This is a genomic window from Actinoplanes sp. NPDC051494, from assembly GCF_044454705.1.
Classification (GTDB): domain Bacteria; phylum Actinomycetota; class Actinomycetes; order Mycobacteriales; family Micromonosporaceae; genus Actinoplanes.
The window spans coordinates 115344-211279 of record NZ_JBITDZ010000011.1; the positions used below are offsets into that span (position 1 = coordinate 115344).

Here is a 95936-nt window from a genome sequence, read left to right on the forward strand (position 1 = left end):
AAGGACCGCGACGGAATGCGTCATGGCCTGATTCTTGCGCATGATGGCCATCCGGCCACTCGTCCGCCCGGTCCGGATTTCGCAGAATGATCGGGTGACTACACGACGTCTCCATCCGGCCTGGCTCGTCGCCGCCGTCGCCTTCGTCGCGCTGATCGGCGCGGCCGGCTTCCGCGCGACGCCGTCGGTGATGCTGCAGCCGCTGCACGACGAGTTCGGCTGGTCGCTCGGCACGATCTCGGCCGCGGTCTCGGTCAACCTCCTGCTGTACGGCCTGACCGCCCCGTTCGCCGCCGCGCTCATGGAGAAGTTCGGCATGCGCCGGGTGGTCGCCGCGGCCCTGCTGCTCGTCTCGGTCGGTAGCGGCCTGACGGTGTTCATGCGGTCCAGCTGGCAGCTCATCCTGCTCTGGGGCGGGCTGGTCGGCCTCGGCACCGGCTCGATGGCCCTGGGCTTCGTGGCGATCGTGGCCAGCCGCTGGTTCGTGCACCGCCGGGGTCTGGTCACCGGCGTGCTCACCGCGGGCGGCGCCACCGGTCAGCTGATCTTCCTGCCGCTGCTGGCCCGGCTCACCGGCGCCGAGGGCTGGCGCACCGCCGCCCTGGTCGTCGCGTCGGCCGCCCTCGCGGTGGTCCCGCTGGTCTGGTGGCGCCTGCGCGACCGCCCGTCCGACCTGGGCGTGACCGCCTACGGCGCCGGCCCGGACGACGTCGCGTCCCTGCCCGCCACCGCCCTGTCCGCCACCGCCCTGGCCGGCTCACCGCCGCCCGCCACCGCCCTGGCCGGCTCACCGCCGCCCGCCACCGCCCTGGCCGGCTCACCGCCGTCCGCCGCGCCCGTGTCCGCCGCGCCGGGCGGTGCTGCTCGCAATGCGCTGAGTTCGCTCGCGCGGGCTGCCAGGACGAGGCCGTTCTGGCTGCTGGCGGGCGGTTTCGCGATCTGCGGAGCGACCACCAACGGGCTGGTCGGCACGCACTTCATCCCGGCCGCGCACGATCACGGCATGGCCCCGACGACGGCGGCGAGCCTGCTCGCCCTGATCGGCCTGTTCGACATCGCCGGCACCATCGCCTCGGGCTGGCTCACCGACCGGGTCGACAGCCGGCTGCTGCTCGGCGGCTATTACCTGCTGCGCGGCCTGTCGCTGCTGGTGCTGCCGTCGCTGTTCGCCGCGACCGCCCACCCGAGCATGGTCATCTTCATTCTTTTCTACGGCCTCGACTGGGTGGCCACGGTGCCGCCGACGGTCGCGCTCTGCCGAGAGTATTTCGGCACGAGCGGTGCGGTCGTCTTCGGCTGGGTCTTCGCCTCGCACCAGATCGGCGCGGCCGCCGCGGCGAGCGCGGCCGGCCTGGTCCGCGACCGGCTCGGCGACTACGACTGGGCCTGGTACGGCGCCGGCGCGCTCGCCCTGCTGGCCTCGCTGCTGTCGCTGATGCTGCTCGCCGGTCGCCGCCTGAACCGGGAGGGCCCGGGTGGCCCGGGTATCGGCCTGGCGTTCCCGGCCGCGGCGGCGCCCGCCGCACCGGCATCCTGAGCGGTATCACACAGTCGGTATGTATTGATTGGCATCTATTGATGGCACGGTGAGGACAACCCGTTCCCCACAAGGGAGGTCCACCGATGGTGCTCAAGAGATTGTCCGCCGTGCTGCTGGCCATGCTGACCATGGCCGGGCTCCAGGTCGCCGCCGCCGGTCCCGCGGCCGCGGCGCCCCGGATCCTGTACTACGACGCCAGTCAGGCCCAGGAGTTCGTCGCGGCGGTCAACCAGGGCGCGCAGATCTGGAACAGCCGGGTGACCAACGTCCGGCTCCAGCCGGTCCCGGCCGGGCGCACCCCCAACATCCGGGTGTACGCGGACAACGGCTGGCCGCGAACCTACTCCAGCTCGCTGGGCAACGGCTACTGGTACATGGGCCGCGAAGCGGTCAACGACGGCTACTACGTCCCCCGGATCGCCGCCCACGAATTCGGCCACATCCTCGGCCTCCCCGACCGCCGCACCGGCCTGTGCGCGGACCTGATGTCCGGCAGCAGCGCCCCGGTCTCCTGCAAGAACCCCAACCCCAACGCCACCGAGATCGCCTCGGTCAACCGCCTCTTCGCCACCTCCGCCGCGCTCCCCGCCCGGGAGTTCGCCTTCGCGGGGTGACCACGCACGCAGAATGAAGGGCTCGGCCGGCTGCTCTGGCGCGTCAGCGCCTCGGCCGGCCGGGCCCGGCCCCGGTGGGAACTGCGGTCCGCACCCACCACCCAGGTACGACCTATTCTTTGATCTCCACGACCTCGAGCAGGCCACTCAGGACGAGGATCTGGTGGACGCCCCGGCTGGGGTGGGCGAGCTGGAACGTGATGCCCTCGTCGCGGGCGCGCTGGAAGCCGAAGATGATGGCTCCGAGGCCGGTCGAGTCGATGAAGGACAGATCGGTCAGGTCGACCACGACCGTGCGGGGGTGGCTCTCCAGGGCTTCGACCAGGGCGATACGCACCTGGTCCACGTTGAGCACGTCGACCTCGCCCTTGAGGGCGACGGTGGTCACGTCGGCGTCGCGGTCGAGACTCGTCACGGGTTCGTCGGTCACGAAGCGCCTTCCGTTGGGACAAACTTCCGCAGTGGCGATAATTCCACGTACGGTAATCGGCAGCATGAGAGTAGCCGGGCTTGTCAGTGGCGGGTCAGTAGTGGGGAGGAGCGGCGTGCCGATCCGTGGTGGTCTGCCGTCGCGCAACGCGCGGTTCGTCGGGCGGGAAGATCTTCTTGCCCGGATGCGTGGTCTGCTCGGCAACGGTCCGGTGGTGCTGCTGCCCTCCGCCGACCATCAACTCGGTGGCACCGGACGTACCCAGCTGGCCGTGGAATATGCCTACCGCTACGCGGACACCTACGACCTGGTGTGGTGGATCCCGGCGGAGCAGACGGCCGGCATGCGGGCCGCGCTGGTGGGGCTCGCCCAGGAGCTGAGGCTCCCCGAGGCGCGTGACATCAACCGCACCCTCGGCGCGGTGCGGGACGCCCTGAGCCGGGGGGAGCCGTTCCGGAACTGGCTGGTCGTGTTCGAGAACGCCAACCGGCCCGAGGACATCAAGCCCTACCTGCCCAGCGGTGCCGGGCACGTGCTGGTCACCTCCCGCAATCCGCGGTGGACCTCGGAGGTCGCGCAGGCGATGCCGGTCCCGGTTTTCGACCGTACGGACGCCGTGGACTTCCTGCGCCGCCGGTCGCCGGAGCTCGCGGTGGCCGACGGGGAGCGGCTCGCCGAGCGCCTGGACGACGTGCCGATGGCGCTGGACCAGGCCGCCGCGGTGCGGTCCGCGGCCGGCTGGAGCGTCGGGGAGTATCTGCGGCGCTACGACGAACGGGAAGCCCAGCTGGCGTTCCCCACCCCGATCCGGGTCGCGTGGGGGCTGGCCGCCGACGCGCTCGCCGAGAAGTCGCCCGCCGCGTTCGAGTTGCTGCGGCTCAGCGCGTTCCTGGCCAGTGCGCCGGTGTCGTGGGAGCTGTTCTGGGCCGCGCGCGGGCTGGCCGCGCCGGAGCTGGCCCGGACGCTGCGCATCGAGCGCCGGCTCAAGGCCGCGATCCGGCTGATCGGCCGGTACGGTCTGGCCGACCTGGACCCGCCCGGCGCCGGCCTGGTCGTGCACCCGCTGGTCCGGGGCATGGTCGGTCAGCAGCTCAGCTCCGAGCAGCACGCCGTCATGCTGCGCACGGTGCGGTCCATGCTCGCCGCCGCGGATCCCGGCGACCCGGACAACCCGCTGCACTGGCCGCGCTATGCCGCCATCGTGCCGCACCTGGTTCACTCCGATGTGCTCGGCGGCGACGCCGAGGAGGTCCGGCAGCTGGTCATCAACTGCGTCCGGTTCCTGTACGCCCGGGGTGACTACGACTCCAGCCGTGATCTCGCCGGGCAGGCGGTGGCCCGGTGGAAGGACAGCCTCGGCGAGACCGACGAGCAGACCCTGCTGGTCTCGTTCCACCTGGCGAACGCGTTGCGTGCGGTGGGGCGCACGGCGGATGCCCGGGCACTGAACGCGCAGACCCTGCGCTCGCAGCGTGACGTGCTCGGCGGCGACGACGAGACGACCCTGGCCACGGCGAACAGCGTCGGGGCCGACCTGCGCATGCAGGGCCACTTCGGGCAGGCCCGGCAGCTCGACTCGGACAACCTGGTGCGTTACCGCCGGTTGTTCGGGGAGGCTTTCCCGACCGCGCTGCGCTGCGCCAACAACCTCGCTGCCGACCTGCGCCTGCTCGGTGACTTCCGGGGTGCCCGGGCGCTCGACGAGCAGGTCCTGCGGCAGCGGCAGCTGGCGTTCGTGGAGGGCCATCCGGAGACGTTGTCGTCGCGGGCCGGCCTGGCGTACGACCTGTTCGGCCTCGGTGACTATGCCGGTGCCTCGGCGTTGCTGGCCGGTACCGGCCACGTCGACGATCTCGGTGCGGATCATCCGATGGCGCTGTGGGCGGGGCGTTTCGCGGCCATGGCGGCCCGGCGCGCGGGCCGGCCCGAGGCGCGGGAGCAGGCCGCGGCCAACGTCGAGCTGTATCGCCAGAAGTTCGGTGAGCTGAGTGTCGACACGCTCGCCGCGATGATCAGCCTGGCCAACTGCGCCCGGGACGCCGGTGACCTGGACGAGGCCCACCGGCTGCTGGAGCGGGCGGTGGCGAGGTACCACGCGGTCCTCGGCGACGAGCACCCGTTCACCCTGGCCGCGGCGGCCGGCCTGGCCGGTGTCGTGCGGGCCACCGGACGGTTCCCGGAGGCCCGGACAATCGACGCCGAGGCGCTGGGTGGCCTGCGGCGCAGCGTCGGCGCGGACCACCCGTTCACGCTGAGCTGCGCCAACGGTTTCGCGGCCGACCTGATCGCGACCGGTGAGGCCCAGCCGGCCCGGGAGATCGCGCTCGACACCCTGAACCGTTCCCGCAGCCTGCGCGGCGCCGACCACCCGGACACCCTGGCCTGCGCGTTCAACCTGGCGCTGGACACCGGCGACGACTCCTCGGCCGAGGCCGCGATCGAGGGTCTGCAGAAGGTGTACGGCGACGGCCATCCGACCCCGGCCCGGGCGCTGGCCGGTCAGCGCCTCGAGACCGAGATCGAGCTTCCGCCGCTGTAGGGTGTTTTTGTGGCGAATTACGGTGTGGTGCGAGATTCCCTGCGGGGTGGGGACGCGGTGGTGGTGCCCAACCCGCTGCCGTTGACGTACGTGGTCACGGCCCGGGAGCCGCACGTCGTGAACCTGGCCAAGGGGCGCCCGGCGGACCAGCCGGTGGCGCTGTGGGCGCACCACCCCGGCACTCTCGACGCGCTCGGTCAGGTGCTCGATCTGGATGGTGACGGCTTCGGGCTGGGCCGCCGCCTGCTGATGGAGGAGCTGGTGACACTGCTGGTGCCGGTCCGGGCGGGCGCGGTGCCGGACTGGCTGGCCCCCGCCCACCGCGACGGCTGGGCACTGCTGTTCGGAGCGCGCTGGGAGCCGGTGCGCCCGGTCCTCGACGAGCATCCGGTGCTGTATGTCAGCAGTGCCAACCGCACCGGTCAGCCGCCCGCGTCCACGCTCACCGAGGCGCTGACGATCGGGGCACCGGTGCTGACCCTGCCCGAGCCCCCGGCGCAGGGCCCGCGACAGGCGACGACCACGCTGCGGCTGCACTCCGACGGCCGGCTCGCATTGCACCGGCCCGGCGCCCAGGACATGACTAGCTGGACAGCGCTGACTGGCGGTGCAGCAGGTCGGTGAGGTCGCCGGCCGGCATCGGGCGGGCGAAGTGGTAGCCCTGCGCCTGGGCGCAGTCCAGCTCCCGCAGCCGGGAGGCCTGCTCCGCGTCCTCGACACCCTCGGCGACCGGGGCCAGGTTGAACGTACGCGCGATCTGCAGCACCGCCTCGGCGACCGAGGCGCCGGCGGATCCCTGCATGGCCGCGACGAACGACCGGTCGATCTTCACCACGTCGACCGGGAGCGCGCCGAGGTGGCTCAGCGAGGAGAAGCCGGTGCCGAAATCGTCGAGGGCGATGCGGACGCCGAGGCCCTTGAGCGCGCCGAGGATCCGGGCCGACTCGACCAGGTCGACGAGCGCGACCGACTCGGTCAGCTCCAGCACCAGCAGCTGCGGCGGCAGGCCGGTGCGTTCCAGCACCGAGCGGACCTCGTCGATCAGGTGCGGGTTGCCGAGCTGGCTGGCCGACAGGTTGACGTTGAGCTCGAAGCCCGGCTCCTGCAGCTGCCAGACCGCGGCCTGGCGGCAGGCTTCCTCCAGCACCCAGCCGCCCAGCCGGGGCAGCAGGCCCAGCTGCTCGGCCATGTCCAGGAACGCCGCCGGCGGCAGCAGGCCCCGCTCGGGGTGGTTCCAGCGGATCAGCGCCTCGACGCCGACCGTGCGTTCCCCGTCGAGGTCCACGATGGGCTGGTAGTGCACCTGGAACTCGCCGTCGTCCAGGGCGCGGCGCAGGTCCGCCTCCTCGCGCCGGCGGGACTCGGCCTCGGCGAACTGGGCGGGGTCGAAGCGCCGGGCGACGCCCCTGCCGTCGGCCTTGGCCTGGTACAGAGCGAGGTCCGCCTCGCGCATGATGTCGTCCAGCAGGGTGCCGCTGCCCCGGGTGATGGCCAGGCCGGCGCTGGCCTGGATGCTCAGCACCGCCTCGCCGACGACCAGCGGCTGGGCCAGGTCGCGCAGGATCCGGTTGGCCACGGTGTCGGCGATCTGGTCGTCGACCAGGCGCGGCAGCAGCACCACGAACTCGTCGCCGCCGAGGCGGGACACGGTGTCGTTGGAGCGTACGTTCGCGTTGAGGCGTTCGGCGGCGGTGCGCAGCAGCTGGTCGCCGGTGGCGTGGCCGTAGGTGTCGTTGACCTCCTTGAACCCGTCCAGATCGAAGACGATCACGGCGGTCATGGTGTCGTCGGCATCGGCCAGGGCGTCCGTGGCGTGCTCGATGAAAAGCTTGCGGTTGCCCAGCTCGGTGAGCGGGTCGCGGTAGGCCTGCCGGGCCAGCTGGGCGCGCTGGCGGGTCAGGTCCCGGACCAGATCCTCGTTGGTACGCGCGCCGAGCAGCTGGCGGACCAGGATGATGCCCGCGACGGCGATGGTCAGCCCGGTCAGCTCGGTGCCCAGGGAACCGTCCCGGCCGAACCAGTAACCGGTCATGATCACGGCGACCGCGGCCGGCAGGTAGCCGAAGACCGGCCGGTGGGCGGCGGCGAAGAGCACCCCGAGGCCGGTGACCAGTACGGCGGCGATCCCGAGGACCAGCCCGCCGGTCCCGGCCCCGTCGAGGACGCCGGGCCAGGCCAGCACCACGAGGGACGTGAAGATCATGGCGACGTCGACGCACCGGCGCACCCGGTCCATAGCTTTACCACTGCGGCTCATGCGGTGCCCTCCTTAGGCCTGCCCTCATGGCCCTCACGGGTGCGGCCGTCGGAGGTGGCGGCCGGCCTGTGTGGCTCGGTGTCACCTCCGACGGGGGCCACGATCGGCCCTCGCCCCGCGGATCTTAGGAAAGCCACTCCAAGATCTTGATCGGGTCGGCCTCGGCGGGCACCGCGGCGGCGACCTCGGGTGGGACGTCGAGACCGCTGGTCAGGACCAGGGCGGGCCAGTCCGGCTGCCCTTTCCGGTACGCGGTGAGCGCGGTGACGAGATCCCCTCGGACATACGCGAGGTCGGCCTCGGAGCCGGTGAGCGGCAGCCCGCGGACGAACCGGTGCGCGAGGTCGAGCCGGGCGCTCGCCTCCAGTGCCCGGCGGGGCGCCGCCCGCAGCTCGGACCGGACCGGCGGTGGTGCCTCGCCCAGCGCCCAGGCCCGGCCCAGCGCCGCGACCCCGGCCGGGCCGATCTGCCGGTTACGCAGCCGCCAGCGCAGGTGGTGATCCCGGTTGGCGCCCTCGGCCAGGCGCAGCACCCGGGGGTCGACCGGCTCGCCGAGCCAGGGCCGCACCTCGTCCAGCAGCGCCCCGACGAACCGGGAACCGGCCGGTGAGAGGTTGTCCAGCCCCTCGGCGGCCGCGGCGACGGCGGCCCGCCACCGGGCGAACTCGAACTGCGCGAGCAGGCCCCCGGCGCGGTGCGCCCGCCAGAACCGGGTCACCGTGAGGTACGCGTAGGCGCCGTGCAGGATCCCCGAGGCGGGGCGCGGGTCGTCACGCCAGGGGGAGTAGCCCAGCGTCGCGGGGGACCCGAGCAGGTCGAACAAATACTGGACCGCGTTGAGGATGCTGTGCTGCGCCTCGTGCAGCAGCCCGACGGCGAGCGCGGTGGCGTCGGCGGGCTCGGACATCGCCACCGCCCCGTACGCGTCGGCCGAACTGGCACTGATGCCCCGGGCCGCCGGGTCGCTCTCGACGGGCACGATGCACTCCAGCACCGCCGCGACCACCCGGGCATCCTCGGGGACCAGGGTGACCAGCAGCCGCCACGCTTCCCCGAACACCGCCCGCCACCGCCGCAGCGCGGCATCGTCCAGCCGCGGTGCGGGCACCAGCCCCAGCCGGGCCCGCAGCGGATCACTGTCCTCGAGCCGCACGGCGATGCCCAGCCCGTCATGGCTCGCGCGAAGCACCCGGTCGTCGTCCTCGGGGTCCGCCGGCTTCTCGGGCGGGCCGGCCTGCCGGGGGCGGGGGATGCGAGCGGCCGCGGCGAGGTCGCCGAGGTGGGCGAGGCCGGCCTCGGTGGGGGCGGTTCCGGCCCGGAGGGCGGTCAGGCAGCCCACCGCCCAGACCCCGAACAGCGGCCGGGAGATCACCTTCCGCACCCGGGTGGGGTCGGCGGCCTCGGCCGCGGCGAGGGCGGCGAGGTGCGGGTCGTCCGGCGCGGCGTGGGCGATCTCGCGGAGCAGCAGGAGATGGCGGCTGAGCTGGGAGCGGCGCAGCTCGGCGATGGTCTCCGGCGTGGGCCGGCCCGCGCCCAGCGAGGCCAGGGACGTGTCGGTCAGCAGATGGGGGCGGGCCCGGGCGAGGGCGGTCCGGCCCATTGTCAGAGCGCCGAGTTGAAGCCGGCGATAGGCTCGCCGGGATGGGCCAGATCATCGGCGAGGCGGCGCAGGCAGTGTGCCAGGACGGTGTCACCGTCCGGGTCCGGTGCCGCGGCGGTCAGCTCGGTGAGCGACAGCGCCGAGACGTCGATCATCGCCGACCGCCACTCCGGCGTGGCACCCGTGGCACCCGCTGCCCGATCCAAGCCAGCCCGATCCAAGCTAGCCCGATCCAAGCCAGCCCCGTCCAAGCCAGCCCCGTCCAAGCTCGCCCCGTCCAAGCCCGCAGCCCCGCTCACGCCCGCCCACCTTCGTCGGTGCTACTTGCTTGCTAGCAACGATCAATGTATTGCCGCCACATTACGGCGGTCGCCGGGTCGGGTGATGTCCGGGCGTGTCCCAGGGTGGGGTCGCCGTCCCCGCGTGGGCGTGATCTCATAGGACGCCAGGTACCGAAAAGTCGGCAACGGAGGACAAACTGTGCAGGGGCGAGACGGGCAAACGGGAGAGCAGGTGCACGACCACCCGGAAGAACCGGAGGAAGCGGCCGGCACCGAGGCGGCCCGGTCCGAGTCGGTCCGGTCCGAGTCGCCGGTCATGCCGGCACCGCCGTCTCCCGCGTTCCAGAGCGTGCCGACCCTGCCGCAGCAGGCACCCGGCGTCGGCTTCGAGAGCGGGCGCGACAGCCGTGCCCGCTGAGGACTCCCGGCCCCGGCTGCCCCGGCGCGGTCCCGCCCCGGCGGTCGACGCGATGGACAACGCCGAGCTGGCCCGGATGATCGAGTCGGAGCACCCGTACCGGGGCAAGGCGCTGTTCGAGCTGTCCGACCGGATCGCGCACGACGACGACGCGGCGACCAAGGTGGCGATGCTGAGCCGGCTCAGCTCGCTGCGCAAGGCGCGGCTCTTCGACCGGGTCTCACTGGCCTGGTCGGCGATCATCGCGCTGCTGGCGGCCGAGACGCCGCACTCCCGGGCCTGTGCCTACGAGGCGTTCGGGGCGCTGGAGCTCGAGGAACGCAAGGACATGCTGGATTACCTCGAGGTGGAAGTCATCGAGGACGCCCATCCGAGGATCGGCTGACCGGCACGGGCCGATGACCCGCGCCGGTACCTCGGCGACCGGGGATCAGGCTTCGATCTTCACGTCTTTCCAGAAGGCGACCCGGTCGCGAACTGCTTTCGCGTCGGGCTTCGGCTCGGGGTAGTACCAGACGGCGTCCGTGCTGGTGTGTCCGTTGGCTTCGAGCGTGTAGTAGGACGCCTTGCCCTTCCATACGCAGACGCTGTGCGTCTCCGAGGGGCGCAGCACATCCTCACGCACGGACGAGCGAGGGAAATACATGTTCCCCTCGATAACCACGGTGTCGTCGCTCTCAGCGATGATCTCGTCGTTCCAGATGGCCTTCGGCATACTCCCGAAAGTAGCGCGCCAAAAGCAGTCAGTCCGATATGCGGGGCTTTTTCGCCTCCCGTGGGTGAAACGTGGTGCGTCATCCACCCATTGCCTGTCCGGTGTACGAAGATCTAAGGTCGATCCGCCCACGACACCCCCACGGAAGCGGCCGCCGATGAGCACTCTCCGGACCCTGCCCGGCATTCGGGAACAGGCCCGCCACGCGCTGGTCCTGCTCGGTGCCCCCGCGACGCAACGAACGGTCGTGGAGGTGCACACCGCGCTGTTCGACGGCGACCTCTCCGTGCCGGCCCTCGCGGCGGTGCTCCGCGAGGAGGAACGCCAGTACGACCCGGACGCGCTCACCGCGTACCGGATCTGCCCGGCCCTGCACCACGACCTGTCGGCGGCCCGCGGCCTGGTGACCCTCGGTGGCTGGCCGGTGGCCCGCCGGCTGGCCTCGCCGCTGCAGGCGCGCCGCGACGCGCTGGCCGCGGTGGTCCGGATCGCCGAGTTCGTGGTCATCCGGGCGAGTGCCGGCGCGACCGCCCTCGATCTGCTGCGCCGGCTGGCCGACACCGTCCCCGGCGGGCCCGAGGCGTTCCTCGTGCACGACCCGCGCGCGCTGGCCGACGCGGCCCGGACCGCCCTCGCCGAGCTGGCCCCCGCACCCGCCCCGGAGGCGGCCGTCGCCCGCTGGGAACGCCTCGACGAGCGGCAGCGGCTGTTCGGCATCCTCAGCCTGCCCCACCAGCGGGGCCGCGCGTGACCGACCCCGTCCTGGACCGCCTGCGCGGTGACACGCCGGCCAAGCGGCACAACGCCCGGACCATCGCGGCGCTCACCGCCAACCCGGGATGCTCGCGCCGGGCCGTGCTCGACGCCGCCGGCGTGGACAAGCCGCGACTCGCCCAGCAGATCGGCTTCCCGATGGGCTTCGGGCAGTCCCGGTTCGCGCTGGCCCGCGGCAACGGCTTCGAGGCGATGCTCAAGGCCGACGGGTGCGACCTGCTGCTGTCGGTGCTGCGCGAGGTCCTCGACCTGGACACCACCGACGTCGGGTACGACGACCTCGGCGCGGACGACGACGCCACGCTCGGGGCCCGGCACAAGCGGACCCGCGGGCTGCTCGCGGCCGCTGCCGGGGCCGCCCTGGTCGACCACCCGCTGCTCACGCTCGACGTGGCCGGCCGGCCGGTGTTCCTGGAACCGGACCTGATCGCGTTCCAGGTCGAGGGCCGGCTGCACGTGGTCGAGATCAAATCCTTCGCGATCGTGGACGGCCAGGCCGACTCGGCCAAGGTCTCGGCCGCCGCGGTCCAGGCCGCGGTGTACGTGCTGGCGCTGCGCCGGCTGCTCACCGAGCTCGGCCACGACCCGGCACTGGTCAGCCACGACGTGGTGCTGGTCTGCCCGAAGGACTTCTCGCTCACCCCGGCCGCGGTGGTGATCGACGTGCGCAAGCAGCTCGCGACGCTGACCCGCCAGCTCACCCGGCTGGCCTCGGTGTCGGACCTCGCCGCCGCCCTGCCGCCGGGGATCAGCTTCGACACGTCGCTGCCGCCCGCCACCCTGGCCGCCTCGCTGCACGAGGTCGAGGCCCGCTACGCGCCCGAATGCCTGTCCGCCTGCGAGATGGCCGTCTTCTGCCGGCACGAGGCGGCCGGCAGCACCGCGGCGCTCGGCCGGCCGGTCCGGGACGCGCTCGGCGGGGTGGAGACCGTCGCCGAGGCGCTCGAACTGGCCGCCGGCACCCGCACCCCGACCCCGGAACAGGCCGAGGCGGCGGCATTGCTGCAGGCCGCTGCCCGGTTGCGCGCCGAGATCCGATGAGTACGCTCACCGCGCTCGCCCGGGCGCAGGCGTTCGCCGAGGGCCGGGCCCAGCCGCTCGCCACCGTGCGCCACGTGCACCTGCACGAGCGGCCGATGGTGCTGATCCCGTACGCGATGGCGGGTGAGGCCAACGCACCGCTGGCCGCGATGGCCGGCACCGACCGGGACAACCCGGTCCTGCTGGTCGTGGCGCAGCCGCGCAACCGGGACCACCGGTTCCGGTTCGCCGCGGACCTCGCCGAGCTGATCGTGGAGTACGTCGGCTCGTTCACCGGGACCACCGAGGCGGTCGCCGTCGACCGCGGCCGGGACGTGCGGTACCGCTTCACCGACGCACCCCAGCTGTGGGTGCCCAACCCGGGCGGCGTCGACTTCCTGCGCCTGTTCGGCCGGTCGACCCGGTTCCGCAGCACCGAAGGGGAGTACGCGGTGCCCGCGGCGGTGCCGTTGCTCGGGCGGTGGCTGACGTTCTTCGCCAACTCCGCCGAGGTTCCCGGGTCGGCACTGCTGCTCAACGGCGTACAAACGCTGTCGTCACATTGGGCGACCGGGCAGAGCAGTGCCGAGGACGCGCAGCTCGCGGCCCTGATGGGGTGGCTCGATCCGCCGCGCGGGTCGACGGTCTTCGAGGCCGCGGCGGCGGCCGAGGACCCGGCGCTGACACCCCCGGCGGGCCCGGCGACCGACCCGGCGTTCGACAACCACGTGCTCGCGCCGCTGCTCTCGGTCGCCGACCCGGACGTGCCCGAGCTGACCCGGGTGCTGCGCGGCCAGCTGCGGCCCACCTGGGATCTGATGTGGCGGGCCCTCGACCTGCTCCGGAACCTGCCCGTGGGCAGCCGTGTCGCGGGGCGCTGGGACGGCGACCGGGACGCCTACTCCGCGTTCGTGCAGAACCTGGAGGAGGGCGGCCCGCCGCAGCCCCGTCGCGACGGCGCGGTCGCCGCGGCCGCCCGGCTGAGCCGCCTCGAGAACGCCGCCACCCGGTACGCCGTCCAGCGCGCGTTCGACGACCCGCTGGTCATGGCCGAGCACCGGCTGGCCGGGACGGCGTTCGAAGCCGTGGTGACGCTGGCCAAGGCGGACCGGATCGACGACACCGGCAAACGACCGGTGCTCCGCCCCCGGATCATGGTGGTCACCGCCGAACCGGTCCGGGTCGAGGCCGGGGCGGCGCTGACCTCCCCGGCGCGGCCCAGCCAGAAGGCCAAGGTCATCTCGGTGACCGCGCTGGACGAGACCAAGACCGAGGTGCTGCTGGAACTCTCCGGTGGCATGGGCCGCAAAATGGTCGCCGAGCCGGGCAGCGTCCCCGAGGTGGGGGAGCGGCTGCTGCTGACCACGCTCAGCGAGGCCTACCGTCCCGGCGGTGCGTTCCCCGACCCCGACCAGACCCCGTGGACCCATGGCGGCCCGCCGGTGCCCCCGTCGATCAGCGAACCCTGATCAGTAGCAGTGCGGTGTCGTCGGCCCGCCGCACGGCCGTGCCGACGAGCAGGTTGCACAGCTCCTCACCGGGCAGGTCCGCGTTGTCCCGCAGGCACTGCTCGATGCGGGCGATCCCCTCGTCGAGGATGTGCACCGGATCCTCGACCAGCCCGTCGGTGTACAGCAGCAATGTCGACCCGGGCAGGATGCTGCGGCGGTGGGTGGCCCGGTCCAGTTTCGGCGAGAGCCCGAGCAGCTGCTCCGGCTTCTCCCACCACACCTCGACCGTCCCGTCCGGGCCGAGCAGCACCGGCGGTGGGTGCCCCGCATTCGAGTACGAGACCTCGTAACCGTGCTGCGAACGGCGCACCCGGGCCAGGACGGCCGTCGCGGCGGTGCGCACCCGCAGCCCGTGCACCGCGCGGTCCAGCTGCGACATGAGACGCCCGGGTTCGTCGTCCCGGCCGTACGCGTCCCCGCGCACCAGGTTGCGCAGCTGCCCCATGGCGGCGGCGGCCTCGATGTCGTGCCCGGAGACATCGCCGACGGCGAGCATCACACTGCCGTCCGGCTGCGCGAACGCGTCGTACCAGTCACCCCCGACCGCGGCGCCGTCCTGCGCGGGCAGATACCGGGCGTGCAACTCCAGCCCCGGGATGTCCGGCAACTCGGTGAGCAGGCTCTGCTGCAGCACCTCGGCGACATGGCGCTGCTGGCGATACAGCCGGTTGTTGTCGATCGACAACCCGGCCCGCCGCGCGATGTCCATCGCGGTCCGCTCGTCGGCCTCGGCGAACTCGGCCCGCTCCGGCCCGTTCACCAGCGTGATGGACCCGAGCATCTCCCGGCTCACCGGCGCGGTCACCGGAACGACGACGAACGACGCGTACCCGAGCCGGGCGGCGATCCCCGCCAGCTCCGGATCGGTGGTCCGGGCGAGCATCGCCTCGGGCGTCTCCCCGACCCGCCGCACCGGCTGCCCGGACCGCTGCACGCTCAGCACCTCGGACCCGGAACCCAGCGACGACACCATCAACTCGGCGAACCGCTCGACATCGGCCTTCGCGGCGACGTCGCGGTGGGCGGCGGCCACATGCCGCACCCCGCCCCGCGGATCGACCAGCGTGACCAGGCACCAATCGGCCAGCCGCGGCACGACACCGGCGGCGAGCAGCCGCATCCCCTCGTCCACGTCCATCGTCCGGGCGAACGCCTCGGTGAGCTCGGCGAGCATCGCCAGTTGGGCATGAGCGGTCTCGGCATGCCGCCGGGCCTCGTCGGCGACCTCCCGGGCGATTCGTAACCGCAGCTCGGACGCGCACGCCTCGGCGAGGTCGGTCAGGACCGCCAGCTCATCCTTGGTCCAGGCCCGGGGCTTGGTGTCGATCGCGCACAGCGACCCCAGGGTGCGTCCCTCGGCGTCGTTGAGCGGAATCCCCGCATACGCGACGACGCCGATGTCCGGGATGGCCAGGTTGTCGCGCACCTGCGCGTAGATCCGGGCATCCGGGAAGACCTTGGCGACCCCCTCGTTCACCACATGCTGGCAGAACGAGTGGCTCAGCGGCGTCTCCCGGGCGGCGGCCCACGGATCAGGCAGCCCGACCTGCCCCGGAAAGAACTGCCGAAGATCATCGACCAGTGAGACCAGGGCGACGGGTACGCCGAGCATCCGCTGCACCAACGAGGCGAAGCGGTCGAAAGCCGCGTCCGGAGCCGGCCCGGCGGAAACCTGCCGAAGCGACCGCAGTCGCGCAGGATCGGAGAGCACCGTCCGCGGCCGGCCGCCATCGCCTGCTGCTGCGGCTTCTGCACTGCTGACCTCGGCCATGCTCCCTCCCCGCGTAGCCCCGAACGGTCGATCAGCCACGCTACCCGCCACAACCCCCAGTCATGCCTCACCACACGACACGGATCCGTATCGCGCCTGCCCACACCCGCCCGCTGCCCCGCCCTGACGCGGGCTTCCCGGCCCAGGGCTTCCCGGGCCAGCGCTTCCCGGTCAGGGCTTCCTGGGTCAGGGCTTCCTGGGTCAGGGCTTCCCCGGTCAGGGCGCGGGGGTCTCCGCCGTGGTCACCCGGGCGTTGCGGGCCAGCGGCGCCCAGCGTTCGGCCCAGCGCTTGCGGACCACCTCGAAAGCCGTGTCGTCCAGGCCGTACGTGGAGATCGTGACCTCCAGCCGCCCCGCGCCGCGGCTGTCCAGCGTCTCCCGCCCGCCGGCGACGATGAGGTGCCCGTCGTCGTCGACCAGCCAGACCGTCCGGTCGCCGTCGCGGGTGATGTCGCCGCACATGGCGTTCAGCACCTGCGGCCAGGTGCCGGCCCCGGTCAGGTAGATGGTCCGGCGTGCCCCCCGCGGCCGCTCGACCAGGAGGAACCGCAGTTGGCGCAGGAAGGTCCGCCAGCCCTCCTCCACCGCGTCGTACCGCTCCGGATCCGCGTCGGACCCGTCCCGCACGGCCCGCACCCGTGTGCTGCTGTCATCCCCGGTCACCTCCAGATAGGACCCGTCGGCCCACCCCATCCGCTCAGGCGCGAGGAACGTCGCCTCGCTGACAAAAATGTGCTGGATCTCGGCGTCCAACCCGTCGTAGTCCCACCCGAACCATTGCCGCAGCACCGCGGGCTGCGTAACGGCATCCCACACCTCGTCGCGGCCGACGGGCAGGCTCATCTCGACGTGATAAGACTTCGGCGTCTCTCGATCGGTCACGCCCCTATCCTGACGGTAACTCAAGGACTACGCCACGCGATCTTGCCCTCTTTCTTCACGTGTCGTGCGTGCTTCTCGGGGTCTCCGCCTGAAGCCCCCGGATCGGGTGGAAGTGTTCGCACGTATAGCTTCCGGCGTTCAGGCCCGAGCGGATCGTGCGCGCTGTCTCCACCCGGCCGAGCCCCGCCCAGGCGGCGGCCGCGGTCAATTCCCGGGTCGCCGTCGCGTGGTCCAGCACGCCGGCGCCGACCAGCCGTCCCAGGGCGAACGCGGCCCTGTTCAACGTGTCGTTCCGGGTGCCGATCGGTGCGTGCGCGACCCGCTCGACCTCGGCTCCGAGGGCGACCGCGGCATAGCGTTCGGGGTGAGCGATGTGGCGGCCGGGCCGACGGTCGCCGTCCCGGTGGGGTGGCCCGGGCCCCGCGATCAGGCCTTCCAGCGTCGAGGTCACGGTCGGCAACCCCGCATCGGGCCGCACCACCCAGCGATAGCGGGCTCCGCTCGCATGCCGTGACGGGGGTGCGAGCACGTATCCGCCGGTGCCACGCCAGTCGACTCCGGGGAGCAGGGCGACGCGGTTGCCGTGCCCGAGGGGTGCGAACCAGAAATGCCAGCCGCCACCGCCGGTACGGACCTGAGGCCCCGAAGGCGGCACGCCGCCCAGGACATGACGCAGACCGTGCCATCCGCCGAGGGAGTCGACGTCGGCGACATCCATCACGACACCGGTGCGGAGCCCGACGTTCGCGTCGGGCCAGCGTGTCCACCACGCCGTGATCCGGTGCGGGTCGGTGCTCGCCTCGGTCAGCCCGTGCCGCAGCCGGGGGTGCTTGCCGGCCCGGTCGCAGCTGCGCCCGCACGAACATGACCCGCCGGGAGCGGGCGTGTGCACGGGCAGGACCGGGATCCCGTGCCGTGCGTACGCGAGTGCTGCCTGGACCTTCATTCGAACAAGTGTGCCATTTGAGGTGGCGGTGTGGGAGTGGCTTGGTGTGCGCGATGAGCGCGCGGTCGAACGTGGTGGATCCGGTCGTCTTGCGTGTCATTCGATCACCCACTTCTTCCCTGCTCGGCCGGCCTGCGATGTCGTCGACGGGGGCCAGCGTACGAGGCTCCGGGCGGACCGCCGGCCGGTTGTCCACAGGGCGCCGGAGCGGTCGGGCGGGGTTGTCCACAGGGGGCAGCGGGTGCTTGGTGATCCCGCTTATGCTGCCTTCGCATCCGGCCGGCGGGACCGTGCCGGCATCGATCGAGGAGTGGGTCGCAGTGACGAATGAGCCGCATGACGTCCCAGCGCCCTCCGCCGCGACACCGACCGGGAGCGCCGGGCCGGTGCGGCCGATGGATGAGTCGAATGCGTTGCCGGGCACCACTTCGGGCCGCGCTCACGGGGAGCCGGCGGGCGGCGGTGTGAACGTGGCGCCGGGCGACAACGTGGCGGGCCGGGGTGCGGATCCCGCTCGCGACGATGTCATGGACCCGGCCCTGGGCAACCCGGCGGATCTGGATCCGGGCCACCCGCCGTATGCGCCGCCGGGCCGTCAGGCGTTGACAACCTGGGCCCCGGCGAGCACCGCCGGCCTGGGCAATACGACGGGCCTGGGCAATACGACGGGCCTGGGCAATACGACGGGCCTGGGCAGTGCGACGGGCCTGGGCAGTGCGACGGGCCTGGGCAGTGCGACGGGCCTGGGCGGCGGGGTGGGTCTGGGCGGTGCCGCGGGCCCGGGGAGTCCGGCGGGTCCGGGTGGTGTGGCTGGTCTGGAGACCGTCGTGTCGGGGGACGGGCGGCGGGGCAGGCCGGTGCGGGTCGGCCGGGGGCTGTCGAAGGGGCTGGTCATCAGCTACTTCGCGGGCGGGCTGACGTTGCTGCTCCTGGGCACGGTCACGGTCTTCTACCTGGTGGTCCGGTCCCTCGGTCCGGACACCCCCGAGGACACGACGATCAGCGTCTCGCGGGGGAACGGGGCGTCGTCGTCGGTGGGGCCGTCGGTGAAGCCTTCGGTGAGACCTGAGGTGACCAGGGCTTCCGCTACGCCCGAGGAGGTCGAGCCGTCCGATCCGGGGCGGGCGCGGTTCGGTCCGCAGCGGCTCGCGAACGGCAAGCCGTTTCTGATGACCGGTGAGAACAACTCGAAATTCGAGGTCACCGTCATCGCCGGGAAGTTCCACAAGGGTGCTTGCGACATCTACTCGGTCAAGCCTGAGGAGGGTGGCTACCTGCCGGTCACGCTCAAGGTGAAGGTGCTGGAGGGCGAGCCGGAGATCAGTGAGTTCGCGTTCCGCTACGAGAAGGCGGACGGGTCGTGGCTGCCCTCGGTCGGTGGCAGTGGGTGCGAGACCAGCAGCAGCTACGGCGGCTTCCTGCGGCGGTTGTCGGCCGGGCGGACGTATTCGTCGTCGGTGGTCTTCGACGTGCCGGCCAGGAAGGGGGAGATCGTCTTCGTCTATCCGCTGCTGGACGTGGTCGCAGCGTGGAAGATCGGCTGACGCGGGCCCGGCCGCCGGCGAGGACTGCGCGGGTGGCCAGAGCGCGCGGGTGGCCAGGGCGCGCGGGTGGCCAGGGCGGGCGGGTGGCCAGGGCGGGCGGGTGGCCAGCGCTGCGCGGGTGGTCAGGCTGCGTGGGTGGTCAGGCTGCGTGGGTGGTCAGGGTGTGCAGGACGTGGGCGATGTGGTGCGACGTGCCCCAGGCGATCCAGCCGGCCGGGCTGCCGCCGCCCATGGCGCTCCTGGCCCGGCGGGCGATCTCCGCGTCGCCCCAGGAGAAGCGGGCTCCCTCGGACGGCCACTGGGGGGACGTGACGATGGCTCGGCACAGGTCGTGGCAGCGGTCGTCGCTGCGTGCCCCGCGGCGTGACCATCGGTAGATCCACCAGTCCGCGTCCGCCGTGTAGCGCAGGGTCGGCAGTTGACGGTGGTGGACACCGTCACGCCGTACCGGAGAGGTCACTCCGTAGTCGGCGTAGCCGACGCCCGGGGCACTCAGCCGCGACCACACCTGGGCGTCGAGCCGGCCGACCGGGACCGGTTCGTCGGTCGGCAGGTCGTCCAAGTTGGGTGGCATCGCCCCCGCCGCGATCGTGACCGACCGCCAGGGCTGGGTCCCGGCCCAGCGCAGCACGTGCCGGGCCCGTTCCTCGAAGCGGTCCGCGTGCGCCGCGCACGCGGTCTCGGCCAGGTCGATCAGCAGGTCGACGCGCTCGGGTTCGAGGCCGGAACCCGCGAGCAGCCGCCCGGTCGTCCCGGTCGCCTCGGCCGCGTTGCGGACGTCGAGGTGCGGCTGGAGCCGCAGCATGGCCCGCTTCAGGTGCATGCGTGCGGCCAGCCCGTGCTCGGCCAGGCGACGGCCGCTGTCTCCCGCTCGCAGTACCGGCAGCATGGGTACGCCGATGGCGGCCAGTTCCTCGGCGAGGTCGAGTGGCGGGGAAGCGAGCGGGTCGGCGGGGTCCGCGATGGCGGCGAGGTCGACGCCGAGGGCGCCGGTGCGGGGTGGGATCTGCTTGATGAGCTGCGGTAACCGGTCGTGTGGTCCCAGTTCGACGATGGGCATGACCCGGCGTGCGGCAACCGCGTCCAGGTGGTGCAGGGCGGTGAGCTCGCCCCGCCGTGGACGCAGAATCGGCCGGTACGTGCCGTCGTCCACGGCCTCGGCCGCCATGAATACGGGCATTCACTCAAGGTAGCTGCAGATCGCCGAGAGTGGACAATACGTGCGCGTTTACTCACTCTTGGTGAAGACGTTTTTGTCGGAGGTACGGGTTACGGTGATCGGCGTGACGGTGACAACCCCCCTGGAAACGCCGGGTACCGAGGCGAAGCGGATCGTCGACGCCGTGCTCGAGGATCTCGCGACGTCGGCGCATCGCGGCATCGTGGTCGACTCGCCGCCCGGTGCCGGCAAGAGCACGCTCGTCGTGCGGGCCGCCGGGGTGCTCGCCGCCTCGGGGGGTCCGCTGATGATCGTGGCGCAGACCAACGAGCAGGTCGACGACCTGATCGAGCGGCTCGCGACAGCCTCGCCCGAGCTGGGGATCGGCCGGCTCTCCGCCGTGGACTACGCGGCCTCCGAGCGGGTGCGGGCGCACCCCGCCTGCCGGGTCGGCGCCAAGGTGGCCGACCTCGGGGGTGCGAAGGTCACCATCGGCACGGCCGCGAAATGGGCCACGGTCACCGAGGGCACCTGGTCCTGGGCGATCATCGACGAGGCCTACCAGATGCGCTCCGACGCCCTGCTGCGCGTGGCGCCGCGGTTCGAGCGGGCGCTGTTCGTGGGCGACCCGGGGCAGCTCGATCCGTTCTCGACGGTCGAGGTCGACCGGTGGACCGGCCTGTCCTGGGATCCGATGCAGAGCGCCGTCGCCGTCCTGCTCCGGCACAATCCGGAGCTACCCGTCCATCGGCTGCCGGTCTCCTGGCGCCTGCCGGCGTCTGCGGCCCCGGTGGTCGCGAAGGCTTTCTACCCGTTCACCGGCTTCCGGTCCGGCACCGGTCCGGCCGACCGTCAGCTCTCTTTCGGGGTGCCGTCCGCGTCGCCGATCGACGACGTGCTGGACGTCGCGGCCGCGACCGGCTGGGGCCTGCGCGAGTTGCCGGCCCGCTTCACCGTGCGCACCGACGCCGAGGCCGCCGCGGCGTGCGCGCTGCTCGCCACCCGGGCGCTGGCCCGGGACGGCACCAGTCACTCCGAGGCGGGCACCCGGCCGTTGACCGCCGACCGGATCGCGATCGGGGCCGCCCACCGCGACCAGGTGGCGGCCATCCGTTCGTTCCTGCCGCCGGAGGCCCGGGACATCACCGTCGACACCGCCAACCGGCTGCAGGGCCGGGAGTACGACCTGACCGTGGTCCTGCACCCGCTCTCGGGCCGGCGCGACGCCACCGCGTTCCACCTGGAGTCGGGGCGGCTGTGCGTGCTGACCTCCCGCCACCGGCACGCCTGCGTGGTGGTGGCCCGGGCGGGGATCGCCGAGCTGCTCGACGCGCACCCGTCCACCGAGCCGATCCACCTGGGGGTGCCGGTGAAGTTCCCGGACGGCTGGGAGGCCAATCAGGCGATGCTTGCCCACCTCGCGACCCGCTGAGCTAGCTGATGAGCGCCTCGGTGGCCTGCCACAGATTCCTGGCGACGGCCGGGTCCTGGCCGGCCCGGCTGGGCCTGCGGACCAGCGGGTATCCCGTGAAGCTGAACAGGCCGTCCGGGCCGACGTACGCGTTGCCGGGGACGTCCTGGGTGGCCGCGTACAGCAGTGGCAGCGCCCCGCGTTCGGCGTCCTGGACCAGGAACGGGAGCCGGTTGACGAAGCCCAGCGGCGAGTGCGAGACCAGGCCGGTCCGCGCGACGCCGGGGTGCGCGACGACCGAGCGGACGTGGCTGCCCGCGGCGGTCAGGCGGCGCTGCAGTTCCAGCGAGAACAGGACGACGGCGAGCTTGGAGGACTCGTAGACGGCCAGCCCGTTGTACGTACGGGTCCGCCAGTCGAGGTCGTCGAGGGCCAGTTTGCCGAAGCGGTGCAGCTGACTGGACACCGTCACCACGCGGTCGGTGATCCGGGGCAGCAGCAGGTTGGTCAGCAGGAACGGTCCGAAGTAGTTCGTGGCGGTCTGCAGGTCCAGGCCCTGTGCGGTGCGGGCCGCCGGGATGTCCATGACCCCGGCGTTGTTGATGAGGATGTCGAGGTCGCCGGGGAACGTGCGGGCGAATTCCCGTACCGAATCCAGGTCCGAGACGTCCAGGTGCCGGATCTCGAAGTCGCCCCGCATGCCGCTCACCGCCCGGCGGGCCTTGCCGGCGTCGCGGACGGCCAGCACGACGTGGGCGCCGGCGCGGCCGAGTTCGCGGGTGGTCACCAGCCCGATGCCGGCACCGGCCCCGGTGATCACCACCGTCTTCCCGGTCAGGTTCGGCAGTTGGTCCGCGGTCCAAGGGGCCATGAGATCCTCCAGAGGTGGGTGTCCCCCCAGTAGAAACGCCTTCCGCGGGCGGATGAAGGACCTGCTCAGCCGCTGAATGACAGGGCGTGGCTAACGGCCGTCGCGTGGCGGACGATGGGGAGATGGTGGATACGACACTGGACCGCGACGGACTGGCCGCCTTCCTACGCGGTCGCCGCGAGGCCCTGCAGCCCGAGGATGTCGGGTTGCGCCGTGGTGCCCGCCGCCGCACGAACGGGCTGCGCCGCGAGGAGGTCTCCGAGCTGTGCGGCATGTCGGCCGATTACCTGGCCCGGCTGGAGCGGGGCAGCGGATCCCAGCCGTCGCAGCAGATGGCCGCGGCGATCGCCCGGGGCCTGCGCCTGACCTCGGACGAACGGGATCACCTGTTCCTGCTGTGCGGGCACCGCCGGCAACCGCGGCAGGTGCGTGACGCGCACATCAGCCCCGGTCTGCTGCGGGTCATGGACCGGTTGCAGGACACCCCGGCCCAGATCATCGGCCCGGTCGGCGAGACGTTGCAGCAGACGCCGCCCGCCGTGGCGCTGCTCGGCGACGAGACGCGGTACACCGGTCCGGCGCGCAGCGCGCTCCATCGCTGGTTCACCGATCCGACCGCCCGCGACCGATACCTGCCCGAGGACCATCACCTGCACAGCCGCGTCTACACCGCCATCATGCGGGCCGGTGTGACCGCGCAGGGCCCTGATTCGCCGGCTGCCGCCGTCGTGGCCGGGCTGCGGGACAACGCGGAGTTCGCCGAGTTGTGGGGCCGGCAGGAGGTGGGCCTGCGGTGGAGCGGCGCCAAGCGTTTCGTGCACCCCGAGGTGGGGCGGATCGATCTGTTCTGCCAGACGTTGCTCGACCCGGACCAGGGGCAGTCGCTGCTCATCTTCACCGCCACCCCCGGCACCGAGAGTCACGAGAAACTCGCGCTGCTCACCGTGCTCGGCGCCGACACGTTCGCCGGTTCCTGACACCGTCGCGTCCGGGGTCTACGGTTGCACCATGTCCGATGAGACGGGTATCGATGCGGCGGGCTTCGACGTGGCCGGTCTCGACGCCGCCGAACGCCGCGTCGACGAGTGGGAAGCCGACTTCGTCCAGCGGACGGCCCGGCGGGCGGCGACCCTGGTGACGGCTCGCAACGACGACGGTTCCATCGCGGTGACCATGAGCGCCTCCGGCAAGCTGCTGGAGCTGCACCTGGCGGAATCGACGCGGCTCCAGCCCGCGGCCGAGACCGCCCGCGAGATCCTGGCAATCCTCAACGACGCCCAGACCACCGTCGCGGCCCGGACCGGATCCGCGATCCTGGGGGTCTCGGCCCCGTCATTCTGTCCCTGACCGCCAGCGGTCCCGGTGCAGGGCCGCGGCGAGGGGCCGCCGGGTCCGCCAGCCGTGTCGTTCCAGGTCCGGGGTCTGTTCGAGGTGGGTCACCGGGCCGAGGCAGAGCCAGGCCACCGGCCTGATCCCGGCGGGGACGCCGAGCAGCTCACCGAGGAATTCCTCGCGGTAGAAAGACACCCAGCCGACACCGAGGCCCTCCGCCGTCGCCGCCAGCCAGAGGTTCTGGATGGCGAGGCAGACCGAATAGAGGCCGGCGTCCGCGATGGCGTGCCGGCCGAGGACCGCGGGGCTGCCCCGGCCGGGGTCGTAGGTGACCGCCACCGAGAGCGTGGATTCCAGGATGCCGTCGATCTTGATGCGGGCGAAGCGTTCGGCGGCCGCGGGGTCGAGAGTGGCGTCGAACGCCTTTCGTTCCTGCTGGACGTGCCGGTGGAAGTCGTTCTTCACCGTCTCGTCGCTGATCAGGACGAAGTCCCAGGGTTGGGTGAGCCCGACGCTCGGGGCGGCGTGGGCGGCGGCCAGGATCCGGTTCAGGGTCTCGGCGGGGATGGCGGCACCGGTGAATTGGGCGCGGACGTCGCGGCGGCGGTGGATCGCTTCGTACAGGTCGGTGATCATCTGCAGGCTCCCGCCGCGCTCGACAGCCGAAAGGCCAGACTCTAACTCACCGTGGATGTTCTCGGTCCGGTCACCATCTCGAAATATGGATGCGTTTCACTGTCAATTAGAGGACTGATTCGCGAGCTGGCATGCAACTTGCAGGAGCGGTTCGCCCTGCAAGTTGCATGTTCGCGAGTCCCCGGACCTGCTGCTCCAACGTCGCCGCGCCGGTTTGACCGTCCTGCCGGTTTTCATTCATGGACGATTCTGAGATCCCAGGAGAAGTCTCTTCCTGTCGATCTCCGGAGGTGCCACTCTTCTAGCCAGACGTAGCGCCAGCGACACGGACGGTGGTGGTCTTGAATGCGTCCCGACGTTCTGGTCGGTCCTAGCGACTGGGTGGTCGAGCAGTTCGGTGACAAGGTAGCCGCTGAACTCTGGACCCGGGTGCCGGAAGCTCTGAGCACAGCGATCGAGCGCGAAGTCACGACCCATCCCTGTATGACGCAGACCGCCGAGCGGGTGCTGGCCAATCCCCGGTGGCCGCTGCCGTACGAAGAACTCGTGCTGTTCCTGGGCACCCTGCCCGGCGCCGAGATCGTCAGCGTGCCGCGGTCCATCTATCAGCTCGTGGTCATCAACGGCCACGTCGTGGTGCCCTGGTGCTACGGCCAGTCCGCGCGTGACTCGATGCGCGACGCGCCGGTCGGCCGGTCGTTCGGCCGCCTCGCCCGGGAGCTGCTGGGCCGGTTCGGTCCGCCGTGGCGGCGCTCGCAGGTGGAGGCGCCGCTGCCGCTCGACGCGGTGGACGAGCGCGAGGTCTCCAAGATCTGCTCGGCGATCGCCCGGATGGACCCGGTCCCCGAGGTTGTCATCGCCGGGTACGCGGGCGCACCCCACCTGGGTCTGCTCCGCGCGTGCCTCGGTGAGGTCAAGTCCACCGACAACGGTGCTCTCAACTGGAGTCACCTCGACGACCTGCCGCTGCCGCCCCCGGTCATCCCACGGCCCCGGCGCCTCCAGTTCCCGTAGGAAACACAGCCCTAACGCGGCGGGAATAGGGTCTCCCTCTGGGAGGTGCCGATGCCCAATCCCCGCGTACGGTCGGTGCTGCTGTCCCGCCTGGGCACCAGGCCCCAGGCCGGTTCACAGGGCAGTTCGCAGAGCGAGATCCTGGCCGAGCTGCGCCGCTGCATCCTCGACGGGGACGTGCCGCCGGGCTCGGCGATCCCCGTCGACGGGGTCGCGGCGACGTTCGGGGTGAGCCGGATCCCCGTACGCGAAGCCCTGATGACGTTGATCGGTGAAGGTCTTGTCGATCACCGGGCGCGCACCGGCTATCGGGTGGCCAAGATGACGCCCGGCGAGTTCGGCGAGATCTACCTGGTCCGGGAGGCGCTGGAGACCGCCGCGATGCGGGTCGCCATCGGGCTGGCCGGCGAGAGCGACGACGCCGAGGCCCGATCCGCGTACGCCGCGCTCGGCCGGGCCGTGATCGCCGGTGACGGCCGCGCGCACCATCGGGAGAGCCGCCGTTTCCACCTGGCGCTGATCCGGCCTTGCGAAATGCATCGTCTGCTGCACATGCTCAGCACCGCGTGGAACATGACCGAGCCGTTGCAGCCGATGTCCCATATGGACGCCACCGAACGGGAGCTGTTGCACCGCGACCACGACGGCATGCTCGCTGCTTTCCTCGCCCGCGACACCGAGGCGCTCATCGAGGTGTGCGAGGCGCACCATCGTCGGTTGCAGCGCTACATCGCCCGGCTGCCGCACGACCTGGGCCTGTTCCACGAAGACCACGAGGGTTAGATATATCCCTCCGCATACACGCCGGTAACAGCGCGTTCCTAGGTTGAGCTGCATCGAAGCCGCTCGACCTCCAGGAGTGGGCATGACCACCAGCAACGACATCGTCGAAGCCGCCGGAATGCCGGTCGGTGCCGGACTCATCAAACCCGGATACGATCCCCGCCTCACGAACGAGGACCTCGCTCCGCTCAAGAAGCAGTCGTGGGGCTCGTACAACATCTTAGCGTTCTGGATGTCGGACGTGCACAGCGTCGGCGGGTACGTCACCGCGGGCAGCCTGTTCGCCCTCGGCCTGTCCAGCTGGCAGGTGCTCGTCTCGCTGCTCGCCGGCATCTCGATCGTCTACTTCTTCTGCAACCTGGTCGCCAAGCCGAGTCAGGCCACCGGCGTGCCGTACCCGGTCATCTGCCGCACCGTGTTCGGGGTGCTCGGCGCGAACGTGCCGGCCATCATCCGGGGCGCGATCGCCGTCGCGTGGTACGGCATCCAGACCTACCTCGCCAGCGCCGCGCTCGACGTCGTGGTGCTCAAACTGTTCCCGTCGCTGCTGCCCTACGCGGACGTGAACCAGTACGGCTTCCTCGGACTCCCGCTGCTGGGCTGGTGTTCGTACGCGGTGCTGTGGGTGCTGCAGGCCGCGGTGTTCTGGACCGGCATGGAGACGATCCGCCGGTTCATCGACTTCTGTGGACCCGCGGTCTACGTCGTGATGATCGCGCTGTCCGGATACCTCATCTACAAGGCCGGCTGGGGCAACATCAACCTCAGCCTCGGCGAGGTGAAGTACACCGGCTTCGACGCGGTGCCGGTCATGCTGGGCGCGATCGCGCTGGTGGTGTCGTACTTCTCCGGTCCGATGCTCAACTTCGGTGACTTCTCCCGGTACGGGAAGTCGTTCACGGCGGTGAAGACCGGCAACCTGCTCGGCCTGCCGGTCAACTTCCTGTTCTTCTCGATCCTGGTGGTCGTCACGTCGTCGCTGACCATCCCGGTGTTCGGCGAGCTGATCACCGACCCGGTCACCACCGTGGCCCGGATCGACAGCACGTTCGCGATCGTGCTCGGCGCGCTGACGTTCACCATCGCCACCATCGGCATCAACATCGTCGCCAACTTCATCTCCCCGGCGTTCGACTTCTCCAACGTCAGCCCGCAACGGATCAGCTGGCGGGCCGGCGGCATGATCGCCGCGGTCGGATCGGTGCTGATCACCCCGTGGAACCTGTACAACAACCCGGACGTCATCCATTACACGCTGGAGACGCTCGGTGCCTTCATCGGACCGCTGTTCGGTGTCCTCATCGCGGACTACTACCTGGTCAAGAAGCAGCACGTGGTGATCGACGACCTGTTCACCATGAAGCCGGAAGGCGCCTACTTCTACCGCAAGGGCTACAACCCGCCGGCGATCATCGCCACCGCGATCGGTGCGGTCGTCGCGATGGTGCCGGTGCTCTGGAGCGGCGGACCGGGCATGCACACCACGGCCCAGTACAGCTGGTTCATCGGGATGGGGCTCGGCTTCGTGAGCTACCTGGCCCTCGTCCGGAAATGATGCTCGTACGGGTCATCAACCCCAACACCACCGCGGCGATGACCAGGTCGATCGAGGACAGTGCCCGGGCCGTCGCCGGTCCGGGCACGCATGTCGAGGCGGTCAACCCGGCGATGGGACCGGCGTCGATCGAGAGCCATTACGACGAGGCGCTCAGTGTCCCCGGCATCCTCACGGAGGTCGCGCGGGGCGAGAACGAGGGCGTGGACGCGTACGTGATCGCCTGTTTCGGTGATCCGGGCCTGGACGCGGCCCGGGAGCTCGCCCACGGCCCGGTGGTCGGCATCGCCGAGGCCGCGATGCACGCGGCGGGGCTGCTCGGTCGCGGTTTCAGCGTGGTCACCACCCTGGACCGTACGAAGGGCCGGGCCTGGGAGCTCGCCCACCGGTACGGAGCGCCGTGCCGAGGGGTGTACGCGTGCGACATCCCCGTTCTCGACCTCGACAAGGACCCGTCGGTGCTGGACCGCGTCGTCACGCTCGCCGAGTCCGCGCTGCGTGCCGACGACTCGGACGTCCTCGTGCTGGGTTGCGCGGGCATGGCCGATCTGGCGGCCCGGGCCTCGGCCCGGCTCGGCGTCCCGGTGGTGGACGGGGTGGCGGCCGCGACCCTGTTCGCGCAGTCCCTGGTCACCATGGGTCTGCGGACCTCGACCCGGACCGAGTACGCCCGGCCGCCGGTAAAGAACTACACAGGACTGCTCCGTCCGTGGAAGATCGACCGGTGACGACTCTGGAAACCGAACGCCTGTCCCTGCGTCAGTGGCGCGACGACGATCTCGACGCGCTGGCCGCGATGAACGCGGACCCCGAGGTGATGCGCTACATCCTCGACGGCGCGGTCCGCGACCGGGAGCAGAGCACCGCGGCGCTGCGCAAGTTCGTCGGGGACTGGGCGGCACAGGGGTTCGGCCTGTTCGCCATCGAGGTCCGGGCCACCGGGAGGCTGGCCGGCTGGGCCGGTCTCACGGTCCCCGCCTTCCTCCCGGAGGTCATGCCCGCGGTAGAGATCGGCTGGCGCCTGAACAGGGAATCCTGGGGCCACGGCTACGCGACCGAGGCGGCCGCCGAAGCGCTGCGGTTCGGCTTCGAGGAGCGCGGCCTGGACCGGATCATCAGCATCCGCCACACCGGGAACAAGCGGTCGGCCCGGGTCATGGAGAAACTGGGCCTGACCTACGAATCCACCACGGTGGTCCCGGTGTACGACCAGCCGGTCGCCATCCACGCGATCTCCCGTCCGGCGCGCTGATGAGCTGGTACGTGGTGACCGGCGGCGGCCGCGGCGTCGGCCGGGCGATCGTGGAGCGGCTCGTCGCCGACGGTGGCAACGTGGCGGTCATCGAGGTGGCGCAGGCGGCCCTGAGCTGGGTCGACGCGCATCCGGCGGGGGAGCGGATCGTGCCGGTCATCGGGGACGCCGGCGATCCCGCGGTGGCCGCCCGGGCCGCCGCCGTGGGGGAGCCGCTCGCCGGCTGGGTCAACAACGCGGCGGTGTTCCAGGACGCCTGGCTGCACGAGGACCCGGCGGCGGTGCTGACGCTGATCAACCGCAACCTCGCCCCGGTGGTCGCCGGGTGCGCGGCGGCGCTCGGCGCGGGCTGCCCCGCGATCGTGAACGTGTCGTCGCACCAGGCCCAACGGCCCGTTCGCGGGGCGCTGCCGTATGCCACGGCGAAGGCGGCCGTCGAGGGCCTGACCCGCGCGCTGGCCGTGGACTACGGCCCCCGCGGCGTACGGGTGAACGCCGTGGCCCTGGGTTCGATCGCCACGGAACGCTCGGACGCCTATCTGGAGAGTCTCGGCACCGCCGGGGCGGATCATTTCGCCCGTGAGATCGCCCTGCTGCAACCGCTCGGGCGGCTCGGGCAGCCGGGTGAGGTCGCCGATGCCGTCGCGTTCCTGCTGTCCGCGGCGTCGAGCTTCATCAACGGCGCGGTGATCCCGGTCGACGGGGGCCGAGCCGCCCAGGGGCGCGACCCCGAGGAGGCGTGATCGTCCCGGGGCGGGACCGGACGGGTTAACCTCCGAACCATGTCAGAGCCGCAGCGGGAGTCACCCACCGTCATCCGGGACCGGGCTGTCGCCGTCGCTGACTACCTGCTGGCAGTGCGTGCTCACATGGAGCGTCCGGCCCGCCTGGTGCCGGGTGACGCGCACTGGCTCGGCGGCCTTCCCGCGCACCCGGACTGCCAGGTGGGTCCCGGCGAGGAGGGTGCCACGTGGCTGCGCGTCGGCCTGCCGGAGCTGCCCGGTTCGCCGCCGTTCCCGGCCGGGCTGCGCCGCCGGCTCAACGAGCTCGACCATCCCGGGGACGAGCCCGGCGCGGAGGACGGCGACGGGTTCGAGGCGTGGCGGGACGAGGTGTGGCGCCCGTGGGTCGCGGTCAGCCGGGCCGCCGAGCAGACGCGTACCCTGCACCGTCAGCTCTTCGACCGGATGCACCAGGTCGACATGACCGCGGCCACCACCGAGCTGGTCTGGGGCCACGGCATCCTCGAGACCGTCGTCGACGGCGAGCGGGTGCGCTATCCGCTGGTCGCCACGCCGGTCGTCATCGAGTATCAACCCGACCGCTCGCTGATCACCGTGTCGCCGCAGGGGCCGAGCCGGTTGCAGACCGACGCCCTCGCCGGCCTGGACGAGCGTTACCTCGGCCAGCTGCTCGGCCTCGCCGGTCCGGCCGGGACGCTCGAGACCGATCTGTGGAACGACCTCGAACGCCGCGAACTGTTCGAACGGGCGCTCGGCCGCCTCGGTCACGACCGGGTCGTGGTCGCGGACGGCACCGGCGTCTCAGGTACGCACATCGTGGACACCGGGGTGCTTTTCACCCGGCCCAGGCAGCGGCTCCTGCGCGGCTTCCTCGAGGGCCTGCGCGACCGGCTGCTCGCCGGGGATCTGTCGAGCATCGGTGCGCTGTCCGCGATCGTCGCGCACGAGCCGAGCCGGCTGCGGATGCCGGACGACCGGCCCGAGGACTGGCAACGGGTCGGGGAACGCCTGCTCATGCCGTTGCCCACCAACGAGGCGCAGGAGTCGATCTCGCGCCGGCTCGCCCAGCACCGCAACGTCGCCGTCCAAGGGCCGCCCGGCACCGGCAAGACCCACACCATCCGCAACCTGATCTGCCACCTGATGGCGAACGGCAAGCGGGTGCTGGTCGTCGCGCAGAAGGAGGACCCGCTGCGGGTGCTGCGGGACGGCCTGCCCGAGGAGGTCCAGGCGCTGTGCCTGGCGGTACTCGGGCGCACCACCGATCAGCTGGTCCAGCTGCAGCTCGCCGCGCGGGAGCTGTCCGACCGGGCCGCGACGCTGGACCAGGCCGCCGAGGCGCGGCGGGTCGAGCGGATCACCGGCCGGCTGGAGGAGGCGGAGCGGGACCTGGCTCGCGCGCTGGGCGGGCTGCGGTCGATCGCGGCGGACGAGGCCGCCACGTACGCGATCGACGACGCCCCGCTCTCGCCCGCCGAGGTGGGCGCCTGGCTGCGGGAACACGGCGCCGCCCACGGCGGGATCCCGGACCCGGTCACACCCGGTGACGAGCCGCCGCTGAGCGCCGTGGAGTTCACCCGGCTGCTGGAGCTGGCCGCCCGGCTGTCGCCGGCGGATCGCGCCGCCGCGGTCCGGGAGCTGCCCGACCTCGCGGTCCTGCCGGACGCGGCCCAGGCCAAACAGGACCGGGCCGATCGGGCCGCGGCCGCCGAGCGGGTGTCACGCCTGGCGGTGGCCGGGGTCGACCCTGATCCGGTACGCGACCTGGGCCCCGAAACCGTCACCGCGCTGCTGGACAGCCTGCGGGACGCGGTCGCGTGGCTGCGACGGCGCGAGGGCACGTGGACCGACCGGCTGGGCCGGCTGCTCGCCGACCCGCACTGGGCAGCGGTCTGGACCGACCATGTCGCCGCCACCGAACGGCTGCAGTCGGCGCTCGCGGACCTGACCCGGGACCTGGCCGGTCACCGCATCGTGGTGCCGCCGGCGCTGGCCGGGGAGCCGAAACGCATGCTGGCGTCGCTGGCCGAGCTGCGGGCCCGGTTCGCGGCCGGCAGGGGCGTCCACCGGCTGCTCCAGGCGGCGCTGTTCAGGCTCGCCGACGAGGTGCGCGTGGACGACGAGCCGCTGCGCGCGGTGGCCGACGTCGACCTCGCCGTGGCCTGGGTGCGCCGGGGCCAGGCCCAGCGCCGGCTGGGTGAGCACTGGACGGAGTGGATCCAGCGGCTCGGGATCCCGGCGCGGGACGGTGACCCGCAGGTGTGGGCCGGCGGCCTGCTCGCCGAGGCGGCCCAGTCGCTGGCCTGGGACGCCCGGCAGTGGCCTGTCCTCTCCGCCCGGCTGTCCGCGCTCGTGCCGCAGGAGGACCTCGACCTCGACGCCACCCGGCTCGCGCAGGTCGCGGCGCTGCTGGACGACGCGCCCGTGGTCTTCGAGCTGGACCGGCTGGACGCCGCCGACCGGGCGGTGGCGGACGGCCTGGCACCGTGGCCCCGGCTCGCCGCCGCCTGGCGTGGGCTGGACGGCTGGGACGAGTCGCTGGCCGAGACCGGGCGGCTGCTCGCCCTGCGGTCCGAGGTGACCGATTTCCTGGAGCTGCGGGACCGGTTGGCCGCGGTCGCGCCGATCTGGGCCGGTCAGGTGGACGCCGGCCGGGTTCCCGCGGTCTCCGGTGCCGCGTGCCTGAGCGCGTGGCGGTGGCGACAGGCCCAGACATGGTTCGACCAGGTGGTCGGCAGCGTCGACCCGGCGGTGCTCAACCGGCGCGTCGAGCTGGGGCGCGACCGGATCCGCCGGCTGACCGCCGATCTCGTGGTGGCGTCGGCGTGGCTGGAGGTCTCCCGGGCCCTGGACGACCGGCGGCGGGCCGCGCTCGCGGACTGGACCACCGCCCTGCGCAAGATCGGCAAGGGCACCGGGCGCAGCGCCGCCGCCTGGCAGGTGCACGCCCAGCGGGCGATGGCGTCGGCGGTCGAGGCCGTACCCGTCTGGGTCATGTCGGTGGACCGGGCGATCGAGCAGTTCGCCGGCGGCGCGCACTTCGACGTGGTGATCGTCGACGAGGCGTCCCAGGCCGACCTCTTCGCGCTGCCCGTGCTGTCGCTGGCCGACCGGGCCGTGGTGGTCGGCGACGACCAGCAGATCGGGCCGCAGCTCGGTTTCGTCGGCCCGGTCACCGGTCTGATCCAGAGCCACCTGGGCGACGTGCCGTCGGCCGAGCACTTCGACCCGGAATCCTCGCTGTACGACCACGCGGTGCGCCGCTCGCCCGAACGCATCCTGCTCACCGAGCATTTCCGCTGCGTGCCGCAGATCATCGAGTTCTCGTCGCGGCACTATTACGACGGCAGGATCCAGCCGTTGCGGGCCGACCGGTCCGCCCTCGAACCGGTGCGCACCCAGCACATCCCCGACGGTGTGCGCACGCCGCTGGCCCCGTTCGGTGACGTCAACGTGCCCGAGGCGGACGCGCTCGCCGACCGGGTCGCGCGGATCGTGGCCGACCCGGCCTGCACGGGGAAGACGCTCGGCGTGATCAGCCTGCTGAGCACCAGCGGACAGGCCGGATACCTGCTCGCCAAGCTCCGCGAGACGATCGGCGAGGACGAGATGGAGGCCCGTCGCCTGCGCGTCGGCGACGCCTACACGTTCCAGGGCGACGAACGCGACATCGTGCTGGTGTCCATGGTGGTCGCGGACCGCGACGGGCGGCTCGCCGCGTTCACCAAGCGCGACTACCACCGGCGGGTCAACGTGGCGGCCTCCCGGGCCCGGGACCAGCTCTGGCTCTTCCATTCGGTACGGGCGTCGTCGCTCAACGCCGACGACGCCCGCGGCCTGCTGCTCACGTACGCCCAGAACCTCGGCATCGCGAAGGCTCCGGTGGACCGGAAACCGGAGAACGACTTCGAGCACGAGGTGCTGCGCAGACTGACCGGGCGCGGTTACCGGCCGACCCCGCAGTTCCGGATCGGTGGCTACCGCATCGACTTCGTGCTCAACGCCCCGGACGGGCGCCGGTTGGCGATCGAGTGCGACGGGGACGCGTACCAGGGCCCGGAGCAGTGGGAAACCGACATGCGCCGGCAGGCGGTCCTGGAGCGGGTGGGCAATTGCGTCTTCGTCCGGATCCGGGGCAGCATCTTCGCCCGCGAGCCGGAGGCGGCGCTACGCCCGCTGTGGCACCGTCTCGACGAACTCGGCATCACCCCGGAGGCACCACGCTGACCTGCCCGGCGACCGCCACCACCTGCTCCCGGCTCCGCCCTCGGTGCACACCGTGGACCTGGCGATGCTTCGTGCCGAGCGGCGCCGGATCCTGGCCACGGATGCGCCGATCCCGTCTCGGATGGCGGTTGGTGATCAGATCATCGAGATGACGACTTTGCCTCTGGTGGTGCCTTTGGCGATGTGCTCGAGGGCTTGCGGGGTGGCGGCGAAGGGGAAGACGCGGTCGACGACCGGGCGGATGGTGCCGTTCTCCACGAGGGCGGTGATCTCGCTGAGTTGTTCGCCGCTGGCCCGCATGAACAGGAACGAGTAGCCGACTCCGCGCTGGGCGGCTTTGCGTCTGGTCTGCAGGCTGAGCAGGCGGGTGGCGATCTTGAGGACGGGGTTTCCGTCGATCTCGCGGGCGAAGTCGGGGTCGGGGGGCCCGGCGATGCCGATGACCTTGCCGCCGGGTCTGAGGATGCTCATCGATTTCGCGACGCTGGCCGGGCCCTGGCTGTCCAGGACGACGTCGTAGCCCTCGAGCTGGGTGGTGAAGTCCTGGGTGCGGTAGTCGATGACGAGGTCGGCGCCCAGGTCTTCGAGGAAGTCGGCGTTGGCGGCGCTCGCGGTGGTGGCGACGGTGGCGCCGAGGTGTTTGGCGAGTTGGATGGCGATGGTGCCGACCCCGCCGGAGCCGGCGTGGATGAGGACTTTCTGGCCGGGTCGCAGGTTCGCGCGTTCGACCAGGGCCTGCCAGGCGGTCAGGGCGACCAGGGGCAGCGAGGCCGCCTCGGTCATGGTGAGGTTGGCGGGTTTGAGGGCGAGGTCGTTCTGGTGCACGGTGAGGTACTCGGCGAAGGTGCCGATCCGGTCCTTGTCGGGGCGGGCGTAGACCTCGTCGCCGGGCTGGAACGCGGTGACGCCGGTGCCGACGCTGACGACGACGCCGGCCAGGTCGTTGCCCAGGATCAGCGGCAGGCGGTAGGGAAGGATGAGCTTGAACTCCCCTGCCGCGATCTTGGTGTCGAGCTGGTTGACGCCGGCGGCGTGAATGCGGACCAGGACCTCCCCGGCCGCGACGGCGGGTTCGGGTAGTTCAGCGAGCCGGACGCCCTGTGCACTGTTGTACCGGTCGATGACGTAGGCCTTCATGGTGTTCTCCGGGTGGTGAGGACGCCGGTGACGGGCGCGACACGGGCTGACCGGGTCAATTGTATTATGGTCGTAATCCTAAAAGGCCGGAACATGACATGTAGCACCCGTCGGGTAAGGGGGGGTCGTGGCGCGCTACGGCAAGGAGCACAAGGATGAGACGCGGCGGCGCATAGTGCAGAGTGCTGGGCGCCGGTTGAAGAAGGGCGGCCTGGACGGTTCGGGCGTTACCGCGCTGATGGCCGATGCCGGGCTGACCAACGGCGCCTTCTACGCGCACTTCGCGTCCAAGGACGATCTGGTAGCCGCGACCGTGACCGACCAGCTCCAGCAGCAGCGGGAACTGCTGCAACAGCTCGCGGACGATCCGGACGGGTTCACCCGGTTCGTGCACGGATACCTGTCACCCGGGCACCGCGACGACGCCGAGGGTGGGTGCCCGTCCGGAGCGCTGCTGGATGAAGTGGCCCGCAGCTCACCGGCGATCCGTCAGGCCTACAGCGCGGGCATCCTCGGTGTGGCCGACGACCTGGCGGCCCTGATGGCGCCGGGCGCCCCCGCTGCCGGGCGGCGCAGGGCCCTGGGGTGCATCGCGATCCTCGTCGGGTCCCTGCAGCTGGCCCGCGCGATCGACGACCCGCAGGAGTCCGCGGCCGTGCTCGCCGAGGGCGCGCGGTCCATCTCGGTGCTGCTCGCCGCCCCGGAGGGCTGATCCCGCCCGGGGTGCCGGATCACGCCTGACCAGGTGTGTGCGCTCCGGCACCCTTGCGCCCTATTTAAAGTACGATCCTCATATTACTGAGGGTGATGTCGGGTCACCTGCCACCTCCCTCCTCCTCTCTGTGGCAGCCGTACACCCTTGGCAGATTCGAACTGACACACCGGCTCGCGCTGGCACCGATGACCCGCAGCCGCGCGAACGCCGACGGCACCCCGTCAGAGCTAGCGGCGCACTACTACGGCCAGCGCGCCTCCCTTGGCCTGGTGATCACGGAGGGCACCCAGCCGTCCGCGGACGGCCAGGGATACCTGAACACCCCGGGCATCTACACCCCGGAGCAGGTCGCCGCCTGGAAGCCGGTCGCCGACGCGGTGCACGACAACGGCGGGTACCTGTTCATCCAGCTGATGCACGTGGGCCGGATGGCACACCCGGACAACACGCCGCATCACCATCAGCCGGTGGCACCGTCCGCGATCGCGGACGGCCAGGACATGCTCACTCCGGCCAAAGCTATCGCCGCAGGTGCCGACGGGGTGGAGATTCACGCGGCCAACGGATACCTGCTGCACCAGTTCCTGTCCCCGAACGCCAACCAGCGCACCGACGAATACGGCGGATCGGTGCAGAACCGGGCCCGGTTCGTCATCGAGGTCGCCCGGGCCGTCGCGCAGGAGATCGGCGCCGACCGCACCGGTATCCGCATCTCCCCGGCGTTCCCCCTCGGCGGACTCGACGAGGGCGACACCGAAGCGGTCCGCGCCCAGTACCGGTACCTCGTCGGGGAACTGGCCGACCTGGGCCTGGCCTACCTCCACGTCCACCACCTCGGCGACGACGAACTCCTGCGCTCGCTGCGCGATGCCTGGCCGACCGCCGTGCTCGTGGTCCGCTACGGCCGCGATCGCGAACAGATCGCAGCCGACATCGACGCCGGCCTGGCCGACATCGCCCCGCTCGGCCGATACGCGCTGGCGAACCCCGACATCGTCGAGCGGTTGCGCACCGGCGCCGCCCTCAACGAGATGGACCCGGTCACCCTCTACGGCGGCGGCACGGCCGGCTACACCGACTATCCGACCCTCACCCCAGCCTGACCCACCACACGAGCAGGGAAACATCCTGACCTCACTCAACGGCGCCGTCGTCCTCATCACCGCAACCGGCTGCGCGACCTGGCCACGCTCGGCATCTACGTCCGGCTCGGCGAGGAGCCCGCTGCCCGGGATGGGGTTCACGCGGGCCTGGCGCCGGCCTCCGGCTCGATCCGGGCCTTGATGCCGGAGTGCTCGACCAGCAGGTTGAGCAGGGCCGGACCGTCGAGCAGTTCCACCGGGCGGCCGGTCACCTCGTCGTGGGCGGCGGGCTCGAAACCGTCGGTGGCGACCAGGATGCCCTTGGTCGCCCCGGCGGCGGTGACCGCGTCGGCCAGCGACATGGCCGTGCCGGCGTCGACGACCCGGCCGCGTACGGCGTGGATGACGACCGGGCCACCGAAGACCGGGCGGGGGTCGCCGGCCAGCCAGCGGCCGTCCTGAGCCGTGCCCATCGACAGGCCCATGGTGCAGAACAGGTCGGCGATCGTCTGTTCCCAGTCGGCCACCGACATAGTGGTGAGGTTGGGGCGCTCGTCGATGTCGGCGAGGACGTTGAACTCCTGGGTGAAGTCGTTGTCCGCCTCGCGGTCGAACTCCAGCACCGGGGTGACGCCGTCGAGCTGGTCCGGGGTGCCGGAGAGGTCGCCCTGCAGGTGCCGGAGGCAGGCGACCGGGTCGACCCGGCGCAGTTTGATGGCCGCGAACGTGTCCCGGGCGGTGTGCAGCGAGACCAGGCACGGGCGGACGAACTGCCCGGTGCGCCGGTCGATGGTGTCCACGATGCCGTTGAACAGGACCTTGCCCACCAGGCCACCGCGGTCCGCCTCGATGATCTCGTGCACGGTGCGCAGCGCCACCATCGCGATGATCTCGGTGTACCGGCTGCGGATCTCGTTCTCGTCGCGGGGCACGGCGAGCAGGTCGTCGCGGACCCGGTCGTAGCGGTACTCCTTGACGACCGGGACGACCTCGGCCGGGGGGAGGTGGTACTCGACCAGGAGGTGCTGCTGTTTCGGCAGGTAGGCGAGCCGGAAGTGCTGGGGGAAATCGTCGGGGTACACGGAGTTGCCGAGCACCATCGCGAAGTACTCGACCACCGACGCCGGGTCGGCCGCGGCCACCGCCTCGGCGAACCGGTCCACCTCCGCGTTGTACGCGAGCAGCTTCTCTTCGTGCCGCTTCTGCTGCTCCTTGTACCGCAGTTCGCGCGCGGCGAGCTGGCGTTCGCGCCGCTGCTCGCTCTCCGCCCACTGGGCCCTGGCCTGGTCGAAGGCGCGCCGGGCGGCGGCCACCTGCTGCTGGTGCAGGCGCTCGCCGCCGAGGATCTTGCCGACGCCGCGGGGCTCCGGCGGCGCGTAGCTCGGCCAGGAGGGCTCCGGGGCCGGCCGGCCGAGCGGGCCGGGGTCGAACCGTGGCGCCTCGATCGGCTTCTTGAACCGGTCGAGGTCGATGTGGTCGTCGACGTCGAGGGTGGAGAGCAGCAGCGTGTCGAGGTCCGACAGTCGGGCCCGCACGTCAGCGTTCGCGGCGGCGGCATCGGCGGTGCGCGCCTCCGCGTACAACCGGCGGTGTTCGCGCTGCCGTTCGGCGTCGGACGCGGCCTGCTGAGCCGCGGCGATCGCCAGGTCGGCGTTGCGCCGGATCAGCTGTCGTTGCTGGGTGGCGGCGGTGCGGGCCCGCTGCTCGGCGGCGGTCCGCGTCGCCTGTGCCCGCTGCACGTCCCGAATGATGCCCATGCGTCGCCCTCGCTGACGTCTGTCTTGTCCTGGCCCCCGTGCCCAAACCGACACCATATCCACCGCTTCGCGATCACGGCGCGGGGAGGGCGGGGCCGGGCCGCATCGGCCATTGTTGCTCATGGTTCCACTGTCACCACTCGCAGTAACTGTCTGTCATGGATCTCTGCGTGACGGACCGCTTTCGCAGCGCAGGGAATCGGTCATCCGATCGGTTGAAATCGTGCTCTGATCGGCGGAGAACAGCCTGTTCTTTGTGTTCCGGGCCGAGGTGCGAAAACATTGGGGTCGTACGCCCCCTGTTACATCGACCGGTGACAGGTCGTAATAGGGCGGGAGGATCGTTCACTCGGGAGGGGAGGTGGTGGCCGCGTATGACAGCTCCGGACGAGCGTTTCCCGCGTCCGCGCGCGTTGCGGAACCGCCTTGCCCGCCGGCCCCGGCTGACGCCCAACGCGGCGCCGAAACCGGCACACCTGCCCGAGGCGCGGACGCCCGTGGACGATGAGGTCTGGTTCCTCTACATGGCCGACGGTGACCGGGTGGTCTGGTCCGACGGCCTCGCCGTGCTGCTCGGGATGCCCGGGTCGGACCTCGGCCGGCCCGGTGGCGTCGAGTTCACCCGCGCGCTGCTGACCCGGCACGTGCACCGCGACGACCAGGCCAAGGCGCTCGGCTCGATCACCCGGGCCTGGACCACCCGCGAATCCGTCCGGACCACGGTGCGGCTCCTGCGCGCCGACGGCGGCTGGTTCGACGTCGACTGCCGCCTCGAGCCCATCGCCGGGCACGACGGCGTGGTCAGCGGCATCCGTGGCGCGCTGCGCGACGTCTCGGTCCGGGAACGCGCCCGTCGCGAGGTCGCCCGGCTCACCCGCCGCGGCGAGACCGTGCAGGCCTCCATCATCGATCCCGACCCCGCCACCGGCCTGCTCACCCGGGCCCGTTTCGCGGACGAGATCGACCGGGCCCAGCGCCGCGGCGGGGGAGCGGTCCTGGTCGTACGCGTCGAGCCGGACCGGACCGGCGCGACCCGCCAGGACGACGAAGCCGAGCTCCTGCACCGGGCCGCCCGCGTGCTCGAAGGCCTCGCCCAGCCCGACAACCTGCTCGGCCGGGCCGGCCCGAACGAGATCTCCGTCCTGCTTCCCGGCGCGTCCTGGGCCATGGCCCGCCGCCAGGCCGACCTGTTCGTCGAGGCGCTGCGCACCCAGCCGTTCGTCCTGCCCGACAGGTGGGTGCACGCCCGGGTGTGGGCCGGGCTGGTCCGGTTCCGCCCGGACGGCGAGGCGAGCAGCCACGACCTGCTGATCGACGCCGAGCACGCCTGGCGCCAGGCCCGTGAAGCCGGCCGGCCGGTCGTGCTGGTGCCCGACCCGGTCCCGGCCAAGGACCGCCAGGGCTCCTACCGTGACCGGGTCGCGGCCGCGCTGGGCACCGACCGGTTCACGCTGTTCGCCCAGCCGATCCTCGAGCTGCAGACCAACCGGGTGCTGCGCCACGAGCTGCTGCTGCGCGTGCTCGACGAGAACGGCACGCCGCAGTCGCCGATCCAGGTCCTCGACACCGCCGAACGCCTCGACGCGGTCTACGACATCGACCTCTGGGTGGTCGAGCACGCGCTCGCGCTCGCGGCCTCGCTGCCCACCAACGCGTTCCAGATCAACCTCTCCGGGCGCACGGTCGGCGATCCGCGCCTGACCGCGGAGGTCGAGGCGCTCTTCGACCGGTACAAGGTAAACGCCGAGCAGCTGACGTTCGAGATCACCGAGACCGCCCTCATCAGCAACCTCAGCGAGGCCCGGCACTTCGCCGACCGGATCCGGGACCTCGGCTGCCAGCTCGCGCTGGACGACTTCGGCTCGGGGTACGCCTCGTTCCGCTACCTGCGGATCTTCCCCATCGATCTGGTCAAGATCGACGGGGAGTACGTCAGCAACCTCGTCAACAGCGCTCAGGACCAGGTCCTGGTGCAGGCGCTGGTCCAGGTCTGCCAGGCGTACGGCATCCACACCGTCGCCGAGTACGTCCAGGACGAGCCGACCCTGCGGATGCTGCGCGAGTTCGGCGTCGACTTCGTCCAGGGCTACCTGATCGGCCGGCCGGAGCCGGTGTCGACTCTCGGAGCGGGAACCCGGTTACGGTCGTCCTGACTGTGGGTATGCGATCGGTATGGAGCACTTCACGATCGCCACAGTCGCCGAGAAGAATCCGGACTTCCGTCAGGTCCTCTGGACCGGCAAGCACACTCAGCTCGTGGTCATGACGATCCCGCCGGGTGGCGAGATCGGCGAGGAGGTCCACGAGGTGGACCAGATCCTCACGTTCGTCAGCGGGGTCGGTGAGGCGAAGGTGAGCGGTCAGACCCGCAAGGTCGCCCAGGGTGACCTCGTCGTGGTGCCGGCCGGGCACAAGCACAACTTCACCAACGACGGCCCGAACCCGCTGGTCCTGTACACCGTCTACGGCCCGCCCGAGCACGCGCCGGGTGCCGTCCACAAGACGAAGGAGCAGGCGGACGCCGCCGAGGAAGCCGGCAAGGACGAGCCGCCGCAGAGCTGAAGCGCCGTGCCGGGGTGAGAAGTCCGCACAAAGTCGGACGACGCCCCGGCCCCGCCCTTCATCTCCGGGCCGGTGGTAACTAACCTGCTGCCATGGACGAGCCGCGGTGGTTGACCGACGAGCAGCAACAGGCCTGGCGCAAGTTCGTCGAAGTGCTCGTCAAGATTCCGGCCGCCCTGGAGGGCCAGCTCCAGCGCGACGCCGGGCTGACCCACATGGGCTACCTCGTGCTGACGACGCTCTCCGAGCGTGACGACCGGCGGCTGCCGATGAGCCGGCTCGCCAAACGGGCCAGCGCGTCGCTGTCCCGGTTGTCCCATGTGGTCGCGCGGCTCGAGGCCCAGGGCTGGGTCCGCCGTGAACGCGACCCGGAGGACGGCCGCGTCCAGATCGCGGTGCTGACCGACGAGGGTTTCGCCAAGGTCGTCGAGTCCGCCCCCGGCCACGCCGCGTCGGTCCAGCACCTCGTCTTCGACCGCCTGACCCCGGCCCAGGTCCGCCAGCTCACCAAGGTCTGCGAATCCCTGCTGGAGAACCCGGCCGAGCGGTTCTAGAACCGGCCTCCGCCGCCGCGCCGGCCGCCACCCCCGCCGCTGCCACCGGTGCGCCGGCCGCGGGAGCCGCTGCCACCGAAACCGCCGCCGGACCACCCGCCGCCCCCGCCGTGGCCCCGCCCCGGGGAACCCCCGCCGGACAGGATCCCGCCCAGCACCGCCCCCGCGAACGACCCCGCGTCGAAGCCGCCGCCACCCCAGCTCTGAACATCGGTGTGCGCGGACCGGCTCGCCGCGGCGGCCAGGCTCCGAGCCTGCTGGGCGTGGGCCAGCGCGGCCGCCGGGTCCGACTCCGCGAGGCTCTCGGCCAGGCCGAGGAAGCGCTGCGCCTCGGACAGCGACGCCCGGGCATTGGCGTCCACCACGCCGCGCCGGGTGGAGATGAAGGTGGTCGCCGCGCCGATCTCGGCCCGGGCCACCGGCAGGGCCTGGGCCAGCAGCGCCCGGTTGTGCGCGGCCCGTTCCGCGGTGTCCTGCGCCTGTTCGAGCGCCCGGTCCAGCGCGGCGTCGGCGGCCTGCAGCACGGCGACCGAGTGCACCGGATCCGGCTTGTCGACCGCCAGCTGAGCGCGCACCTCCGTGACGGCTGTCTCGGCCCGCGCGACGACAGCGGCGAGTTCCGCCCCGCCGAGACTGCGCCCGGTGGCGATCTCCGACTCCAGCTCCGCGATCAGCGCGTCGGCCGTGGTGCGCGCGCCGGCCAGGTCGGTGGCCGCCTGGTGCACCCCCGCCACCAACTGTTCGGCCTGCGACACCGCCTGCTCCGCCGCCCGGACCGCCAGCGCGGCCTCGGCCCGCTCGGGCAGTGCGGCCCGGGTCTTCTCCAGCGCTGACACGGTGAACTGGAGGCGCTCGCGAGCCTGGTCCAGGTTCCCGGCGACGGCGGTGACGGTCTGCCCCGCGTACCCATCGGTCAGATCGTGCAGAACCGCGGCCGCGGCCGGCAGGCTCGCCTCGGCCGCGGCCCGGCGGGTCTCCACCTCGGCGGCCACCTCCTCGGCACGGCCTTCCAGGTCCCGCAGGCGGTCGAAAGCCTCGGACTCCGCGTCGAGGCGTTCGTCGGCGGCCGTGCAGCGGGCGATGATCTCGGTCAGCACGCGCCGGCGGGTCTCCTCGCCGGGGGCCGGCACCTCGTCCAGCGTCATCCGCAGCCGGAACGCCTCGGCCACGTCCTGGCGCGAGGTCTCCAGCGCGGTCTTGAACCGGGTCGTCTCGGCCGCGCCGTACTGCGCGGTGGCCAGGCCCAGCTCGCTCTCGCTCTCGCGGAGATCATCGTCCAGCTCGACGAGCAGCGCGTTCGCCCGTGCGGTCAGCTCCGCGGTGGTGGGGCCGGCCGGTTGCGGAGCGGCCACCGAGGCCCGGCGGCGCCGGCGGATGAGGACCCAGACCAGCGCCCCGATGATGATCAGCGCCAGGATCACGATGATCCACCAGCCCGAACCGCCGCCCGCCCCGGCGGCGTCGGTGTAACCGCCGGCGGCCGCGACCACCGCGCCCGGCCAGTCGCCACGGGCCAGCGCCGGCTCGATGTCGTCCTGCGCCACCTGCGACAACTCGCTGTCGGAAACGCGGGAATCGTCGGGGAACGAATACGCGTACGCCCGGTCGGTGGTCGCGACCGCGAGCAGCGCGTCGCGGTCGCCCAGATCGCTCAGCTCGGCCGTCCGGTCGGTCCATTGCTGGGCCGCCGTGCCGTCGAACGAGTCGACGAAGACGACGAAGAGCTGGATGCCGGTCTTTTCCCGCAATGCGGCCAACGCCGAGTCCACCGAGGCCCGGCCGGTGCCGAGAGCTCCGGTGGTATCGGTCACCTGGCCGGGGAGCCGGGCCGGGGCATCGGCCCACGCGGGGGCCGGAAACAGGATAAAAGCGACAATGAGCAGAACGAGCCGACGGGCGTGGGTCACCCGGACACCGTAGATCCTGGGTCCGGCACTCCGGCCTCCCAGGTCCGGATGGCAAGGTGATCGGCATGAGTCAGCGAGTCAACGGAGTCATCTCCCGGGCCAAGGGTGCCCCCGTCGAGGTAGCCACGATCATCATCCCGGATCCCGGACCCGGCGAAGCGGTCGTGAAAGTGCAGGCCTGCGGCGTCTGTCATACCGACCTGCACTACCGCGAGGGCGGCATCAACGACGACTACCCGTTCCTGCTCGGCCACGAGGCCGCCGGGATCGTCGAGGCCGTCGGACCCGGCGTGACCGAGGTCGCCCCCGGTGACTTCGTCGTCCTCAACTGGCGGGCCGTCTGCGGCGACTGCCGCGCGTGCCGCAAGGGCAAGCCGTGGTACTGCTTCAACACCCACAACGCGACCCAGAAGATGACGCTGGAGGACGGCACCGAGCTGTCGCCGGCCCTGGGCATCGGCGCGTTCGTCGAGAAGACGCTGGTCGCCGCCGGGCAGTGCACCAAGGTCGACCCGGAGGCCCGCCCGGCCGCGGTGGGGCTGCTGGGCTGCGGCGTCATGGCCGGCATCGGCGCGGCGATCAACACCGGCGGGGTGACCCGCGGCGACTCGGTCGCGATCATCGGCTGCGGCGGCGTCGGTGACGGCGCGGTCGCCGGTGCCGCGCTGGCCGGGGCGACCACGATCATCGCGGTCGACACCGACGACCGGAAACTCGAGTGGGCCCGCAGCTTCGGCGCCACCCACACGATCAACGCGCGCGGCAAGGACGTCGTCGCCGAGATCCAGGCGCTCACCGGCGGCAACGGCGCCGACGTGGTCATCGAGGCGGTCGGCCGCCCGGAGACCTACAAGCAGGCGTTCTACGCCCGCGACCTGGCCGGCACGGTGGTCCTGGTCGGCGTCCCGACGCCGGAGATGACCATCGAGCTCCCGCTGGCCGACGTCTTCGGCCGCGGCGGCGCGCTCAAGAGCAGCTGGTACGGCGACTGCCTGCCGACCCGCGACTTCCCGATGCTGACCGAGCTCTACCGCCAGGGCCGGCTCGACCTCGACAAGTTCGTCACCGAGGAGATCCGCCTCGACCAGGTCGAAGAGGCGTTCACCAAGATGCACAGCGGCGACGTCCTGCGCTCCGTGGTGATCTTCTGATGGCCGCCCGCATCGACCACGCGGTCACCAGCGGCACGTTCTCGCTCGACGGCGAGACCTTCGACGTCGACAACAACATCTGGGTCATCGGCGACGACACCGAATGCGCCGTCATCGACGCCCCGCACTCGGCCGACGCGATCCTCGAGGTGGTCGACGGCCGCAAGGTCGTCGCGATCATCCTCACCCACGCCCACGACGACCACGTCCGCGTCGCCCCCGAGCTGGCCGAACGCACCGGGGCGCCGCTGCTGCTGCACCCGGCCGAGGACGTCCTCTGGAAGCTCACCCACCCGGGCCTGCCGATGCCGGCCCCGCTCAGCGACGGCCAGGAACTCACGGTGGCCGGCATCACGCTGCGGGTCCTGCACACCCCGGGCCACAGCCCCGGCGCGGTCTGCCTCTACGCCCCGGCCCTGGACAGCGTCTTCACCGGCGACACCCTGTTCCAGGGCGGCCCGGGCGCAACCGGCCGCTCCTACAGCGACCGCCCGACCATCGAACGCTCCATCCGGGACCGCCTGCTCACGCTCCCCCCGGCAACCGTCGTCCACACCGGCCACGGGGACGACACCAGCATCGCGGCAGAGATCTTCTGACCCCATAGGTGCGCCCCGAGCTGAGCCGGTCAGGCAGGCTCTGCTCGGGGCGGTCAGGCCGCTCTGGCGTAGGCCGGGACGGAACGGTCCGCGAGCAGGTCGAGGGAGAGTGCCGCCGTCCAGCTGAACGTCGGTGCTCCGATGCCCTCGCCGGTGACCGGGTGGAAGTACTCATAGTGCCCGGACTGGTGGATCAGGCGGATCATGGCCGAGCGCAGATCCTCGGCCTCGCCCCGGTAGCCGTGCACCAGCATGCCGCGGCGCAGCAGCCAGTTGACGTTGATCCAGATCGGGCCCCGCCAGTAGCGCAGCGTGTCGAAGTCGGGTGCCGTGCGGTCGTAGCTCGGCACCGGCAGGCCGGTTGTCCCGGGCAGGCCGAAACGCTCGGATGCCGCCTCCGCCATGATCGCGGCGGCCTGGTGGTCGGGCAGGTCCGGGAGGAGCAGCGGCACCAGGCCGTTGACGCACCGCGCCGGGCTGAGGGCCCGGTCGCGGACGTTACGCGCCCGGAAGGTACGGGTCTGCGGGTCCCAGAGGTGCCGGGAGATCGCCGAGGTGATCCGCTTGGCCCGGTCGACGTGCACCTGCGGGTCCGCGCCGACCACCTCCGCGATGTGCACCAGCGCGAGTTCGGCCGCGGCCAGGATCGCGTTGAACGACGGGCACTCGACCACGAAATCGTGCCGCTGGGCCAGCGCGGTGTCGGAGTATCCGAGTTCGCGGTAGTTGAGGACCAGGCCCAGGTAGCGGGCGTAGTCGATGTCCAGCGGGCGGTGCGCGGCGTCGGCGACCTCGAGGTCACGCCGCCGGTAGCGTTCGAGCAGCCCCATGTCGGCGGGGACGTCGGCCAGCGCGGTGTCCCAGGAGGGGCTGTTGTCCAGCCCGGATTCCCAGGGGTGCACGATGCTGGCGAGCCCGTCACCGCCCGCGTCGCGGCTGCGGCTCAGGTATTCCTGCTGGGCCACCAGGCGCGGGTAGAGCCACTTGAGCTCCTCGCCGGCCTCGTGCGCGGCGATCGCACCGTGGGCCGCGGCCCGCCGGTAGACCTCCCACACACCGATGGCGTGCAGGGGTGGCTGGACGAGGCCGGTGCTGCCCCGGGCGGGGCGGCCGGCGTACGCGGGGACGTCCCAGAACGCCGGGCCGGGGAAGTAGTCGCCCTCGGCGGTGCGGGGATCGAACACGATGTGGGGCACGCGGCCGTCGGGCCACTGGGCCTCGAAGAGGCTGCGGAGGTCACGCCACGCGCGGCTCGGGTTCACATAGGCGAGCCCGATGGCGATGAAGGCGGCGTCCCAGCTCCACTGGTGGGGATAGAGGCGGCGAGACGGCACCATGTGGTCGTCTGACCAGTTGTTGTCGAGGACGGATGCGGCGGAATTCCAAAGGTCAGCAGACATGTCCTGGATCACTACAGCGGGCGGATAATGCATCTGGCGGTGCATCAACTCATAGACCTTTCCGCCGTGGGATCGGGCAAACACCCTTGATCGGGTGACGCACGCCTCGCCTGAGCAATATCAACGTGCTGTTCCGCTCGGAGCGAGGAAACACGGCCGGTCCGGGCGTGGGCCGCCGGCGACCACGTTCCGTCAGCCGGCCGCGCCGCTTATCTCCAGCCAGAGGCGGCTGCGACGGCCCGGCAGGTAGGGCGAGTCGAGGCGTTTCGCGACGACGCCGGCCAGCCCCTGCGCCTCGGCGGCCTCCAGGGCGAACGCGCCACCGCCCGGGAAGTACGGCGGCGTCTGCCAGTGCGTGCCGGTCAGGTTCAGGCCCTCCAGCAGCTCGCGGCGCTCGGTGTAGCGCAGCAACTCGGTCGTCGAGTGTCCCTCCAGCCAGAGAAGGTCATAGACGAGGAGATGCACGGGGGTACGGTCCGCGGCCCGGCGAGCGGCGCCGGAGTCACGCGGAGCCTCGCGCCGGGCGAGGTGCTCCGGTGACACCGATGCCCCGTCGAACGCCACGATCTCCCCGTCCAGCACGGCCTCGGCGGGTGCCAGTAACTCGCCGAGCGGGCGGAGCTCCGGATACCACGACGTCACGTCCGCGCCGTCCGCGCCGGTGAGCCGGATCCGGCCCCCGGAGACGTAGGCGAGCGTGCGGCGGCCGGCCCAGCTCAGTTCGTACCCCCAGTCCTGGTCGTCCGGCGGCAGACCGGAAGCCCCGGTCGTGAGCATGGGTTCGACGGCCTCGGGCATGCTCTGCCATCCCGCCGTGGGCGGATCCATCCGCCGGACCATCCACTGCCGGTCGTCCGTCTGGAAGAAGACATAGCGTCCCGAGGTCCGATCCCCGTGAAATGTGACGCTGATCTCCTCATCGCGCCATTTGTCGGTTTCGTAGGTGCCGTGATCGAAGATCGACATCCGGCCGCCACCGTATTCGCCGGCCGGGATCTCACCGGCGAACCCGAGGTATTCCAGCGGGTGGTCCTCGGTGTGTCTGGCCAGGTGGTTGCGGGCCCGGTCACGGGGTAGGCCGCGCGGGACGGCGAACGAGACGAGGACGCCGTCGCGCTCCAGGCGCACATCCCAGTGCAGGCTGCGGGCGTGGTGCTGCTGGATGACGAACCTGTTCCGGCCGGTCGGGCGAGGCCTCGCGGCGGGTACGGGTTCCGGCGTCCGCCGCGCGTCCCGCCGGCGCCGGTACTCCTCGAGCTGGTCGACCATCCATCGATTGTCCGCCGGAACTACATCGGTGTCATTCGCTGAAATGTCGTACCCCGGTGGCAGGGTCGGGGCATGTACGCAGAACGGCCTTCATCGCTCCCGCACGTCACCGCCTGGCGCAGTGTCGTCCCGCCGGACTCCCCGGCGACGCGCGTCCTGCCCGACGGCTGCCTCGACGTGATCTGGCAGGACGGGTCCGTCCTCGTCGCCGGGCCGGACACGACCGCCCAGGTCGCACCGGTTCCGGTGGCCGGCAGCCGGTTCTTCGCGTTGCGCTTCGCCGACGGCGTGGGGCCGGGCATCCTCGGCGTCCCGGCCGACGAGCTGACCGACCGCCAGGTGCCGCTCGACGAGCTGATGCCGTCCGCCGTGGTGCGCGCGGTCGCCGAGGCGGATGACCCGCCGGCCGCGCTGGAGGAATTCGCCCGGCGCCGATGGCGGGCCCCCGACCAGGCGACGAGGGCGGTGGCTGCCGGGGCCCGGGCCGGGCTGACGGTGGCCGCGATCGCCGATTCGTGCGGCCTGAGCCCGCGACACCTGCAGCGGCGGTGCGCGAGCTCTTTCGGCTACGCCCCCAAGACCCTGACCCGGATCGTACGTTTTCAGCGCGCCATGGGGCTCGCCCGAGCCGGCCGGCCGTTCGCGGAGGTCTCGGTGCTGGCGGGCTATGCCGACCAGGCCCATCTGTCGCGTGACGTCAGAGCGCTGGCCGGGCTCCCGCTCGGGCAGCTGGTCACATGAGCGGTGCGAACAGATCCACGCCGTTGCCGTCCGGGTCGAGGATCACGGCGTACCGCTGGCCCCACGGCGCGTCCCAGGGCTCCCGCTCGGACGCGTATCCCGCGCCGACCATCCCGGCGTACGTCGCATCGACCTCGGCCGGGCTCTCGCAGGCGAACGCGAGATTGATCCGGCCCGGGCCCGGCGGGACCGGGTGACCCGTGTCCCACATGAGCTTGCCGTGGCCCGGGACCTCGGCTTCGGCGTGCGGTGCGCCGTCCGCCCCGGCCGGGATGTCGAGCCCGAGCCGGCGATAGAACGCGAGTGTTTTTCCCATGTCGGCCACTGCCAGGCCGACCGCGGTGAAGGTAGGTGCCATGTCGACGACGCTACGAGCACATCGAAGCTCGCGTCTTGAACAAATCGGACGCGTCGGGCGTCACAGGTTTCCAGTCATCGTGGCGGCCGGTAGTGTCTTGGCTCCGACGCGTATCGAACACCCCTCGGAGGCGTTGCTGCGATGACCCTGCGGATCCTCGTCGTAGGCGCCGGTGTCAGTGGTCTCGCGGCAGCGAGAGGACTCCGGATCGCCGGCTTCCGGCCCGACGTGGTGGAGGAACTGCCCGCCACCATGGTCCCCGGCGCCGGCATCTTCCTGCCCGGAAACGCCGGCCGCGCGCTGCGCATGCTCGGCCTCGACGCACCCCTGCGCCCCCTCGGTGACCTGATCTTCCGGCAGATGTTCCAGGACTCCCACGGTCAGCCGCTGTTCGAGCTGGACGCGGCCGCGCTCTGGGCCGGGGTCGGTGAGTCGCGGGCGCTGTCGCGTGCGGACCTGCAACAGGTGCTGCTCACCGGCGTCGGCGGCGAGGTCCGTTACGACACCGCGGTGCGTGACCTGCATCTGCTCGACGGCGCGGTCAAGGTCGAGTTCGGTGACGGCTCCGTCGCGGAGTACGACCTCGTGGTCGGCGCCGACGGCCGCCGCTCGATGATCCGCGAACGCACCGGCCTCGGCGGCGCGGCCACCCCGACCGGCCAGATCGTGTACCGCAGCGTGGTCAGCGGCGGTCCCGCCCTCAGTGACTGGACCGCTCTGCTCGGGCGCCGGTCGCAGATCGTCGCGATGCCGATGGGCGGTCGCAAGCTGTACTGCTACGCCGACGAGACCGTCGCGGACGGCACCCCGAACCCGGCCGACCCCCGCGCACGGCTGCGGGAGCTGTTCGCCGACTTCGGCGGGTGCGTGCCGGCGATCCTCGGCGCCCTGGAGAAAGTGCAGGTCGCCCGCACCGACGAAGTGGTGCTGGAGCGCTACTCCCGCGGATCCGTGCTCCTGGTCGGTGACGCTGCCCACGCCACCGCGCCCACGCTCGCCCAGGGCGCCGCCATGGCGCTGGAGGACGCGGTCGTGCTCGGCGAGGTGCTCAAGCGGGCGGACGGCGACGTCCGGGTCGCGCTCGACGCGTACGAAGATCGTCGCCGGCAGCGCTGTGACCTGGTGCGGGAACGGACCCACGAGCGGGACGGCACCCGGGACGTAGCGCCCGCTCTGCGCGACCCTATGCTGCGAAGGCGGGGTCAGAGGATCTTCACTGATCACTACCGGGCACTTGTGGAGCCGTTCTAGGACCTGGGTGCTCTTTGGTCACCCCGCGCCCGCCGGGGGTCGGCGGGGGACTATTCTGCCTGCGAGGTACGCCTTTCACTCGGGCGTACGCAGTGGGACGAACGAGACACCGGAGGCTATCCGTGACGACCGTTGCGCCTAAGCCGATCGTGACCCGGCCTTGGCCGGTCAGGCAGCAGGTCAAGGGTTCGGCCCTCGCGCGGATCCTGCGGACCACGGACGCGAAGCAGATCGGGATCATGTACATGATCACCGCCTTCGTGTTCTACATGCTGGGCGGCTTGATGGCTCTGCTCATGCGGACGGAGCTGGCCCAGCCGGGCATGCAGCTCCTGTCGCCCGAGCAGTACAACCAGCTGTTCACGATGCACGGCACGATCATGCTGCTGTTCTTCGCGACACCGATCGTGTTCGCGTTCGCGAACTTCCTGGTGCCGATCCAGATCGGCGCGCCCGACGTGTCGTTCCCGCGGCTCAACGCGTTCGCGTACTGGCTGTACCTGTTCGGCGGCACGATCACCATCAGCGGGTTCCTGACCCCGGGCGGCGCCGCCGACTTCGGCTGGTTCGCCTACACCCCGCTCAGCGACTCGCTGCACTCACCGGGTGTCGGCGGCAACATGTGGGTCGTCGGTCTCGCGATCTCCGGCCTCGGCACCATCCTCGGTGGCGTCAACATCATCACCACGGTGATCACGCTCCGGGCGCCCGGCATGACGATGTTCCGGATGCCGATCCTCACCTGGAACATCCTGGTGACGATGCTCCTGGTGATCATGGTCTTCCCGTTCTTCGCGGCGGCGCTGTTCGCCCTGGCGGCCGACCGTGTCCTCGGCGCGCACGTCTTCGACGTGGCCACCGGCGGCCCGATGCTCTGGCAGCACCTCTTCTGGTTCTTCGGGCACCCCGAGGTCTACATCGTGGCGCTGCCGTTCTTCGGCATCATCACCGAGGTCATCCCGGTCTTCAGCCGCAAGCCCGTCTTCGGCTACAAGGGCCTGGTCGGCGCGACCCTGCTGATCGCCGCGCTGTCGATGAGCGTGTGGGCACACCACATGTTCGTCACCGGCCAGGTGCTGCTGCCGTTCTTCAGCTTCCTGAGCTTCCTCATCGCGGTCCCGACCGGCATGAAGTTCTTCGTGTGGATCGGCACGATGTGGCGCGGCCAGATCAGCTTCGAGACCCCGATGCTGTTCGCGATCGGCTTCCTCGTCACGTTCCTGTTCGGTGGCCTCTCCGGCGTGCTGCTCGCCGCCCCGCCCATCGACTTCCACGTGTCGGACTCCTACTTCGTCATCGCGCACTTCCACTACGTGCTGTTCGGCACGATCGTGTTCGCCGTCTTCTCGGGCATCTACTTCTGGTTCCCGAAGATGTTCGGCCGCATGCTCGACGACCGCCTCGGCAAGGTCCACTTCTGGCTGACCTTCCTCGGCTTCCACGCCACGTTCCTGGTGCAGCACTGGCTCGGCGCGGAGGGCATGCCCCGCCGCTACGCCGACTACCTCCCCACGGACGGCTTCACGTTCCTGAACACGTTCTCCACGATCGGCTCCTTCATCCTGGGAGCGTCGACCCTGCCGTTCATCTACAACTGCTGGAAGTCCTACAAGGTCGGCCAGCTCGTTACGGTGGACGACCCCTGGGGCGCGGGCAACTCCCTCGAGTGGGCAACCTCCTCCCCGCCCCCGCTCCGCAACTTCGACAAGATGCCCCGCATCCGCTCGGAGCGCCCCGCCTTCGACGCCAAGTTCCCGGAGCTCGCAGCCGGCGAACAGTCGATCGCCGGCCCCCCGGAAGGTGGAGCCCGCCCCCTGACAAGCGAGTCCGACGGCGGCGCGACGTACAAGGAAGACTTGAGCGACCGCAAGAAGAAGCGCTGACCAAGCTCTGATCAGTATCTGATCAAGCCCCGAAAAGCCCGGCCCGGTCTCACGACCGAGCCGGGCTTTTCGCATCCCCCCGGTTGCGCCTACCCCCGGCTGCGCCCTGCCCGGGCCTCGTCCCGCCTCGCGCCGCCTTGGCTTCCGCGTTTCTTCCTGTCCCTCCCGCACCATCCGCTGCGGATCCGGGGCTTGATCGTCCCCCGCTGGAGAAACTGTCGTACCGGCACGGCAGACTGGCCCGCGGAGGTGAGGACCGCTCATGACCTTGACGCCTTACCGGGAGACGCTCGCGCTGCGCGGTATCAAGTCGCTGCTCATCGTGGCCACGCTGGCGCGGATCCCGATCACGGCCGGCACCGTCACGCTGACACTGCACGTCACCCTGGATCTCGGTCTGGGATATGGCGCGGCAGGACTCGTCGGTGCCCTGTTCACCGTCGGTGGCTCACTGGGCGCGCCGATCATGGGCCGGATCACCGACCGGCGTGGCCTGCGACCCGTGCTGGTGCTCACCACGGTCGCCGAAGTGATCTTCTGGACCTCGGCGCAAGCCTTGCCGTACTGGGCGCTGCTCGTGGCGGCCTTCGTGGGTGGCTTCCTGACGTTGCCCGCCTTCGCGGTCGCCCGGCAGTCCATCGCCGCGCTCGCCCCCGAGTCGCACCGGCTGCCGGCCTTCGCTCTGGACTCGATCACCACCGAGCTCTCGTTCATGACCGGCCCGGCTCTGGGCGTCCTCATCAGCACCACAGCCGGCCCCCGGGTGGCGATGCTCGTCGTCGGCACCGGCATCCTGCTGTCCGGTGTCGGTCTTTTCCTGCTCAACCCACCCATCCGGGCACACGACGAGGCCCCGGTCTCCGCCGGCGACCGCGTCCCCCGCAGCGCGTGGCTCCGTCCCCGCCTGGTCGCCGTCCTGGCCATCAGCAGCGCCGCGACCCTGGTCCTCAGCGGCACCGACGTCGCGGTGGTGGCGGTCCTCCGGGATTCCGGCCAGGTCCAATGGACGGGCGCCGTCCTGTCGATCTGGGCGGTCTACTCACTCGCGGGCGGCTTCGCGTACGGCATGGTCCGGCAGGGCCTTCCCCCGCTGGCACTCCTCACCCCGATGGCACTCCTGACCATCCCGGTGGGCCTCGCGGGCGACCACTGGTGGCTCCTGGCTGTCCTGCTGCTCCCAGCCGGCGCCCTCTGCGCCCCCTTGATCACAGCCACCGCGGACGCGGTCAGTCGCCTGACCCCGGCCGCCGCTCGAGGCGAAGCCATGGGCTGGCACAACTCCTCGCTGACCGTGGGGGTGGCACTGGGGGCACCGCTCGCCGGCGTAGTGATGGACACCTTCTCCCCGGCCTGGGGTTTCACCGCGGTTGGAGGCGTAGGCCTGCTGGTAGCGGCCACCGTTCTCCCCATCGAACTCCGCCGCCGCCGCGGACTCACCCGCCCGGCCGACACCATCAGCACAGTCCCCGACAGCTCGGGTGCGGTCCCGCCGGGTGCGTTCCCGCCGGGTGCGGTCCCGCCGGGGGCGGAGGGATACGCGGTGGCTGATCCTGTGACGGTGGCGCCTGGAATGGCCGCCTCCGGGATCGCCGGCCCCGGAAGGGCGCCGGCCGACGGGGGCCCGAGCGCCGGAAGCCCGAACAACGGAAGCCCGGATGCCCCGACATCGGCCCGCTGACCATCAGACCCTGCCCGCCCCGGAGCCGGACTCGGGCTCGGGCTCGGGCTCGGCAGGGTGGATCGAGCGGGGGAGGGCAGGCCTGAGCCAAGCAGTGTCGGGTGGGCCGAACTGCCGGGCAGGCTGAAGAAGGCAGGCCAAGATCGGAACAGCTCCCGGCCGGGCTCGGCTCGGCCGGGCTCGGCCGGGCTCGGCCGGGCTCGGCCGGGCTCGGCCCGGTTCGGCTCGGCCCGGTTCGGCTCGGCCCGGTTCGGCTCGGCCCGGCTCGGCCCGGCCCAGCTCGGCCCGGTTCGGCTCGGCCCGGCTCGGTTCGGCCCGGCCCGGCCCGGCCCGGCCCGGCCCGGCTCGGTTCGGTTCGGTTCGGCCCGGCTTGGCCCGGCCCAGCCCGGTTCGGTTCGGCCCGGCCCGGCTTGGCCCGGCCCGGCCCGGCCCGGCCCGGCCCGGCCCGGCCCGGCCCGGCCCGGCCCGGCCCGGCCCGGCCCGGCTCGGCTCGGTTCGGTTCGGTTCGGCCCAGCCCAGTTCGGCTCGGCCCGGCCTGGCCCGGCCCGGTTCGGCTTCGCTCAGCTCGTCCGAGTGGCTTCCAGTAGAGCAGGCCGAGCGGCTTCCCTCAGGTCTGAGCAGGCCAGGCCGGGTGCTGCTGGGCAGTCCGAAGACGGTCAAGCGGCGTCACGCTCTGGTCGCCGTGGTCCGGCAGGAGCTGGCCGCAGCCTGAGTGGTGCTGGGCAGGCTGAGTGGCGTCAGACAGGCTGAGTGACGTTAAGCAGGCTGAGTGCTGGGCAGGCTGAAGGATGGCCGGGCATGGACCGGCCGACACGAGGCGGATCGGGCGGCTGGGCCTGCCGGGGGCTCAGGCTGTGATGACCACCGGGTCTCCGGTGGTGGTTACCTTGGCTTCGGTCAGCTGGTCGAGGGCCGCCGCCGTCGTCGCCGGGGAGACGCCTGCTGTCATGGACAGGATGACGTGGGTTTCGAAGCCGGCCTTTTTCGCGTCCAGGGCGGTTGCCCGGACGCAGTGGTCGGTTGCGATGCCGACCACGTCGACCGTGGTCACGCCGTGGGTCCTCAGCCAGTCGGTGAGTGTTTCGCCGGCTTCGGTGCGGCCCTCGAAGCCGGAGTAGGCCGCCTCGTAAGCGCCCTTGTGGAAGACCGCCTCGATCTTGTCCGTTGCCAGGGCCGGGTGGAAGTCGGAGCCGGGGGTTCCTGCGACGCAGTGGACCGGCCAGGTGTCGACGTAGTCGGGGTGGTCGCTGAAGTGGGTTCCGGGGTCGACGTGGAAGTCCTTCGTCGCCACGATGTGGTCCCAGGTGGCGGGCTGGGACACGGCCGCGGTGATGGCTTCCGCTACGCCGGTGCCGCCCTGGACCGCGAGGGAGCCTCCTTCGCAGAAGTCGTTCTGGACGTCGACGATGATGAGCGCCTTGGACATCGGTGGACCTTTCAGGCCGTCGGGATCACGGTGACGGGGACGGCCGGGTCGCCGGATGAGAGCTTGAGGCCTTCCCAGGGGATGGAGATCAGGCACTGGCGCAGGTGTTCGCGGGATTCGGCGAGGGTGGGGATCTCGGTGGGTTCGCCGGCTGCCACGAAGGAGCGCTGCAGGAAGCGGTCGTTGGGCAGGTGGTCGGGGACGCCCTGGGAGACGATGATCTCCTCGGTGGCGGTGCCGGTCGGCTTGTGACGGCGGATGGCGGTCTTGCGGCCGCCGACCGTGGCCTTGTTCTCCGAGCGTTTGACCACCGCGCGGCCTTCGACCTCGACGAGTTTGTAGACGAGCCCAGCGGTCGGCGCTCCGGAGCCGGTGACCACCGCCGTGCCCGCGCCGTACATGTCGACGGGTTCTGCCGCCAGGCTGGAGATGGCGTATTCGTCCATGTCGCCGGAGACGACGATCTTGGTTTCGGTGGCGCCGAGGGAGTCCAGGAGTTCGCGGGAGTGCTGGGCGAGGACCGAGAGGTCGCCGGAGTCGATGCGGACCGCTCGCAGGTCGGGGCCGGCGACCGCGATGGCGTTGCGGATGCCCTGGGCGATGTCGTACGTGTCGACCAGCAGTGTGGTGTTCTTGCCCAGCGTCGCCACCTGGGAGGCGAACGCGGCCGGCTCGTCGTCGTGGAGCAGGGTGAACGCGTGGGCGGACGTGCCGGTGGTGGGGATGCCGTACCGGCTGCCCGCGGCGAGGTTGGACGTGGAGGCGAAACCCGCGAGGTAGGACGCGCGGGCCGCTGCCACCGCGGCCTCTTCATGGGTACGCCGTGAGCCCATCTCGATGATCGGCCGGCCCCGGGCAGCGGTGACCATCCGGGCGGCCGCCGACGCGACCGCGCTGTCGTGGTTGAGCACGGACAGGATGACCGTTTCGAGGACGACGCATTCCGCGAAGCCCCCGGACACCGTCAGGATCGGTGACCCGGGGAAGAACAGTTCGCCCTCCGCGTACCCGTCGATGTCGCCGGTGAAGCGGTAGTCCTTGAGCCAGGCCGCGGTGGTCTCGTCGACGATGCCGGCGGTGCGCAGGAAGCTGATGTCCTCGTCACGGAAGCGGAACCGGTTGATCAGGTCGATCAGGCGGCCCTGGCCGGCGGCCACGCCGTAACGCCGCCCGGTGGGCAGGCGCCGGGCGAACACCTCGAAGACGCTGCGGCGCTCGGCCGTGCCGTCCTTGAGGGCGGCGCTGATCATGGTCAGCTCGTACTGGTCGGTCAGCATGGCCGGGGCGAAGTCGTTCACCCGACCACCTTATTGCGGCAGCAGGCGTAATGCTGGGGCCAGCTCATTCCGGCCGTTGACCCCGAGCTTGGTGTAGACGCGCTGTAGGTGGTTCTCCACCGTGCGTGGCGACAGGAACAAGCGGTCGGCGATCTCCCGGCTGCGGACGCCGCCGGCTGCCAACTCGGCGACCTGCCGTTCGCGTACGGTCAGTGCCGGTTGCACCGCCAGCAGGGCGGGAGTGCGCAGTGTGTCGCAGCGGCTGAGCACATCCGCGAGCAGTGTGCTAGCCGCCAGGGCGCGGGGGTCGCGGACGGTCCGGAAGATCCGCACGGCGCTCGCGGCGGCCTCGGCGGCGAAGATCTGGTAGCCGAGGACCGCGAATTCACGGGCCAGCGTGAGATGCGCCTCGCCGTCCTCCCCGGCCCGGATATGCCGTACGAGCAGTGGGGCGACCCGGCCGCCGGAGGCCGCGACCGCCTGGCCCGCCGGCCCGGTGAGGCGTTCCGCGGCGAGTTCGGGGTGACCGAGGCGGACCAGGTCGTACACGGCCAGCAGTTCGTGGGCGGTGAAGCCGTCGGCGCGGAGCCGGTCGGCGAGGTCGAGCAGCACGCGGACGGCCGCCGCGACCTCGCCCATGCTGGCGTATGTCCAGGCCCGGGCCTGTTCGTCCCATGGGTAGTAGATCCCGGCGGCCCCGCCTGAGGCCGCGTCGGCGATCCGCAGCGAGGCGGTGGCGAGGGCCGCGTCGCCGCGCATCGCCGCGACGGTGGCGCGGGCGTAGTGGGCGCCACCGTCGTAGACCCGGGTCGGCGCCAGCGCGGCGCAGGCCTGTTCGACCGCGGTCAGCGCGTCGTCGGTGTGCCCGCGCAGCCAGGCGGCCCTGGCCCGGAGCAGTGACACCCAGCCCGAGCCGAAGCCGAAGCCGCCGGCCTGCACCGGCCCGGCGAACTCGGCGGTCAGGATCCGGTCGATCCCGGGCAGGTCGAGGGTGACGCTCACCAGCGTGCCCAGGGCCATCTGCAGCGCGTACTGCAGGGTCGGGGTGTCCTTGCGCCAGGCCGCGGTGTCCGCCATGACGGTGGCGAGCAGCTCCCGGGAACGCACCGGGTCGCCCTCGGACGCGGCGAGGAAGGCCAGGACACACAGGGCAAGACCGCGGGAGGGTACGGGCGCGGTGGGCTCGGCGAGCACTCCGTCGGCCAGTTCGTGGGCGCAGCTCACGCCGCCGATCTGGAGCCGGACGAGCGCCTCGAACGCGCGGATCCGGGCGACGTCGGCGCTCTGGTCGTTCGCGGCCAGGGTCTTGGCGGCGTCGGCGAGGGTCCCGGCGGCCTCGGCCCGGCCCAGCCCGAAGAACTCGACGGCGGCGCGGGCGGTGATCCAGCGGGCGCTGTCGTCCACCTCGGCGTCCAGGACGGCGAGGGCCCGTTCCGGTTCGTCGGCGAACAGCAGGGCGGTGGCCAGCAACTCCGCCGCGGGGAATCCGGCTCCGGCGTCCCCGGCCGCGGTGGCGAGCCGGCGGGCGAGGTCGATGTCGAAGCCGGCGAACGCCTGCCGCGCCGCGTCGAGCAGCAGCGTGTGGTCCTGCGCGGTGCCCGAGTCGAGCCGCAGCACCGCGACGCGCAGCAGGTCGGTGCGGCGCCGGGAGCCCGCGCTCTCGATCAGGTCCGCGAGGGTGGCCTGCAGCCGCCGGGCCCGGGTGACCGGGCAGCGCCGCCGGACCACCTCGCCGTACAGCGGGTGGGCCAGTCGCACCTCGTGGCGGCGTTCGTCCTTGACGACCTGGATCAGCCCGCGTTCCTCGGCGTTCTCGACGTCGGCCGGGTCGGCACCGCGCAGCAGCAGCCCGAGGCCGATGGGCTCGCCGAGGGCGACCAGCTCGAGCACGTCGCGGACGCCCCCGCTGAGGCCGCCGATCCGGGCGTCCACCAGCTCGGCGAGGCTGGGCGCGAGCGCGAGGCGGCCGGTCCAGCGCCAGAAACCGTACGCCTGGGTCAGCTCGCCACCACCGATCGCGGCGATGACCAGCTCCCGCAGCAGGAGGGGGTTTCCGCCGCCGAGGCGGCCGAGCCGTTGCGCCGTGCCGGCTTCGACCGGGCCGCCGACCAGCTCGGCCAGCAGCGCCCGGGAGTCCTCGTCCGGCAGCGGTGCCAGCTCGGCGTGCCGCACCAGGCCTTCGGTCCACAATGCGCTGATGGGGGAGGGTACGGGCTCGGAGGTGCGCAGCGTGGCGAGCAGTGTCGCCCCCTCGCGGACCAGCAGGTGGGTCAGTGCGGCCGACGGCGGGTCGAGCAGGTGGGCGTCGTCCACGGCGAGCACGATCGGGCGGCCGTCCGCATCGGCCTGGAGCCCGTCGACCGCCCAGCGCAGCATGCCGGCGGGGGAGAGGCCGGCGGGCGGGTCGGTGGGCAGGATCTGGGCCAGGCCGCCGAACGGGAGCCCGGAGCCGGCGATGGTGGCGGAGGCACGGTGAACCGCCCACCGACCCGCCGGCAGGCTGCTGACCGCCTCGTGCAGGAGGCGGCTCTTCCCGATGCCCGCCGCGCCGCTGAGGATCAGGCCGCGTTCGGCCGGGCTGACCGCGATCGTGCGCAGGCGGGACAGGTCGGCGGCACGGCCGACGAAGCCCCAGTGCTCCACCGCGCCAGCATATCGAGATCTGTCAGCTTGGGAGCGTGTCCAGTACGCCGTCCGAGAATGAGTACCAAGATTGGTTTCGGTGAGTATTCGGCCCCCGCTGAGCGGCCGGTCTCTCGCGCTACACCCTTTCCGCCGACGCGTCATCGCTCGGCGGTCGGTTCTTCTTCCCGGCGGGCGTGGCACGATGGTGGCATGGCGTCGCCTCAGGTCGCTCCAGCAGAAACGCCACAAATAGAGGAGGTGCCGGCTGATGACCGGCCGTGGGTGACCATCGTCTGGGACGATCCGGTCAACCTCATGTCGTACGTGACGTGGGTGTTTCAGAAGCTCTTCGGCTACAGCCGGGACAAGGCCGAGCTGTTGATGCTCGACGTTCACAACAAGGGCAAGGCAGTCGTGTCGACCGGTGCGCGCGAGCGCATGGAGATGGACGCCTCGCAGCTTCATGGCTACGGTCTGTGGGCAACGGTGGACAAAGCGTGACTGTACGGGTACGGATCGATAGCGGGCGGGTGATCTACTGATGTTCCGGCGCACAGGCAACCAATGTGTGGCGACCTTCGCCGTGGACGAGGTGCGGGTGTTGCGGAAGGTGGCCGGCGAGGTCGTCGGGTTGCTGATGGACGGCTTCGACCACACCGATCCCGTGGTCGGCCGGCTCTTCCCGGACATCTACCCGGACCGCCCGGACGACTCCGCCGAGTTCCGCCTGTACACCGAGGGCGACATCAAGACCGGCAAGCTCGACCAGGCCGGTGCCATCCTCGCGGCGCTGCCCGACGACGGTCCCGGCGAGGTCCGCCTGGACGGCGAGGAGGCGGAGGCCTGGCTGCGGGCGATCAACGACGCCCGGCTGGCCATGGGCACCCGGCTCGACATCCAGGCGGACACCGACCTCGGCGAGGAGCTGGACACGGCGGTGGTCGAGGATCCGGCCTCCAGCCGTGTCTTCCAGCTCTCCGTGTACGCGTACCTGGGCTATCTGCAGGAATCCCTGCTGAACGCGCTCCCGGAGATCGAGGAGCGCTAGGCCTTCGTCACGCCGCGTCGAGCTCGGCGATCTCGTCGGCGGACAGCGTCAGCTCGGTGGCCTGCGCCGAGTCGGTGATCGATTCCGGGCGGCTCGCGCCCGGGATCGGGATCACCACCGGGCTCTTGGCCAGCATCCAGGCGAGGGTCACCTGCTGCGGGCTCACCCCGTGAGCCTGCGCCACCTTGCCGAAAGCGCTGTCGCCGAGCTTGTCGCCCTTGCCGATGCCGCCCAGCGGCGACCACGGCAGGAACGCGATGCCCAGCTCGTCACAGAGCTGGAGCTCGGGCTCCGACGAGCGGAACGCGGGCGAGAACTGGTTCTGCACCGACACCAGCCGGCCGCCGAGGATCTCCTGCGCCTGCCGGATCTGCGCGGGGTCGGCGTTGGAGATGCCGGCCATCCGGATCTTGCCCTGGTCGAGCAGGTCGCGGATCGCGCCGACCGAGTCCGCGTACGGGGTGTTCGGGTCGGGTCGATGGAACTGGTACAGCCCGATCGCGTCGACACCGAGCCGCTTCAGCGACCCCTCGACCGCCTCCTTCAGGTGCGCGGGGGAGCCGTCGAGCGTCCACGCACCGCCACCGGGCCGCTGGTGGCCGCCCTTCGTGGCGACCAGGACGCCGGAGGTGTCGCCGCCGTAGCTTGCGAGCGCCTGCGCGATCAGCGACTCGTTGTGGCCGACGTCGCCGGCGTCGAGGTGATACGCGTCGGCGGTGTCGATCAGGGTCACACCCGCATCAAGAGCGGCATGGATGGTACGGACGGACCGGTCGGTATCGGGGCGACCTTCGATGGACATCGGCATGCCACCGAGCCCGATGGCCCCGACCTGGACGTTTCCAATGCTGCGCTGCTTCATGTTCTGTTCCCTACCCGGGCATCGGCCCGGCATGCCCACGGTCCGGGCGTGAGCACCGCCACGCCCGGTGTCGCTGCTCGTCACGGTAATGTGAACAGCGTGCTGACCATCGACAGTGCGATCATCGACGCGATCGTCGCCCACGCCCGCCGGGACCACCCCGACGAGGCCTGTGGCGTGGTCGCCGGTCCGATCGGCGCCGACCGCCCGACGCGGCACATCCCGATGGACAACGCGGCCCGATCGATGACGTTCTACGAGTTCGACTCGATGGAGCAGCTGCGGGTCTGGCGCGAGATGGACGACAACGACGAGGAACCCGTCGTCATCTACCACTCGCACACCGCCACCGAGGCCTACCCGTCCCGCACCGACATCTCGTTCGCCGGTGAGCCGGGCGCGCACTACCTGCTCGTCTCGACCCGTGAACCCGATGCCGAGGAAATCCGCTCGTTCCGTATCGTGGACGGTGTGGTGTCCGAGGAAGAGGTCAGCATCGTGGATGCGACGGTTGACGCGTGAGTGTGAGTGCGGACGTCTTCGCCGTCCAGTCGTTCATGTTCGGGCAGAGCCCGGCATCGGTCTATTACGAGTGTCGCTGAGCGACCCGTCCGGCCGATCACTTCTCTCTGTCTAGGAGCACTTCCACCATGGCTATCGAAGTTCGCATCCCCACCATCCTGCGCACCTACACCGGCGGCTCGAAGATCGTCGAGGGTTCCGGCGAGACCCTCGCCGGCCTGCTCGACGACCTCGACGCCAAGCACTCCGGCCTCAAGGGACGGCTCATCACCCCCGAGGGTGGCCTGCACCGCTTCGTGAACATCTACGTCAACGACGAGGACGTCCGCTTCCTCGGCGCCCTCGACGCGAAGCTCAACGACGGCGACTCGATCACCATCCTCCCGGCCGTGGCCGGCGGTGCGCTCGGCTTCGCCGCGGCCGCCGCGATCCTCGGGCGCTAACCGCCATGGCTCGCTACGAGAGCCTCCTCGACGCCTGCGGGGGCACGCCGCTCGTCGGCCTGCCCCGGCTCTCACCGACGGTGCCCGAAGGGGCGCCGCCGGTGCGGCTCTGGGCCAAGCTCGAGGACCGCAACCCGACGGGCAGCATCAAGGACCGGCCGGCCCTGCACATGGTCCGCGAGGCCGAGGCGTCGGGCCGGCTGCGCCCCGGCGACACCATCCTGGAGCCGACCAGCGGCAACACGGGCATCGCGCTGGCCATGGTGGCCAAGCTGCGCGGTTACCGCATCGTCTGCGTCATGCCCGAGAACGTCTCGTCCGAGCGGATCCAGCTCCTGCGCATGTACGGAGCGGAGATCATCTTCTCGCCGGCCGCGGGCGGCTCCAACCAGGCGGTCGCCACGGCCAAACAGATCGCGGCGGAGCACCCGGACTGGGTGATGCTGTTCCAGTACGGCAACCCGGCGAACGCCCAGGCCCACTACGAGACGACCGGCCCGGAACTCCTGGAGGACCTGCCCACGATCACCCACTTCGTGGCCGGTCTGGGAACCACCGGAACCCTCATGGGCACGGGCCGCTACCTGCGCGAAAAGGTCGAGGGAATCCAGATCGTCGCGGCGGAGCCCCGCTACGGCGAACTGGTCTACGGCCTCCGCAACATCGACGAGGGCTACGTCCCCGAGCTCTATGACGCCACGGTCCTCAACCGCCGCTTCTCCGTGGGCACCCGGGACGCGGTCCTGCGCACCCGCCAGCTCGTCGAGGTCGAAGGCATCTTCGCCGGGTTCTCCACCGGCGCGATCTTCCACGCGGCCCTCGCGGTCGCCCACGAGGCGGTCAAGGCCGGCAAGCGGGCGGACGTGGCGTTCGTGGTCTGCGACGGCGGTTGGAAATACCTCTCGACCGGTGCCTACGGCGGCACCCTCACCGACGCCGAGGAAGCCCTCGAAGGTCAGCTCTGGGCCTGAGGGCCCATCTCTGGGGCGGCCCGGCCGGGTCGCCCCAGCGCTGTTCCTCCTCCCCGGTCCGGTGCGGTCAGTACGTGACGGCGAGCAGCACGTCGGCGGCCAGCGGCACGGCTGCGGCCAGCAGCAGGACCCACGGGAGGAACCGCCGGTGGATGGACAGGAAGGCCGCGACGGCCATGGCGACGCTCACCATGCCGAGGACAGCCAGCACCCACGTGTACCAGATGGGCACGCCGCCACCGATCAGGGACACCATGCCCCGGATCCCGACGCCGACGCCGCCCAGACCGAGCAGCGACGCGTAGATCGACATGCTCAGCAGCCGCCGGGTGCCGGGCGTGGGATCGTCGGCCGCGGGGAACCGGAACCGGGCCTGTTCGTCACCGGAATCGCTCACCGTGGAGGCGACCGGCCGGGTCGGTTCCCAGCCGAAAGGGACAACCTCCGGCGCGGTTACCTCTCGTGTTCGTGTTGTTTCGTCCAGATCCGTGGTCGTCACAGTTCGCCCCTCCCATTTGTCCCGGTGCAATCCCCTCACCCAGTGCAACGGATGCGACTCACGAGGCGTAACGCGTCCGAAAATGACCCAGCTCACGGCACCTGTGACATAGGTTGTCGATTTAGCGACAAATCGATCAGACGTTTACCGGACGTGCTGGTCCCGGCGTAGGCTGCGCAGCGTGATTGTCTGGTCTGCCAACTCTGCCGGGAACCGGTCGGCGGGGACGTGGGCGACCGAGCGTGAACCAGAGGGACCCGTATGCGACTGACCGTTCTCGGCTGTGCCGGCAGTTTTCCCGGCCCCGAGTCGGCTTGTTCCGCCTATCTCGTCGAGGCCGATGGTTTTCGGCTACTGATCGACTTCGGTTCAGGCTCACTCTCCGCTCTTCAGCGCTATGCGGGAATCGACGCGATCGACGCCATTCTCATCACTCACCTCCATTGCGATCACATGCTCGACGCATGCACCTATGTGGTGGTTCGCCGTTACAACCCGGGCGGCCCGCTGCCGCCGTTGCCCGTCTACGCGCCGATGGGTGCGGCCGAGCGCATCGCCGCGGCGTACAGCGCCGACGCCGAACCGGTCGACGACGTCTACACCTTCTACGGTCTGCAACCGGGCACGTTCCCGATCGGCCCGTTCACGGTCACCGCGGACCGGGTCAACCATCCGATCGAGACCTACGGCGTACGCGTCGAGCACAACGGCAGTGTCCTTGCGTACTCGTCCGACACCGCTCCGTGCGAGCCCCTGTTGCGCCTGGCACAGGGCGCCGATCTGTTCCTCTGTGAGGCGAGTTACCTCGATGGCCGTCCCAACCCTCCCGACCTGCATCTGACCGGCGGCGAGGCCGGTGAAGCGGCCACAAAGGCCGATGTAGGTCGTCTACTCTTGACCCATTTGGTACCCGCGTGGGCGTCGGAGGCCTCTACTGTGGAGGCCGCGTGTGCGGCGTACACGGGTCCGGTGGAGGTTGTCCGCCCGGGTGCCCGCTACGATCTGTGAGGTTGCCGGGGGGACGGCACGAGCGCACCATCGGAATCGATTGTGACCTTGGAGTGCCCTGCATGACCGGTCGATCAGTGGGCGGGCGTGGACTGCGCATCGTCCGACTGGCGAACTTCGTCTCACCCCGTTCCGGCGGCCTGCGAACGGCCCTTCGCCACCTCGGCGAGGGCTATCTGCGTGCCGGCCACGAGCCGATCCTGATCGTGCCGGGTCGTGAGCGTTCCGACGAGATGACCGAGCAGGGCCGGGTGATCACGCTGCCGGGTCACCGCCTGCCGCGCACGGGTGGATACCGCGTCATCGCCAGCCGCCGCGAGCTGACCAGGCTGCTCGACGAGCTCGCCCCCGACCGTCTCGAGGTCTCCGACCGGTCGACCCTGCGCTGGACCGGGCGCTGGGCCCGCGAGCGCGGTGTCGGCTCGATGATGGTCTCCCACGAGAGCCTGGCCGGTCTGCTCGGCGTGTGGAACATGCCGCAGCGCGACTCCGTCGCCGACCGGCTCAACCAGCGCACCGCGGAGACGTTCGACCAGATCGTCTGCACCACGGCGTTCGCCGCCGCCGAGTTCCGCCGGCTGGGGGTGCCCAACCTGGTCGAGATCCCACTCGGGGTCAACCTGCGTCAGTTCCACCCGAGCCGCCGGGACCCCGCGGTGCGGGCCCGGTACGCCCGCCCCGACGAGCTCCTGATCGTCTTCTGCAGCCGGCTCTCCGCCGACAAGCGCCCGGAGCTGGCCGTCGACACGATCGCCGCGCTGCGTGCCGGCAAACAACCCGCGGTGCTGGTGATCGCCGGCGACGGATCCCGCCGGGCCGCGCTGGCCTATCGGTCGGCCCGCCTGCCGGTCCGCTTCGCCGGGCACATCGCCGACCGTGACGACGTGGCGGCGCTGCTCGCCAGCGCGGACGTCGCGGTCGCCCCGGGACCCGTGGAGACCTTCGGTCTGGCGGCGCTGGAAGCGCTCGCCTGCGGCACGCCGGTGGTCGTCAACGACGCCAGCGCGTTGCCCGAGGTCGTCGGGACGGCCGGGCTGGCCGTGCCGGGGACGCCGGAAGGCTTCGCCGAGGGCGTCCGCGCCCTGATGGACCGCCCGGAGGACGAACGCCGGACCGCCGCCCGGGCCCGGGCTGAGCTTTTCGGCTGGCCGCAGGCCGTCGACGGCTTCCTGCGCGCGCACGGCGCCCAGACGACGTCGCTGCCGTCGGCGAGACTGGCGCGTCAGACGGCCCGCCGCCTGCGCCCCGCGGTCCCGGCCGTGATGGCCACCGCCACCGACGTCTGGGCCACCGCTTCCATCGATCGCGCCTGACCTCATCGTCCCCTCCTCTGATCGACGGGTGTTGCGGTCAGGTCTATCAAGGGCCGGAACACCCGGGCCGGGGTTATCCACAGGCGGCTTCCCCGGTGCCGGACGGTTATCCACAGGTCTGGCACCCGGCAGCGCGGAGCGGTTGCGGTCCGCCTAGGCTCTTGGCCATGTCGCGACCCGATGGCCGAGCGCCGGACCAACTCCGTCCCGTGACCCTCACCCGCCGGTGGAGCATCCATCCCGAGGGGTCGGTGCTCGTCGAGTTCGGCAATACCCGTGTGCTGTGCACCGCCAGCGTCACCGAGGGCGTGCCCCGCTGGCGTAAGGGCTCCGGCCTCGGCTGGCTGACCGCTGAATACGCGATGCTCCCGCGGGCGACCAACACCCGTGGTGACCGCGAGAGCGTCAAGGGCAAGGTCGGCGGCCGCACCCAGGAGATCTCCCGGCTGATCGGGCGCAGCCTGCGGGCCTGCATCGACCTCAAGGCACTCGGCGAGAACTCGATCGTGCTCGACTGCGACGTGCTGCAGGCCGACGGCGGCACCCGCACCGCCGCGATCACCGGCGCCTACGTGGCGCTGCACGACGCGGTCGGCTGGCTGGCCGACCGCAAGGCCCTCGCCGGCAAGCCGGCCAACGTCCTGCACCGGTCGATCCAGGCGGTCAGCGTCGGCATCATCGCCGGCGAGGCGCGCCTCGACCTCATGTATGACGAGGACGTCTCCGCCGAGGTCGACATGAACGTCGTCTGCACCGGTGACGGTGACTTCGTCGAGGTCCAGGGCACCGGCGAGGCCAACGTCTTCCGCCGCGACCAGCTCGACGCCCTGCTCGACCTGGGCGTCCTCGGCTGCTCCGAGCTCGCGCTGGCCCAGCAGAAGGCGCTGGCATCGTGACCTCCCGGCTCCTGCTCGCGACGGGCAACAAGAAGAAGCTGGTCGAGCTGCAGCGCATCCTCGACAACACGCTGGGCTCCGGTGGCATCGAGCTGGTCGGGCTGGGCGACTTCCCCGGCTACCCGGACGTCCCCGAGACCGGCCTGACCTTCGGCGAGAACGCCCTCATCAAGGCCCGTGAGGGTGCTTCCCGCACCGGCCTGCCGACGGTGGCCGACGACTCGGGCATCGCCGTCGACGCCCTCAACGGCATGCCGGGCGTGTTCAGCGCCCGCTGGGCCGGTTCCCACGGTGACGACCAGGCCAACCTCGACCTCGTCCTCGCCCAGATCGGCGACGTGCCCGACGAGCACCGCGGCGGCGCCTTCGTATGCGCGGCCGCCCTGGTCCTGCCCAACGGCCGCGAGCACCTCGTCGAGGGCCGTCAGCCCGGCCGCATCCTGCGGTCACGGCGAGGCACCGGCGGCTTCGGCTACGACCCGATCTTCCTCGGCGAGGGCCAGCAGCGCACGAACGCGGAGCTGAGCCCGGCCGAGAAGGACGCCATCAGCCACCGCGGCAAGGCCTTCCGCGAGCTGTCCAAGGTCATCGCCAAGGAGCTGCCGCGCTGACCGAGCGTGCGAAAGCGGTCTCCCGGCAGCGATAGCGGAACCGCCGGCAAAGCACGCCCACGGCCGGGCCGGGCCGCGACCAAGCGGGCCCACGGCCACACCATCTGCCTCGGCGACTTGGATCCCAGGACCAGGCCGAAGCCCGTGCGGGGCCAGCCCGTGCGGGGCCAGCCCGTGCGGGGCTATGGGCAGGGCCAGTCTGTGCGCGGCCCCGGCGAACTCCGGACGAAACCCGGGCGGGATCAGCCGTGCGGGACCCCCGGTGTGACCACCCTGGCCGAGGCCTAGGCGGACTCCGGGCGAAATCCTGGGCGGGATCAGCCTGGCCGAGGCCCGGGCGGACTTCGGGTGAAACCCCGGACGGGAGTTCCGGCGAAACGCCGGCCTGGACCCGGGGGCGGAACTCCGGGGGGAGATCAGTCTGTGCGGGACCAGCCTGGCCGAGGAACGCGCGGGATTCTGGGCGGACCCGGCGGAACCGGCCCAAGCGGGGAGCGGGACCGTCCTGGGCGCGGCCGGCCTGGGTGCGGCCGGCCTGGGCGATGAGCGGGCCGGCCGGGCGATGAGCGGGGCCGGGCAGATCGGCCGGGTGGTGAGCGGGCTGGGCGGATCGGCCGGGCGATGAGCGGGGCCAGCCGGGCGATGAGCGGGGCCGGGTGGTGAGCGGGGCCGGGCGGATCGGCCGGGTGGTGAGCGGGCTGGGCTGGATGCGATTGGGTGCCGGCGGGCGGGGTGCTGGGGTGATCGGCGCGTCCGGGGGTGGGAGCGCTGGGCTGAACAGCTCCCCGGGGACCGAAGATCTGGGATGAACGGGGCTTCGGGGGAAGGGCTCGGACATCTACGATCCGGGCGTGAGACTTCGGGGGATCGGTTCTGCCGGGTTGGTGCTGGCTGTCGTCGCTACCGGTGGCTGTTCGATTTTTGACAATCTTGACGGGGAGCCTCAGGTTGTCGAGATCGTGGCCGGGGGCGGGGAGCAGGTGGCCGGGCCGGCGAAGGAGGCCGCTGTCCGGGGGCGCCTGGTCAGTATGGTCATGGGTGCCGACGGGGCTCTGAACGTGCTCACCGAGGATCATCTTCGCCTCGCGATGTGGACCGTCCGGGGCGGGCAGCTGACGCACGTCGTCGTCAAGGATGTCGAGCCGGATTACATCAGTCAGGCCGCCGCCGGGCCGGATGGTTCCGTGTACGTCTCGTTGTGGAACGGGGACGGCGGGGTGTGGCAGATCGGGGCTGACGGGTCCGCCGTACAGAAAGTCAAGAACGGCGTGGATGTGCATGGCGTCGCGGTCGATACCGGGTCGCGGATGTATTACGCCGAGGACCGTCCCGAGCCGGTTCGCCATCAGGTGGTGCGGGCCGGGGACAAGACTGTGCTGGGGCGGGAGCTGACCGGGGCGACGGTCGGTTCCGGGCCGGGCACTCGCAGCGGCTTCACCAACGGCACGAAGGCCACCGACATCACTGTGGACGGTGGGTTGAACCTTCCGCTGGCGGTTTCCCCGGACGGCAGCGTGTTTGCCGGCACCAGCCGCGAGAGTGTCATCCTCGTGCAGCCGGACGGCGCCACCCGAAAGATCGCCGGTGGTGGCGAGGACGGCTATCCCGAGGAGCCTTTCCTGGATCGGGGCCGGGCCGTCGACGCGGCCGTGCACGTGCGGGAGAACGGCGGCTTCGTCACCGATCGGGACGGCGCTCTCTATGTGGTCAGTGATTCCTACGAGTGGGGTTATCTGAGCGGGGCGTTCGACTGGACCGGTGAGGCGAGTGCGGCCCAGCGGGAGATGCTGACGTGGTCGAGGGATCAGCGGGACACGGACACCGAGGTGCTCCGGGTCGCGCCCGGCGGGTCGTTGACGACCGTCGCCGGGCACGCCGATGCTGTTGCCGTCGATGATGAGTGGATCTATCTGGCCCGGGCGTTCACGACGGAGGAGACGAACGAGGAACGGGTTGTCGTGGTCCGCACCGCGAACTTCCGCTAGGACACGTCCTAAGCCAGGGGCCCGACCGCTTCCTCGATGGTGGTGCGCAGGGTCCGGCCGGCGATGACGGCGCGGGTCTGTTCGAGGACCGGGGCGAGGAACAGGTCCGGGCCCGGTTCGCCGGCGAAGCCGACCAGGGCGTCGACCGCGGCCCGCCCGGCCGGGGAGGGCGTCAGCGGGGCCCGCAACTGCAGACCGCGTACCCCGGACAGCAGTTCCACCGCCAGCAGGCTGGTCAGGTTGTCGAGGACGGTCCGGAGTTTCTTCGCCGCGGCCCAGCCCATGGAGACGTGGTCCTCCTGCATGCCGCTGGTCGGCAGCGAGTCGACCGAGGCCGGGGCGGCGAGGCGACGGTTCTCCGCGACGATCCCGGCGGCGGTGTACTGGGCGATCATGAGGCCCGAGTTGACGCCGGCGTCGGGGGAGAGGAACGGCGGGAGGGTGCGGTTGCGGGTCACGTCGAGGAGGCGGTCGACCCGTCGTTCCGCGATCGCGCCGACCTCGGCGGCGGCGATGGCCAGGTAGTCCGCGGCGAAGCCCAGGGGCGCGCCGTGGAAGTTGCCGGTCGATTCGACCCGGCCGTCGGTGAGCACCACGGGGTTGTCGACGACCGACCGCAGTTCGCGGCCGCTGACCGTTTCGACGAACGCGAGGGTGTCGCGGGCCGCACCGGCGACCTGCGGCGCGCAGCGCATCGAGTACGCGTCCTGCACCGCGTGGGCGAGGTCGTCACGGTGCGAGTCCATGATGGCGGAGTTCTGCAGCAGTTTGAGGATGTTCGCCGCGGACGCCTGCTGACCGGGGTGCGGCCGGATGGCGTGCAGTTCCGGGAAGAACGGTCGTTCCGAGCCGAGCATGGCCTCGATGGCCAGGGCGGCGGTCACGTCGGCCATGGTGAACAGGTGGGCCGCGTCGTCGATGGCGAGCAGCAGCATCCCGAGCATGCCGTCCGTACCGTTGATGAGGGCCAGCCCTTCCTTGGCGGCCAGGTCGAGCGGGGTGAGGCCGGCGGCCTGCAGGGCCTGGGCCGCGTCGATGCGGGAGCCGTCCTTGCCGAGCACCCAGCCTTCGCCGAGCAGGGCCAGCGCGCAGTGGGCGAGCGGCGCCAGGTCACCGGAGGCACCGAGCGAGCCGTGTTCGGGCACCCAGGGCGTGATGTCGTGGTTGAGCAGGTCGACGAGGCCCTGCGCGAGCACGGGGCGGACCCCGGACAGGCCGAGGGCCAGCGACCGGACCCGCAGCAGCATCATCGCGCGGACGACCTCGCGGGGCATGGGCGCACCGATGCCGGCGGCGTGCGAGCGGATCAGCGCGTGCTGCAGCTCGGCGCGGCGTTCCGGGGCGATGGACGTGTTGGCGAGCGCGCCGAATCCGGTGGACACGCCGTACACGGGACGGCCTGAGGCTTCGATGCCGTCGACGATGTCGCGGCTGCGGGTCATGGCCGCGATGGCGGCGTCGGCGATCTCGACTCTCGCGTCGCGGCGGGCGACCGCGAGGACGTCGGCGGGGGTGATCCCGGTGGATTGGACGATGACGTTCATGTCGGCACTCCGTCGTGCAGAACTGCGCTGATCAGGGGAACTCCGGGCCGGTAGGCCAGGTGCAGGAAGGACGGCGCGTCGAGCAGGACCAGGTCGGCCCGTGCGCCGGGCCGCACCACCCCGAGGTCGTCGCGGCGCAGGGCCCGGGCGCCGCCCGCGGTCGCTGCCCACAGGGCCTCGGCGGGGGACAGACCCATCTCCCGTACGGCCAGTGCGACGCAGAACGGCATCGACGACGTGTACGAGGATCCGGGGTTGCAGTCGGTGGCGAGTGCGACGACCGCGCCCGCGTCCAGGAGCCGGCGGGCGTCCGGGTACGGCGACCGGGTCGAGAACTCGGCGCCGGGCAGCAGCGTGGCCACCGTGTCCGAACCCGCGAGGGCGTCCACATCGGCGTCGCTGAGGTGCGTGCAGTGGTCGGCGCTGGCGGCACCGAGCTCGACGGCGAGTCGTACCCCCGGCCCGGCCGTCAGCTGGTTGGCGTGGATCCGCAGCCCCAGTCCGGCTTTCGCGCCGGCCGTCAGGATCGTGCGGGCCTGGTCCCCGTCGAACGCCCCGCGCTCACAGAAGACGTCGACCCATTTCGCGTACGGGGCGGCGGCATCGAGCATCGGCCCGGCCACCAGCGCCACATAGTCGTCGGGCCGGTCCTGGTATTCGGCCGGGACGACGTGTGCGCCGAGTAACGTGGTCTCGGCGGTCAGCTCGGCGGCGATCCGCAGGCATCGGGCCTCCTCGTCGACGCTGAGCCCGTACCCGCTCTTGATCTCGACGGTCGTGGTGCCCTGCCGCAGCATCTCGCCGACCAGCCGTCCGGCGGCGGCCCGGAGCTGGTCGTCCGTGGCCGCCCGGGTCGCGGCGACCGTGGTGCGGATGCCGCCGCCGGTGTAGGGCTCGCCGGCCATCCGCGCGGCGAACTCCGCGGCCCGGTCGCCGGCGAAGACGAGGTGGGCGTGGCTGTCGACGAAGCCGGGGATGACCGCGCGCCCGGCCGCGTCGATCCGCTCGTCGGCGGCCGGTGCCCGCGAGGCCGGCCCGACCCACGCGATCCGGTCGCCGTCCACGACGACCGCGGCGTCACGCAGCGTCCCGAGCTCGTCGTCGTGGGTGGTCAGCTCACCGATGCCGGTGACAAGAAGGCTCATGACAGGACCGATCGCAGGGCGGCGGGGACGTCGAAGCTGGTGTGCCGGCCGGCGGTGACGACGGGCCGGCCGTCGGCGATCACGTCGGTGATGTCGGCCGCGGTCGCGGAGAACACCACGCCGGCCGGGTCGGAGCCGGCTGTCCGTACCGAATCGAGGGTAACGGTGACCAGGTCGGCCCGCTTGCCCACGGCGATCTCGCCGGCATCATCCCAGCCGAGCGCGGCGTGCGCGGTGGCCGCCGCGATCAGCTCGGCCGGGCTGAAGTGCCCCCGGCGGCGGGTCGCGAGCCGTTCGTCGAGCTCGGTGCCGCGGGCTTCCTCGAACATGTCGACGACCGCGTGGCTGTCGCTGCCGAGGCTGAGCGGGACCCCGGCGTCGGCGAGCTGCCGGGCCGGGCCGATGCCGTCGGCGAGGTCACGTTCGGTGGTCGGGCACAGGCACACCCCGGTGCCGGAGGACGCGAGCAGCGACACGTCATGGTCGGTGAGGTGGGTGGCGTGCACCGCCGTGGTTCCGGGGCCGAGGACCCCGTACCGATGCAGCAGTTCGGTGGGGGTGCAGCCGTGGACCGCCTGGCAGGCCTCGTTCTCGGCGGGCTGCTCGGAGAGGTGCAGGTGCAGCAGCGGCTGGCTGACGAGCGCCGCGACCGGCACCGCGCGTACGGAATGGAAAGCCGCACCGATCCGTGAGTGCGCCGACGGTGCCAACGAGGAGACGCGCGATCGCCAGCTGTCGTAGTCGCCGTCGCCGAAGCGGCGTTGCACCCCCTCGAGCGGCTTGCCGTCCACACCGGACGTCAGGTAGAGCGTGTCCAGCAGCGTGATCCGGATCCCGGCGTCACGGGCCGCCGCGACGAGAGCGTTGCCCATGGCGTTGGGATCGGCGTATGCGGTGCCGTCCGGCCCGTGGTGCAGGTAGTGGAACTCGCCGACACATGTGATGCCGGCCAGCGCCATCTCCCCGTACACCGCCCGGGCCAGCGCGTAATAGCTGTCCGGGTCGAGCGAGCCGGCCACCGCGTACATCCGCTCGCGCCAGGTCCAGAAGCTGCCCCGGTCGTCGAACGTGCGCCCGCGCAGCGCCCGGTGGAACGCGTGCGAGTGCGCGTTGGCGAACCCCGGCAACGTCAGCCCCCGCAGCCGCGTCCCCTCCGGCGCCGCACCCGGTGTCACCGCGGTGAACCGGCCGTCCTCGACGACAAGGGCCACGCCGGCCTGGACCGAACCGCCGACCCAGGCGTGGTCCGCGAAGTACTTCACGCGAGCGCCTCGAGGACGTCGGCCAGCGCGCGCACCCCGGCCGCGCAGTCGTCGTCGGGGGCGTGCTCGGCGGGGGAGTGCGAGACCCCGGTCGGGTTGCGGACGAACAGCATCGCGGTCGGTACGTGCGCCGACAGCACCCCGGCGTCGTGACCGGCGCCGGTCGGCAGGATCGGTGCGTCGCCGAGGATCCCGGACAGCTTCGTGGCGAGCGCGGTGTCGAACGCGACCTCCGGTGAGGAGGACTCCGGCTGGACCAGCACGGTGGTGCCGTCGCGTTCGGCCCGGTCGTGCGCCCGCTTGACCACCGACTCGACCAGCCGGTCCAGCGTGCCGGTGTCCTCGGCGCGGGCGTCGAGCCAGCCCCGGACCAGCGACGGGATCGCGTTGGTGGCGTTCGGCTCGACCAGCACCCGGGCGATCGTGGCGTGCGCGCCGGACAGCCGGGCCTCCTTGTTGGCGGCCAGCACCGTGTACGCGAACGTCAGCATCGGGTCGTGCCGGTCGGCCATCTTCGTGGTCCCGGCGTGGTCCCCGGCCCCGGTGAAGTCCATCCGCCACCGGCCGTGCGGCCAGATCGCGCTGGCCACCCCGATCGGCGCGCCGAGCGCGTCCAGCGCCCGGCCCTGCTCGATGTGCAGCTCGACGACCGCCGACATCCGGCCCACGAGGTCGGGCAGCGCGCCGGCCGGGCGTACCCCCAGGGCCTCGCCGAACGTCACCCCGTCGGCGTCCCGCAGCGCCGCCGCCTTCTTGGGCGTGATCGCCCCGGTCAACAGACGAGAGCCCAGGCAGGGTACGCCGAACCGGCCGCCCTCCTCCTCGACGAAAGCGGCGATCCCGATGGGTTTCGCCGGGGTGAAGCCACGCGCCCGCAACCGGTCCACGGCCAGGAACGCGCTGACGATGCCGAGCGGCCCGTCATAACCCCCGCCGTGCGGGACGGAGTCGAAGTGCGAGCCGGTGATCACCGCGTCGTGTCCCCACGACGTCCCCCACCACGCGAACAGGTTGCCGTTGCCGTCCTCGGTGACGAACATGTCGCGGCGGGCCGCCTGGTTGCGGAACCAGTCGCGCAGCACGAGCTCCGGTTCGCTCAGCGCGTACCGGAGATAGCCGCCCTTGTCGTCGCGGCCGATCGGCGCGATCTCCTGCCAGAGCTTCTTGAAGGCCTTCATCACTCGGCCTTCATCGGGATGTGCACGCCGCTCGCGGCGGCCGACTCGTAACCGGCGTCGACGTGGCGCAGCACGCCGGTCGCCGGGTCGTTGGAGAGGACCCGTTCGATCTTCTGGCGGGCCAGCGCGGTGCCGTCCGCGACACAGACCTGACCGGCATGGATCGACCGGCCGATGCCGACGCCGCCGCCGTGGTGGATCGACACCCAGCTGGCCCCGCTCGCGGTGTTGATCAGCGCGTTGAGCAGCGGCCAGTCGGCGATCGCGTCCGAGCCGTCCAGCATGGACTCCGTCTCGCGGTACGGCGACGCGACCGAACCCGAGTCCAGGTGGTCCCGGCCGATCGCGAGCGGCGCGGACAGCTCGCCGCTGGCCACCATGTCGTTGAACCGGATGCCGGCCTTGTCCCGCTCGCCGTAGCCCAGCCAGCAGATCCGGGCCGGCAGCCCCTGGAACGCGACCCGTTCCCCGGCCATCTTGATCCAGCGGGCGAGCGGCTCGTTCTCCGGGAACAGGTCGAGGATGGCCCGGTCGGTCTTGTGGATGTCGGCCGGGTCACCCGACAGCGCGGCCCAGCGGAACGGGCCCTTGCCCTCGGCGAACAGCGGCCGGATGTACGCGGGCACGAACCCCGGGAACGCGAACGCGCGCTCGTACCCGGCGAGCTGGGCCTCCCCGCGGATCGAGTTGCCGTAGTCGAACACCTCGGCCCCGGCGTCCATGAACCCGACCATCGCCTCCACCTGCCGGGCCATGCTCTCCCGGGCCCGCAGCGTGTACTCCTCGGGCTTGGTCGACGCCTCCGACGGGTCCACACCGACCGGCACATAGCTCAGCGGGTCGTGGGCGCTGGTCTGGTCGGTGACGATGTCGATCTCGACGCCGCGCGACAGCAGCTCGGGGAAGACCGTGGCGGCGTTGCCGACCACACCGATCGACAGGGCCCTGCGCTCGCGCTTGGCGGTCTCGGCCATCCGTACGGCCTCGTCCAGGTCACCGGCGATGACGTCCAGGTAGCGGTGGTCGACCCGGCGCTGCAGCCGGGTCCCGTCGACGTCGACGATCAGGCAGACCCCGCCGTTCATCGTGACCGCCAGCGGCTGGGCGCCACCCATGCCACCGCAGCCGCCGGTCAGCGTGATCGTGCCGGCCAGGTCACCGTCGAACCGCTTCGCGGCCACCGCGGCGAACGTCTCGTAGGTGCCCTGCAGGATCCCCTGCGTCCCGATGTAGATCCAGGAACCGGCGGTCATCTGCCCGTACATGGTCAGGCCGAGCTTCTCCAGGCGGCGGAACTCCGGCCAGGTGGCCCAGTCGCCGACCAGGTTCGAGTTCGCGATCAACACCCGAGGGGCCCATTCATGGGTACGGAGTACGCCCACCGGCCGCCCCGACTGCACCATGAGCGTCTCGTCGTCCTTGAGCTCGTCCAGCTCCCGCACGATCGCGTGGAACGAGGGCCAGTCGCGGGCGGCTTTGCCCGTGCCGCCGTACACGACAAGGTCCTCGGGCCGTTCGGCCACCTCGGGGTCGAGGTTGTTCATCAGCATCCGCTTGGCGGCCTCCTGCGGCCAGCCCTTGGCGGTGTACGCGGTCCCGCGCGCGGCACGAATCTCAGGCATCACGAACTCCTTCTTCTTCACGCGGTAAAGATGTGCCGGCGGGCGGCCATCGCCTCGAACTCCTCCAGCCGGCGCTGCGTCTGGTCCGGCGCGGCGTCGCAGATGGCCTGCAGCAGCACCATGGCCAGCGCCATCGGTGCGGTGTGCAGGTCGAACACGAGCTGGGTGCCGACCGGCGCGGCGAGCACCACGTCGGCGAGCTCGGCGGCCGGGCTGACCACCGAGTCGGTGAGCGCCACGACGCTCAGCCCCAGCTCCCGGGCTTCCCGTAGAGCATCCAACGTCTCCCGCGGGTAGCGGGGCAGAACGACGGCGAGAAGCGCGGTGGCCCCCGCGGCGCTGGCCTGTTCGAGCCGGTCGAGCAGCGTGGTGCCCCCGTGATCCAGCACCCGCACGTCCGGCCGCACCTTGGCGGCGAAATACCCGAAATAGGCGGCCAGCGGCGCGGCCGACCGCAACCCCAGCACCGGCAACGGCTCGGTCACCGCCAGCAGCGCGGCGGCCCGCCCCACGGCGTCCGGAGTCCCCAGCTCATCGGCGACCCGGTCCAGATGGCAGGTCTCGGCCCGCAGCGCCCGCTGCATCGGGTTGTCCCCGTCCACCGCCGGGCTGGCCGGCACCCCGACCAGGGCCCGCAGCTCCCGCCGCAGCGCGGGATAACCGGAATAACCAAGAGCGATCGCGAACCGGGTCACCGAGGGCTGACTCACCCCGGCCAGGGCGGCCACCTCCGCCGCCGACAGATAGGCCGCGGAGGGCCCGTGCTGCACGAGGCTGTGCGCGATCCGCCGCTGCGTCGGAGTCAGCCGGGCACCCTGGAAGAGGTCGAGCACCCGCTCCACCGGCTTGACCGCTCCGTCATTCACCCCAGAAGACTATGCATAAAATCTTTCACCGCGCTAGTACCGCACGCGCACAGGGGAAGGCGTGCCAGGTCCTGCCCCGCGTGGTGGTCAGATGATCGGCAACTTGCGTCCACGTCTCGGACCGATTATTTTGGTACATGCTCGACCACATCTCGTCAGGAGAACAAACGTGGTCTTGCTGAACGATAGAAACAGCCCCGGTGCTACGGCACGCGGGGCTGTTCCTGTTCCGGATCTAGCGGCACGCGCAGATTCGCTCCCTGTCGTGAAGATGGGTCGGATACCAGTCCCACATGAACTTCCGGGCGGGATTCTGAGCCAGGTGCTGAAATGCGCTGTGTGCGGCCAGATCGGCGATCTGGATGAACTGGCTGACCGATGCGTCCTGGACCCAGACGTCTTCGACGATTGCTCGTGTGCGCAGGGGGAGTCTGCGATGTTCCGCCGCCGGTGCGGGATCCGGATTTCGGGGGCTGCCGTCAAGCACGACAATGCCCCAGTCTCCTGCCTTGGCGAGAGACTCGTCCAGCTCCTCCAGGTAGCGGCCGTACGCATCACTCTTGTTGGCGGTGCCGGCCACGGTCGTGAAGATCTGGACACCTTCCATGCGGAGGATCGTCAACAAGGCCTTCGTTGCCCACTCCCGTCGATAGCCCACCACGGTGTTGATGTCTTTGCCCTGTGTGTCACGGATCGGATTTTCCACGGGGTCACCCTTGCCCATGACCCACTTGTATGTATGTATCTCGTAGTCGTCGAGCACTCCATGCTTTTTGTACAGGGCTCGTCGGTACTTTTTCCACGACGTCAGGTGATCGCGCCACCGATCAATGGGAATCATGATTCCGGTGTGCAGGCTGAAATATTCGTCGCCGGAGTCGTCCGTATAGATAAGATATGCCGCCATAGCGGCTGCCACTTTACGTGGCGAGAGGTGGATACCCGTACGGATCGTGCGACATCAAACCGAGAGCCGTTATCTGTTCAAGATCGTTGAAAAGTTCACGTCGCCCTGGTGGGGGTATGGTGAAGTCGATCTTCGTGTTGGCGGTCGGCACAGGTGCTCGCGGGAATCGGACCCGGAATCCAGTGACGCACGTCACCGGAACTCGGTGTGGGTCGCCGGACAGGTACTTCACATGACGACAGATCTGCGTGCCCTGGTGAGGGCCGGCGATCGGGACGCCTTTGCCCAGTTGTTCGACCGGTACGCCCGGGTCGTCTACAACCACGGGTTCCGGCTCACCGCTGACTGGGCGCTGGCCGACGACGTGGTCTCGGCGACGTTCCTGGAGGCCTGGCGTCTGCGGGGGCGGATCGACACGGACGGCGATTCGCTGCGGCCGTGGCTGCTCGGCATCGCCACCAACATCAGCCGCAACCTGCGCCGCGGTGACCGCCGGTACCGGGCTGCCGCGCTCGCCTGCACCCGCCTCGACCAGGTCGCCCCTGATCATGCCGGTGCCACCGACAGCCGGATCGACGACGCCCGCCGGCTCGCCGCGGCGATGGCCGTGCTCGCCGCGCTGCCCCGCGCCGACCGCGAGGTCTTCACGCTCTGTGTCTGGGAGGAGCTCGACTACGCGTCGGCCGCCGAGGCCCTGGGGATCCCGGTCGGCACGGTGCGCTCGCGGCTCTCCCGGGCGCGGGAAAAAATCCGCCGGGAACTCCCCGGCTCCGCTCGACAGGTAACAGGCGACCACCTCACCACGGCCCGGCACGCGGAAGGAACCCGATGACCTCTCTGCCCCCACCGCCCGCGCGGGATCTGCCGCCCGGCCGTCACGAGTTCCACAAGGAGCGCCTGATGACCCAGATCGACAACGACACACGTACGCCGTACCGCCGGCCGTTCCTGTTGCGTCCCGCGTTCGCCCTGTCGGCGGTGGCGCTGGTCGCCGTCGTCGGCGCCGGCATCGTGGTCACCCAGCGCGGTGACGACGCGACGCCGGCGGTCGCCTTCGAGCCGGCTCAGACGGCCGACCCGAACGCCGGCACGCCGGACGGTGTGGCCCAGCTGGTGAACCGGATGGTGCTCGTGGCCGCCACCCGCGAGGACAAGCCGGCCACCGCCGGCGACTGGGTCTACATCAGCAGCAAGAGCACCGACACCTTCATCCGGGGCAACGCCGACACCGGTGAGGAGAAGCAGGTCGCGACCGCCTCCGACCGGCAGGTGTGGCGGTCGCTCGACGGGGCGAGGGGCTGGCTGATCCAGAGCGGAGTCGACCAGAAAGAAGGCGGGGAGACCCTCGACAGCGGGGTCGGCGCGAGCGTGAACGGGCCTTCGTACGACTTCCTCGCGGAGCTGCCCACGGACCCCGGCGTGCTGCTCGCCAAGATCTACAAGGACACCGAGGGTCAGGGCAACGGCCCGGACAGTCAAGCGTTCAGTACGGTCGGCGACCTGCTCGGCGAGAGCTACCCACCGGCCGCGCTGTATCCGGCGCTGTACCGCACCGCCGCGAAGATCCCCGGCGTCCTGGTCGTCGACGACGCCGTCGACGCGGCCGGTCGCCACGGAGTAGCCCTGGCCCGGGTCGACGAGGGCGGCGTCCGCTACGAGTTGATCTTCGACAAGAAGGACTACACCTATCTGGGCCAGCGTCAGGTCCTCACCCGGGACGACTCCGACGGCATGAAGGCCGGCACGGTCACCTTCTCCATGGCGATCCTCGACCGCGCGCTCGTCGGCGCCATGAAGCAGGTCCCCTAGCAGCCCCTATTGAGCGGTTGCTCAAACCGAGTAGAGTGTGGTTTGAGCAACCGCTCAAGGTGCTGCCAAGGAGTGACCATGGACCTCGCGATCGACAGGAAGCCGGCCGGCTGGACCCTGACGGACGCCCGCCCGGGTCCGCTGGCGCTGCGCCTCACCGCGGCGGCCCTGGCCGTCGGCGCCGCCGGCGGCGTGGTGACGGCCACCCTGTCCGTGCTGTTCGGTGCCACGGAAACCACGCCCACCGCGAGGATCCTGGCGATCGGCCTGCCGTTCATCCTGTTCGCGCTGATCGCCTGGCGACTCGCGGCCCCCACGACCGCCTCCGGCCGCTGGCTCACCGGGGCGACGGTCGCGGGCGTCACCCTGACCGCGGTGGCCCAGGGCTGGACCGAGATGGGCGGCCTCGACGTGGACCTCATCGGCTCCGCCGCGCTGATCTTCTTCGTGGCGCTCTATGGTGCGGCTTTCGGCCTGGCGCCGGCCGTGCTGGTCCTCGCGGTCGTGGTCCCGGCGCTGCTCCTGCTGCGCACGACCCGGGTCCGCGTCACCCTGCCGTCGGCCCAGCTGCTGCTGACGACATTCGCCATGGCGGTGACCGCAGTGTTCGCCCTCTGGATTACCACCGAGATGAACACCGCCATCATCACCGGCCTGGCCGCGGCCCTCGCCGGGGCGGGAGCGGTCCGCACCGCCCGCTGGGCCATGGCTGGTCGGCGACCCTGATCCCCGGGCATGCGCCGGGCTGGCGTTGGTGCCGCTCGATCGCTTTGGCGTACTTGTCGCATGCCAAGATGTCGTGAATCTAGTTTGGTCGGTTTCGGGTGGTGATGGCCCGCCGCTCGACGATGCCACCGAAATTGCGGCCCAGATCTTGGGCAGGCGTCCTTGGGACGGCCTCAGGTGAGGGTGTGCAGGCGGGCGATCAGGTAGCCGGGGGTGCCGTCGAGGACCGCGGACTCCAGGTCGAAGATCGGGACCGTGGCGTTTCCGCCGGGGTGGTCCTGGTCGATGAACGGCCGGCCGGCCCAGGGGTTGTGTTCCGCGTTGAGGCGGCGGTCCGGGGAGCCGGGTTCCGAGCGGTTGTACTGCCATCGTGCGTCCGGGCGGGTCCGGCACGCCACCTCGCCGTAGTACCAGACCGCCCCCTGCAGGAAGTCGTGGTGGCGGGGGTCGGTGAAGGCTTCCTCGGTGGCCAGGCGTTCGCGGAGCACGACCTCCAGGGTGTCCACTGTGCCGGCCGTGAAGTCCCAGCCGTCCACGCCTGTCGCCGCCGCCCAGTCCGGGAAGGATTTTTCGCGCTCGGCCAGCCAGTCGGTCAGCCAGGGCAGGGTGGCGGCGCGCGGGCCGTCGCCCATGCCCGGAGTCGGTTCCTTCGCCGGTGACCAGCCGGGGTGGGCCGACCGGTGCTCGGCGACCGCCGTGGTGAGGGTTGCCCAGGTCGCGGCGAGGCCGGCGGCCCGGACGACCAGGTCGCGCGGGGTGATCGGCGGCAGGCCGAGTGCCTCGTCCGGGTGGATCGTCGGCTGGTCGTCCGCCCAGGCCCAGTGGCCACCGCCGGCGCGGAGCAGGGTCTCGCCGACGTAGGCGGTGGCTGATTCCACCAGGCTCGGGGTCGGCGGGCGGTCGAGCAGCAGCCGCTCGAGGCGGGTCAGCGACGTCTCGCTGAAGTCGAGCGGGAAGCCCTGGGGCACCTCGAAGGCCTCCAGCCGGGCGAGCACCGGCTGGATCCCCTCACGCCATTCGTCGAGCGGGTCCATGGCGGCACCCTACCCGGACGGAACGGGACGGTGCCGACCTGTCTTTGGCACACAAACGTTTCCACCTGCGAGTATGCGCATTGGACCGGCTTTCGGATCCGGAATCTACCCCCCATGACATCGAAAACCTTCGCTAGAGTCCGCTCCGCGATTCAAGCGGCACGGACAGTAGCCAGGGGGGCGTACGTCTTGGGATCTCATCGATTCGCGCGGGGCGCGGTCGTCATCGGCGTGCTCGCGGCCATGACCGGATTCGGTCCGGTCGCGGCATACGCGGCACCGATCGGCACCAAGTGCAAGGACCTGCCGGGGTATTCGATCACCAAGCCGCCACCGGCGCGGACGAGTCTGCCCGGGCTCGGCACCGGGCGGGCCACCGACGGGGCCAACGGGCGGCCCTACCAGTACAACAACCCGGGTGAGAACGTCCGTGGCCGCGCCGAGCCGACCGCCCGGGAGCTCTCCCAGTACGGCACCAGCACGACGGGCAAGGACTCCGGCACGGTGCCGCACCTGTACTCGTCCTGGAACAGGTACCAGGCGAACAAGGCCGCCGAGCTGAAGAAATGGGAGGAGAACCCGGTCGGCAAGAAGCCGAGCGCGCCGCTCCCGTGGGACAAGTGGCTGTCGCGTTACGTCCCCAACCAGGGCAACGACTCGCGCGGCAAGGCGTACGAGAAGCTTCTGGTCGAGGAGATCGGCCTGGGCGGCGACGACTGGATCTGTCAGGGCGACCTGACCACGAACGGTGAGACCCGGCGCTACGACGCGATCAACGGCAAGGAGAAGATCGCGTACGAGTTCAAGTCCGGCCGCACGATCGACGCCGCGCAGTTGGCGAAGGACGCGCAGATCGCCCGGAGCCAGGGCTACAAGGTCGTCTACGTGTTCGGGGACAAGCCGACCGCGGCGACCTTGCGCCGGCTGAACGCCGCTGGTGTCGACTACCACCTGATGAAGGGCACCCCGACCGTGGACACCACGGCGCGCCCGAACACCGGACCGGGCTCCAAGGTGATGAACCCGAAGCCCGCCGTCCCGGCCCGGGGCGCGGCCAACGACATGTTCAGCGGCGCCGGCAAGACCCTGGACCAGGCCCGTGAGGCGGCCCGGGTGGACGACGACCTGGCCCGGCAGTCCGGGAAGCCGGACCAGCGGATGCGCCGCCCCGGTGGCATCGACTTCAGCACGATGGAGCTGCGCTACGTCGCGGAGACCGACGGCGGTCAGGGCCTGGGCTACGGCTTCGAGGCCGACGACGTCGTGGACGAGGACGTGGAGCCCGGCTTCGGTGGCCTCGAACAGGCCCAGCTCGCGTCGGACTCGCTGTTCACGTGGCTCGCGCTGCAACCGTCGGCGTTCTGGGTGAACCTCAACCCGGACACCCCGGACCAGATCATGGACGACCGGTTCGCGAAGACGGACGCCGGCCGGGTGCTGCTCGACGCGGACCTGACGCTGAAGCGCTCGCACGCCAAGCTGCTCGACCCGGCGACCCCGCTGGGCGACGAGCTGTGGGACGCGCTGCACTTCGACACCCCGGAGCTCGTGCCGTGCCTGCCGCTGCGGATCTGGATCAGCGCGAAACCGGCGTCGGTGCGCGACGAGGGGGAGCAGCTGTACATCCTCGACGCCCCGCTCAAGGTCAACGCCGCGTACATGGTGGTGCAGAACCAGCCGGAGGAATACCGCTGCCGGCAGAGCGAGGCGCAGGCCAAGGAGAACGTCGAGACCTACCAGCGGATCATCCTGCCCGAGCTGGAGAAGGTCGTGAACACCGATCCGGCGTACGCGGACCTGCGCCGCGTCTATCTCAGCCGGGTGGCCGCCGAATGGCTCCGGCAGCGCGCGGAGCAGAAGACCACCGCGTTCACGCCGATCATCAACAGCAACGACCTGAGCCGCTGGCCGGCCCGCGTCGAATGGAACAAGCTCGACACGTACAACGCGTACCTGAAGTCGTTCAACGAGGGTGAGTTCGAGTACACCCGTACGGTCGAGGACGGCACCGGCCAGACCATCTCGGTCCCGCTCGTCCTCGGCGGTGTCGACTTCGCGCAGGCGCCCAAGGCGCCGGTGAGCGCGGCGACGTTCAAGAAGGACCATCCGAAGCTGCCGGTGACGGTGACGAACTCGGTCCAGACGCCGGTCAACTACGAGACCACGCTCAACCCGGACCTCACCTGGATGGGTGGCGACGCGATGGTGCACAAGGCCGCCGCACCGCCCCCGGCGAACAAGCCCCCGGCCGAGAAGCCGCCGGCGAACAAGCCCCCGGCGGACAAGCCCGAACCCCCGACCGGTGGCACCGGCGGCGGCGAGGAGAGCCTGCCGATCACCGGGGCATCCGTCACGGGTGCGCTCGGCGTGGGCCTCGCGTTGCTGGCGGGCGGCATCACGCTGCTGCTCTGGCAACGCAAGCGCCGCCGGATCTTCCGCGCCTGATAAGACGGCCCGGCTCCCCCCGTGGGAACCGGGCCGTCGTACGTACGGGGCGCGGTCATCGCCGTGCTCACCCGTCCGGCGAGGGCCAGCTTCCGCCGCATTGTCATACCGGTCATCCCCGCACCCCGCTCCTGCCGGTGCCGGTAAATCGGTTTGCGGCCGGAGTGCGGTGTCCTATGGTTCCGGGCATGACTTCCTGACGCGCACTTCTCCGAATTCACCAATTTCTTTCGGACCGTCAAGGAACAGTCATGCCAATTTCCGTCAAGGTGTTCGCCTCCGCCTCCAGCTGGATCGAGTCCAGCGCCCTCGACCAGTGCCACCAGGTCGCCGCCCTGGACGGCATGGTGCACGTCGCCGGTATGCCCGACCTGCATCCCGGTAAAGGCGCGCCGATCGGCGCCGCCATGCTGTCGACCGTTCTCTATCCATTCCTGGCGGGCTCCGACATCGGTTGCGGCATCGCGGTCTATCCGATCGGCCTGCGCAAAGCCGTGCCGGAACGCCTGGCCCGCCGATTCCCCGACCTCGACGCCGAACCGGACCCCGGCGACCCGGCCTGGGACGCCATCGACCGGGCCGAACTGGGCGATCATCTCGACGGTTTCGGTACGGTCGGCCGCGGCAACCATTTCGTGGAACTCGCCCGGATCGAGAAGCCGGCCCCCGGTCACGGCCTCAGCGACGGCGACCTGGTCCTCATCGTCCACAGCGGCTCGCGGGGCCTGGGTGAGCGGATCCTGCGGGCGCACACCGAGCGGCACGGCGCCGGCCCGGCCGCCGACCCGGAGGCCTACCTCGCCGCCCACGACGCGGCCGTGCGCTGGGGGTCGCTCAACCGGCGGATGATCGCCGAGCGGGTGGCCGACGCGCTCGGCACCCGGATCGGTGAACCGATCGTCGACGAGAGCCACAACCTGGTCGAGCGGGTCGACGGCCACTACCTGCACCGCAAGGGCGCGGCCCGGGGCGACGGCCGCGATGTGCTGATCGCCGGCACCCGCGGCACCCGGTCCTACCTGGTCGCCGCCCATGCCGGCGCGGAGGCCAACTTCTCGGTCGCCCACGGTGCCGGCCGCAAGATGTCCCGCTCCGACGCCCTCAAACGCGGACAGGCCAAACACACGGTGGACGAACTCCGCCGTACGCCGCTGGGGTCGCTGGTCGTGTGCGGTGACCGGCAACTGCTGTTCGAGGAGGCACCGACCGCGTACAAGCGGATCGAGCAGGTGATCGGTGACCTGACCGACCACGGCCTGGCCACCACCATCTGCGCCACGGTGCCGCTGGTCACGTACAAGACGCCGGATCGAGGGCGACGGCCGTGAGCGAAACGCTGCTGTTGATCTCCGCGGGCCGCGGCCCGGCCGAATGCGCGTGGGCCGTCGCCGAGCTGACCCGGCGGCTGGAAGCCGAGGCCGGCACCGTCCGCCGGGTCGAGAGCGTGCCCGGTCCCCGGCCCGGCACGATGCTGTCGGTGCTGCTGGCGGTCACCGCCCCCGACGACGTCATCCGCTCCTGGACCGGGACGCTGTGCTGGCAGGCGCCCAGTCCGTACCGGCCCAGCCACGGCCGCAAGAACTGGTTTGTCACCGCCGAGGTGCAGAGCCCGGCGGCCGCCCCCGGCGTCTTCGACGAGCGCGACGTCGACGTGGTGGCGTGCCGCACCGGCGGACCCGGCGGGCAGCACCGCAACAAGGCCAGCACCGCGGTCCGCGCCACCCATCGCCCGACCGGTGCCGTGGTCGTCGCCGACGAGGAGCGCTACTTCACCGCCAACCGCCGGCTCGCCCTGCAACGCCTGCGCCGGCAGATCGAGGACGGCAACGAAACCGCCCGGCGCGCGGCGGTGACCGCCCGGCACGGCACGCACGATCGGCTGATCCGGGGCGGCCCCACCCGGATCGAGCGGCCGCGCCCGTAACCTCTGGGGATGCGGATCACGTCGCTGCACACGTACCCGGTCAAGGGTTGTCACCGCCTCGACCTCGACGAAGCCGTGACCGAACCCTGGGGTCTCGCCGGGGACCGGCGGTGGATGGTGATCGACCCGGACGCGGTCGGCATCACCCAGCGCCAGGCCCCCCGGCTGACCCGGCTGCACGCCGTGCCGCGACCCGGGGGAATCGTGCTCAACGGCATCGACGTGGCCGAACCCGTCGACGGGCCGAAGATCACCCTGCGCGTCTTCAGCTCCAAGCCGCCGGTGACCGCCCGGCTGGCCGACGCGCCCTTCCTCAGCGACCTCCTGGACAGGCCGGTGCGGCTCGCCTGGCTGTCGGACCCGACCGCCCGGCCCATCCAGCGCCACGCCCTGCCGAGCGACCGGGTCAGCTTCGCCGACGGCTACCCGGTGCTGCTGACCAACGAGGCCTCTTTGGACGCACTCGGGGTGCAGGTGCCGATGACCCGTTTCCGGCCCAACATCGTCATCGGCGGCGCGGAAGCCTGGGCGGAGGACACATGGGTCGGCGGCCGGCTGCGGATCGGCGGGGCGAGCTTCCGCGTCGCCGAGGGATGCGGAAGATGTGTCGTGACGACCATCGACCAGGAGACCGCGGCCGCCGGACGCGAACCCCTGCGGACCCTGGGCAGACTGCGCCGCGTCGAAGGACGTCTGCTGTTCGGTGTCAGTTTGATCCCCGATCAGTTGCCCGGTGAGACGCATGTCATCCGAGTGGGGGAGCCTGTCTTAAGCCCGTCTTAGTTAGGTTGCCGCGGGCCTCGTCAGCCCCGGAAGATGCCTCCACGTGAGTGCACATCGCCCCCCTCGTTCCCGCTGGCTCGCACCGCGCTGGCTCGCCACCGGCAGCGCCGTCGTCCTGGCCGGCGCGCTCGGCACCGCACTGCTGCTGCAGAACGGCGGCGGCGCGTGCGCGGCGCCGCCCACCAGCGCGAAGCACTCCGGCAAAGCCACCTTCTACGACCTCGGCGGCGGACAGGGCAACTGCTCCTCCCCGACGCCCGCCGATGATCTCTTCGTCGCCCTGGGCCCCGACGAGTACTCCGGCGCCGCCTCCTGCGGCAGCTACCTCGACGTGACCGGCCCCAAGGGCAAGGTCCGCGTCAAGGTCATCGACAAGTGCCCCGAATGCGCGCCCGGCCACCTCGACCTGAGCCGCACCGCCTACAAGAAGATCGGCGCCGAGATCGACGGCATCATCCCGATCACCTACAAGGCGGTCCCGAACGCGGCCACCCCCGGCCCGCTCAGCATCACGTTCAAGGACGGCACGTCGGCGTTCTGGTTCGCGGTCATGGTCGACAACCACGCCAACCCGATCAAGAGTTTGCAGGCCAAGGGCCCGAGCGGCAGCTTCGTGAGCGCCACCCAGGCGGACTTCAACTTCTGGATCATCGACGCGGGCGCCGGCAGCGGGCCCTTCCAGATCAAGATGACCGACATCTACGGCAACACGGCCACCGCGAAGAACATCAAGCTGCTGCCGCAGCAGGCCCAGCAGACGTCCGTACGGTTCGCCGGCGGTTCCGTGGCCGTCGCCAAGTCGACCCCGAAGGCCTCGCCGTCATCGCCGTCGCCATCGAAGAAATCGGCATCCCCGTCGCCGTCCTCGTCCTCCTCGTCGAAGTCGGCGTCGCCTTCGGCCAGCACTTCCGCCTCGGCATCCGCATCCCCCGCTGCTACCGCCGCGGTCACCTCGGTGGCCGGCGAGGAGGAGACCGCCGACCTCGCGCTCGCGGCGGGAACCCCCGCCACCACCTGCTGAGATCCGTCTAGGACTCCGGCAGATCCAGCCACATGAAAAGCTCGTCACGGTCATCCCCCGGGGCCACCCGCAGCGCCCCGGGGATCCGGCCGACCTCGCGGTAACCCGCCTTGCGGTAGAACGTGTCCAGCCCGTGCCCGTCTCGTACGGTGACCTGCAGCCCCTCCAGCCCGAGCACCCGCCCGACCGAGGCGGCCTCCCGCAACAGGGCGGCGCCGTAGCCCCGGCCCTGGCTCCCGGGCAGCACCATCACCCGCTTGAGCACCCGCCAGTGCGCCTTGAGCCCGAACCGGTTGTCCACGACAAAGAGGAGAGCCACCAACTGCCCGTCATCCACCCCGACGAGCAGGCGATCGACACCGCTCTCCACCCCGGCGAACGCGGCCTCAGCGGTGGGCCGCACCTCCGCGGCGGTGACCGGGGCGACGAACCCCACCGCCCCGCCGGCATTGGTGACATCGGTCCAGAGCTGGACAATCCGCTCCCGCAACGAGGGAGTCAACGGCGGATCGAGCACGAACGAGAGCGCCATGCCCCCATCGTGCCCGGCCAACCCCGGGTGGCGTCGCCCCACGTGCGCGACGCCACATCGGTGCGGAAGGCGGGACTCGAACCCGCACGCCCTTTCGGACATTAGGACCTAAACCTAACGCGGCTGCCTTTACGCCACTTCCGCCCGATTTGCCCCGAGGGTAAATCGCTGGCCCAATTCTAGACCGTCACGGCGATCATGCTCGTCCCCACCATCACGATTCAGCGACGCCCGACTCGGCCGGCGCGTGCGGTCATCGGGATGCCGCCAGGCGGGCGCTCCGGCTGGCGAGGCCCGCTTTCGCCAGGATGTACCCGACCATCGTGGCCGTGACGTCGATGGGGGAGTCCGGGTGGTTGGTGAACGCGGCTGCGATCCGTTTGGCGCCCAGTTCGGGATGAGCGAGTGCGAAAGCCACGATGGCGGTTCGTCCCGTCTCCGGGATCGGTGCTCGGCGTGCGGGGGTCTCCAAGGTGCCGTGTGCTCGCAGGCGCTCGAGCATTTTGTAGACCCGAGGGGTCTTGCAGCCGAGAATCTTGGCCGCCGCACTGGCTCCCAGCTCGCCGTTCGCGACCTGATTCACCACCTTCTCCTGCTCGGTGATGGCCAGCGGCTCGGTGACGAGCGATGCGATCGGGTCGCCGTTCTCATCGACCTGCACCAACGGCGCCAGGGGATCGACGCGGTGGCGGCCGGCGAAGGTCGCGGTCTGGCTGTGGCAGTTCGGACAGAGGAAACGGAGATTCTCGGCCCGGCAGTCCCAGAAGCGCCCGTCGATGTGGTCGACCTGAAGGGTCAAGGGTTGCCCGTGCCAGGTATCACCGATGCCGCACGACGAGCACAGGTATGGCCGTCCTGACTCGGTCAATGCTCGGCGCAGGATGCGGGGAACCTCGCGCTTCGCGTCGAGGGGCCGGAGGATCATCACCTCCTCGGGCCGCCGGCGGTTGCGGGGCGGCACGTTGCGTGCGTGTCCTTGCCCGAGGAAGTGCGTGGTGTCGATGCCTAGGTGGTCGATTCTGCGCCGCAGATGCGCATGCGCTCCACCGGTCTGGCGCAGGCCGAGGTGGCGCAGGACGCCGGCCATGGAGGTGGAGGCGGCGGCTGCGTCGGCGAGGATCTGGCGGGTGTATCGAACGTTGGCCATGAATCCAACGTATGGGCACGGCACGGCGGCCGCCTTGCGGATCCAGGCCGCATGACGGCCGCCGTGGGTCGGCGGTCCCTTGGGGGTTCTGTCTCCCGGGGAGCTGTGGTTACCGGTCCTATCGGCTGCCGTGTCCGGGATCCGCGGGGAATGCCGTGGGAATCGGCCGAGGCCCCAGATGTCAGTCGAGGCCCAGGTCGCGGCGGAGCTTGGCGACGTGACCGGTGGCCTTGACGTTGTACATGGCCTTCTCGAGGATGCCGTTCTCGTCGATCACGAACGTGGAGCGGATGACGCCGACCACCGTCTTGCCGTACAGCTGCTTCTCGCCGAACGCCGCGTAGGCCGTGAGGACGCTCTTGTCCTCGTCGCTGACCAGCGGGAACGTGATGGCGTCGGTTTCGCGGAACTTTGCCAGCTTGGCCGGCTTGTCCGGGGAGATGCCGACGACCTCGTAACCCGCGGCCTGCAGGGAGCCGAGGTTGTCGCGGAAGTCGCAGGCCTGGGTGGTGCAGCCGGGGGTCATCGCCGCCGGGTAGACGTACAGGATCACCTTGCGGCCTCGGAGGTCCTTGAGGCTCAGGGTGTCGCCGTTGTCGGTGGGCAGGGAGAACTCGGGGGCGGGATCCCCCGGCGAGAGACGATCGGTCATGCGTCCGACGATATCCGCCCGGGTGGGGCCGAGCGCAGGCGCAGCGCACCGGCGGTGGCCAGGCCCGCTCCCGCTCCGAGGGCGACGACGACCGCGGCGCGGGACAGCCAGCCCGGGCCGGGGAAGTTGACCACGGCCTGGGTGAGGACGCCGGCGTCGCCGAGGCCGGCGAACAGGGCCAGGGCCGCCCCGCCGAGCAGCACCAGGAACGGGGAGCGGACGACGCCGGCGGCGATCGCGAGTGCCGCCGCCGCGATGGCCGGGACCTGTCCGTCGACTCCGGAGATCGCGCGCGTCAGGGCGTACGCGAAGCCGATCGTGCCGGCGATCAGCGCGATCGGCCTCGCCCAGCGTCGCAGCGCGACGGTCGCGGCGGCGAGGGCGACCGCGCCCGCCCACCAGAGCCCGGCGGCCGGTGGGGGTTCCCAGGTCAGGGTGCCGGTGACGGCGAACGTGCGGGTGCCCTGACGCAGCGGCACGGTCCAGTCGCGGAGCTGGTGCGCGTGGTCCGGGTCGGCCTGCGCCTGCGGCGGCAGGCCGGGGGTCTGCCAGTGGGTGCGCTGGTCGTGCCAGCGCACGGCCGGATCGCCGGAGAGCTTGCGCCACTGCGGGGGCGCGGTCGGATCGGCATTCGACGGTACGGGTGAATCGCCGTCCAGCGTCTGGTTCGTGTACGTGGCCGGCGAGTTGGTGTTCTCGTAGGTGCCGTCCGGGCGTACCTCGAGGTAGGGCTCGTTCTGGTAGCCGAGCACCTCGACGGTCCTGCCGGTGTCGTTGACGAGTTCGAGGCGGGCGCCGGCCTCGACCGCGCGGACGGTCAGCCCGGGGGTGTCCTCGCTCAGGCCGGTGACCGACGTGCGGTAGGCGGTGGCGTCGGGGGCGTCGCCGCCGTGGGCGGACGCGGGACCGGCCGGCACGAGCAACGCGCCGGCCAGCACCGCCAGGAACAGGGTGGTACGCCTCACGCTCCGGCCGCCTCCACCGCGGCGCTGAGGGCGGCCGCGGTCGGGCTGGCCAGTTTGGTGCCGGCGACCAGGACGGTCGGGGTGCCGGTGACGCCGCGTGCGGAGGCGGTGTCGGTGACCTTGGTGGCCCACCCGTCGTACGTGCGGTTGGTGACCGCGTCGGCGAACGCCTGGCCGGTCAGGCCGACGCCCTTGCCGAGCTCGACGAGCTTGGCGTCGTCCAGGCCGGCGCTGCCTTCAGCGGGCTGGTTGGCGAACAGCGCCTCGTGGTATTCGTAGAACTTGCCGCCCTCGGCCGCCGCTGCCGCCGCGCCCGCCGAGCGGGTGGAGTACTTGGTCGACGACGCGCCGTCCAGGATCGAGATCGGGTGGTAACGGACGGTCACCTTCCCGGCGTCGACCAGCTGGGTGATCGTCGGCCCGGCGGCCTGCTCGAACCGGTTGCAGATCGGGCACATGAAATCCTCGTAGATGTCGATCGTCACCGGCCCGCCGCCGCGGCCGAACGCGGTGCCGTCGTCGATCGTGCCGGGCGGTGACGCGGCGTTCGCGGTGTCCTTGTCCTGGTTCGCCACCGCCGCCCAGCCGATCACCCCGGCGATGATCAGCACCGCGACAACGCCCACGGACGTCCACAACGTGACCGTACGGCGGCGTTCGCGGGCCTTCTGTTCCGCGACGATCCGCTTCGCCTGCGCCGATCGGTCCTTGCCCTTGCTCACAGTCCGTCCCCCATCAGCTTGCCGTCCACCGAGTAACGGGTTCGCGGCCACCACAGCAGGAACCCGGCGAGCAGGAGGAATCCGACGTCACGCGCGATGTCCCAGCCGTACGCGGGGGAGGCCCCGGCGCCCAGCTCACCGCCCGTACTGAAGCAGCCGCAGTCGATCTGCAGCCCGCGCGTCCACGCCGAGACGATCCCGGCGATGAACACGATCAGCAGGGCGGCGGAGATGCCGGCGCTGAGCCGCACCGCCAGCCCGGCGAGCAGCAGCAAACCGAGCGCGATCTCCAGGAACGGCTGAGCGGCCCCGATCACCCTGGCCACGTCGTACGGGAAGATCTGGTACGCGTTCACGGCCCGCCCGGAGGCGGCCAGGTCACCGACCTTGAGGCCGCCGGCGATCAGCCAGACGGCGGCGAGGCCGAGCCGGGCGGCGGTCGCCAGCCACGTCTTCCACTCCATACTCACGCCCCCTTAGTCGGCATCGGCCGCCGTGCGGTTCCGTCGGAACAGCTGGGGGTTCGCTGTATTTCAGCTTGCCCGTGCCTGAGAGACAGCGGTCACCAGCTCCTCGCGGGCCCGCGCCACCCGGGAGCGGATCGTGCCCACCGGCACATCCTCCACCTCGGCGGCCTCCGCGTAGGAGAGTCCAAGGACCTGTGTCAGCACGAAAGCGGTCCGGCGTTCCCCGGACAGCCGGCCGAGCAGATCGGCTGTCCCGAGCCGGTGCGCCGGGTCCGGGTGGTGCGGCCGGTCGGTCCAGACCTGCGCGGCGAGCCGCGCGTCGAGCCTCCTGCGGCGCACCACGGCCCGGAGGTGGTCGGCGCAGGTGCGCCGGGCGATACCCAGGAGCCAGGTACGGACGCCCGCGCGCGCCTCGAAACCGGGCAGCGCCCTGAACGCCCGCAGGTACGTCTCCTGGGTCAGATCGTCGGCGGCACCGGGATCGATCAGGGCGGCGGTGAACCGCCACACCTCGGCCTGGGTGCCCCGCACGAGGGCGGCCTGAGCTGCGGCGTCTCCCGCTCGCGCCCGCAGCGCGAGCACGGTCATGGGGTCGCTCGCTGTCACACCGCGAGATAGTACGCGGGGCACCTGTTTTTTGCGTCAGCGAGCCCATCGGGGAGCATGGCCATCATGACCGTTGATCGACGCCGGGCCGCGGCAGCCCTCGCGGGGCTAGTCTTCGGGCTCGTCTGCGTGCTGCTGGGCCCCGCCGGACCGGCCAGTGCGCACGCCGCGCTGGTGGCCAGCGACCCCGGGAACGGGACGATCGTCCCGGACGCGCCCAACAAGATCACGCTCACCTTCAGCGAGTCGGTGCAGCTCATCTCCGGCAAGATCCAGGTGCTCGCGCCGGACAGCAGCCGGGCCGACCAGGGCGAGCCCCAGGCCAGCGGCAACTCGGTGACCATCCCGCTGCGCAGCGGCGGCGGGCGCGGCACCTACCTGGTGAGCTTCCGCGTCGTGTCCGCCGACAGTCACCCGGTGGCCGGCACGATCACCTACTCGGTCGGCGCGGCCTCCACCCCGCCGACCGAGACCGAGGGCGCCGAGTCGGTCGACCCGGTGGTCCGCGCCCTCATCCCGGTCGGCAAATACCTCGGGTACGCGGGACTCGTGCTCCTCGTCGGGCCGGTGCTCGTGCTCGCCCTGCTCTGGCCGCACCGCCTGTCGAGGGTCGGACCGGCCCGGCTGGTCTGGACCGGGCTCGGCCTCGTGCTCGGCAGCACGATCCTGGCGATCTGGCTGCAGGCGCCGTACACGACCGGCACCGGGTTGTTCGGCGTCTCCGGCGGCGACCTGCAGGATGTGCTGGGCAGCACGTTCGGCGCGGTCATGCTGGTCCGCCTCGGCGTGGTCGTGGCCTCGGCGTTCCTGCTGCGCCCGCTGCTGCGCGGAGCCGGCGGCGAGTCCAAGGCCGACCTGGCCCTGCTCGGCGTCCTCGGCGTCGCGGCGCTCGCCACCTGGCCCCTGACCGGCCACCCGACCGCGTCCCCGGTCGCCGGCGTCTCGGTCGTGGTCGACGCCATCCACCTCGCGTCCATGGCAGTCTGGCTCGGCGGCCTGGTCATGCTGGCCGGCTTCCTGCTGCGCCAGGCCAACGAACGCGAACTCGGCGCCATCCTGCCGATCTGGTCCCGCTGGGCGGCGACCGCCGTGGCCGCGCTGATCGTGGCCGGCTCGGTGCAGGCACTCATCGAGGTAGCGTCGTTCAAGGGCCTGTACAGCAGCACGTACGGCCGGCTCATCCTCGTGAAGATCGCCCTGGCCGCCGTGGTGATCGGCATGGCAGCCTTCTCCCGCAAACTGGTCCGCGACCGCACCGCCGAGAACGGCCCGCGAACCCTGCGCCGCGTCGTGCTGGCCGAGCTGGCGGTCACCGCGATCGTGCTGGGCGTGACCGCGGCACTGGTCCAGATCCCCCCACCCCGCACCGCCGAGGCCGCGGGCCCGGGAGCGGAGACCACCACGATCTCCCAGACGGTCGCCGACGACTCGGTGTCCCTGCAGGTCGACATCTTCCCGGCCACGGTCGGGAACAACTCGATGCACCTTTACGCGTACACGCTCGACAACAAACCGCTCCCGGTCGTCGAATGGACGGCCACGGCGGCGCTCCCGGCCAAGGGAATCGAGCCCATCGAGGTGCCCCTGTTGCGCATCACGGACTTCCACGCGGTCGGCGACATCGCGCTGCCGGCTGCGGGAGACTGGACCTTCAAGTTCACCGTACGAACAAGCGACATCGACCAGTCCACGCTGACCATGACAGCCAAGATCTCCTGACGTCGCACCATCAGGGCCGGCCTCCGGGCCGGCCCTTTTCGCTCCCCACCCGAGCCATTCCCCTCCCGCCCCCTGAGCCCGGCCCCCTCCGCAGCTCCGGCTGTGCCCGCGTCTTTCCGTGCAGGCCTTCTTCCGGTCCGATCCGGCCGTGGATCTTGCGGATTCGCGGCCCTTCCGCCCGATTCCGCTCTTGGTCTTTCCCGTTTTTCCCGGGCCTGTTTTCCGCTGTTGCCGGTCCTCGCCGTTGCATGCCGGGCCCTTTCGGATTGCCTGTCCCGGTCCGCGCTGTTCGCGGTGTGTCGGCTGGTGACGGCTGTTCCGGAGCGGCCTGGGCCACTCCCGCCGTTTCGTGCCGCCCCGCCCGCATACCCCTGATAGCGGTCGAAGTCGCGGTTTATCCATTTTGGTGTTATTTCGGTCTGTATGGTCGGCCCAGTACCACCGAGAAGGGGGAGATCAGATGCGGGTGTTCCGCACGATCCTCGGCATGCTGCTGCTCACCGCCGGCCTGCCCGCACTGCTGGCAGGGGGTGCCTTCTGGGCCGCCTTGCAGCACCGTGACGAGGGCGGAGCCTTCAGCGGATCGACGCAACGGGTCGCCACCTCCGGCTACGCGGTGGTGATCGACGACGTTGACGCTCTGTTGAGCGACGACGCGCCGTTCACGCGCTACGGCGACACGAAACTACGCATCGCGGCCACGTCCTCGGACGCACCGGCCTTCATCGGCCTGGCACTCCGCGACCAGGTCACCGCATACCTGGCGGACATCCCGCGCATCGCGGTCTCCTCGATCGACCTCGGCACCGGCGCCCTGCCGGTGACCAGCGCGCTGATCCCCGGCACCCGGGCCCCCGAGCAGCTGCCGACCCGGCAGACGTTCTGGATCGCCTCCGGGACCGGAGCGGTCGGCTGGAACCCGGCAAACTTGCGTGACACCGCCTACAGCCTGGTCATCATGAACCGTACGGCCCAGCCCGGCGTCCGCCTCGAGACGACGGTCGCGCTCAGCCCCGGCTGGCTCAACCAGTCCACCTGGGCCCTGCTGATCCTCGGCACGCTCCTGGTCATGGCCGGCATGATCACCATCGGCTGGCCGGCCCGCCGCCGCGAGGTCGTCTACATCGTCGACCCCAGCCAGGTCCCCGACCTGATGCAGGCCATCGGGGCCCCGCTCCCGCTGAGCCGCACCGGCGGAGGCCGGCACTCGGCCAGCCACCGCCCCCGGACGCTGGCGGACTCCCAGCCCCGCAACCGCCCCCCGGCCCTGACCTGGCCGCCGTCCTCCACCTCCGGCACCCGCCCGGCGGACCGAGGATCCGCGATCCCGATGCCCGCCACCCCGGTCGCCGAACCCACCCCGACCCCGGTCACCGTCGGCTCCTCCGTAATGGCACCGGCCCAGCCCGCACCGGCCCAGCCCGCACCGGCCCAGCCCGCACCGGCCCAGCCCGCACCGGCCCAGCCCGCACCGGCCCAGCCCGCACCGGCCCAGCCCGCACCCG

Annotated in this window: 88 protein-coding genes, 1 tRNA gene and 1 pseudogene (1 of these 90 only partly in view); 51 read left to right on the forward strand and 39 right to left on the reverse strand. The window is 71.3% G+C overall.

Going from position 1 to position 95936, the window contains the following annotated elements; all coding sequences use genetic code 11:
* Positions 1 to 24: the 5' portion of a GlxA family transcriptional regulator gene (locus ACIA6A_RS31685; RefSeq protein WP_396101630.1), read on the reverse strand. 939 nt of this gene lie to the left of the window's left edge; 24 of the gene's 963 nt are visible here — the first part of the coding sequence; it begins with the start codon at positions 22 to 24; its stop codon lies off the left edge, out of view.
* A 19-nt stretch (positions 25 to 43) separates the two neighbouring features.
* Here ACIA6A_RS31685 and ACIA6A_RS31690 point away from each other — a divergent pair, with 19 nt between their 5' ends.
* The gene (locus ACIA6A_RS31690) at positions 44 to 1537 is read left to right on the forward strand and encodes an MFS transporter (RefSeq protein ID WP_396101631.1); all 1494 of its coding nucleotides are present in this window, start codon (positions 44 to 46) and stop codon (positions 1535 to 1537) included.
* Positions 1538 to 1623: 86 nt separating this feature from the next.
* On the forward strand, positions 1624 to 2154 hold the full coding sequence (locus tag ACIA6A_RS31695; protein WP_396101632.1) for a snapalysin family zinc-dependent metalloprotease: 531 nt from the start codon (positions 1624 to 1626) through the stop codon (positions 2152 to 2154).
* A gap of 112 nt (positions 2155 to 2266) precedes the next feature.
* Here the strand turns inward: ACIA6A_RS31695 and ACIA6A_RS31700 are convergent, their stop codons facing one another.
* Positions 2267 to 2584 (reverse strand): STAS domain-containing protein, encoded by a 318-nt coding sequence (locus ACIA6A_RS31700; protein WP_396101633.1) that lies wholly within the window; start codon positions 2582 to 2584, stop codon positions 2267 to 2269.
* A 115-nt stretch (positions 2585 to 2699) separates the two neighbouring features.
* On the opposite strand from ACIA6A_RS31700, the gene fxsT reads away from it, so the two are divergent.
* Positions 2700 to 5123 (forward strand): FxSxx-COOH system tetratricopeptide repeat protein, encoded by a 2424-nt coding sequence (gene fxsT, locus ACIA6A_RS31705; RefSeq protein ID WP_396101634.1) that lies wholly within the window; start codon positions 2700 to 2702, stop codon positions 5121 to 5123.
* 9 nt (positions 5124 to 5132) lie between these two features.
* Complete coding sequence (locus ACIA6A_RS31710; RefSeq protein WP_396101635.1) at positions 5133 to 5747, forward strand: hypothetical protein; 615 nt, start codon at positions 5133 to 5135, stop codon at positions 5745 to 5747.
* Here ACIA6A_RS31710 and ACIA6A_RS31715 read toward each other — a convergent pair.
* The 3 genes from ACIA6A_RS31715 to fxsA form a co-directional block, all read right to left on the reverse strand.
* A complete protein-coding gene (locus ACIA6A_RS31715) occupies positions 5707 to 7380 on the reverse strand; it encodes a putative bifunctional diguanylate cyclase/phosphodiesterase (protein WP_396101636.1) in 1674 nt (557 codons plus the stop codon). The genes ACIA6A_RS31710 and ACIA6A_RS31715 overlap by 41 nt on opposite strands.
* A 124-nt stretch (positions 7381 to 7504) precedes the next feature.
* Positions 7505 to 8980, reverse strand: coding sequence for an aKG-HExxH-type peptide beta-hydroxylase (locus ACIA6A_RS31720; protein ID WP_396101637.1), 1476 nt, complete (start codon positions 8978 to 8980; stop codon positions 7505 to 7507).
* A 2-nt stretch (positions 8981 to 8982) separates the two neighbouring features.
* Complete coding sequence (gene fxsA, locus ACIA6A_RS31725; RefSeq protein WP_396101638.1) at positions 8983 to 9186, reverse strand: FxSxx-COOH cyclophane-containing RiPP peptide; 204 nt, start codon at positions 9184 to 9186, stop codon at positions 8983 to 8985.
* Between the two features lie 307 nt (positions 9187 to 9493).
* On the opposite strand from fxsA, the gene ACIA6A_RS31730 reads away from it, so the two are divergent.
* Both ACIA6A_RS31730 and ACIA6A_RS31735 read left to right on the forward strand, forming a co-directional pair.
* Positions 9494 to 9679 (forward strand): hypothetical protein, encoded by a 186-nt coding sequence (locus ACIA6A_RS31730; protein WP_396101639.1) that lies wholly within the window; start codon positions 9494 to 9496, stop codon positions 9677 to 9679.
* Positions 9669 to 10064, forward strand: coding sequence for a hypothetical protein (locus tag ACIA6A_RS31735; protein ID WP_396101640.1), 396 nt, complete (start codon positions 9669 to 9671; stop codon positions 10062 to 10064). The genes ACIA6A_RS31730 and ACIA6A_RS31735 overlap by 11 nt, the downstream gene beginning before the upstream one ends.
* Positions 10065 to 10109: 45 nt before the next feature.
* On the opposite strand, the gene ACIA6A_RS31740 is transcribed toward ACIA6A_RS31735, so the two are convergent.
* Positions 10110 to 10394, reverse strand: coding sequence for a DUF427 domain-containing protein (locus tag ACIA6A_RS31740; protein WP_396101641.1), 285 nt, complete (start codon positions 10392 to 10394; stop codon positions 10110 to 10112).
* 157 nt (positions 10395 to 10551) lie between these two features.
* Between ACIA6A_RS31740 and ACIA6A_RS31745 the strand changes: the two genes are divergently transcribed.
* Genes ACIA6A_RS31745 through ACIA6A_RS31755 form a run of 3 tightly spaced genes read left to right on the forward strand, consistent with a single transcriptional unit; the run spans position 10552 to position 13657 of the window.
* On the forward strand, positions 10552 to 11145 hold the full coding sequence (locus ACIA6A_RS31745) for a hypothetical protein (RefSeq protein ID WP_396101642.1): 594 nt from the start codon (positions 10552 to 10554) through the stop codon (positions 11143 to 11145).
* Complete coding sequence (locus ACIA6A_RS31750) at positions 11142 to 12209, forward strand: hypothetical protein (protein WP_396101643.1); 1068 nt, start codon at positions 11142 to 11144, stop codon at positions 12207 to 12209. The genes ACIA6A_RS31745 and ACIA6A_RS31750 overlap by 4 nt, the downstream gene beginning before the upstream one ends.
* The gene (locus tag ACIA6A_RS31755) at positions 12206 to 13657 is read left to right on the forward strand and encodes a hypothetical protein (protein WP_396101644.1); all 1452 of its coding nucleotides are present in this window, start codon (positions 12206 to 12208) and stop codon (positions 13655 to 13657) included. Before ACIA6A_RS31750 ends, ACIA6A_RS31755 begins: the two co-directional genes overlap by 4 nt.
* Here the strand turns inward: ACIA6A_RS31755 and ACIA6A_RS31760 are convergent.
* From ACIA6A_RS31760 to ACIA6A_RS31770, 3 genes are all read right to left on the reverse strand, one after another.
* Complete coding sequence (locus ACIA6A_RS31760; protein ID WP_396101645.1) at positions 13644 to 15470, reverse strand: SpoIIE family protein phosphatase; 1827 nt, start codon at positions 15468 to 15470, stop codon at positions 13644 to 13646. The two genes, ACIA6A_RS31755 and ACIA6A_RS31760, sit on opposite strands and share 14 nt — an antisense overlap.
* Before the next feature lie 216 nt (positions 15471 to 15686).
* A complete protein-coding gene (locus ACIA6A_RS31765; RefSeq protein WP_396101646.1) occupies positions 15687 to 16352 on the reverse strand; it encodes an SRPBCC domain-containing protein in 666 nt (221 codons plus the stop codon).
* 55 nt (positions 16353 to 16407) lie between these two features.
* On the reverse strand, positions 16408 to 17298 hold the full coding sequence (locus ACIA6A_RS31770) for a bifunctional DNA primase/polymerase (protein ID WP_396101647.1): 891 nt from the start codon (positions 17296 to 17298) through the stop codon (positions 16408 to 16410).
* Positions 17299 to 17693: 395 nt separating this feature from the next.
* Between ACIA6A_RS31770 and ACIA6A_RS31775 the strand changes: the two genes are divergently transcribed.
* Entirely contained in the window at positions 17694 to 18842 is a 1149-nt protein-coding gene (locus ACIA6A_RS31775; RefSeq protein WP_396101648.1) for a hypothetical protein, read from the forward strand.
* Between the two features lie 139 nt (positions 18843 to 18981).
* On the opposite strand, the gene ACIA6A_RS31780 is transcribed toward ACIA6A_RS31775, so the two are convergent.
* A complete protein-coding gene (locus ACIA6A_RS31780; protein ID WP_396101649.1) occupies positions 18982 to 20022 on the reverse strand; it encodes a beta family protein in 1041 nt (346 codons plus the stop codon).
* Between the two features lie 121 nt (positions 20023 to 20143).
* Here ACIA6A_RS31780 and ACIA6A_RS31785 point away from each other — a divergent pair, with 121 nt between their 5' ends.
* Positions 20144 to 21433: an AAA family ATPase gene (locus ACIA6A_RS31785; RefSeq protein WP_396101855.1), complete on the forward strand. Its 1290-nt coding sequence runs from the start codon at positions 20144 to 20146 to the stop codon at positions 21431 to 21433.
* Position 21434: 1 nt separating this feature from the next.
* On the opposite strand, the gene ACIA6A_RS31790 is transcribed toward ACIA6A_RS31785, so the two are convergent.
* On the reverse strand, positions 21435 to 22283 hold the full coding sequence (locus ACIA6A_RS31790; protein ID WP_396101650.1) for an SDR family NAD(P)-dependent oxidoreductase: 849 nt from the start codon (positions 22281 to 22283) through the stop codon (positions 21435 to 21437).
* A gap of 122 nt (positions 22284 to 22405) precedes the next feature.
* Between ACIA6A_RS31790 and ACIA6A_RS31795 the strand changes: the two genes are divergently transcribed.
* Together ACIA6A_RS31795 and ACIA6A_RS31800 are read left to right on the forward strand one after the other, a co-directional pair.
* Entirely contained in the window at positions 22406 to 23260 is an 855-nt protein-coding gene (locus ACIA6A_RS31795; RefSeq protein ID WP_396101651.1) for a helix-turn-helix transcriptional regulator, read from the forward strand.
* A gap of 31 nt (positions 23261 to 23291) precedes the next feature.
* On the forward strand, positions 23292 to 23630 hold the full coding sequence (locus ACIA6A_RS31800; RefSeq protein WP_396101652.1) for a YbaB/EbfC family nucleoid-associated protein: 339 nt from the start codon (positions 23292 to 23294) through the stop codon (positions 23628 to 23630).
* Here ACIA6A_RS31800 and bluB read toward each other — a convergent pair.
* On the reverse strand, positions 23616 to 24251 hold the full coding sequence (gene bluB / locus ACIA6A_RS31805; protein WP_396101653.1) for a 5,6-dimethylbenzimidazole synthase: 636 nt from the start codon (positions 24249 to 24251) through the stop codon (positions 23616 to 23618). The genes ACIA6A_RS31800 and bluB overlap by 15 nt on opposite strands.
* Positions 24252 to 24596: 345 nt before the next feature.
* Here bluB and ACIA6A_RS31810 point away from each other — a divergent pair, with 345 nt between their 5' ends.
* From ACIA6A_RS31810 to ACIA6A_RS31840, 7 genes are all read left to right on the forward strand, one after another.
* Entirely contained in the window at positions 24597 to 25265 is a 669-nt protein-coding gene (locus ACIA6A_RS31810) for a hypothetical protein (RefSeq protein WP_396101654.1), read from the forward strand.
* A gap of 51 nt (positions 25266 to 25316) precedes the next feature.
* Positions 25317 to 26048 carry a GntR family transcriptional regulator gene (locus ACIA6A_RS31815; protein ID WP_396101655.1) on the forward strand — a complete coding sequence of 244 codons (732 nt, stop codon included), beginning with the start codon at positions 25317 to 25319 and terminating at the stop codon, positions 26046 to 26048.
* Positions 26049 to 26130: 82 nt separating this feature from the next.
* A complete protein-coding gene (locus tag ACIA6A_RS31820; protein WP_396101656.1) occupies positions 26131 to 27603 on the forward strand; it encodes an NCS1 family nucleobase:cation symporter-1 in 1473 nt (490 codons plus the stop codon).
* A complete protein-coding gene (locus ACIA6A_RS31825) occupies positions 27600 to 28331 on the forward strand; it encodes an aspartate/glutamate racemase family protein (protein ID WP_396101657.1) in 732 nt (243 codons plus the stop codon). Before ACIA6A_RS31820 ends, ACIA6A_RS31825 begins: the two co-directional genes overlap by 4 nt.
* Positions 28328 to 28855: a GNAT family N-acetyltransferase gene (locus ACIA6A_RS31830; protein WP_396101658.1), complete on the forward strand. Its 528-nt coding sequence runs from the start codon at positions 28328 to 28330 to the stop codon at positions 28853 to 28855. Before ACIA6A_RS31825 ends, ACIA6A_RS31830 begins: the two co-directional genes overlap by 4 nt.
* A complete protein-coding gene (locus ACIA6A_RS31835) occupies positions 28855 to 29598 on the forward strand; it encodes an SDR family NAD(P)-dependent oxidoreductase (RefSeq protein WP_396101659.1) in 744 nt (247 codons plus the stop codon). Before ACIA6A_RS31830 ends, ACIA6A_RS31835 begins: the two co-directional genes overlap by 1 nt.
* A gap of 39 nt (positions 29599 to 29637) precedes the next feature.
* Positions 29638 to 33825, forward strand: a complete 4188-nt coding sequence (locus ACIA6A_RS31840) for an AAA domain-containing protein (protein ID WP_396101660.1) — start codon at positions 29638 to 29640, stop codon at positions 33823 to 33825.
* 135 nt (positions 33826 to 33960) lie between these two features.
* Here the strand turns inward: ACIA6A_RS31840 and ACIA6A_RS31845 are convergent, their stop codons facing one another.
* Positions 33961 to 34962, reverse strand: a complete 1002-nt coding sequence (locus tag ACIA6A_RS31845; RefSeq protein ID WP_396101661.1) for an NADP-dependent oxidoreductase — start codon at positions 34960 to 34962, stop codon at positions 33961 to 33963.
* Between the two features lie 127 nt (positions 34963 to 35089).
* Here ACIA6A_RS31845 and ACIA6A_RS31850 point away from each other — a divergent pair, with 127 nt between their 5' ends.
* Positions 35090 to 35674, forward strand: a complete 585-nt coding sequence (locus ACIA6A_RS31850; protein WP_396101662.1) for a TetR/AcrR family transcriptional regulator — start codon at positions 35090 to 35092, stop codon at positions 35672 to 35674.
* Between the two features lie 95 nt (positions 35675 to 35769).
* Complete coding sequence (locus ACIA6A_RS31855; protein WP_396101856.1) at positions 35770 to 36780, forward strand: alkene reductase; 1011 nt, start codon at positions 35770 to 35772, stop codon at positions 36778 to 36780.
* 137 nt (positions 36781 to 36917) lie between these two features.
* On the opposite strand, the gene ACIA6A_RS31860 is transcribed toward ACIA6A_RS31855, so the two are convergent.
* Positions 36918 to 38516: a restriction endonuclease gene (locus ACIA6A_RS31860; RefSeq protein WP_396101663.1), complete on the reverse strand. Its 1599-nt coding sequence runs from the start codon at positions 38514 to 38516 to the stop codon at positions 36918 to 36920.
* 374 nt (positions 38517 to 38890) lie between these two features.
* Between ACIA6A_RS31860 and ACIA6A_RS31865 the strand changes: the two genes are divergently transcribed.
* From ACIA6A_RS31865 to ACIA6A_RS31875, 3 genes are all read left to right on the forward strand, one after another.
* Positions 38891 to 40669, forward strand: coding sequence for an EAL domain-containing protein (locus ACIA6A_RS31865; RefSeq protein ID WP_396101664.1), 1779 nt, complete (start codon positions 38891 to 38893; stop codon positions 40667 to 40669).
* Positions 40670 to 40688: 19 nt separating this feature from the next.
* Positions 40689 to 41078 (forward strand): cupin domain-containing protein, encoded by a 390-nt coding sequence (locus ACIA6A_RS31870; protein ID WP_396101665.1) that lies wholly within the window; start codon positions 40689 to 40691, stop codon positions 41076 to 41078.
* Between the two features lie 92 nt (positions 41079 to 41170).
* Entirely contained in the window at positions 41171 to 41632 is a 462-nt protein-coding gene (locus tag ACIA6A_RS31875) for a MarR family winged helix-turn-helix transcriptional regulator (protein ID WP_396101666.1), read from the forward strand.
* On the opposite strand, the gene ACIA6A_RS31880 is transcribed toward ACIA6A_RS31875, so the two are convergent.
* Entirely contained in the window at positions 41629 to 43539 is a 1911-nt protein-coding gene (locus tag ACIA6A_RS31880; protein ID WP_396101667.1) for a TPM domain-containing protein, read from the reverse strand. The genes ACIA6A_RS31875 and ACIA6A_RS31880 overlap by 4 nt on opposite strands.
* 65 nt (positions 43540 to 43604) lie before the next feature.
* On the opposite strand from ACIA6A_RS31880, the gene ACIA6A_RS31885 reads away from it, so the two are divergent.
* Both ACIA6A_RS31885 and ACIA6A_RS31890 read left to right on the forward strand, forming a co-directional pair.
* Entirely contained in the window at positions 43605 to 44690 is a 1086-nt protein-coding gene (locus ACIA6A_RS31885) for an S-(hydroxymethyl)mycothiol dehydrogenase (protein ID WP_396101668.1), read from the forward strand.
* Positions 44690 to 45289, forward strand: coding sequence for an MBL fold metallo-hydrolase (locus ACIA6A_RS31890; RefSeq protein ID WP_396101669.1), 600 nt, complete (start codon positions 44690 to 44692; stop codon positions 45287 to 45289). The genes ACIA6A_RS31885 and ACIA6A_RS31890 overlap by 1 nt, the downstream gene beginning before the upstream one ends.
* A gap of 53 nt (positions 45290 to 45342) precedes the next feature.
* On the opposite strand, the gene ACIA6A_RS31895 is transcribed toward ACIA6A_RS31890, so the two are convergent.
* The gene (locus ACIA6A_RS31895; RefSeq protein ID WP_396101670.1) at positions 45343 to 46689 is read right to left on the reverse strand and encodes an MGH1-like glycoside hydrolase domain-containing protein; all 1347 of its coding nucleotides are present in this window, start codon (positions 46687 to 46689) and stop codon (positions 45343 to 45345) included.
* 192 nt (positions 46690 to 46881) lie between these two features.
* Positions 46882 to 47958, reverse strand: coding sequence for a DNA polymerase ligase N-terminal domain-containing protein (locus tag ACIA6A_RS31900; RefSeq protein WP_396101671.1), 1077 nt, complete (start codon positions 47956 to 47958; stop codon positions 46882 to 46884).
* A gap of 72 nt (positions 47959 to 48030) precedes the next feature.
* On the opposite strand from ACIA6A_RS31900, the gene ACIA6A_RS31905 reads away from it, so the two are divergent.
* A complete protein-coding gene (locus ACIA6A_RS31905) occupies positions 48031 to 48699 on the forward strand; it encodes a helix-turn-helix domain-containing protein (protein WP_396101672.1) in 669 nt (222 codons plus the stop codon).
* Here the strand turns inward: ACIA6A_RS31905 and ACIA6A_RS31910 are convergent.
* Entirely contained in the window at positions 48692 to 49057 is a 366-nt protein-coding gene (locus tag ACIA6A_RS31910; protein ID WP_396101673.1) for a VOC family protein, read from the reverse strand. The two genes, ACIA6A_RS31905 and ACIA6A_RS31910, sit on opposite strands and share 8 nt — an antisense overlap.
* A 141-nt stretch (positions 49058 to 49198) precedes the next feature.
* Between ACIA6A_RS31910 and ACIA6A_RS31915 the strand changes: the two genes are divergently transcribed.
* From ACIA6A_RS31915 to ACIA6A_RS31925, 3 genes are all read left to right on the forward strand, one after another.
* Positions 49199 to 50308, forward strand: coding sequence for an FAD-dependent monooxygenase (locus ACIA6A_RS31915; RefSeq protein ID WP_396101674.1), 1110 nt, complete (start codon positions 49199 to 49201; stop codon positions 50306 to 50308).
* A gap of 122 nt (positions 50309 to 50430) precedes the next feature.
* On the forward strand, positions 50431 to 52191 hold the full coding sequence (ctaD, locus tag ACIA6A_RS31920) for a cytochrome c oxidase subunit I (RefSeq protein ID WP_396101675.1): 1761 nt from the start codon (positions 50431 to 50433) through the stop codon (positions 52189 to 52191).
* A 262-nt stretch (positions 52192 to 52453) separates the two neighbouring features.
* Positions 52454 to 53869: an MFS transporter gene (locus ACIA6A_RS31925; protein ID WP_396101676.1), complete on the forward strand. Its 1416-nt coding sequence runs from the start codon at positions 52454 to 52456 to the stop codon at positions 53867 to 53869.
* Positions 53870 to 54716: 847 nt separating this feature from the next.
* Here ACIA6A_RS31925 and ACIA6A_RS31930 read toward each other — a convergent pair.
* The 3 genes from ACIA6A_RS31930 to ACIA6A_RS31940 are packed head-to-tail and all read right to left on the reverse strand — an operon-like array spanning position 54717 to position 59215.
* Complete coding sequence (locus ACIA6A_RS31930; RefSeq protein ID WP_396101677.1) at positions 54717 to 55295, reverse strand: isochorismatase family protein; 579 nt, start codon at positions 55293 to 55295, stop codon at positions 54717 to 54719.
* Positions 55296 to 55306: 11 nt separating this feature from the next.
* A complete protein-coding gene (locus tag ACIA6A_RS31935; RefSeq protein ID WP_396101678.1) occupies positions 55307 to 56593 on the reverse strand; it encodes a nicotinate phosphoribosyltransferase in 1287 nt (428 codons plus the stop codon).
* A 9-nt stretch (positions 56594 to 56602) separates the two neighbouring features.
* Positions 56603 to 59215: a LuxR C-terminal-related transcriptional regulator gene (locus ACIA6A_RS31940; protein WP_396101679.1), complete on the reverse strand. Its 2613-nt coding sequence runs from the start codon at positions 59213 to 59215 to the stop codon at positions 56603 to 56605.
* A gap of 192 nt (positions 59216 to 59407) precedes the next feature.
* On the opposite strand from ACIA6A_RS31940, the gene clpS reads away from it, so the two are divergent.
* Positions 59408 to 59698 carry an ATP-dependent Clp protease adapter ClpS gene (gene clpS / locus ACIA6A_RS31945; protein WP_396101680.1) on the forward strand — a complete coding sequence of 97 codons (291 nt, stop codon included), beginning with the start codon at positions 59408 to 59410 and terminating at the stop codon, positions 59696 to 59698.
* Between the two features lie 40 nt (positions 59699 to 59738).
* Positions 59739 to 60245 (forward strand): DUF2017 domain-containing protein, encoded by a 507-nt coding sequence (locus tag ACIA6A_RS31950; protein WP_396101681.1) that lies wholly within the window; start codon positions 59739 to 59741, stop codon positions 60243 to 60245.
* 7 nt (positions 60246 to 60252) lie between these two features.
* On the opposite strand, the gene ACIA6A_RS31955 is transcribed toward ACIA6A_RS31950, so the two are convergent.
* Positions 60253 to 61107 carry an aldo/keto reductase gene (locus ACIA6A_RS31955; RefSeq protein ID WP_396101682.1) on the reverse strand — a complete coding sequence of 285 codons (855 nt, stop codon included), beginning with the start codon at positions 61105 to 61107 and terminating at the stop codon, positions 60253 to 60255.
* A gap of 99 nt (positions 61108 to 61206) precedes the next feature.
* On the opposite strand from ACIA6A_RS31955, the pseudogene ACIA6A_RS31960 reads away from it, so the two are divergent.
* The 3 genes and pseudogenes from ACIA6A_RS31960 (at position 61207) to ACIA6A_RS31970 (ending at position 63043) form a co-directional block, all read left to right on the forward strand.
* Positions 61207 to 61709 (forward strand): annotated as a pseudogene (locus ACIA6A_RS31960) (Mov34/MPN/PAD-1 family protein).
* 48 nt (positions 61710 to 61757) lie between these two features.
* Positions 61758 to 62072: a MoaD/ThiS family protein gene (locus ACIA6A_RS31965; RefSeq protein ID WP_396101683.1), complete on the forward strand. Its 315-nt coding sequence runs from the start codon at positions 61758 to 61760 to the stop codon at positions 62070 to 62072.
* A 5-nt stretch (positions 62073 to 62077) separates the two neighbouring features.
* Positions 62078 to 63043, forward strand: a complete 966-nt coding sequence (locus ACIA6A_RS31970) for a PLP-dependent cysteine synthase family protein (protein WP_396101684.1) — start codon at positions 62078 to 62080, stop codon at positions 63041 to 63043.
* A gap of 67 nt (positions 63044 to 63110) precedes the next feature.
* Here the strand turns inward: ACIA6A_RS31970 and ACIA6A_RS31975 are convergent, their stop codons facing one another.
* Positions 63111 to 63440, reverse strand: a complete 330-nt coding sequence (locus ACIA6A_RS31975) for a hypothetical protein (RefSeq protein WP_396101685.1) — start codon at positions 63438 to 63440, stop codon at positions 63111 to 63113.
* A gap of 363 nt (positions 63441 to 63803) precedes the next feature.
* Between ACIA6A_RS31975 and ACIA6A_RS31980 the strand changes: the two genes are divergently transcribed.
* From ACIA6A_RS31980 to ACIA6A_RS32000, 5 genes are all read left to right on the forward strand, one after another.
* Entirely contained in the window at positions 63804 to 64550 is a 747-nt protein-coding gene (locus ACIA6A_RS31980; RefSeq protein WP_396101686.1) for an MBL fold metallo-hydrolase, read from the forward strand.
* Positions 64551 to 64612: 62 nt separating this feature from the next.
* Positions 64613 to 65863 (forward strand): glycosyltransferase, encoded by a 1251-nt coding sequence (locus ACIA6A_RS31985; RefSeq protein WP_396101687.1) that lies wholly within the window; start codon positions 64613 to 64615, stop codon positions 65861 to 65863.
* 167 nt (positions 65864 to 66030) lie between these two features.
* Positions 66031 to 66759: a ribonuclease PH gene (rph, locus tag ACIA6A_RS31990; RefSeq protein WP_396101688.1), complete on the forward strand. Its 729-nt coding sequence runs from the start codon at positions 66031 to 66033 to the stop codon at positions 66757 to 66759.
* Positions 66756 to 67370: an RdgB/HAM1 family non-canonical purine NTP pyrophosphatase gene (gene rdgB / locus ACIA6A_RS31995; protein ID WP_396101689.1), complete on the forward strand. Its 615-nt coding sequence runs from the start codon at positions 66756 to 66758 to the stop codon at positions 67368 to 67370. The genes rph and rdgB overlap by 4 nt, the downstream gene beginning before the upstream one ends.
* 851 nt (positions 67371 to 68221) lie before the next feature.
* A complete protein-coding gene (locus ACIA6A_RS32000; RefSeq protein ID WP_396101690.1) occupies positions 68222 to 69355 on the forward strand; it encodes a hypothetical protein in 1134 nt (377 codons plus the stop codon).
* 8 nt (positions 69356 to 69363) lie between these two features.
* On the opposite strand, the gene hutH is transcribed toward ACIA6A_RS32000, so the two are convergent.
* From hutH to ACIA6A_RS32035, 7 genes are all read right to left on the reverse strand, one after another.
* Complete coding sequence (gene hutH / locus ACIA6A_RS32005; protein ID WP_396101691.1) at positions 69364 to 70899, reverse strand: histidine ammonia-lyase; 1536 nt, start codon at positions 70897 to 70899, stop codon at positions 69364 to 69366.
* The gene (gene hutI, locus ACIA6A_RS32010) at positions 70896 to 72044 is read right to left on the reverse strand and encodes an imidazolonepropionase (RefSeq protein WP_396101692.1); all 1149 of its coding nucleotides are present in this window, start codon (positions 72042 to 72044) and stop codon (positions 70896 to 70898) included. Before hutI ends, hutH begins: the two co-directional genes overlap by 4 nt.
* Positions 72041 to 73306 carry a formimidoylglutamate deiminase gene (locus ACIA6A_RS32015; RefSeq protein WP_396101693.1) on the reverse strand — a complete coding sequence of 422 codons (1266 nt, stop codon included), beginning with the start codon at positions 73304 to 73306 and terminating at the stop codon, positions 72041 to 72043. Before ACIA6A_RS32015 ends, hutI begins: the two co-directional genes overlap by 4 nt.
* The gene (locus ACIA6A_RS32020) at positions 73303 to 74484 is read right to left on the reverse strand and encodes an allantoate amidohydrolase (RefSeq protein ID WP_396101694.1); all 1182 of its coding nucleotides are present in this window, start codon (positions 74482 to 74484) and stop codon (positions 73303 to 73305) included. The genes ACIA6A_RS32015 and ACIA6A_RS32020 overlap by 4 nt, the downstream gene beginning before the upstream one ends.
* Positions 74484 to 76106 carry a urocanate hydratase gene (locus ACIA6A_RS32025; RefSeq protein ID WP_396101695.1) on the reverse strand — a complete coding sequence of 541 codons (1623 nt, stop codon included), beginning with the start codon at positions 76104 to 76106 and terminating at the stop codon, positions 74484 to 74486. Before ACIA6A_RS32025 ends, ACIA6A_RS32020 begins: the two co-directional genes overlap by 1 nt.
* A gap of 17 nt (positions 76107 to 76123) precedes the next feature.
* Positions 76124 to 76972 (reverse strand): MurR/RpiR family transcriptional regulator, encoded by an 849-nt coding sequence (locus ACIA6A_RS32030; protein WP_396101696.1) that lies wholly within the window; start codon positions 76970 to 76972, stop codon positions 76124 to 76126.
* A gap of 235 nt (positions 76973 to 77207) precedes the next feature.
* Positions 77208 to 77879 carry a DUF3800 domain-containing protein gene (locus ACIA6A_RS32035; protein WP_396101697.1) on the reverse strand — a complete coding sequence of 224 codons (672 nt, stop codon included), beginning with the start codon at positions 77877 to 77879 and terminating at the stop codon, positions 77208 to 77210.
* A 232-nt stretch (positions 77880 to 78111) separates the two neighbouring features.
* Here ACIA6A_RS32035 and ACIA6A_RS32040 point away from each other — a divergent pair, with 232 nt between their 5' ends.
* From ACIA6A_RS32040 to ACIA6A_RS32050, 3 genes are all read left to right on the forward strand, one after another.
* Complete coding sequence (locus ACIA6A_RS32040) at positions 78112 to 78711, forward strand: RNA polymerase sigma factor (RefSeq protein WP_396101698.1); 600 nt, start codon at positions 78112 to 78114, stop codon at positions 78709 to 78711.
* Entirely contained in the window at positions 78708 to 79688 is a 981-nt protein-coding gene (locus ACIA6A_RS32045) for a CU044_5270 family protein (protein ID WP_396101699.1), read from the forward strand. Before ACIA6A_RS32040 ends, ACIA6A_RS32045 begins: the two co-directional genes overlap by 4 nt.
* A gap of 78 nt (positions 79689 to 79766) precedes the next feature.
* Positions 79767 to 80414 carry a hypothetical protein gene (locus ACIA6A_RS32050; RefSeq protein ID WP_396101700.1) on the forward strand — a complete coding sequence of 216 codons (648 nt, stop codon included), beginning with the start codon at positions 79767 to 79769 and terminating at the stop codon, positions 80412 to 80414.
* Between the two features lie 173 nt (positions 80415 to 80587).
* On the opposite strand, the gene ACIA6A_RS32055 is transcribed toward ACIA6A_RS32050, so the two are convergent.
* On the reverse strand, positions 80588 to 81448 hold the full coding sequence (locus ACIA6A_RS32055; RefSeq protein ID WP_396101701.1) for a hypothetical protein: 861 nt from the start codon (positions 81446 to 81448) through the stop codon (positions 80588 to 80590).
* A gap of 189 nt (positions 81449 to 81637) precedes the next feature.
* Here ACIA6A_RS32055 and ACIA6A_RS32060 point away from each other — a divergent pair, with 189 nt between their 5' ends.
* The 5 genes from ACIA6A_RS32060 to ACIA6A_RS32080 all read left to right on the forward strand — a co-directional run bounded on the left by ACIA6A_RS32060 (position 81638) and on the right by ACIA6A_RS32080 (position 87621).
* The gene (locus ACIA6A_RS32060; RefSeq protein ID WP_396101702.1) at positions 81638 to 83893 is read left to right on the forward strand and encodes an LPXTG cell wall anchor domain-containing protein; all 2256 of its coding nucleotides are present in this window, start codon (positions 81638 to 81640) and stop codon (positions 83891 to 83893) included.
* A 251-nt stretch (positions 83894 to 84144) separates the two neighbouring features.
* Positions 84145 to 85221 (forward strand): RNA ligase RtcB family protein, encoded by a 1077-nt coding sequence (locus ACIA6A_RS32065; RefSeq protein WP_396101703.1) that lies wholly within the window; start codon positions 84145 to 84147, stop codon positions 85219 to 85221.
* Positions 85218 to 85817: a peptide chain release factor-like protein gene (locus ACIA6A_RS32070; RefSeq protein ID WP_396101704.1), complete on the forward strand. Its 600-nt coding sequence runs from the start codon at positions 85218 to 85220 to the stop codon at positions 85815 to 85817. The genes ACIA6A_RS32065 and ACIA6A_RS32070 overlap by 4 nt, the downstream gene beginning before the upstream one ends.
* Positions 85818 to 85826: 9 nt before the next feature.
* On the forward strand, positions 85827 to 86600 hold the full coding sequence (locus ACIA6A_RS32075) for an MOSC domain-containing protein (RefSeq protein ID WP_396101705.1): 774 nt from the start codon (positions 85827 to 85829) through the stop codon (positions 86598 to 86600).
* Positions 86601 to 86643: 43 nt separating this feature from the next.
* Positions 86644 to 87621 carry an expansin EXLX1 family cellulose-binding protein gene (locus tag ACIA6A_RS32080; protein WP_396101706.1) on the forward strand — a complete coding sequence of 326 codons (978 nt, stop codon included), beginning with the start codon at positions 86644 to 86646 and terminating at the stop codon, positions 87619 to 87621.
* A gap of 7 nt (positions 87622 to 87628) precedes the next feature.
* Here ACIA6A_RS32080 and ACIA6A_RS32085 read toward each other — a convergent pair whose 3' ends face one another.
* The 8 genes from ACIA6A_RS32085 to ACIA6A_RS32120 all read right to left on the reverse strand — a co-directional run bounded on the left by ACIA6A_RS32085 (position 87629) and on the right by ACIA6A_RS32120 (position 92694).
* On the reverse strand, positions 87629 to 88153 hold the full coding sequence (locus tag ACIA6A_RS32085) for a GNAT family N-acetyltransferase (protein WP_396101707.1): 525 nt from the start codon (positions 88151 to 88153) through the stop codon (positions 87629 to 87631).
* A gap of 61 nt (positions 88154 to 88214) precedes the next feature.
* Positions 88215 to 88297: transfer RNA gene (locus tag ACIA6A_RS32090), tRNA-Leu, on the reverse strand.
* Positions 88298 to 88406: 109 nt separating this feature from the next.
* Positions 88407 to 89300 carry an HNH endonuclease signature motif containing protein gene (locus tag ACIA6A_RS32095; RefSeq protein WP_396101708.1) on the reverse strand — a complete coding sequence of 298 codons (894 nt, stop codon included), beginning with the start codon at positions 89298 to 89300 and terminating at the stop codon, positions 88407 to 88409.
* A gap of 181 nt (positions 89301 to 89481) precedes the next feature.
* Positions 89482 to 89952 (reverse strand): thioredoxin-dependent thiol peroxidase, encoded by a 471-nt coding sequence (gene bcp / locus ACIA6A_RS32100; RefSeq protein ID WP_396101709.1) that lies wholly within the window; start codon positions 89950 to 89952, stop codon positions 89482 to 89484.
* The gene (locus ACIA6A_RS32105) at positions 89949 to 90917 is read right to left on the reverse strand and encodes a hypothetical protein (protein WP_396101710.1); all 969 of its coding nucleotides are present in this window, start codon (positions 90915 to 90917) and stop codon (positions 89949 to 89951) included. The genes bcp and ACIA6A_RS32105 overlap by 4 nt, the downstream gene beginning before the upstream one ends.
* The gene (locus tag ACIA6A_RS32110; RefSeq protein ID WP_396101711.1) at positions 90914 to 91639 is read right to left on the reverse strand and encodes a DsbA family protein; all 726 of its coding nucleotides are present in this window, start codon (positions 91637 to 91639) and stop codon (positions 90914 to 90916) included. Before ACIA6A_RS32110 ends, ACIA6A_RS32105 begins: the two co-directional genes overlap by 4 nt.
* The gene (locus tag ACIA6A_RS32115) at positions 91636 to 92103 is read right to left on the reverse strand and encodes a MauE/DoxX family redox-associated membrane protein (protein ID WP_396101712.1); all 468 of its coding nucleotides are present in this window, start codon (positions 92101 to 92103) and stop codon (positions 91636 to 91638) included. The genes ACIA6A_RS32110 and ACIA6A_RS32115 overlap by 4 nt, the downstream gene beginning before the upstream one ends.
* A 69-nt stretch (positions 92104 to 92172) precedes the next feature.
* Complete coding sequence (locus ACIA6A_RS32120; RefSeq protein WP_396101857.1) at positions 92173 to 92694, reverse strand: sigma-70 family RNA polymerase sigma factor; 522 nt, start codon at positions 92692 to 92694, stop codon at positions 92173 to 92175.
* 75 nt (positions 92695 to 92769) lie between these two features.
* On the opposite strand from ACIA6A_RS32120, the gene ACIA6A_RS32125 reads away from it, so the two are divergent.
* The gene (locus tag ACIA6A_RS32125) at positions 92770 to 94431 is read left to right on the forward strand and encodes a copper resistance CopC/CopD family protein (protein WP_396101713.1); all 1662 of its coding nucleotides are present in this window, start codon (positions 92770 to 92772) and stop codon (positions 94429 to 94431) included.
* A 460-nt stretch (positions 94432 to 94891) separates the two neighbouring features.
* Positions 94892 to 95936 (forward strand): hypothetical protein (locus ACIA6A_RS32130; protein WP_396101714.1); only part of this gene is annotated, 1045 nt, incomplete at its 3' end.

Coding starts and splice junctions, on each gene's coding strand:
- ACIA6A_RS31790 (WP_396101650.1), bottom strand. CDS start 22,283: ATGGCCCCTTGGACCGCGGACCAACTGCCGAACCTGACCGGGAAGACG.
- bcp (WP_396101709.1), bottom strand. CDS start 89,952: ATGACCGATCGTCTCTCGCCGGGGGATCCCGCCCCCGAGTTCTCCCTG.
- ACIA6A_RS32035 (WP_396101697.1), bottom strand. CDS start 77,879: ATGGCGGCATATCTTATCTATACGGACGACTCCGGCGACGAATATTTC.
- ACIA6A_RS31980 (WP_396101686.1), top strand. CDS start 63,804: ATGCGACTGACCGTTCTCGGCTGTGCCGGCAGTTTTCCCGGCCCCGAG.
- ACIA6A_RS31845 (WP_396101661.1), bottom strand. CDS start 34,962: ATGAAGGCCTACGTCATCGACCGGTACAACAGTGCACAGGGCGTCCGG.
- ACIA6A_RS32040 (WP_396101698.1), top strand. CDS start 78,112: ATGACGACAGATCTGCGTGCCCTGGTGAGGGCCGGCGATCGGGACGCC.
- ACIA6A_RS31745 (WP_396101642.1), top strand. CDS start 10,552: ATGAGCACTCTCCGGACCCTGCCCGGCATTCGGGAACAGGCCCGCCAC.
- ACIA6A_RS31835 (WP_396101659.1), top strand. CDS start 28,855: ATGAGCTGGTACGTGGTGACCGGCGGCGGCCGCGGCGTCGGCCGGGCG.
- ACIA6A_RS31760 (WP_396101645.1), bottom strand. CDS start 15,470: ATGGCCGAGGTCAGCAGTGCAGAAGCCGCAGCAGCAGGCGATGGCGGC.
- ACIA6A_RS31910 (WP_396101673.1), bottom strand. CDS start 49,057: ATGGCACCTACCTTCACCGCGGTCGGCCTGGCAGTGGCCGACATGGGA.
- ACIA6A_RS31950 (WP_396101681.1), top strand. CDS start 59,739: ATGTTCCGGCGCACAGGCAACCAATGTGTGGCGACCTTCGCCGTGGAC.
- ACIA6A_RS31860 (WP_396101663.1), bottom strand. CDS start 38,516: ATGGGCATCATTCGGGACGTGCAGCGGGCACAGGCGACGCGGACCGCC.
- ACIA6A_RS32055 (WP_396101701.1), bottom strand. CDS start 81,448: ATGGACCCGCTCGACGAATGGCGTGAGGGGATCCAGCCGGTGCTCGCC.
- ACIA6A_RS32120 (WP_396101857.1), bottom strand. CDS start 92,694: ATGACCGTGCTCGCGCTGCGGGCGCGAGCGGGAGACGCCGCAGCTCAG.
- ACIA6A_RS31900 (WP_396101671.1), bottom strand. CDS start 47,958: ATGGTCGACCAGCTCGAGGAGTACCGGCGCCGGCGGGACGCGCGGCGG.
- ACIA6A_RS31905 (WP_396101672.1), top strand. CDS start 48,031: ATGTACGCAGAACGGCCTTCATCGCTCCCGCACGTCACCGCCTGGCGC.
- ACIA6A_RS31755 (WP_396101644.1), top strand. CDS start 12,206: ATGAGTACGCTCACCGCGCTCGCCCGGGCGCAGGCGTTCGCCGAGGGC.
- ACIA6A_RS31775 (WP_396101648.1), top strand. CDS start 17,694: ATGGATGAGTCGAATGCGTTGCCGGGCACCACTTCGGGCCGCGCTCAC.
- ACIA6A_RS32045 (WP_396101699.1), top strand. CDS start 78,708: ATGACCTCTCTGCCCCCACCGCCCGCGCGGGATCTGCCGCCCGGCCGT.
- ACIA6A_RS31930 (WP_396101677.1), bottom strand. CDS start 55,295: ATGTCCAAGGCGCTCATCATCGTCGACGTCCAGAACGACTTCTGCGAA.
- ACIA6A_RS31925 (WP_396101676.1), top strand. CDS start 52,454: ATGACCTTGACGCCTTACCGGGAGACGCTCGCGCTGCGCGGTATCAAG.
- ACIA6A_RS31795 (WP_396101651.1), top strand. CDS start 22,406: ATGGTGGATACGACACTGGACCGCGACGGACTGGCCGCCTTCCTACGC.
- ACIA6A_RS31890 (WP_396101669.1), top strand. CDS start 44,690: ATGGCCGCCCGCATCGACCACGCGGTCACCAGCGGCACGTTCTCGCTC.
- ACIA6A_RS31825 (WP_396101657.1), top strand. CDS start 27,600: ATGATGCTCGTACGGGTCATCAACCCCAACACCACCGCGGCGATGACC.
- ACIA6A_RS31800 (WP_396101652.1), top strand. CDS start 23,292: ATGTCCGATGAGACGGGTATCGATGCGGCGGGCTTCGACGTGGCCGGT.
- bluB (WP_396101653.1), bottom strand. CDS start 24,251: ATGATCACCGACCTGTACGAAGCGATCCACCGCCGCCGCGACGTCCGC.
- ACIA6A_RS31970 (WP_396101684.1), top strand. CDS start 62,078: ATGGCTCGCTACGAGAGCCTCCTCGACGCCTGCGGGGGCACGCCGCTC.
- ACIA6A_RS31715 (WP_396101636.1), bottom strand. CDS start 7,380: ATGAGCCGCAGTGGTAAAGCTATGGACCGGGTGCGCCGGTGCGTCGAC.
- ACIA6A_RS31770 (WP_396101647.1), bottom strand. CDS start 17,298: ATGAAGGTCCAGGCAGCACTCGCGTACGCACGGCACGGGATCCCGGTC.
- ACIA6A_RS31895 (WP_396101670.1), bottom strand. CDS start 46,689: ATGTCTGCTGACCTTTGGAATTCCGCCGCATCCGTCCTCGACAACAAC.
- ACIA6A_RS31875 (WP_396101666.1), top strand. CDS start 41,171: ATGGACGAGCCGCGGTGGTTGACCGACGAGCAGCAACAGGCCTGGCGC.
- ACIA6A_RS31695 (WP_396101632.1), top strand. CDS start 1,624: ATGGTGCTCAAGAGATTGTCCGCCGTGCTGCTGGCCATGCTGACCATG.
- ACIA6A_RS31855 (WP_396101856.1), top strand. CDS start 35,770: ATGTCGGGTCACCTGCCACCTCCCTCCTCCTCTCTGTGGCAGCCGTAC.
- rph (WP_396101688.1), top strand. CDS start 66,031: ATGTCGCGACCCGATGGCCGAGCGCCGGACCAACTCCGTCCCGTGACC.
- hutI (WP_396101692.1), bottom strand. CDS start 72,044: ATGAGCCTTCTTGTCACCGGCATCGGTGAGCTGACCACCCACGACGAC.
- ACIA6A_RS32115 (WP_396101712.1), bottom strand. CDS start 92,103: ATGGAGTGGAAGACGTGGCTGGCGACCGCCGCCCGGCTCGGCCTCGCC.
- ACIA6A_RS31885 (WP_396101668.1), top strand. CDS start 43,605: ATGAGTCAGCGAGTCAACGGAGTCATCTCCCGGGCCAAGGGTGCCCCC.
- ACIA6A_RS31985 (WP_396101687.1), top strand. CDS start 64,613: ATGACCGGTCGATCAGTGGGCGGGCGTGGACTGCGCATCGTCCGACTG.
- ACIA6A_RS32095 (WP_396101708.1), bottom strand. CDS start 89,300: ATGGCCAACGTTCGATACACCCGCCAGATCCTCGCCGACGCAGCCGCC.
- hutH (WP_396101691.1), bottom strand. CDS start 70,899: ATGAACGTCATCGTCCAATCCACCGGGATCACCCCCGCCGACGTCCTC.
- clpS (WP_396101680.1), top strand. CDS start 59,408: ATGGCGTCGCCTCAGGTCGCTCCAGCAGAAACGCCACAAATAGAGGAG.
- ACIA6A_RS31965 (WP_396101683.1), top strand. CDS start 61,758: ATGGCTATCGAAGTTCGCATCCCCACCATCCTGCGCACCTACACCGGC.
- ACIA6A_RS31870 (WP_396101665.1), top strand. CDS start 40,689: ATGGAGCACTTCACGATCGCCACAGTCGCCGAGAAGAATCCGGACTTC.
- ACIA6A_RS32075 (WP_396101705.1), top strand. CDS start 85,827: ATGCGGATCACGTCGCTGCACACGTACCCGGTCAAGGGTTGTCACCGC.
- ACIA6A_RS31720 (WP_396101637.1), bottom strand. CDS start 8,980: ATGGGCCGGACCGCCCTCGCCCGGGCCCGCCCCCATCTGCTGACCGAC.
- ACIA6A_RS31690 (WP_396101631.1), top strand. CDS start 44: ATGGCCATCCGGCCACTCGTCCGCCCGGTCCGGATTTCGCAGAATGAT.
- ACIA6A_RS32050 (WP_396101700.1), top strand. CDS start 79,767: ATGGACCTCGCGATCGACAGGAAGCCGGCCGGCTGGACCCTGACGGAC.
- ACIA6A_RS31955 (WP_396101682.1), bottom strand. CDS start 61,107: ATGAAGCAGCGCAGCATTGGAAACGTCCAGGTCGGGGCCATCGGGCTC.
- ACIA6A_RS31865 (WP_396101664.1), top strand. CDS start 38,891: ATGACAGCTCCGGACGAGCGTTTCCCGCGTCCGCGCGCGTTGCGGAAC.
- ACIA6A_RS31840 (WP_396101660.1), top strand. CDS start 29,638: ATGTCAGAGCCGCAGCGGGAGTCACCCACCGTCATCCGGGACCGGGCT.
- ACIA6A_RS32020 (WP_396101694.1), bottom strand. CDS start 74,484: ATGAAGGCCTTCAAGAAGCTCTGGCAGGAGATCGCGCCGATCGGCCGC.
- ACIA6A_RS32125 (WP_396101713.1), top strand. CDS start 92,770: ATGGCCATCATGACCGTTGATCGACGCCGGGCCGCGGCAGCCCTCGCG.
- ACIA6A_RS32025 (WP_396101695.1), bottom strand. CDS start 76,106: ATGCCTGAGATTCGTGCCGCGCGCGGGACCGCGTACACCGCCAAGGGC.
- ACIA6A_RS32085 (WP_396101707.1), bottom strand. CDS start 88,153: ATGGCGCTCTCGTTCGTGCTCGATCCGCCGTTGACTCCCTCGTTGCGG.
- ACIA6A_RS31820 (WP_396101656.1), top strand. CDS start 26,131: ATGACCACCAGCAACGACATCGTCGAAGCCGCCGGAATGCCGGTCGGT.
- ACIA6A_RS31815 (WP_396101655.1), top strand. CDS start 25,317: ATGCCCAATCCCCGCGTACGGTCGGTGCTGCTGTCCCGCCTGGGCACC.
- ACIA6A_RS31810 (WP_396101654.1), top strand. CDS start 24,597: ATGCGTCCCGACGTTCTGGTCGGTCCTAGCGACTGGGTGGTCGAGCAG.
- ACIA6A_RS31915 (WP_396101674.1), top strand. CDS start 49,199: ATGACCCTGCGGATCCTCGTCGTAGGCGCCGGTGTCAGTGGTCTCGCG.
- ACIA6A_RS31740 (WP_396101641.1), bottom strand. CDS start 10,394: ATGCCGAAGGCCATCTGGAACGACGAGATCATCGCTGAGAGCGACGAC.
- ACIA6A_RS31780 (WP_396101649.1), bottom strand. CDS start 20,022: ATGCCCGTATTCATGGCGGCCGAGGCCGTGGACGACGGCACGTACCGG.
- ACIA6A_RS32065 (WP_396101703.1), top strand. CDS start 84,145: ATGCCAATTTCCGTCAAGGTGTTCGCCTCCGCCTCCAGCTGGATCGAG.